The organism is Bradyrhizobium sp. A11, assembly GCF_042077125.1.
GTDB lineage: Bacteria > Pseudomonadota > Alphaproteobacteria > Rhizobiales > Xanthobacteraceae > Bradyrhizobium > Bradyrhizobium japonicum_B.
The window spans coordinates 1,084,269-1,195,078 of the sequence record NZ_CP149509.1 but is presented as its reverse complement, the minus strand read 5'-3'; the positions used below and the strand labels follow the sequence as shown (position 1 = coordinate 1,195,078).

The window sequence follows — 110,810 nt, the reverse complement described above, 5'->3', positions numbered from 1 at the left end:
CCCCGCGCGTTCGGTCTAGTGCATCGTGCCACCGGGCTGGCCGGCGTTGAAGACGCCGAGCTGCCGACCGATGTCGAGGCCGGTCTGGGCACCCTGGCCGATCTTCTTCAGCACGCTCCAGAAGCTCTGCAGCTCGATGTCGGAGACCTGCGCCGCAGCCGGCTGCAGACCGGGCTGGCCGGCGTTGAACACGCCGAGCTGGCGACCGATGTCGAGGCCGGTCTGGGCGCCCTGACCGATCTTCTTCAGCACGCTCCAGAAGCTCTGCAGCTCCATGTCGGAGACCTGCTCCGGCGCGGGTTGAAATCCGGGCTGGCCGGCGTTGAACACGCCGAGCTGCTTGCCGACATCGAGGCCGGTCTGCACGCCCTTGCCGAGCTTCTTCAGCACGCTCCAGAAGCCCTGCAGCTCCATGTCGGAGACCTGCTCCGGCGCGGGTTGAAATCCGGGCTGGCCGGCGTTGAACACGCCGAGCTGCTTGCCGACATCGAGGCCGGTCTGCACGCCCCGCCCGAGCTTCTTCAGCACGCTCCAGAAGCTCTGCAGCTCCATGTCGGAGACCTGCTCCGTTGCGGGTTGAAATCCGGGCTGGCCGGCGTTGAACACGCCGAGCTGGCGACCGATGTCGAGGCCGGTCTGGGCGCCCTTGCCGATCTTCTTCAGCACGCTCCAGAAGCCCTGCAGCTCCATGTCGGAGACCTGCTCCGGCGCGGGTTGAAGGCCGGGCTGGCCGGCGTTGAACACGCCGAGCTGCTTGCCGACATCGAGGCCGGTCTGCACGCCCCGCCCGAGCTTCTTCAGCACGCTCCAGAAGCTCTGCAGCTCCATGTCGGAGACCTGCTCCGTCGCGGATTGAATGCCGGGCTGGCCGGCGTTGAACACGCCGAGCTGCTTGCCGACATCGAGGCCGGTCTGCACGCCCTGGCCGATCTTCTTCAGCACGCTCCAGAAGCTCTGCAGCTCCATGTCGGAGACCTGCACAGAACCTTGCGGCGTTTCCGGACCGGCGGAAAACGGCAGGAAACCTCCGCCGATGTTACCTATGGCGCCGCCGATATTCTTTCCCCTTTTGCCGCCGAGCAGGTTGCCGATAACGCGTCCGGCCGCACCACCGAGGATGGAGCCGAATATCCCCTGCGGGTCCAATTGGCCGTAGTCCTCATATCCTTGCTGTGTTCCAGTCATGATCAAAGTCTCCTGATGAACTGCCTGACCCGCGAGCGACACGCGTTCCCTGAAGGGAGTCGGGATCACTACGCACGATTGTGCGAGCGGCTAAGGCTACGACCAGGATCGTGATGCAGGCGTCACGCCGAGCGTGAAAGTTGCGTCAAAGTTTTTGGCCCGTTGCAATTTGACCGAGGCAGGTCTCAGGGGCGCAGCGTGGAACATGCGGCGGATGTCGCGCTGCAGCTGTTCGGTCTCCTGCTCCGGCACCGCGCGAACGTCCCGCCACAGCACGGAGCGGCAAAGATCGTACTGACGCAGCGCGTCGGTACGGCGACCTTGCTGCGCGTAGCAGCGCATCAAGATGCGATGGACCTGCTCCTGAAGCGGGTCGATCGCAACAATACGCAGCGCGAGCGCGATCGCTATATCCATGTGCTCGCGCCCGTCGGTGTCCAGCAGGCCCGCAAGCGCCTGCATCGCCTTTGTCCTCAGTCGCTGGCGCTCGGGACAGCCAGGCTTCGAATTGGCATGAGGTCGAACTGATGCCCTCGAGAAGGTCTCCCCGATACAGCATCGCCGCGCGAGCCAATCGTTCGGGATCTCCATCCGACAGGAGCCGCTCGAATTCCCCGACATCGGTGCTTATGGCGTTCGGGCAGATGCGGATGTCGTCGCGATCGGCCGCGATCACATCGGAATATTGCGGCAGTTCACGCCGCAATGTGAGCAGCGCCTGTCGAAGGCTGGCGCGGGCGCGATCGCCGAACTGACCGTCCCACAACAGGGTCGCGAGCTTGCCGCGAGAAATGGCCCGAGGGGAACTGAGCGCCACATAGCCAAGGAGAGTTGCAGCCTTGCGACTGGGGATCAACACCGACTCGCCGGAGGCACGCATGACTTCGACACCGCCGAAGAGATTGATCTGGAGCAGCGACATTGTCCTAATCCTTCGGTCATTGTCCTCTGTCCCTCATTCTACTCAGGGGCGAACACTCTTGTTGTGATCATGATCACCAAAGATGCGGACAGCGCCGATTGGCCGCACATCGTCGATCAGGCCGAATGCTCTTATGGCCACCTTACAATCTAAGTTAGACAAAGCAACGAAACTCGCTTGGCGCCGTGTCAGCAATTTGTGAGACTGCAAAGTTCGGATGTGTGAAGTAGCCCATAGGCAGAATGCGAATTGTAAAGCGGCACAATTGCTCGCATTTGATGTATTCGTCGAACGACGAAGACGAAACTGCGGAAGACGTCTGCACGATAGGGCACGCCGAACGTTGTGCAATTGTCGTCACCTCCCTGCGACGATTGCGTGTGAATGGCGCGCCATTCAGGGAAGGAGAATAGCTTTGCTCCTTGTATCGTGCGCTTCTGCAATTGGCTTGAAGGTCGACAAGATTGCGGCCGGCGACGCGAGCCGTTGGTCGGGGGCTACGAGGGAAGGGACAGCAGGGACGCCCGCGTTGGTGTCCTTCAGTCAGATTTGCTGCCAAATTTCGCAATCCTGCGGGCGTGTTCCCATAACTCGACATTGCTGAAGTTCGTGAGCTGCTCAGCAAGTCTCTTTGCAGCGTCATCGTCGACGCATTCAAGGTCGACGGCTCTGATGTGGTGGCCGTCTCGAGAAATGAGGTAGGCTTTATAGTTTGACATAGCCAACGCTCCTTGATTGGGCGGGAGCATGCAGCACTCTCTGTCACCGCTAACAGCCGACGACGGACGGTGATGGCGGTCAATGTGCTCTGGCTTTGTGTTCAGAACGCGTCCGAGCTCGATCATCGGGGTAGACGGCGTCGAACGCTCAGTTGTCGCTCGCTGTGAGCTTGTGGTTTCGGCCAAGGCAAGGCGAGACTGCTACTGAGACCCCGCTCAATAGCTGGGCGTCATGACTTGCGTCCGTCCGGGCTGACTTCAGTTATTCGCTTTCGATCCAGTTTCGCTTCTGAACATCCGGATTGTGCGCGCTGTTCGAGACACCAAGATGCTGGTGACGAATTTCGCCTCCCGCAATCTGAGCAGGTCGATGCGATCAGCCACCGGAAGCCCAACGGACAGGGCCGGTGGTGACGACAGAACGGCCACGAGGCCATTAGGTCGCAAATCATCGATGGATGGCTTGTGAGGCAGGGGCACTGCCTCGCATTTCCTTCCCTGGCCGACAATAAGGCTTGCGTTTCCTGCGCAAGAGGCGGCCATTGGTGATCTCGCGCGCCACGCTGCTAAGTCCCGTTGGAGGGCGCAATGAATGATTACATCAATCACGAAAATATCCGGCGCTATAAGAAGCTCATCGCCATCGGCGAAGGTGACCCGCATCGAGATGAGGCTCGCCACAAGACGTTGCTCCGGCTTCTAGCCGAAGAGGAAGCCAAGCATACGAAGCCGTATGACTGGCCCGACGCGTAGAGGCCGGCGTCCCCAAGTCGTTTCAGAGCCTTGGTGAACGCGTCCGGCAATCATCGGGGCCGGCTTATGTCTCAAGAATGATGCTCGGAAAAGGCCCTCCAAAGCGCGATCGGCGAGCCGCCGATTCTGCTCTCGTTTCGAAATGACGGGCCGAGCGCCACGGATACCCCACCCGCGCTCAATCACAACCGCGCTGCACGATCTTGCGCCGAACACTCCCACCCCGGTGGCAGCGTTCTCGTGGCGTAGAACTCAAGCCAGCCTATGAAATGCCGGCGGCAACGCCTCTCGCACGAGTTGACTCAAATTGAGAGCCTCGCCGCTTTCCGTGATGTCAGAGAATAGTATCTCGACGAAGGGATGTTGCCGGTTGTAGGCAGGGCCTCGCTGATATTTCGCGCTCGCGATCCGCTGAAGTGCGGCAAGGTTCAGTCTGCCAAGGGCGTTGTACTGATCGCGAAATAGACTTTGCCGCCCGCCGCGATGCTCGACAGACTCCGCCCAGACGTCCATCACCTTCCGGCCCATGAACGCCTCGATCTGTTCATTTCCCTCCTGAGCAAGAAGCCGCAACCCGTCCATGGTATGTGGTCCGTCATCGACCCGAAACTGTGCAAGTGACATGGAAACCTCCTGGTGTGGGCGTCCGGTTAGATCAGCAGCCCGTCGCGAACTGCGCCTCCCTCATTGTCCCACCGTGAGAGCGCCAAAGCGCACGATCTCGCATCGGCAGGCATGTCTTGTGCCGGAGGCAATTTGCCGCGACCGGCGTCATCCTTGTGGTTATGAAGAAATCGGGCGATTTGGCCGCGGAGCGCCGCCGTCTCCAGCAACTTGCCGATCGACCCGGCGGTGTCGAAGATCTCCCGCTGCAGCGTCGTCGGCAGGGCGTTCCATTGCATGATGATGGCTGCGCCAAGACACCGCAAAATAAACTCTTCTTCGGCCACGAGGGCTACGCCCTGCGATCGCTCCCGTTGCGCCACGTGCAGTGCATTGTCATACTCGTCCGCCAGTCCCTGCTCGTTATCGGCGAGCGAGGCAAATCGGTCCTGCAGCTCCTGAAATCCAACGATCTCGTCTGGGTCGGTCGAACCCTTGATCAGTTCGCCGTATTCGGCGGCCTTTGCGCGGTATTGCTGAGATTTGAACATGCTGGGCTCTTTCGCTCGAACTCTCGGCCCATAGCCGGCCACCCCCGACCGTCAGACTTAGATGGATGTGGGGATCAAAGGTTCGAATAACGAGCCCCGGCGTACGAATAAGACGGCACCAGAGTGAGCGATATTGACCAGCGCGCTGAGCGGCCGAGCCCGCATACTGCCGCGTCACCGCACGATCATCTGCAGCCGCATCGGCCGTGGGCTCCCTTCCCCGCTTGACTGGCCAACGTCGATAGGCCCGCGCGAGCATCGTGCGCTTGCCAGCGCTCGAGCTGAAACGGCAGACACGCGACCGCACACCAAGCCGCACGTCGGAGTCGCGCGCGCGTCGGGTCGCCGATTTCTGCCACACCGCGCGAACACCAACGCGGAGAGCTGATTAGCCACACACCGAGGCTGACCAGCCACGCGCGATCTTTCGATCGCGAATGACAGTGGGAGCTCGGACCATCAATGAGACGCCCCTCGCGCCGAAACTCAATCTGCGAAGTCCGGACATCAAAGGGTTGCGCTGGAATTGGTAGCGGGGGAGGGACTCGAACCCCCGACCCCAGGATTATGATTCCCGTGCTCTAACCAGCTGAGCTACCCCGCCACAGGGATCGCGGCGGCGAATGAGGCCGATCTCGCGAACGCGCGGCATATAAGGAAGGGGGCGGCGGGAAGTCAAGCAAAGCGGCCGGCTTTTTCAGCCCTCGGCAAGGCTATGACGGGGGAAGCCGCCTTGTGAATACGGCCTCTTTTCAATGAGTTCGTCATGCCCGGGCTTGCCCCGGCCATCCACGCCTTGCTTTGCGTCACCAAGAACGTGGATGCCCGGGACAAGCCCGGGCATGACGGTCGTTTGGGGATGGCAACGAGGCCTATTTCGGCCGCACGTTGGGATCGCCGCCCGGGCTGCCCGGAGGCGGGATGACCGGGGTGTTGGCCCCGGTGCTGGGCGCGGGGGCGTGCATGTCGGGGTCGACCCCAGAGGGCGGGCAGAGCACGCCGTCGGTCTTGGCGAGCTTGTCGCCGAGCGGTTCCCGGGACTGGCCGGTGGTGGTGCCGTCCGGGGTGGTGGCGAGCCGGTCGGATGGGGCACAGCCGGCGGCACGTTGCGGGGACGGCGGCGCGGTCGCTTGCGGCGGCGTCGCCGGGGCGGGCGGAGCCTGCGCGATCGCTGGTGCAGAGGCGGCGATCAGGAGGCTGGCCAGGATGATGTTTGATGTCGTGCGCATGGGGAGGGAACGCGCCGGCCTCGGCGCGTGTTCCCGCGGCATGATCACGATTTGCGGTAGCGGATCAGCGAAAAGTGCCCCATCGGCGGCATGGGGCGGCGCTCGGCCAGCGTGATGCCGCCGTGCCTCGCCGCCCAGCCCTCGAGCCGGGCCCACGGGAATTCCGGGCGCCAGCCGAGGCGGCGGGCGATCGGCGCGAAGGCGAGCTCGAACAGCTTGCGCGGACCGCTCTCGGCGCCGATGTGGTTGACCAGGATCAGCTCGCCGCCGGGCCTCAGCACCCGCACGAACTCGTCGAGCGTGCCCTCGGGATCGGGCACGGCGGTGATGACGTATTGCGCCACCACCGCGTCGAAGAAGTTTGATGGGAAGGCAAGGTTCTTCGCATCCATCACCGAGAGCACCTCGACGTTGGAGAGCCGAAGCGTGCGCACGCGCGCCTGCGCCTTGCGCAGCATCGGCTCGGAAATGTCGACGCCGCAGATCTTGGTGGTGCGCGAATAATCGGACAGCGACAGCCCGGTGCCGACGCCGACGTCGAGGACGCGGCCGCCGATGCGATCGGCCTCGGCGATGGTCGACTGCCGTCCGGCGTCGAACACCTTGCCGAACACGAGATCATAGACCGGCGCCCAGCGGCCATAGGCCTTCTCGACCCCGGCCCGCGAGATGTCTGCTGCCATGCCCCTGCCCTTACTTCACCTTCCCCCGACGGGGCGAGGTGAACCCGACCCGATCAGCTGCGCATAATGTCGTCATGCTCAGCCGCGCACCGCTTCCGCGAGCGGGCGCGATGTCGCGGTGCCCTGCTTCGCGGCGGCGCTCTGGATGAAGCCGCCGCCGAGCACGCGCGCCTGGCCGCTGGCTGCGTCGTAGAACACGCAGGCCTGGCCGGGCGAGACGCCCTCCTCGCCGGCGACGAGCTCGACCTCGTAATGGCCGCCTGCGCCGCGCAGCCAGGCCGGCTGGGGGCTGCGGGTCGAGCGCACGCGCACGAACAGTTCGAGGCCGCCGCCGATGGCGCGGTCGATGTCGCCCTCGCCGATCCAGTTGACGTCGCGAAGTGCGATGCGGTGCATCTTCAGCGCATCGCGCGGGCCGACGACGACGCGGCGGGTCGCGGCCTCCAGCCGCACCACGTACAGCGGTGCGGATGCGGCGATGCCGAGGCCGCGGCGCTGGCCGACGGTGAAATTGGCGATGCCGTTGTGGCGGCCGAGCACGTGTCCATCGAGATCGACGATCTCGCCGGGGTCCATCGCGTTCGGCCGCAGCCGCGTGATGATGTCGGTGTAGCGCCCGGTCGGCACGAAGCAGATGTCCTGGCTGTCGTGCTTGTCGGCGACGGACAGGCCGAAGCGGCGCGCGAGCTCGCGCGTCTCGGGCTTGGTCATGTCGCCGAGCGGAAAGCGCAGGAAGTCGAGCTGTGACTGCGTGGTCGCGAACAGGAAATAGCTCTGGTCGCGGTCGGGGTCGGCCGCGCAGACCAGCGCGCGCGAGCCGTCCTCGCGGCGGCGCGAGGCGACATAATGGCCGGTGGCGAGCGCCTGCGCCCCGAGCTCGCGCGCGGTCTTCAGGAGGTCGCGGAACTTGACGCTGCGGTTGCACTCGATGCACGGCACCGGCGTCTCGCCGAGCGCGTAGCTATCGGCGAAATTGTCGATGACGGATTCGCGGAAGCGGTCCTCGTAATCGAGCACGTAATGGGGAATGCCGAGCTTGGCGGCGACGTCGCGGGCGTCGTGGATGTCCTGGCCGGCGCAGCAGGCGCCCTTGCGGTGGGTTGCCGCGCCATGGTCGTAGAGCTGCAGCGTGATGCCGACGACGTCGTAGCCTTCCGCCTTCAGAAGCGCAGCCGTCGTCGAGGAATCGACGCCGCCCGACATGGCGACGACGACCCTGGTGTCCTCGGGACGGCCTTCGAGATCCAGACTGTTGAGCATGGGCCTTTAAGGGTTGTGACGGCAGCGCGCGGCGATCCGCGATTTCTTGCCTCTCGCGGGACATCGGCGATCCCCGGGAACTCGAGTTCCCGAAAGGCACGATTGCCCGGTCGAAAGCGGCTGAGAGTGACCTCTTTAATATAGGCGGCATTCCGGTGAAGCAATCACGCGGGCGGCCGGCTTAGGGCAATTCTTGCCGGGGAGGCAGAAATGGCGGGGCTGCGGCGGGTCCGGAAGCAGCGCCTGCAAATCATTAAAACATTGATTTCATTACATAAATATGCGCGCAGCGACACTGGCCCGCTCCTTGCTCCCCTGATGCCGCAGATGTTTCCAAGGGGTTGCCTGTGGTCGGTCGTACGTCAGATGTCGCGGCAAGCGTGCAAGTTTCGAGTGCGCAGCAAAAGCCTGCCCGGTCGCAGAGTGCCAAAGAGGCGTCCGCGAACGATTCCTTCGGCTCGCTGGTCGACAGCAACACCCAGGCGGTCAACGCCAACGCGGCCGCGCAGGCCGAGGACAGCGCGCCGCGGCGAAGCGAGTCGTCCTCCTCGGACAAGGGCCCGCGCGAGCCCTCATCGACGGATCATCCCTCGCAAGCCAAGGCGAGCGACGACACCGATGCGCCGGCGTCCACCAAGGCCGACGAGACGAGCGATACCACCACCGATTCCACCAAGGACGCCGGCAAGGCCAAGGACAAGTCCGAGACCTCCGACGCCAAATCGGCCGATGCCTCCGAGGAGACCAAGGGCGACAAGACCGAGGCCGCCGAGGGGCTCGCGGCCGCCGTCGATGCCGCGCCGGCCGACGCGGCGCAGGCGGCCCTGCCGGATCCGAACGCGATCGTGGTTGCCGCGCCGGTGGTCCCAACCGATCCGAACGCGGCGGCGAACCAGGCCGCCACCTCCTCGCCGCTGACGATCGCCGCCGCCGGCCTTGCCGCCAGCGCCTCGACCGCGGCGCAGATCGCGGGCACCACGACCGACACCGCAACGCCAGGCGACAAGAGCGCCAAGACCGCCGGCGCCAAGGTCGATGCCGATACCTCGGCGACGCTGGCCGATGCCGCGACCGGCGCCACCGGCGAGGTTACGGCCGAGGCCAAGCCGAATGGCGGACTGATCCCCGTCCATCAGGGCACGCCGAAGACCTCGTTCGAGGCCGTCGTCACCGCGCATGGACAGTCCGACGTCTCCAATATCGGCCAGGGCACCGGCAACGCCTCCCCGACGCAGGCAACGGGCCCGACGGCCGCCAACGCGGCGCATCCGCAGGACTCGAAGCCGCAGGCAGACGGCGCCGCGACCGAGGCCAAGCCCGGCGCCGCGGACCGGCCGGCCGACGCGATCCCGGCCGCGCCGGCCGCCCAGGCCCATGCCAATGCGCACGCCGCCTTCAACACCACTGACGCGAGCGCGCAAGCCGCCTCCGCCGTGCAGGCACCGCTGACCAACACGACCTCGACCGCGTCCGCATCGACCGCAACGCTGACCGCGACCGCGGCCAGCGCGACGGCGGTACCGATCAACGGCGTGCCGGTCGAGATCGCGGCCGCGATCCGCTCCGGCAAGTCCCGGTTCGACATCAGCCTCGATCCGGCCGAGCTCGGCCGCATCGACGTGCGCATCAATGTCGACCGCGCCGGCAACGTCACCTCGCATCTCACGGTAGAGAAGCCGGAGACGCTGCAGATGCTGCGCCAGGACGCGCCGCAATTGCAGCGCGCGCTCGACGATGCCGGCCTCAAGACCGGCAGCAACGGGCTGTCCTTCAGCCTGCGCGACCAGAATTCGTCGGGCCAGAATTCCGGCCAGAACAACGACAATGGCGGCAATGCCCGCCGGCTGATCATCAGCGAGGACGACGCCGTCGCCGCGCCCGTCGGCCGCAGCTATGGCCGCATGTATGGGCCGAGCAGCGGCGTCGATATCAGAGTGTAAGGAGTATTCGACATGACCACCACGACTGGCGCCACGGCCCCCAGCGTCGTCTCCGGGACGACCGAGCTGCCGAAATCCTCCTCGTCGAACACGCTGGGCTCGACCACGGGATCGACGCTCGCCGGCAACTTCCAGACCTTCCTGACGCTGCTGACGACGCAGCTGCAGAACCAGAACCCGCTCGATCCGCTCGACACCAACCAGTTCACCCAGCAGCTGGTGCAGTTCGCCGGCGTCGAGCAGCAGCTCAAGACCAACGACGCGCTGGCCCAGCTCGTCACGCTGCAGCAGACCACGCAGGCGACCCAGGCGCTGGGCTTCGTCGGCAAGACCGCCCTGGTCGACGGCTCGACCGCGAGCATGACCAACTCCACGGCTGTCTGGCATCTCAACGTGCCGACCGACTCCACGGTCGAGATCTCCATCGCCAATTCGAGCGGCCAGACCGTGTTCAACGGCAAGTACACCGCGGCCGCCGGCAACGACATCCCCTTCACCTGGAACGGCATGGGCAATGACGGCACCCAATGGCCCGACGGCAAGTACACCATCTCGGCCACCGGCAAGGACGTCGCGAACAACAATGTCGGCATCGCCGCGCAGGTGCAGGGCGTGGTGTCGTCGGTCGACCTGACCCAGTCGCCGCCGCTGCTCACCATCGACGGCGCCAGCTACACGCTCAGCCAGGTCAAGAGCATCATCGCGACTGGCAATTGAGGAAAGTCTGCCCGCCAAACATTCGGTGTCATCCCCACGAACGCGGGGATCCATAGCCCAGGACGTCGTTTTCGCGTGAAGTCGTAACCCCTGGTCGTCGTCAAACCACTTCCTGGGGTTATGTATACCCGGCTCGCGCTCCGCGCGCCCCGGGACGACAGCTGAGAGAGCCCCTTGAGGGTCTCGTTCGTTAGTAAAGTATTAACAAGACCCCCTCGACCGGCCCGGATGCCACCGTCCCGCCGGCCGACACGGCGTCGTTTCAGCATTTTCAACGAGAATTGTATTGAAGCCTTAGGCTTAGCGGATTTTTAAGCCGCCGGGCGTAGGGTTACGGATGTGAGTTCAGTGGTTGAGAGTTTGTGAGTACGCCATGACAGAACCCCATCGCCCGAGGGTAAAATACGTCATCGGGCCGGACGGCAGTCCGTTGACGATCGCGGATCTGCCTGCACCCGGCACCAAACGCTGGGTCATCCGCCGCAAGGCCGAAGTCGTCGCCGCGGTCCGTGGTGGACTTCTCTCGCTCGAGGAGGCCTGCAGCCGTTATACCCTGACGGTCGACGAATTCCTCTCCTGGCAGTTTTCCATCGACCAGCATGGTCTGGCGGGGCTTCGCACCACCCGCATCCAGCAATATCGCCAGTAGGCGATCCCGGAAATCTGCGGCTTTTGACGAAAATCGGCCTCGCAAAGCGAGGCCGATTTTTTTCATATCGCACTTTGGCGCGACTTTTGTCCGACCTCTTAACCTTCGTTAACCATATCGAAACCATCCCCTAGGCAATAATTGCCCAGTCGGCCCTTCCAGTGAAAGCGGCCGAATCTGTTGGGGCGGTTGCTTGCAAGGTCTTGCGGACTTTCTGAAGAGTATCGGCGCCGCCCGATTCGGGGCGATGATCGCGGTCACCGCCGCGCTCATCGGCTTCTTCGCGTTCGTCATCATGCGCGTCACCACGCCGCAGATGACGACGCTGTTCACCGACCTCAGCGTCGAGGATTCCTCCGGCATCATCAAGGACCTGGAACGCCAGGGCATCCAGTTCGAGATTCGCAACGAGGGCTCCATCATCATGGTGCCCAAGGACAAGGTCACGCGTCTCAGGATGAAGCTCGCCGAGGGCGGCCTGCCCAAGGGCGGCGGCGTCGGCTACGAGGTGTTCGACAAGTCCGACGCGCTCGGCACCACCTCTTTCGTCCAGAACATCAATCACCTTCGCGCGCTGGAAGGCGAGCTCGCCCGCACCATCCGCGCCATCGACCGCATCCAGGCCGCCCGCGTCCACCTGGTGCTGCCGGAGCGCCCGCTGTTCGCGCGCGAGGCGCCGGAGCCGTCGGCCTCGATCGTGGTGCGCGTCCGCGGCTCGCTGGAAGCCCAGCAGATCCGCGCCATCCGCCACCTCGTCGCCTCCGCCGTCAACGGCCTGAAGCCGCAGCGGGTCTCGATCGTCGACGAGGCCGGCCAGCTGCTTGCCGACGGCGCGGCGACCGATCCGGAGCAGGCGGTCGGCGACGAGCGCCGCATCTCCTTCGAGAAGCGGATGCGCAAGCAGGTCGAGGACATCGTCTCCTCCGTGGTCGGCTCGGGCCGCGCCCGCGTGCAACTCTCCGCCGATTTCGACTTCAACAAGGTCACCCAGACCTCGGACAAGTACGATCCCGAAGGCCGGGTGCTGCGCTCCAGCCAGACCCGCGAAGAGCAGAGCATGACCGCCGACAACAACGGCCAGGTCACCGTCAACAACGAGCTGCCCGGCAACCAGCAGAACAGCGGCCCTACGGCCAAGGACCAGAGCAAGAAGACCGAAGAAACCAACAATTACGAGATCTCCCGCACCACCAAGACCGAGGTGACCGAAGCCGGCCGGGTCAACCGCATCTCGGTCGCGGTGCTGGTCGACGGCATCTATTCCAAGAACGACAAGGGCGAGCTGGCCTATCAGGATCGCAGCAAGGAGCAGCTCGACCGCATCGCCGCGCTGGTGCGCTCGGCCATCGGCTTCGACCAGAAGCGCGGCGACCAGGTCGAGGTCGTCAATCTGCGCTTTGCCGATGCGCCCTCCACCGCTCCGATCGGCGAGCCCGGCGGCCTTCTCGGCATGCTGCAGTTCACCAAGGACGACGTCATGTACTTCGTCGAGCTCGGCGTGATGATGCTGCTCGGCCTGGTCGTGCTGTTCCTGGTGATCCGCCCGCTGGTCAAGCGCATCCTCGCCTCCGACGACGTCGCCGCCGCCATCTCCGGCGTCCTCAGCGGTCCGGCGGCGTCCGAGGAAGCCGCGCCGTCCGCCCAACCGCTGCTGCCGAGCGGCGCCGCCAGCGCGATCGACGTCGCCACCATCCAGGGCCAGGTCCACGCCCAGTCCGTTCACCGCGTCGGCGAGCTCGCCGAGCGCAACCCCAACGAAACCGTCGCCATCGTCCGCCAATGGCTGAGCGAATCCGCAAAATAGTACGAGAAGTGATCTGACATGGCCGCCACATTGCAGAACGCCAACAGCAACGACATCACCAGCGTGATCTCCACGCTCGGTCAGCGCGCCAACACCCGGGCAAAGGACGGCAAGCCGGCCGAAACATTGTCCGGGCCGAAGCGTGCCGCGATCCTGATGCTTGCGCTCGGCGAGCAATATGGCGGCAAGATCTGGGGCCTGCTCGACGACGACGAGGTGCGCCAGCTCTCGCTGGAAATGTCGACGCTCGGCACCGTCGAGGTCGACACCGTCGAGGACATGCTGCTCGAATTCGTCTCGCGCATGTCGGCCTCGGGCGCGCTGATGGGCAATTTCGACGCCACCGAGCGCCTGCTGCAGCAATACCTGCCGCCGGAACGCGTCAACGGCATCATGGACGAGATCCGCGGTCCCGCCGGACGCAACATGTGGGAGAAGCTCTCCAACGTGCAGGAAGAGGTTCTCGCCAACTACCTCAAGAACGAATATCCGCAGACCATCGCGGTGGTGCTGTCGAAGCTGAAGCCGGAGCACGCCGCGCGCGTGCTCGGCATCTTCCCCGAGGACCTCGCGCTCGACGTCGTCAACCGCATGCTGAAGATGGAGGCGGTTCAGAAGGAGGTGATCGAGAGCGTGGAGAAGACGCTGCGCACCGAATTCATGTCCAACCTGTCCCAGACCCGCCGCCGCGACGCCCACGAGGTGATGGCTGAAATCTTCAACAATTTCGACCGCCAGACCGAAACCCGCTTCATCACCTCGCTGGAGGAGGACAACCGGGAATCCGCCGAGCGCATCAAGGCGCTGATGTTCACCTTCGACGACCTCGTCAAGCTCGATTCCGGGTCGGCCCAGACCCTGATGCGCAACGTCGACAAGGACAAGCTCGGCGTCGCGCTCAAGAGCGCCAACGAGGACGTCCGCAACTTCTTCTTCGGCAACATGTCCTCGCGCGCGGCCAAGATGCTCCAGGACGACATGGCGGCGATGGGCCCGGTCCGCCTGCGCGACGTCGACGAGGCCCAGGCGCTGCTGGTCAACCTCGCCAAGGACCTCGCCGCCAAGGGCGAGATCATGCTGACCAAGAACCGCGCCGACGACGAACTGGTGTATTGATGGCCGCTCCGGCGAAATTCCTGTTCGACACCGACTTCGCGGCGCCCGAGCGCGCGACGCGCGAGAAGGCTGCGACCGCGGCCGAGATCGCCCAGAAGGTCGCGGAAGCCGAGGCGCGCGCCTATCAGGAAGGCTTCGCCGCCGGCCAGCGCGAAGCCAAGGCCGAGAGCGACCGCCGCGTCGCGCTCGCCATGGAAGAGATCAACATCGGCATCCGCGGCATCGCGGCCGGTATCGGCAACATCGAAACCAAGATGGAGACCGAGGCGGTCGATGTCGCGGTGGCGGTCGCGCGCAAGCTCTGCGCCGACCTCGTCGCCGCCGAGCCGCTCGGCGAGATCGTGGCGCTGGTCAAGGACTGCTTCTCGCATCTGGTCGCGACGCCGCATCTCGTCGTCCGCATCAACGATGCGCTCTACGACGCCGCCCGCGAGAAGATCGAGCGGCTCGCCAAGCAGAGCGGCTTCGAGGGCCGGCTGGTGATTCTGGCCGAGCCGGAGATTGCCACCGGCGACTGCCGGATCGAATGGGCCGATGGCGGCGTCGTGCTGGAGCGCGGCGCCATCGCGGCCAAGATCGACGAAATGGTTGGACGCTATGTCGCGTCCCGCAGGGGGAGTTAACCCATGAGCGACACCGACGGACAGGTCCCGCTGCCCGATCTCAACGGCCCGATGCCACCCACCGGCACGGACGTCGGCTACAACGAGGACGAATATGCAGCGCGCGCCGCCGCCGACCTCGAGGCCGTGTTCGACGTGCCGGTACAGGTTTCGGCCGTGCTCGGCCGCTCCAAGATGGACGTCAGCGAGCTGTTGAAGCTCGGGCCCGGCACCGTGCTCGAGCTCGACCGTCGCGTCGGCGAAGCCATCGACATCTACGTCAACAACAAGCTGGTCGCCCGCGGCGAAGTCGTCCTGGTCGAGGACAAGCTCGGCGTCACCATGACGGAAATCATCAAGGCCGAACGCGGCTGACACGACACGCAAGGACATGACGCGCGGCAGCGCGACCAGACGGACAGGAGACTGACATGCGGCTTCTCATCGTTGGCACATTGAAGGGCCAGCTCACCACCGCCACCAAGATCGCGATGGAGAACGGCGCCACCGTGACCCATGCCGAGGATCACGAGCAGGCGATGCGGGTGCTGCGCGGCGGCAAGGGCGCCGATCTGCTGTTGGTCGATGTCGCCCTCGACATCCGCGACCTCGTGCTGCGGCTCGAAGCCGAGCACATCCACGCTCCGATCGTCGCCTGCGGCATCACCAACGACGCCCGCGCCGCGGTCGCGGCGATCCATGCCGGCGCCAAGGAATACATCCCGCTGCCGCCCGACCCCGAGCTGATCGCCGCGGTGCTGGCCGCCGTCGCCAACGATTCCCGCGAGCTGGTCTATCGCGACGAGGCGATGGCGAAGGTGATCAAGCTGGCGCAGCAGATCGCTGGCTCCGACGCCTCGGTGATGATCACCGGCGAGTCCGGCACCGGCAAGGAAGTGCTGGCCCGCTACGTCCACACCCGCTCGGCCCGCGCCAAGCGTCCCTTCATCTCGATCAACTGCGCGGCTATCCCCGAGCATCTCCTGGAATCCGAGCTGTTCGGCCACGAGAAGGGCGCCTTCACCGGCGCGATCGCCCGCCGCATCGGCAAGTTCGAGGAGGCCACCGGCGGCACGCTGCTGCTCGACGAAATCTCCGAGATGGACGTCCGCTTGCAATCCAAGCTGCTGCGCGCCATCCAGGAGCGCGTGATCGACCGCGTCGGCGGCACCAAGCCTGTCGCCGTCGACATCCGCATCATCGCGACCTCGAACCGCAACCTTGCGGAAGCGGTGCGCGAAGGCACGTTCCGCGAGGACCTGCTGTTCCGCCTCAACGTCGTGAACCTGAAGATCCCTCCGCTGCGCGAGCGCCCCGCCGACATTCTGGAGCTCGCCCAGCATTTCGTGAAGAAATACGCCGAGGCCAACGGCGTGCCGCTGCGCCCGATCTCGGCGGAAGCGCGCCGCGTGCTCTCGGCCAACCGCTGGCAGGGCAACGTCCGCGAGCTCGAAAACACCATGCACCGCGCGGTGCTGATGGCGCAGGGCGACGAGATCGGTGCCGACGCCATCATCACGCCGGACGGCGACCGCCTCGACCTCGCCAAGACGCCGCCGGCCGTCGCCCACGCCACCATGGCCGCCGAGCAGGTGACGCGCGCGCTGGTGGGGCGCACCGTGGCCGATGTCGAGCGCGACCTGATCCTGGAGACGCTCAAGCACTGCCTCGGCAACCGGACTCATGCCGCCAACATCCTCGGCATCTCGATCCGCACGTTGCGCAACAAGCTCAACGAATATTCCGACGGCGGCATCCCGATCCCGCCGGCGGGCACCCCCGGCGAATATCCGCGGATGCCGGCGATGGGGGCGTAGGCGCTGCACGCCGGTTGAGAATGCAAATGCCCGGGCTGGTCCCGGGCATTTTTGTCGGTAGGACAAACACTCGCACCGCCCTCGGTGTTGTCCCCGCCCCCCGGGCGCAATTGCGCACTAAGCGGGGACGACAGCGGTGGACATGGCCGCATCGCATTCTCCGACTAGGTCGCGCCTGCGCCAGGCCCTATAACCGCGCGTCAGAACCACGCGAGGATAAACATGTCGGAAGCTCAAATCACGGACTGGCTGGCGTCGCAGAAGCAGGCGATGATCGATCTGCTCCGCGATGTCGTGAACATCGATTCCGGGTCCTATGACAAGGACGGCGTCGATGCGGTCGGTGCGCGGTTCGAGCGGCATTTTGCCGAGCACGGCATTCCGTGCCGCCGCGAGGCCAACGCCACCTTCGGCGATGCGATCCATGCCGAGGTGGCAAAGCCCGGCAGCAACGAGAAGCCGGTGCTGTTGATGGGCCATCGCGATACCGTGTTCGGCAAGGGCGAGGCCGGGCGCCGTCCCTTCACCATCAGGGATGGCCGCGCCTACGGACCCGGGGTCGCCGACATGAAATCCGGCCTCGTCATGAACGTGTTCGTCGCAACCGCCTTCCACAAGTTCGGCGGCAACCCGCATCCGATCAAGCTGCTGATCACCTCGGACGAGGAGATCGGCTCGCCCTCGTCGCGCCCCGTGATCGAGCGCGAAGGCCGCTCCGCCCGCGCCGTGTTCAATTCCGAGCCGGGCCGGCCCACCGGCAACGTCGTCACGGGACGCAAGGGCGGCATCTTCATGCATCTCGGCATCACCGGCAAGGCCGCGCATTCCGGCGCCAACTTCGCCGCGGGCATCAGCGCGATCGGCGAGCTCGCGCACAAGATCGTGCAGATCCACGCGCTGACCGATCTCGACAAGGGCATTACGCTGAATGTCGGCCTGGTCTCGGGCGGGCAGTCCGTCAACACCACAGCGCCCTACGCCGAGGGGCAGATCGACCTGCGCTATGTCGATCCGGCGGATCGTGCGCGGATCATGGCAGCGATCGAGCAGATCGTCGCGACCTCCTACGTGCCGGGCACCAGCGCAACGCTGACGATCAAGGGCGAGTTCGTGCCGGTGGTGCAGAGCGCGGAATCCAGGACGCTGTTCGAAAGCTATCAGGCGGCCGCACGGCAGGTCGGCCTCGCCACGCTGCAGGGCGAGTTCTCCGGCGGCTGCGCCGATTCCGGCTTCACCGCCGCTGTCGGCACGCCGACCATCTGCGGCCTCGGCCCGGTCGGCGGCCTCGCGCACACGCCGGAGGAATATCTCGAGGTCGACAGCATCGTGCCGCGCGCGCAGGCGCTCGCGCTGGCGATCTCAAGGGGATGAATGACGCTGCCGTCGGGTGGGCAAAGGCGCAAGTGCGCCTTTGCCCACCCTACGAGACCTCGCAGGTGTCACGAATAACTCGGTGCATCCGGCTTGCGGAAGATGTGGATGGGGTCGCCGGGGATGATCACCGGCTGGCCCGAGAACATCGCGTAGGCGTAGAGCGCGAGATAGACGATCGCGAGCGCGCCGACGGCGTAGAAGGCGAAGGTCGCGATGCGCTTCATCGATCCGCTCCATGGCCGGCCCGAAACGGGATGGCTTCTCGCCGCTTCTAGAGCGATGAGGCGGAAAAGGCCAGCCCGCGCGCCCGCTTCAGGCGGCGATCAAACGCCGCGCCGGCCGTGCGCGGGAAGGCTGACGTCGGCGAGCCCAGCGGCGTCTTCGTCCTGGTCGGCCGCCACTTGCCTGCCGCCCTAATGCAGCCACCTCACCGGCAAGTTCTGCAAGCCCCGGAATGCCCAGCCGCCGATGCGCACGGGCTCGTCGTCGGCGAGCTCGAGCTTCTTCGCCCGCGCAAACACGGTCGGCAGCGCGACGTCGGCGATCATGGCGCGGGAGGCGAAGGCGCCGGCGCAGAAATGCGGGCCGGCGCCGAACGCGACGCTCTTGGTCACGTCGCGGCGCACGTCGAACTCGTCGGCACGGTCGAAATGTTTCTCGTCGCGGTTGGCGGAGCCGAACATCAGGAACACGCGCTCGTCGGTTTCGAAGGCGACGTCGCGGATGCTCCAGGGCTTTGCGATGCGGCGCGGCGACATGCCGATCGGCGAGATCCAGCGGGCGTATTCCTCGAACGCCTGCAGCCAGGTCACCTCGCCCTTCAGAACCAGATCGAGCTGCTCGGGATGGGTCAGAAGCGCCCATATCGTGCCCGCGATCGCCTTGCGCGGTTCGTTCTGCCCGCCCGAGATCGCGAGCTTGACGTTGGCGCGCACGCTTTCCATCGGCATGCCCGAGGCAAGGAGAACCCCGAGGATGCTCTGGTCGGGATGCTTGCGCATCACCGGCAGGATGTCGTCGATCGCAGCGTCGATGCCCGACGTCGCGGCATGACAGCGCGCCTCGACCGCGGGATCGCCGGCATAATTGGCGATGCCCTCGATCATGCCTTGCGACCAGGCGTCCATATCCTCAAAGCCGATATTGGTGAGGCCGGTGATCGACTTCAGGCATTCGCCCGAGTACGGCAACGCGAAATCGCGCATGAAGTCGACCCGCCCCGGCCCGATCGAGGCGAGGATGCGGTCGGCATGGGCCTGGAACTGCGCGGTCCAGTGCGCCTTCACCGTCTTCGGCGACACCGTCGGGAACATCGCGCGGCGCTCGATCTGGTGCGCCTCGCCGTCCTTGCGCATCATGTTGTGGCCCATCAGCCGGTTCATCAGGCCGGCGGGCTGGTGCGAGGAGAACACGTCGATTTGCTTCTCGGAGATCGAGATGTCGTCACGGCTGGTGAGCAGCGTCGAGCCGAGCTGCGGCACGAAGGCGATCGGCGCCTCCTTGCGCATCCTTGCCAGCATCGGATAGGGATCGGCCCAGAAGGCGGCAGGATCGATGTCGATGCGTGGCGCCGTGCTCAAGCTTCGCTCCCTTGCTGCATCCCCGACGCTCTGCGCTCACGCGGCGCCTCGGGTCCGGATCAGCTCTTAGCGTGTTCAGGCCCCGCCGTCTGTCCCCAGCGATTGGGACAAGGCGGCCTGACCGGGCGCATCCGTTAGGCAGCCTGTCCGAATGCGACCTTGGCGATGGCATCGCTCAGCACATCGAAGCCGGCCCCCGGCCGCGTGCCCTGCTCGGCGAGATGGCGGCGGAAGGCCCGTGCGCCGGGCACGGCATGAAATGCGCCGACGAAATGCCGCGTGATCGCATGCAGCCGCGTGCCGCGCGCGAGCTGCCGCTCGATATAGGGCATCATCGCCTCGAGCGCGGCCTGCATGGACTGATGCGGGGCCGCTTCGCCGAAGATCTCCCGGTCGACGGAGAGCAGCCGCCACGGTTCCTGATAGGCGGCGCGGCCGAGCATCGCGCCATCGACGTGCTCGAGATGCGCTTTCGCTTCCTCGATTCCGGGGATGCCGCCGTTGATGATGACGGGCACGTCGGGCATCGCACGCTTGAGCCGATAGACGCGGTCATAATCGAGCGGCGGGATGTCGCGATTCTCCTTCGGCGACAGGCCGTTGAGCCAGGCCTTGCGGGCATGAACGATCAGCGCATCGCAGCCGGAGCCGACCACCGCGTGCGCAAGCGCATCGAGCGCCACTTCGGGATCCTGGTCGTCGATCCCGATGCGGCATTTCACCGTGACGGGAATCGCGACCGCACGCTTCATCGCCTCGACGCATCTCGCCACCAGCTCCGGCTCCGCCATCAGGCAGGCGCCGAAGCGGCCGTCTTTCACGCGGTCCGACGGGCAACCGACGTTGAGGTTGATCTCGTCGTAGCCGAACGCCTCGCCGATCCGCGCAGCCTGCGCCAGCTCGTGCGGATCCGACCCGCCAAGCTGAAGCGCGACCGGATGCTCGACCGCGTCGAACCCAAGCAGCCGCTCGCGGTCGCCATGAATGATGGCGCCGGTCGTCAGCATCTCGGTATAGAGCAGCGCCCGCCGCGTCAGCTGGCGGTGGAACACCCGGCAGTGCCGGTCGGTCCAATCCATCATGGGAGCGACGGAGAAACGATAGTCTTTATATTCCAATTACTTACCTGTCATTTCATTAGACTAGAACTGGAACAAGTGCACACGTGTGCACTCCAAACTAGCCAGAATTGCACACGTTTGTACCGCATTGATCTCCCGGTGCACACGTAGCTGAGTTCGCCAAAAGGGGTCCAGCAACGAGGGATTTCCATCAGCTCTTTGCTAGGGCGGATCATACGGCTTGACGTAACCACCTGGTCATCCTACTGGTCTGACCACAACAAGACCAAGGGCAGGATGATGGAGCTCAAGCGGCCCACGGAGGGCGAAAAAGGATTCGAAAAGGTGTTCGCCTTCCTGCGCGAACGCCTGCTCGCGGGCTCGCTCAAGCCGGGCGACCGCTTGATTTCCGAGCGCGAGCTGGCAACCCTGCTCGGCGTCAGCCGCCCGATCGTACGCGAGGCGCTACGCGCCCTCACCGTGCTCGGTATCGTCGAGATCCGGGACCGCATCGGCACCGTGGTGACACGGCCGGACGTGTCGGTGTTGAACGACTTCTTCACCTTCGCCCTCGCCCAGCAGGCAGACATGCTCGACGACGTCATGCAGGCGCGCGTTGCAATCGAATGTCAGGCAATCCGCCTCGCCTGCGAACGCGCCAACATCGCCGATTTCGAACGGCTGCAGCGCGCCCTCGCAAGGATCGGCGAGACCATCGACGAACCCGACGCCGGAGGCATGGCCGACTTCGAATTCCATCGCACCATCGTGGTCGCCTCGCATTCGGAGACGCTGACAGTCCTGCACGGTTCATTGGCAGGCCTTTTGACGCATTCGCATCGCAGTCGTCGCGAACTAGTGCAGGCCTTCCCGTCGATGAAGAATTATCTGATCGACGACCACCGCCGCATCTTCGAAGCCGTCATCGCGCGTGATCCCGAGCGCGCAGATGCGACGTTGCGCAAGCATTTCGCCATCGGCGACGAATACCGCAGGCGCGCCGTCGTCGGCGACATCGACAAGACCAGCGCCTCACGCTGATCGCTGACGAACAAGAGACTGACCAAGAAGCGGATCGACAACATGGGACGGGACGACAAGGGAAGCGTCGGCTTCATCGGCATCGGCACGATGGGCCGCGAGATGGTGCGCAACCTGCTGAAAGCCGGGCATACGGTGCGCGCCTTCGATCTCGACGAGGCTGCCCTGGCCGACAGCGTCAAGGAAGGCGCGAGGCGTGCCAGCAGCCCTGCGGATGCTGCTGAAGGTGCCGATCTTGTCATCACCATGCTGCCCGACACGCCCCATGTCGAGGCAACCATTTACGGCGAGGAGGGCCTGCTCAAGTCGCCACCACCCGGCAAGCTGGTCGTCGATATGAGCACGATCTCGCCGGTGGCGGTCCGCCGCATCCATGCCGACCTGCAGAAGATTGGCGTCGGCTTCGTCGACGCGCCGGTCTCGGGCGGGCCGGTCGGCGCCAAGAACGCCGCGCTCTCGATCATGGCTGGCGGCGATGCGGATGCGTTCGCCAAGGCCGAGCCGTTCTTCCGCGCGATGGGCACGACCATCACCCATGTCGGCGCATCCGGCGCCGGACAGACGGTCAAGCTCTGCAATCAGCTGATCTGCGGCATCAACATCCAGGCGATCTGCGAGGCGCTGGCGCTCGGCCGAGCCTCCGGGCTCGACCTCAACCTGCTGCGTCGTGTCCTGCTCGGCGGCTCCGCCGCCTCCTGGATGCTCGACAAGCTCGGCCCTGCGATGATCGCGGGCGATGTCTCCGCCGGTTTCAGGATCGATCTCCAGCTCAAGGACCTCCGCTTGGTGCAGGAGCAAGCCCAGGCGCTGAATGTGCCCCTGCCCGGCACCGCGCTCGTCACCAGCCAATATGTCGACGCGCGCGCCCACGGCGAAGGCAGCAACGGCAACCAGGCGCTGTTCCGCGTCTACGACCGCATGACCAACCAGACCACCGGCTGAAGACACGGCGATGAGCCTGCAACTCGACTTTCCCGCAGTGCTGGAGCGTTGGCCGAGCTTTCTCGCCGGCGCCGTCCTCACGCTGGAGCTTGCGGCGTTCGCGACGGTGCTGGGCGCCCTGCTCGGCACGCTCGCGGCGGTCGGTCGCGGCGCGCGTAACGCGCTGATTTCAGGCGCCTGCAAGGCCTATGTCGAGACCATTCGCAACACGCCGCTCCTGGTGCAGATCTTCCTGGTCTATTTCGGCCTCGCCAGCCTCGGGCTGAAATTCTCCGCCTTCGCGGTGGCCGTGGCCGCGCTGACGATCAATGTCGGCGCCTACACCGCCGAAATCATGCGCGCCGGCTTCGAGGCGATCCCGCGCGGCCAGATCGAAGCCGCCGAAGGGCTGGCGCTCTCGCGCCTGCAGATCTACTGGCACATCATCCTGCTGCCGGCGATCGAGAAGGTCTATCCGGCGCTGACCAGCCAGTTCGTGCTCTTGATGCTGGCGTCCTCGGTCTGCTCGCAGATCTCGGCCGAGGAGCTCACTGCGGTCGCCAACTACATCCAGTCGGACACCTATCGCGCCTTCGAGACCTACATCATCGTTGCCGTGCTCTACGTCATCCTCTCGTTGGTGATGCGCGCCGGCTTCTGGGGCCTCGGCCTCGTGCTGTTCCCGCGCCGGCGCCGGCTCGGCACGCCGCTGTGAGATGACCATGGGCGGACATCTCAACATCAATCATCTCATGTTCCTCGGCCAGGGCGCGCTGTGGACCATTGGCCTGTCGCTGATCGCGCTGGCCGGCGGCGGCATCGTCGGCTTCGTGATCGCGCTGGCGCGGATCTCGCCGCTCAGATCGGTCCGGCTCGCCAGCGCCGTCTATGTCCAGCTCATCCAGGGCACGCCGCTGCTCGTCATCCTGTTCCTCGGCTATTTCGGCCTCGCCGCCATCGGCCTCAAGGTCTCGCCGCTCGTCGCCGCCGGCGCCTCGCTCACGCTCTACGTGGCCGCCTATCTCGGCGAGATCTGGCGCGGCTGCATCGAGTCCGTGCCGAAGCCGCAATGGGAGGCCGCCGAAGGTCTGGCGCTGAGCCGGACCCAGCGCATGATCAAGGTGATCCTGCCGCAGGCGATCCGCATCGCGACGCCGCCGACCGTCGGCTTCACGGTACAGATCATCAAGAACACCTCGCTCGCTTCCGTTGTCGGCTTCGTCGAGCTGATGCGCTCGGGTCAGATCGTCAACAACTCGCTGTTCGAGCCGTTCGCCATCTACGCCATCATCGCCGTCACCTATTTCGCCATGTGCTATCCGCTGTCGCTGCTCAGCCAGAGGCTGGAGCGACGGATGGGGCGCGGCAGGTCCAACCTCGCACCGGCCTGACATGCAGCAGAATACCCCCTCCTCCGAACCGATCGTGTCGCTCCGCGACGTGCAGAAGAGCTTTGGCGCGCTGCGCGTGCTCGACGGCGTCTCCTTCGCCGTCGCGCGCGGCGAAGTGCTGGCGCTGATCGGCCGCTCCGGCTCCGGCAAGAGCACGGCGCTGCGCTGCATCGACCGCTTCGAGAAGGTCGACGGCGGCGAGATCGTCGTTTGCGGGCATCGCGTCGACCGCCCGGACGTGAACTTACGCGCATTGCGTCAGGACGTCGGCATCGTGTTCCAGAGCTACAACCTGTTTCCCCATCTCACGATCGAGCAGAACATCACGCTCGCGCCTTGCGCGGTGAAGGGCATGGCGACAGCCCAGGCCAGGGACCTCGCACGAAAGGTGCTGGCGCAAGTCGGGCTCGAGGAGAAGTTGCACGCCTATCCCGAGCAGCTCTCGGGCGGCCAACAGCAGCGCGCCGCGATCGCCCGCTCGCTCGCGATGCAGCCCAAGGTGATGCTGTTCGACGAGATCACCTCCGCGCTCGATCCCGAGCTCACCGGCGAGGTGCTGAAGGTGATCGAGCAGCTCGCGGCGGACGGCATGACCATGGTGATGGTCACCCACGAGATGGGTTTCGCCAAGGGCATCGCCGACCGGATCGTGTTCATGCATCGCGGCAAGGTCCATGAGACCGGACCTGCCTCGATCCTGACGTCGCCGACCACGCCCGAGCTCACTCAATTCGTGGGGACGGGAAACCTAAAATCATAACAGGAGAGGAGAACCAGGGATGACCAACAAGATAGTGCTGGGAACTGCCGCGGCGTTGTGCGGCCTCATCATGATGGCGGCAACGCCGGCATCGGCCGACCTGCTCGACGACATCATGAAGGCGAAGAAGATCCGCATCTCGACGGACCTCGCCATTCCGCCCTCGGGCATGATGGATTCCACCATGAAACCGACAGGCTCCGACGTCGAGGTGGCCCAGCTGCTCGCCAAGGACTGGGGGCTCGAGCTCGAATTCATCCAGACCACCGGTGCAACCCGCATTCCCAACGTCCTGACCGGCAAGGCCGACATCATCATCTCGACCCTGTCGGTGACGCCTGACCGCGCCAAGGTGATCGACTTCACCAAGCGCTATGCGACGCTGCAGTCCGATGTCGGCTGCCTGAAATCCTCGACCGTGAAGGACTGGCCCGACCTGAAGGACAAATCGATCGGCGTCTCACGCGGCACCACGCAGGACACCACCCTGTCCAACATGAAGGATAAGGACCTGAAGATCGCGCGCTATGACGACGACGCCACCATGGTGACGGCAGCGGTCTCGGGCCAAGTCGACTGCGTCGGCTCGTCCGCGACGATCATCAACCAGATCGGCGTGAAGAATCCTTCGCGCGTGTTCGAATCCAGGATTCCGCTGGCGACCTTCGATCTCGCCATCGGCCTAAAGAAGGGCGAGCAGCCCCTGATGGACAAGCTCAACGCCTGGATCACCGAGAACGTCAAGAACGGCAAGCTCAACGCGATCTACAAGAAATTCCACGGGGTCGATCTTCCGGCGGACATGCGTAGCTGAACCACAGGAAAGACATCGTGACAGCCGCACGCGGCTGTCACGATCAATGCAAGATCAAGAAGGACATTACATGCGTCTCGTCATCGGATCCGACCACGCCGGCTGGCCGCTCAAGCAGACGGTCATCGACCACATCCGCAAGCTCGGCCACGAGGTCATCGACGTCGGCTCCTATGACGACAAGCCGGTGGATTTTCCCGATATCGCGCGGGCCGTGGCGGCGAAGGTGACGTCGGGCGAAGCCACGCGCGGCATCATGGTGTGCGGCACCGGCGTCGGCGCCTCGATCGCCGCCAACAAGATGAAGGGCATCCGCGCCGCGGTCTGCCACGACGTCCATTCCGCCCATCAGAGCGTCGAGCATGACGACGTCAACGTCATGTGCATCGGCGCGCAGATCGTCGGCGCCTGGCTCGCCGTCGATCTCGTCTCCTCATACCTCTCCGCCGAATTCTCCACCGACGAGGATTTTCGCCGCCGGGTGGAGAAGCTGCGCGTCATGGACGAGCAAGGCTGACGGCTCGCGGGTGCACGAGGCGCACTCGCGGTCGCCGCCGATGGCGTCCGCCTGTATGCCCTCGCCCCGCGCATGAGGCTGGCACCGGGAAGCAATTCGGCCCCAGATGCTGTTCTTCGTCCTTAGCGCAAATGACGACACCCTCGACGGCAAGCCGAGCGGAATAGTCGGCAAAGCCGCCACCCCAGATCCCCCGGATCCTCCCGGTTTGACCGCCCCCTGAGGCGGGCCGAGGACATCCGGGGGTGCTGGACAGCCGAGTCGGTGCGAGCCTATTCTTGGCGGGGGAGGACCTCAAATGCAGATCGGCACGAGGAAGCAGCGCACTTTGTCCGGAGTCATAGGGCTGCTTTCGGCCACGCAGAAACTGGCCGCGAACTGAGAACGGTCATTGGACCGTTGCTGCTGGACCTGCTCGACGCCGATTTCTACGCATCATACGCATGGAACGCGCAAAAGCAGGCCTTCGAGTTGGGCGTCTCCGTCAATCTGGACGCAGCGTGTGTTCAGACGTACGAGCGCTATTTTCAGCACCGCCACGAGGAGCGGCTGCCGCACTGGCTGCTCCGGGGCGTCCATCCCGTCAGCGCGCTCATTTCACACCGCGAGCTGATGCGGACGGAAATCTACAATGAATTCCTTCGCCCCTTCGGGCACTATTACGGCATCAATCTGTTTGCGTTCGACGGTGCTGACAGCATCGGCGATGTCAGAATCTGGCGGCGAAAGCGGCGGCCCGACTTCGGTAATGCGGAGGTCGAACTTCTCAGGTTGATCGAACCCGGGTTCACCCAGGCCTTGAAACGCACCGCCCTCTCCGGGACGCCCGCAACACGGGCGAGAGAGCCGGCCAAATTGTCGCCGCGCGAGGCGGCCGTGGCCGAGCTGGCCGCGAAAGGCCTGGCCGACAAACAAATCGCCCAACGTCTCAATGTGAGTTTTGGCACGGTCAGGACCCATCTGGACAACGCCTTTGCAAAGCTGGGGGTTCGCAATCGCACCCAGCTCGCGTCTTTGCTCCACGCCGTGGAGGCATTGCGCCACCCTCGCACGACGCATTGAGGATCTCGCGGTTTCTCCATAGCGCTTTTCGATCTGCTCGACTTATCGAGGCCGTCGCCTCCCCAATCTTGGGGAGATGGTCGGACTGCCGCGCCCTGCTATCCTCTCGGCATCTCCGGGAAAAGCAGATGCAGAAACGTAGCGCCCTTTCTATTCTAGCCAGGACCTCTTTGGCGGCATTGGCCATTCAACTTGCGTTTGCAGGTATTGCAGCAGCGAAAATCCACCGGATGCGCTGCCGTGTCCTTGCGCCAAGCGCAATCGGCCGCACCGGCGTTGGCGCCGAACGCCGACATCTCCTGTCGCATCAGCGCGAGGAGCGTGGGCGGCTGGTCCGTTGCACCCTCACCGCTCGCCAAGCGCCCAACCCAAGTGTCCGCGTTGACGCCAGGGTACGACGGAACAGCGGCGTCTGCTCTATCACGCGTTGCGTCCGGCTTGTTCGTCGATGCCGGCTCTGCCATGGCATCCATCGCGCTCCGGAACTGTTCGTCGATCGAGAGCGCTGGATTCGCGGACAGGATCTCCAGCGCCGAGGCCAGAGTTGCGTCCGAAGTGACGGCGTCAGGGAAGTTGGCGGCGAGTGGTTGCGGCGCCGTCGCCCGCGTCAATGCGGCATCGACATAGTCCATCGTGCGCTCATCTCCGCACGCCGCCGCCACGGAGCACTACCATAGATTACGTCGGCAGTCCGGCGCGAACTCATATGCAACTATCGTCGCATCTGGATCGGAACAACCTGACAACGGATTGCACGATCGGTTGTACCTAACGTTGTCTGATGGGGCAAGCGCTCGCCTACGAAATTGGACGCAGCCGTTCACGAAGGGCGCCCGCATCAGACAACCGGAGTGGGCCGTTCTGGCTGCCGATGACGCCGAAGCGGCGACCCGAGTCCAAGCCACATCTTCGCCGCGGCGAGGGCCTGCACGACATGATCGCGAGGGCCGGCCCGTTCTCGACGGCAGCCTCAGTTCAGGCTGCGCGTGAGCAGCCGCAGCACGATCGCAAACAGCTCGCTCTGCGAGGAGATGCCGAGCCGCTGATAGGCGCGCTTGCGATAAGTCAGCGTCGAATGCAGGCTGATGCCGAGCGCCTGCGAGATCGCTTCCGAGCTGAAACCCGCGAGGATGCGCCGGCAGACCTCCTGCTCGCGCGGCGTGAGACCGGCGAGCGGCGCGCGGGTCGCAAACAGTTCGGCGAGAGACCGCTCGGGCGTCGCCTTCTCCTGAAAATGGCGGGCGATGCTCGCGCTGATCGCCGGTGCGATCGCCTGAAGCCGTTCGCGCTGCGCAGCGTTGAAGCGGCCCTGGGCGGCGATGCGATAGAAATTGACGTAGAAGCAGGTGTCGCCGGCCCAGATCGCAGTGGCGCATTTGTCGACGATGCCGGAATCGTGGAAGAAGATCTTGCGGTAGCGCGTACCGTACATGCGCGGCGCGAATGCGGGCAACATGATCGGCCCGCCGCCCTCGCCTTCGAACAGCGCATCGCGATTGGGGTCGGATTCGTGGAACTGGCCGGCATAGGCCGCGCCGAGATCGCCGCCGATCGGGATGTTGCCGGCATCGAGCAGGCAAGTCGCGGCGCCGGCCCGATTCAGCGCGAACACCATGCAATGGCCGACACCGGCGTGGCGGCGTAGCGTGTCGATCAGAATGTCCGGGAAATCCGGGCGACCGATGGCGAGCACCGCAGGCGTGACATCGCCAGTCGCTGGATTCACGGGCCTCCCGTTGGGCCGCATCGCTTCCTCCGTCAGACGCTGTTTTGCGGAAGGATAGCAGCAACGATGATGCGCCGAAAGCCGGCGGCGCTTCTGATGGGGTGGACGGCCCCCTACGGCATCAGTTGTGCCAGAATGAGGTTGTCAGACACCCATTCACAGGAGCCGTCCGTGAACCAGATTATCCGTATTGGGATGGATACGTCGAAGCATATTTTTCAACTGCATGGGGTTGATGCATCCGAGCAGGTGGTGCTGCGCAAGCGGCTGACCCGCAAGGCGATGCTGGAGTTTTTCACTAAGCTGCCGCCGACGGTGATTGCGATTGAGGCTTGCGGGGCTGCTCACCACTTGGCACGGGAGCTCGGCAGGCTGGGACACACGGTCAAGCTGATTGCGCCGCAACTGGTGAAGCCCTACGTGCCGCGCAACAAGAACGACGGACGCGATGCGGAGGGACTTTGCGAGGCGTCGAGCCGGCCGCGGATGCGGTATGTGCCTGTAAAGACGGCGGAGCAGCAGGCCGCACTGATGCTGCTTGGCGTCCGCGAGCAATTGGTCGGGCGTCGCACGCAACTCTCCAACACGATCCGCGGTCATGCGGCGGAGTTCGGTCTGACCGAGGCCAAGGGGCTGGACAAGCTCGCTGCGTTTCTGGCCGCGATCGAGCGGGACGAACGTGTGCCCGTGCTGGCCCGCGAGCTTTTTGTGATGCTTGCTCGGCAATACGACCAGGTGCAGACCGAGCTGAAGGCGATCGAGGCCAAGCTGCGGGCCTGGCACCGGGCCGATGCCACGAGCCGGCGATTGGCGCAGATCCCGGGGGTCGGCCCGGTGACGGCGGCCGCGCTGGTGATGAAGGCGCCTGATCCGCACGCCTTCCGTTCGGGACGATTGTTCGCAGCCTGGCTCGGCCTGACGCCCAAAGACCATTCCACCGCAGGAAAGACCAGGCTCGGCAAGATAACCCGAGCCGGCGACGAGAGATTACGTCAACTTCTTGTGGTCGGGGCGACCGCGGTCGTCAAGCAAGCGACCGGGAAGCGCCGTCGTGGATCGCGCTGGCTGCTCGACCTACTCCAGCGCAAGACGCCGAAGCAGGCAGCCGTGGCGCTGGCCAACAAGACTGCACGCATCGCCTGGAAGCTGATGGCGACGGGAGAGGATTATGACCGCGCGCGGTTCGATGCCAAAAGCGATGCCGAAGTGGCCGCCGCCGCGTAGTTGAGATTCGGCCGACCGGCGGGCTCGCCCACCGGCCGAACCGGAGCTGCAAGAGCAGAGGAGATGGTGCGATCGATCGTTCCGAGATGCGAGCAAATCCGTGGGACCCAGTGGTCGAACAAGACCGCCCTTCTGATTGGAACTCGCGTCGCGAAAACCATCTTGGCCCGCGGTTCAACACGCCGCATCAACAGGCCGGACATATGGATGCAAGCGATCCGATCAAACCTTACAAAGCTCTTGTGCCACGGGGGCCGTCCACATATGGGTCCCGCTCCGCGCAGCAGCGTTTCACGCTGCGGCGCGTCCGGGACATGAGAGCGGGTGTGTTGATCGGCCGTCTCGTGCCCCGGACGCAGCGCAGCACCCTGGTGATGCGCTGCCGAGCCGGGGCCCATGCCAGATGCGGAGCTCCCTACCCCACCGCCTTCACCGGGGCCACGTTGATGGCGAGCTTGCCGTAGCGGTCGGTGAAGGCTTGCGTGTCGATCTCTTCCAGCTCGATCTCGCCGCTCATCACGCCCCGTTTCCATTCGGCCTGCGCCGGATCGTTCTGAAACTCCGGCATCACCTCGCGGCCGAACAACTCGAGCGATTCGCAGATGTGCTCATGGCTGTTCTTGCCGGCCTGGTTGAGCAGAATGACCTGGTCGATGTGCGAGGACTGGAAGCGCCTCAGTTTCCTGCGGATCGTCTCCGGCGAGCCGATCAGGCCGCCGCGCAGCGCCGCCTCCTGCGCCTCGGGATTGTCGCGCTTCCACTTGTTGTACTCGTCCCACATGTTGACGGTGTAGGGCGCGGGCCGCTGGCGGTTCTGCGAGGCGCCGTAGAAGCGCAGCGCGAACTGGAAGAAGGTGGCGCCGTCGGCGCGCGCCCGCGCTTCCTCGTCGGTCTTGGCACACATGAAGAACGAGACCAGCGCCATGTTCGGGTTGATCTCGTAGTCGGCGAGCTTGTGCAGCCGCTTGGTCATGGCGTTGTAATAGGCGTGCACCCAGGCGTGCGCGGCGTCGGCGCTGACGAACTGGAAGCCGAGCGCACCGAAGCCGTGGCGGCCGGCGCGCTCGATGGTCGGCAGCTGCGAGCAGGCCATCCACAGCGGCGGGTGCGGCTTCTGCACCGGCTTGGGCACGACGTTGCGCAAGGGGATGTCGAAATACTTGCCGTGGTGCTCGCTGCCGGCGTCCTTGAACATCGGGAAGATCGCCGCGACCGCCTCCTCGAACACCTCCTTCTTGGTTTCCATGTCGCGGCCGAACGGCGTCAGCTCGGTGATGGACGCGCTCTCGCCCATGCCGAACTCGCAGCGGCCGTTCGAGAGCAGATCGAGCACGGCAACGCGCTCGGCGATGCGCGCCGGATGGTTGGTGGTGAGCTGGAGGATGCCGTGGCCGAGCCGGATGTTCCTGGTGCGCTGGCTCGCCGCGGCGAGAAAGGATTCCGGCGAGGGCGAGTGCGAATATTCCTCGAGGAAGTGATGCTCGACCACCCAGGCATGGTCGTAGCCGAGCCCGTCGGCGAGTTCCATCTGCGTCAGCGCGTTCTGATAGAGGGCGAGCTCGTCACCGGCCACCCAGGGCCGCGGCAATTGCAGCTCGTAGAAGATGCCGAACTTCATGGCGTCGCTCTCCCGCTACTGTCTTGTTGTTGCGGGCATTGTATTGAGCGAGGCGATCCTGTCCACCACGCCGTCAATTCCACGGCGTGGAAGAACAGGGATCGCGCGCCGGAGCGCGGCTTCAGATCAGGTGCAGATGCTCGGTGCCGACCCTGGGCTGGCCAAGCAGGGCCGCAAGCGCCGCGATCGCATCCTGGTGCGGCTCCGGCGTTGCCGCGACCGTCCTGAAGTATTCGCCGCAGAAATCGGTCCAGGCCTCGAGGTTGCTGCGGGGAACGCCGATCACAAGGCTCTTGCCGGACTCGATGCAATGGGCGATCAGATCGCGCAGGCCGCCGCCTTCCGCCTCGGCCTTGCCGAACTTATTGAGAAAGACGATCTCGGCATCGGCGAGCCGGGCTTCGACCAATTGCGCGGCTTCGAGCAGGCGTGGCGTGGAGAGACGGCAGGAGGTCGCGCCCGCGCCGAGATCCTCCGAGATCGAGATCGACCGCCCGGTGGCGAGCTCGTGCAGAACCATGTCGCAGCGTGTGCGACCCGGCTGGGGCACGTCCTCCTGGATCAGGCCGGCCAGGCTCTTGCCAGAGCGGCGAAGCTCGGCGACGAGACCTGTGAACCAACGGTTCACGGCGGGACCCGAGTCATAGACCAGGGCTACGCTGAGGGCGGCGGAAGGCCTTGCCGCGCTGTCCGCCGCATCGCGGGATTGCTGAACCATGTCCATCACCTCGCCGCCTTCGCCTTGGCGACGTCGGCATCCTGCAGGAAGTCGATCATCCGCTGCATGGGGCTGACCTCGTCGATATGGTCGAGCATGTCGCGATATCCCTCCTGCGCCTTGGGCGGCAGCTTATGCGCGATGCCCTGATGGCAATCGATGCAGGTCTTGCCTTGCGCGAACGCGGTCTGGTGCAGCTTGGAGGCGCGCGGCTCCTGTACCGCATATTCCATGTGGTCGAACTTGTGGCAGTTGCGGCACTCGCGCGAGTCGGTGGTCTTCATGGCGCGCCAGACGTTCTTGGCGAGGTCGATACGGTGCGCGTTGAACTTCTCGGGCGTGTCGATGGTGCCGAGGATCTTGTGCAGCACCTCGTTCGAGGCCTGGATCTTGCGGACCACCTTGTGTCCCCATTCCTTCGGCACGTGGCAATCCGGGCAGCTGGCACGGACGCCGGTGCGGTTGGAATAGTGCACGGTGTTACGGTATTCGAGATAGACGTTCTCCTTCATCTCGTGGCAGGAGATGCAGAACTGCTCGGTGTTAGTCATCTCCATCGCCCAATTGAAGCCGCCCCAGAACAGCACGCCGGCGCCGAATCCGACGACGACGATCAGTCCCCAGGCATAGCGCGCGGTCGGCGAGAAGAACCATCGCCATAGCCGCTTCAGGCGACCCGGCCGCTCGGCTGCCATGGCGGCAGAAGTGCTGGTGTCCTGCATGTCCCCCTCACTTCGCCTGTGTCGCGTTCTTGAAGATGTTGCCGACCAGCGGCTTCGCATCGGCCTGCGGCACGTGGCATTGCTGGCAGAAATAGCGCGTGCCGGCGACCTTATCGAGCCGCACGCCCTGGCGGTCGACGTAATGCGTCTCGGAGATCTTCGGCGCGTTCACGCGCGTGTTGCCCGGCCAGTCGTGGCAGCCCATGCACGCGTTGTTGTCCGTGGTGATCTGGTAGCCGTCGACCTTGTGAGGGATCAGCGGCGGTTGCTGGCGATAGGCGCGCTCGAAGCCGCTCGCCGGCACCGATTGCTTCGTCACCTCGGGCGGTGGCGACATCTCGGTCAACGGCGCCTCGCGCAGCGCCTTGTGCTGCTTGGCTTCCTGCGCGAGCGGCCCCGACGCCGCGAACGGAATGACAAGCGCGACGGCCACGGCTGCCGCCGCGATCAACGGAATCAGTCGAACAAACGTCATGGGAGGTCCCTTTCAAGGACGGCCGGCTGGGAAGAGACGACGCGCGCCATTGGCGATGGCGCGGTCATGGAGGGGTCAGGACGCACCGCATTGCGGCCGCGCAGACCGAGATGGAAGACCTGCTTGGAGCAGACGTCGATACAGGCACCGCAGACCGTGCAATCGCCCGCGGTGATGACAGGCGTGGCGCCGCTCCGCTCGCCCCTGAGCGCCGGGCTGATGACGTGCGGCTCCGGACATACCGCGAAGCAGTCCATGCAGTCGTTGCAGGCGGCGCGGTTGTCGGCGGTGACGCGCAGTAGCGCGACCCTGCCGATCTGGCCGTAGAACGCGCCGACCGGACAGAGATGGCCGCACCAGCCGTGTCTGGCGACCAGGAGGTCGAACACGAAGATCGCCGCGGTGCCGCCGGCGCCGAACCAGAGGCCGAACACCAGCGCGCGATGCAGCGCCGTCACCGGGTTGATCAGCTCCCAGGCGATCGAGCCCGACAGCACTGATGCCGCGAGCACCGCGCCGACGAAATAGAGCCTGAGCTCCGGGCGGATCTTGGCGGTGAAGGTGATGTTGAGCCGCCGCCTTAGCCAGGCGGCGAGATCGGTCGCCGGATTGATCGGGCAGACCCACGAGCAATAGGTCCGGCCGCCGAACAGAAGATAGGCGGCAAGCACGATGACCGCGCCGATCAGCGACAGACCCTCGGGCCAATGGCGCGCCGCGAGCGACTGCAGCAGGACGAAGGGATCGGTCAGCGGCAGCACGCCGAGCGTCATGGACGAAGCCAGCGTACCCTTGGCGATCCAGACGCCCAAAAGCGGCCCCGACAGGAACAGCGCCAGGAAGAGCAGCTGGCTGGTCCGGCGCAGCACGAGGAACCGCGAAGCAGCCCAAAGCCCCTTCTGCGCCCGCGCTTCGACATAGGGCCTTGTATTGGCCGTCATGGCGCGCCTCCCTCGGGTCTACGCACCGGCAGCTTGAGCGGCGCATCGACCAGGGCTCCGCCGGCCCTGCTCTTCTCTTCCCAGCCGCGCTTGTAATGCTCGTCCTGCTTCAGCGCGGCGACCTCGATCGGCAGCACCTTGATCGCGGATTCGGTCAGCACGCAGGACTTCTCGCACTTGCCGCAGCCGGTGCAGTGCTCGGCGTGGACGACGGGCTCGAAGATCGCGTGCTTGGTCGTGCGCGCATTGTGCGAGACTTCGAGCGTGATCGCCTTGTCGATCGCCGGACACACCCGATAGCAGACGTCGCAGCGCAGCCCCTGCAGATTGAGGCAGGTCTCGCGGCTGGTGATCACCGCAACGCCCATCTTGGCCTTGGCGATGTCCGTCAGCGCATGCTGGAGGGCGCCGGTCGGGCAGGCCTTGACGCAGGGAATGGTGTCGCACATTTCGCAGGGAATATTGCGCGCCTGGAAGAACGGCGTGCCCAGCGCGGGGCCGTCGGCCCAGTCCGCGAGCTTCAGGGTGTCGTAGGGACAGTCGCGGACGCAAAGGCCGCAACGGACGCAGGCCGCCAGGAAATCCTTCTCAGGCAACGCGCCCGGAGGCCGCAGCGCCTGCGCAGGCTTGGCCCGCGAGGACACCCCGAACGCCGTCAGCATCGTCGCGGCGACGGCTGCGCCGCCGCCGAAGCGCGTCATATCCTGCAGCGCCTTGCGGCGGCGCGGATCGCGCGGGATGCCTGAGCTGGAATCCGACATGGCTCGTCCATCGAGGGGTTAGGCCGACGTCACGCGGCAGGCGCACTTTTTGAAGTCGGTCTCCTTCGAGATCGGACAGGTCGCATCGAGCGTGAGCTGGTTGGCGAGCTGGCTTTCGTCGAAGAACGGGAAGTAGACGAGGCCGCGCGGCGGCTTGTTGCGGCCCTTGGTCTCGACCCGCGTCACCACCTCGCCGCGGCGCGTCTGGATCTTCACCGGCTGTCCGCGCAGCAGCTTGCGCTCGGCGGCGTCATCCGGATGCATGAACAATGTCGCGGCCGGCACGGCGCGGTGCAGCTCGGGCACGCGGCGCGTCATCGAGCCGGAATGCCAGTGCTCCAGCACGCGGCCGGTGCACAGCCACAGATCGAACTCCTTGTCGGGCGTTTCGGCCGCCGGCTCGAACGGACAGAAGATGATGCGCGCCTTCTTGTCCGGCTTGCCGTAGAACGACACGCCTTCGCCCGGCTTGACGTAGGGATCGTAGCCCTCGCGGAAGCGCCAGAGCGTCTCCTTGTTGTTGACGACGGGCCAGCGCAGGCCGCGCGCCTGGTGATATTGCTCGAAGTCCGCCAGATCGTGACCGTGGCCGCGGCCGAACTTCGCATATTCCTCGAACAGGCCCTTCTGCACGTAGAAGCCGAACGCCGCGCTCTCGGAATTGTCAAAGCCCTTCTGGCATTCGGTGATCGAAAACTTGTTCACCTCGCCGTTGGCATAGAGCACGTCGAACAAGGTCTTGCCGCGCAGCTCCGGCTTCTTGGCAATCAACTCCTCCGGCCAGACCTCCTCGATCTTGAAGTACTTGGAGAACTCCATCAGCTGCCAGAGGTCCGAGCGCGCCTCGCCGGGCGCCTTGACCTGCTGGCGCCAGAACTGGGTACGCCGCTCGGCATTGCCATAGGCGCCCTCCTTCTCCATCCACATCGCCGTCGGCAGGATGAGGTCCGCGGCCAGCGTCGTCACCGTCGGATAGGGATCGGAGACGACAACGAAGGCAGCCGGATTGCGATAACCGGGATAGCCCTCCTCGTTCATGTTCGGGGCCGTCTGCATGTTGTTGTTGCACTGGACCCAATAGGCGTTCAGCTTGCCGTCCTTCAGCATCCGGTTCTGCAGCACGGCATGGTAGCCGACGTTGCCGGGAATGGTACCTTCGGGCACCTGCCACAGCTTCTCGGTCGCTTCGCGATGCTTCGGGTTGGTGACGACCATGTCGGCCGGCAGGCGATGGGAAAACGTGCCGACCTCGCGGGCGGTACCGCAGGCAGAAGGCTGGCCGGTCAGCGAGAACGGGCCGTTGCCCGGCTCGGAGATCTTACCCGTCAACAGGTGCACGTTGTAGATCATGTTGTTGACCCACGTGCCGCGTGCGTGCTGGTTGAAGCCCATCGTCCAGTAGGAGATGATCTTCTTCCTGGGATCGGCGTAGAGCTTGGCGAGCCGCTCGAGATTCTCCTTCGGCACGCCGGATGCCTTGTGGGCGTATTCGAGCGTGTAGGGCTCGAGCAGCTTCTTGTATTCATCGAAGCCGATCTTGTCCTTGAAGCCGGCCGGATCGAGCGCACCGTCCTTGCCGGCCTTGTGCGAGGCGTTGACCGCCTTGACTTCGAGCGTATGCGTCGGCCGCAAGCCGTAGCCGATATCGGTCACGGTCGAGGCGAACTCGACGTGCTTCTCGACGAAGTCCTTGTTCATCGCGCCGGAATTGACGATGTAGTTCTGAATGTAGTTGAGGATCGCCATATCGCTCTGCGGCGTGAACACCAGCGGATTGTCGGCGAGCTCGAACGAGCGGTGCTCGAAGGTGGAGAGCACGTGGACTTCGCAGCCCTCATGCGTCAGGCGGCGGTCGGTCAGGCGCGACCACAGGATCGGGTGCATCTCCGCCATGTTCGAGCCCCAGAGCACGAACGCGTCGGTCTGCTCGATGTCGTCGTAGCAGCCCATCGGCTCGTCGATGCCGAAGGTGCGCATGAAGCCCGCGACCGCCGACGCCATGCAGTGACGCGCGTTCGGATCGAGGTTGTTGCTGCGGAAGCCGGCCTTGTAGAGCTTGGCGGCGGCGTAGCCTTCCCAGATGGTCCACTGGCCCGAGCCGAACATGCCGACGGTCGAGGGGCCACCGGCCTTCAACGCCGCCTTCCATTTCTCGGCCATGAGCTTGAAGGCATCGTCCCAGGAAATCGGCGTGAACTCGCCGTTCTTGTCGAACTTGCCGTTCTTCATGCGCAGCATCGGCTGGGTCAGCCGGTCCTCGCCGTACATGATCTTGGACAGGAAGTAGCCCTTGATGCAGTTGAGGCCGCGATTGACCGGCGCATCGGGGTCGCCCTGGGTCGCCACGACCTTGCCGCTCTTGGTGCCGACGATCACGCCGCAGCCGGTGCCGCAGAAGCGGCACACGCCCTTGTCCCAGCGGATGCCGTCGGTCTTGCCCGGCTGCGCGCTCGCCGCTTGCGGCAGCGTCACGCCGATGGTCGAGGCCGCAGCAACCGCGGCCGCCGCCTTCAGCGCATCGCGGCGCGTCGCACTAGCTTCGTTCCCGTTCGTCAATTTCGTAACCATCGTCGGTCTCTCCGGCTCAACGAATCTCAAATTGCGGAAGCGCGCGTATGCGCGCCAGAATTCTGGCAGGCGCCGCCGCAGCACGCGGCCGGCCCAGTCTCGACGGCGCTCTCGTCGTCGTGCGTGTCGAATGCGTGAAAGATCAGCGAGGCACTGACCACGCCGGGCAGGCGATGCATGGCGGCGATCTGGTCGATCGCCAGCGAGGCCGGCGTATCGATGACGGTCAGCGCGAGCCTGTTGGCGCCGGAGGCGGCCTCCAGCTCGACGCCGGGCAGCGCCAGGATCCGGTCGGTCAGATCGCGCTCCGCATCCGGTGCGAGAAAGACGGCAACGCCGCAGATGTTGGTGGCTTCAGCCATTGTGCACGACCAGGTTTGCAAGTTCGGATACGAGCGAGATGCGGTCCCGCGGCGCGAGTGCGATGGCTTCGACCGGGCAGACCGGGATGCAATCGCCGCAGCCGGTGCAGGCCGCAGCATCGATCACGGCGCCCAGCTTCTCGCGCCCGAGAATGCGGATGGCGGAATGCTCACAGGCCTCGACGCAACGGCGACAGACCACGCCATGCCGTTCGACGCAGGCGCTCGCGCTGGAGACGGTCGCCACCTGTTCGGGTCGCGTCTCGTCCAGGCGCGGCCCATGCGCGTCGCGGCCGGATGCGAAAGGCAGAACAGCAGAGAATAGTGAGCGTCGTGACATTGGTCTCGGCATATCCGAATCCCCACGGGCAGACCCGTGTTCAGGAATTGTCCAGGAGAATGCGCCCCATCGGGCACATCTCGGTCGACGCCGTTGTCACCGCTGCGGACCATAGGTTCCAGCGGTCCAGATCGCATTGCGCTAGATCAACCGGCCCAGCCGACCCGCGCAGGCAACGATTGACCGCGCCGCCACCGTGGCGTGAAATTGCGCCAATCGCTCAAGGCGTTTACCCGGCCTTCATGTTTGAGCCGACCAAGCCGGTTCATGCGGGTGAGACGTCAGCCGGCAGGCGGCCTTGGCGGCTTCGACCTCCGGTGCGCATCCGCCTTGAATGGACGGGTCGAATGGTTACTTTGGAGGGCGGCGAATCGCCGCGCGTCGCCCTTTCTCAAGACAGCAATGCCAACTTTCACCCCGCATCAGGATGCCGCGCTCAAAGCCGTCGGCGACTGGCTCAAAGCAAAACCCGGCCGTAGCGGCACGCCGCAGGTATTCCGCCTGTTCGGCTTCGCCGGGACCGGCAAGACGACGCTGGCCCGGCACATCGCCGACGGCGTCGACGGCGATGTGAAGTTCGCCGCGTTCACCGGCAAGGCCGCCCTCGTCATGCGCAACAAGGGCTGCGACGACGCCTCCACCATCCACTCGCTGATCTACCGCGCCCGCGAATCCGGCGAAGAGCAGCCGAGCTTCGAATTGTGGGACGACGCGCCCGCCTCGAAGGCGAAGCTGATCGTGATCGACGAATGCTCGATGGTCGACGCAGAATTGGGGCGCGACCTGATGTCGTTCGATTGCCCGCTGCTGGTGCTGGGCGATCCCGCGCAGCTGCCGCCGATCCAGGGCGGCGGCTTCTTCACCAACACCTCACCGGATGCGATGCTGACCGAGGTGCACCGCCAGGCCCAGGACGATCCGATCGTGCGGATGTCGATGGACGTCCGCGAAGGCCGCGAACTCGACATCGGCCGCTATGGCGAGAGCGAGGTGGTCTCGCGCAAGGAGCTCGATCCCGACAGGGTCATGGGCGCCGATCAGGTCCTGGTCGGCCGCAACAACACCCGCCGCGCGTACAACATGCGAGTGCGTCAGCGCCAGAACATCGAGGACGTCTTTCCGGTCGCCGGCGACAAGCTGGTGTGCCTGCGCAACAACCGCAAGAAGGGCCTGTTCAACGGCGGCCTGTGGCGGGTGAAGTCGCGCAACACCTCGCGCTCGAAGTCCCGCATTCTCAGCATGCGGTTGTCGCCGGACGAGGATTTCGGCCACAAGGTGACGAAGGTCTCGGTGCGCGCCGATTGCTTCGAGGGCGGCGTCGAGCAGATCGCCTGGGAGCAGCGCAAGCCCTATGACGAGTTCGACTACGGCTATGTGCTCACCGTGCACAAGTCGCAGGGCTCGCAATGGGACGACGTCGTGCTGTTCGACGAGAGCTTTGCGTTTCAGGAGAGCCGCGCCAGGTGGCTGTACACCGGAATCACGCGGGCGGCGAAAAGATTGAGTATCGTGGTGTAAGGCTGCCGTAGGGTGGGCAAAGGCGCAAAGCGCCGTGCCCACCGTCTCTCTCCGCAACAAGAGTTCGTGGGCACGCTTCGCTTTGCCCACCCTACGGCACCGAGCACCATGGTGTGATGCCGTTGTCCGGACCGCTCCGACGCATTCACCAAGCGCTAGGCATTGCGATGTATGACTGCCGTCGGCAGGAGGACTCGCATGGCTGAACGCAGACCCGATTACCTCGACACGCGTGATGATACCTCTAGCGCGAGTCGTCGCGGGTTTCTGAAGTCGGCAGGCATTGCGGCCGGCGCGCTCGCCGCATCGATCGCCGCGCCAGGACTTGCGCATTCCACTCCGCTGCGTGACGTGCCTACGCGGCCGGACAGGCCGGTGCGGGTCTCGAAGCAACGCCTCAACGCGCTGGCGGCGCAATTCTATGCCGTGTTCAACGAGCACGACGTCCTGCCCAAGGATTTCTCCGGGAAGCACGAAGCGCGCTACGACGTCGAGCTGCGGCGCATCACCACCATGACGCGCGTGCCCGAGACGGGAGAGCGCGTGAAGGTCTCTGCGCTCGTTGCGGTCCCCGTCGGCGCGCACGGGGCCTTGCCGGTATTGTCCTGGCAACACGGCACGATCCTGTCGTTCGATCAGGTTCCTTCGAACCTGCTGCGACTTGCCGACGAAGGCTACCAGCTTCGCGACAACGTCGATTCGCTGGAGACGCTGTTCAACATCCAGCGTTTCGCCGGAAACGGCTATGCCGTCATCGCCGCCGACTACGTCGGCAAGGGCCCTCTTCGCCACGGCCGCGGCGAGGCCTATGCGGTGAAAGGCGCCACGGTGCAATGCTGCCTCGACGTGCTCGATGCCGGTATCTTCGAGATGAAGAAGCTCGGCCTCCGCCAATCCGCGCTGTTTCTGAACGGCTGGTCGCAAGGCGCGCTGAACACGCAATGGCTCAAGCAGGAGATGCAACGCCGCGGCATGAAGGTGACGGCGAGTGCGACCCAGAGCCCGTTCAACAATCTCGCCGAGAGCTTCCACTACTGGGTCAACCCGACGTCCTATATTCCGTCCGCAGAGACGTCCTACCCGATGCCGCCGGCCTGGATCACGCCCTGCCTGGTGGTACTGCTCGGAAGCTATCGCCAGTATTATGGGCTGAGCGATCTGTTCAAGACCGCCATCAAGCCGCAACACCAGGCGTTCGCGGAGAAATACTGGGCCGACTACAGCCTGGAAGGCGACACCGCCAAGACCGTTCCGCCGGCTGCAGATTTCCTGGTGGACGGGTTTTTCGACCGTTTCACCCATGCCGCCAACAGCAGGTTGCTGCGCCAGCTCGGTCGCAACGGCGCGACGTTCTGGGACTACGATTCCCCGATCCGGTTCTATTACGGATTGGCCGACGAGGCGCTGCATCCGCGACTGGTCAAGCCGGCGATTGCCGCGGGTGGACGTTTCGCGGCCGGCGTACCGGTTGCCGGCGCAAGCCATCGCGTCACGTTTCTGGCAAGTCTCTATGGCGACGGCACCGTCCTGAACGGGCAATCGACCGCATTCGACTGGTTCAATTCGCTGATGTGAAAGCGGCGCCGCGACGCCGGCCCTCACTTCCCCGCTACGAAGTAAAAATCTTCCCGTCCCGGCGGCGAGCCGTAGGTGAACGGCTGCTGCCCGTGCTTGGTCGCGGTCCAGACATCGTCGCGGATGATATCGAACAGTTTTCTGATCTCGACGCGGGGCTGCTTGATCTCGCGGGCGAGAGCGGTCGCAAACGGGCTGTTGGCGCTGCCGTCGCCATCCATCGCGGTCTCGCCGTGCTTGGCGGCGTAAACCACCATGAAGCCGGCACCGGGTTCGATGTTGGAAAAGCCCTTGTCGACCAGCTTCAGCGACAATGTGCGCTGCATGGTCGGCGCGAACGGATTGTCGCGGCAAGCATCGAGCACCACGAGACGCATTTTCCGCGCGGCACCAACCGCGGCGATCACCTGCTCGAGGGCGACCGCCTGCGTCTCGGCGTCCTTGTCGGCGGCCAGCTTGGCGTCGACGGGAACGAGATAGTTCACCCCGCCGATCTCGAAGCCGTGGCCGGCGTAATAGACCACGGCCCAGTCGGCCTTTTCCGCCTCGTTGGCGAACGCCTGCAACGCCTCGAAGAACTTGTCGCGGGTGAGGTCGCTGACCGAGATCACGGTCTGGAAGCCGACCTCGCGCAGCACGCTCGCGATCAGCTTGGAATCGCGCGGCGGATTGGGCAAGGCATGGACGTTCTTGTAGGCGCCGTTGCCGATCACCAGCGCCACGCGGCGCCCGGTCGCCGCGGCCGGCGCCGGCAGCGTCAGCGCGGCGAGCCGCTCCTGCGCGATGGCGCGGGCGCGGGCGACGTCGGGCTCGTCGAACTTCGTCAGCGAATAGGCGGCGGCGCGGTAATCAGCGCGCGCCTGCGCGAGATCCTTCTTCCGCTCGTAGATCTGGCCGCGGCCGGAATGCGCGCGGATGTTGTTGGGGTTGATCTGGATTGCCATGTTGTAATCCTTTAGCGCGGCATCGAGATCGCCCTTCATCATGCTGACGTCGGCGCGGTTGTTGATCGCGTACACGTTTTTCGGCTGCCGCTCGATCAGGCCATTGCAGTCGGCGAAGGCCTGGTTGAACCTGCCCATCATGCCATAGGTGATGCAGCGGTTGCTTGCGATCTGCGGCGCGGACGGGTCGATCTTCTCGGCCTCCGCGAAATCGGCGAGCGCGCCCTCGAAATCCTTGAGCAGCGTGCGCGCGCGGGCGCGATTGGTCCAGGCCAGCAGAAATTTCGGCGTGTACTTGATCGACAGGGTGAAATCGTCGATCGCGCTTTGCAGCGCGCCGCGGCGGGCGTGAATGACGCCCCGGTTGTTGTAGGGCACGCCATAGGCCGGGCGCTTCTGGAGCGCGAGGTTGTAGTCCGCCATGGCGAGGTCGTCCTGGCCCTTGCGCTCATAGGCGAGGCCGCGCAGGTTGAGGGCAACGACGTAGTCGGGATCGAGATCGATCGCGATCGACAAGGTCTCGATCGCGTGGTCGTAATCGCGCTTGTTGATCAGCGTGTTGCCGCGCACGGAGAGCGCGATCGCCTTGTCCTTGCCGCCGAGCTGGTCGGCCTTCAGCAGATTGTCGCAGGCGCTCGCGCGGGCCTGGGCCTCGGCCTGGCGGTCACGGCAGATGGCGAGCTCGTCGGCTTGCGGATCGGCCGCCGCGTTCGACACGCCGGCGGCCAGAATGACGAGGGTCAGGGAAACGACGCGCCACATGTTGTCAGGCCTGCTCCAGCCGGCAAGGTCATCGTGCGTCGATGATCGATCGCCCGGGTTCATCTAAAGCGCGATGCGATTAGGTTGAATCATCATCGCGCTTGGGTTGTCGTTTAAGCATGATCTTTGCGGAAAACCGCTGCGCTCTTTTCGGGATCATGCTTTAGCGCGGAGTTCCCGGTCCCGCCAAGGCGGGCGCTCGCCCGGCCCTCCCGTGCGGCTCATTTCACGGACTCGTGTCCGTCCCGTCGTAACAATCGGCGGCGGTGTCCGTACCTGGGATGATGCGGAAAGGCCGCCGGACAATTGTTCGTTCGGCCCCCATCGTCCTAGACTGTCAGACCTTCCGAAAGAGGATCCGCCATGCGCCGACCTGCCCTCGCTTCCCTGCTCGCCGCAACTGCGGCCCTGACGCTGTCCTTTGCCATGCCGTCCCGGGCAGCAGAGGATGCGGTCGTGATCCCGGCGCCCGCCATGGATGCAGCGCCCGCGAGCGGGATCCAGACCGCCGTCGTCGCCGGCGGCTGCTTCTGGGGCGTCCAGGGCGTCTTCCAGCACACCGCCGGCGTCGTCAACGCGGTCTCCGGCTATGCCGGCGGCACCAAGGCGACCGCCGACTACCAGGCCGTCTCGAGCGGCCGGACCAGTCACGCCGAGTCCGTCGAGATCAAGTACGATCCGAAGAAGATCTCCTACGGCAAGATCCTCCAGATCTTCTTCTCGGTGGTGCACGACCCGACCCAGCTCAATCGCCAGGGCCCCGATGTCGGCCCGCAATATCGCTCGGCGATCTTCACCACCTCAGACGAGCAGAAGAAGGTGGTGGAGGCCTATATCGCCCAGCTCAACAGCGCCAAGGTGTTCAGGAAGCCGATCGTGACCAAGATCGGCGCGCTGGAGGCGTTCTACCCGGCGGAGGCCTACCATCAGGACTATCTGACCCTGCACCCCAACCAGCCCTATATCGCCTATAACGACCTGCCCAAGGTCGAGAACCTGAAAAAGCTGTTTGCGGATAACTACATTGAAAAGCCGACGCTGGTGAGTGCCAGCAAGGCCACCAACTGATCGCAACATCGTCTCAAGAACGGGAGAGCCATGCCCGACACCAGAACGAAGACCACCGACGACAAGGTTATCAAGAGCGAAGAGCAGTGGCGGCGCGAATTGTCGCCGATGCAGTATGCGGTGCTGCGCGAGAAGGCGACCGAGCGTCCCTTCTCGGGCGAATATGAGCACGACCACCGCGCCGGCACTTACGTCTGCGCCGGCTGCGGCAACGTGCTGTTCGAGTCGGACGCCAAGTTCGATTCTGGCTGCGGCTGGCCGAGCTTCACCCAGCCCGCGGTCGAGAGCCATATCGACGAGGAGCGGGACGTCAGCCACGGCATGATCCGCACCGAGGTGCTCTGCTCGAAATGCAGCGGCCATCTCGGCCACGTCTTCCCCGACGGCCCCGGGCCGACCGGCTTGCGCTATTGCATCAACTCGGCGGCGCTGAAGCTGGAGCCCAAATAATCGGCCTGCGCGCCCGGGTTCCTTCATGGAACCCGACCGCACGATGTGCTTTTCTTCTCTGGCGGTGCGGCCGATCATCGCATTTTGGCGGCCGCCAGGGAGGAAACCATGCTCGGGACCATTCTGATCATCCTGGTGATCATTTATTTGCTGGGGGGCCTGTCCGGTCGCCTGGGCGGTTACGGCTATGGCCTCGGCCATTCCGGCATGGGGATCGGCGGCGTCGTGCTGGTGGTGCTGATCGTCCTGCTGCTTCTCGGCAAGCTGTAAACCATCTAACACATTGGATTTATTAGTCTTATTCCGGCTGCGGACCTGCCATGCGCGGATTCATCATCTCCTATCGCAGGGGTCGCATTTTTGTCAGATCGGCTTATATTAGAGGAAGAAAATGGCATGTGCGGCGGGCTTGCTCGATTGCGGCCCCTGCCCTCCCAAACCCCACGCGCTTAAAGCCCCAGAGAAGATCACGAGGTCTTTGACCATGCGTCCATTGCGTCCGTTCAACTTCAACACCTCCGCCGAACTCTTCCCCGCCGCGATCCGCAAGAAGAAGCGTGCGGGCTTCACCTATCGCCGCTTCGGCACCGCGGCCGAAGCCGTGCAGTTCGCGATGGAGCAGTTACCGACGGATTCGCTGAACGGCGCCTATCTCCAGGTCGAGGAAGCGCGCTTCGACCAGAACGGCATCCGCTCGCTCTATGAGAGCGAGGCCTTCCCGCTGCCCCGCCGTCCCAAGCCGGCGCCGGCCGCCGAGACCGACGCCGACGCGGCGTAAGCTTTCGCTGAGCCTTACGATTTGCGCTAAAAGCGCGATGACCTGGAGGTCGTCGCGCTTTTTGCGTTTTGGGCCTCTGTCCCTCGCTGCCCCGTTTGCGGTGAGAGCAAAGGAAGAAGCTGGGCTCACATCCGCGGCTGCTTGTCGAGCCAGCGGCGGAGCAGACGCATATTGCGCATGTTGGCGCGGAACATGACGTCGAAAGCGTCGCCCGCGAACGGCACCAGGCCGACTACGCCGTCGAGCGCGACATTACCGAGCATGCGCGCGGTGACGTGCCAGGGCGCGCCCAACGCGCGGGCCTCGCGCACCAGCCACAGCGAGACCGCCGTGGTGATGATGTCGCCGACCACGGGGATCAGACCGATCAGCCCGTCGATGCCGTAGCGGATGTTGGTGCCGGGCAGGATGAAGGCGATGTCGAGCAGCTTTGCGATCGCCTCCAGCCGCGCGATCCGCTGCTCGCGCGTCAGATTGCCGAACGGGCTCCCCGAGAACGGATTATCCTTGCCAAACTCGACGCGGAACTCGCGAAACCCCTGCTCCAGCGTTTCGGGGCGGATCTCCCGGCCGTCCTGGTCGATGATCGGCCCGCGCCCCTCGGAGCCCGAAAAGGGCGCGCGCGGGCCGCTCCCCGAACGGGGCCTGCGCGGCGCGAGAATATCGTCGTCGGACATGGTCATGGTCTCGAAGGAACGCGCCGGCGCGGCGGAAGTTGCTGCGCCGCGCCCGAAGGTCGCGCACTCAGGTCGGCGCCGCCACAGCCTGCGGCTCCTTGACGTATCTATGCACGAGGAAGGACGAAATCGCCGCCGGCACGAAGCCGACGAGGCCGTACAGGATGAACTGCACCGCGCCGGAATCCGGCCCGCGCGAGCTGTAGGTGAGCGAGGCCAGCACGAAGGCGAACAGTCCGACCAGCAGCATCCGCAAGACCGGGCCGATCCGCCTGATGTGGACCAGGATGTCGTCCACCGCGCCGATCATCAGCGAGGGCAGCAGGCCGAACAGATAGCTGTATTGCAGGGTCTTGAAGAACACCGCGAACAGCTTGCCGACCTCGCCAAGACTGGTCTGGGTCCAATAGCCGGACTGATAGGTCGTCGTCAGCAGCAGCAGAAACCCGCCGACGAACGGGCCAACCAGCGCAAACACCAGATAGCGTTTCATCAAACACCCTCACACTTCCCCGGGCAATTATAGCAGCGCCGCGGGAACCTTGAACAGCGGGGCGCAGGCCTCATCGGGGGAACAAGTGGCAGGGCGACGAGTTCAGACAGGACCTGAATTCGACCCTGACAGATTGGAGTGCCGATGGCCCGCAAAGTTCTCCTGGCGACGATCGCGCTGGCAGCGTTGAGCCTGTTCGAGGGGCCCGCTTTCGCTCAAGGTCATATGGGTACGCCCCAGGAGCAGAAGGCCTGCTCGCGCGACGCCTCCCGCTTCTGCCGCAAGGATCTCGGCAACGACATGGCGGTCCAAGGCTGCCTGCAAGCCAACCGGGCCAAGCTGTCGAAGTCGTGCAGCAAGGTGTTTCAGAGCCACGGCATGTGAGGACGAACACCATCCCCAGCGAACGGAGAGTGAAGCCATGTTGCACGACGAAGAACTCTCAATCCTGCGGGACATCAGCCAGTCCGTTGCCTTCGCCGACGACCGGCAAGGCAAGATGGGGCAATTGATCGCCGACGGCTACGTGATGAAGGACGGTGACCTGTTCGAGCTCACCGCCAAAGGCGTCACCGCCGTCGAGGAACACGCCGCCGCGCTCGGCGCGAGCGATGTGGAACAAGCGAGCGCATCCTCCGATCGGCTGATCTGATCGCGCGCGACGTGACTCGCGTGCAACAATTGCGAATTCCTTTGCGCTGACCATTGCAGGCTGGTGGCAATGGCGCATACTTCGCTCGGGCGGCGCAGCACTTTTCGATTCGAGCAATCAAGAAATCGAGCGACCACATGCGGGAGCGAGCTCCCGGCGTGAAGGCTGTGACATGCGGCAGATCAAGTCGCGTGCGGCGCCCCAAAACCAAGTGGCTCAAGCCTAAGGATTCGGGGATCCATTCTGCATGACACGCACTCAAACCATCGCTTCGCTGTTTAAGACCACCGCTTCGCTGTTGGCCGTCGCAACCGCCGCCATCGCGCTCCAGACCTCGCCCAGCCTCGCCTTCTCGTCCGAAGCGCAGCAGCTGTGCACCGGCGATGCGATGCGGCTGTGCTCCAGTGAAATCCCGGACATCCCGCGGGTCAGGGCCTGCATGGTGCGGAACAAGGCGCAGGTCAGCTCCGGCTGCCGCGCCGTGATGGACCGCGAGGCGGTCGCCTCGCGCAAGCGGGAAGCGGCGGCGCAGTAGCTGCAGTCGTCATTCCGGGGCGACGCGTCAGCGTCGAGCCCGGAATCCATCGTGCTGCGCGGCATGCTGGGAAATGGATTCCGGGTTCGCGCTGCCGCGCCCCGGAATGACGGAAGAGGGATTGGCTCGACCTAATCGCCCCACTGCGCGAAGGCGTCGTTGAAGGCGCGCTCGCCCGGGGCGCCCTTCTCGATCGCGATGATGGCGCGGCGCTGGTTGGCATAGACCAGCGGCACGTCGAACCACGAACGCTCCTTCAGGAGCTGGACGTTGCGGGCGCGGTCGGCGTCGACGTTGGACAGGCCGACCAGGAAGAAGCCTTCGGTGACCTTGACCGCAAGCCCTGCGAGCGGCGTGCCGCGCGCCTGCTCATTCGACTTCATCAGGATGCCCGGCACGTTGGAGACGCTGCCGCCCGGAAAGTCCGGCGGCAGGATGAAGGTCAGCTCGGCCGTGTGGCTCGCCGGCAGCGAGGAGTCGGTGTTGCGGCGGAACGACATCGTCATCTTGAACTTGCGGTCGGGAATCTCGATGTCGGCGCGCACGGCGACATCGGCCTTCTGGTTGCCGGAGGCCTTGATCGGCTCCAGCCGCCAAACCACCGAGCCGACATATTGCTTGCCCTTCGGATCGGACGGATCCTCGTCATAGAGCACGACCTTCTGCGCCACCGGCGCGACCGGCTGGTCGCTCGCCGAGGGCTGGCCGACGCGATCGGGAATCTTCGGCTTGGTCTGCGGCTGCGAGGCAGTGCTCGGCGTCTCCACCACCTGGGTCGGCGAGGACTTGAACAGGTTGGTCGCGATCTGGAGCAGCGGCTTGCCCCAGAGGATGCCGGCACCGACCAGAATCAGCACGATGCCGACGGCGATCGCGCTCTTGAACGGGAAGGCGGAGCCGGTGCGGACGCGCTTCTTGGCGTCGCGCTCGGGCGCGATGCGCGGACGCGGCGAAGGCGGCTGCGGCGCGTAGCGCTCGGCCTCCTCGATCGACTCGTCGTAGGAATAGGGCGCGTCCTGCTCGCCGGCGCGGTTTTCCAGGCTCGGCTCGAGCCGGTCGAATTCCGGCGAGGGCGAGGGGACGTTGGCGTAGGTGCGGCGCGCGGCGCGGCTGGCCTGCGCGGCCGCACCGCCGAGATCATTGGCATCGGCCGTGATGTCGCGGAATCCACGCACGCCCGGGGCGGGCGGCGGCGAGGCCGGCGCTCCGAGATCGGGCGGACGGCGGGGACCGGCGCGATCGCGTCCAGCCGCCGGCGGCTCCGGCATCGCTGGCGGCGCGGCCGGTCCGGCTTGGCGCGAGGCGTCGAAACGCGGAGCGCGCGCCGGGCGCTGGGCATCGCCCTGGTCATCGACATTGGCGGACGGACGGTCGGCCCGCGGCGGCGGAGCCGGGCGCGTCCGCGGCGGAGCCGGCGAGCCCGCAGCCGCGTTGCCTTCAGCGGCTCTCGTGCTGGCGCGGCGAAAGGCGTCTCCGCTGCCGCCGCTGCGCCCGCCGCCACCGGGGCGCGAAGCCTCGCGGGCGCGCTGGGCCGCCTCCGATTCGACCTTGCGGACGGCTTCCTCCAGCGACAACCTTTCGCGGGTGATCTCGGATTCGGAGAGCGGCGGCTGCACGCTGCGCAGCTGCGCGATCAGCGCCGTACGCGCCCGCTCATAGAGCGCGCGACGGCTTTCGCCGGGAGCATTGGGGTCCAGGGCGGCAATAGCGCGGGCGATCAGCGGATAGTAATCAGCCATTTCTACTCAACTATACGCGCGTCCTGGTAAGAGATCGTTAAGCCTCAAACGGGTTTTGCACGAGAATAGTATCTTCGCGTTCGGGGCTGGTGGAAAGCAGTGCGACCGGGCACCCCACCAATTCCTCGATCCGCCGGACGTATTTGATGGCCTGGGCCGGCAGGTCGGCCCAGGACCGCGCACTCGCGGTCGGCTCCTTCCAGCCCTCGATGGTCTCGTAGATCGGCTCGACCCGGGCCTGGGCGCCCTCGCCGGCCGGAAAATGGTCGATCTCCTTGCCGTCGAGCCTGTAGCCAGTGCAGACCTCGATGGTGTCGAAGCCGTCGAGGATGTCGAGCTTGGTCAGCGCGAGGCCGTTGATGCCGCAGGTCCGGACCGCCTGCCGGACCAGCACGGCGTCGAACCAGCCGCAGCGGCGCGGACGGCCGGTATTGGTGCCGAACTCGCGGCCGCGCTCGCCGATCTTGCGGCCGATCTCGTTGTCCTGCTCGGTCGGGAACGGGCCCTGCCCGACGCGGGTCGTATAGGCCTTGCACAGGCCGAGCACGTAGCCGACAGCGCCCGGCCCAACGCCGGCACCGGTCGCGGCCTGCGCCGCCACCGTGTTGGACGAGGTGACGTAAGGGTAGGTGCCGTGGTCGACGTCGAGCAGCGCGCCTTGCGCGCCCTCGAACAGCATGCGCTTGCCTTCGCGGCGCCTGATGTCGAGCAGCCGCCACACCGTCTCGGCGTAGGGCAGCAATTGCGGCGCCAGCGCGCTCAATTCCTTCAGGATCTGCTTGCCGTCGAACTCCGGCAGATTGAGGCCGCGGCGGAGCGCATTGTGGTGGGCCAGCAGCCGGTCGATCTTGTGCGGGAGCGTGTCGAGGTCGGCGAGGTCCATCAGGCGAATGGCGCGACGGCCGACCTTGTCCTCATAAGCCGGGCCGATGCCGCGGCGGGTGGTGCCGATCGCGGTCGCAGCATTGGCGGATTCGCGGTGCGCGTCGAGCTCGCGGTGCAGCGGCAGGATCAGGGTGACGTTCTCGGCCACCCGCAGGTTGTCCGGAGAGACCGCGACGCCCTGCGAGCGCAGCTTGGTGACCTCGTCGAGAAAGGCAGAGGGGTCGAACACCACGCCATTGCCGATCACCGACAGCTTGCCCTCGCGCAGCACGCCCGAGGGCAGGAGCGCGAGCTTGTAGGTCTTGCCGTTGATGACCAGCGTGTGGCCGGCGTTATGGCCGCCCTGGAAGCGGACGACGATGTCCGCCTGCTCAGACAACCAGTCGACGATCTTGCCCTTCCCTTCGTCGCCCCACTGGGCGCCGACGACGACAACATTGGCCATTCGCGGGTAATCCCTGTTCAATCTGTCCTTAGGAGGCATGATCCTCGCGGAAAACCGGTGCCCACTCTTCCGGGATCATGCCTGCGCCCAGCCCTCTCGGCGGCCGCAGCCGCCCGCACGCAAGGCAGCCCACCGGATAAAGGAAGCAGCTCCTCTAGGCAAGCAAGAACGAGGCTTTTTCGCGGCCCAACGCCCGACCCAAGCCTTTGATATCCCCGAAAAATCCGCCCTGCCGGGACCTCAGGCCCGAATGCGGCCGTCGATCACTTCGATGATCCGGTCGCAGCGCCGCGCCAAGTCCATATTGTGGGTCACCAGAAGGAAGCTCGTACCGCTGTCGCGGTTGACCTGCCGCATCAGCCTGAACACGGCTTCGGCCGAGCTCGTGTCGAGATTTCCGGTCGGCTCGTCGGCCAGCACGAGATCGGGGTTCATGGCGAGCGCACGAGCCACCGCGACGCGCTGCTGCTGGCCGCCGGACATGTTGTTGGCGAGATTGCCGGCCAACTTCTCCAGCCCGACCTGAGCCAGCAGCCGGTTGGCTCGCGCCTCGACGTCCGCAGACGGGAAGCCGCGATCCACCAGCATCGGCATCATGACGTTTTCCCGCGCCGTGAACGCCGAGATCAGCAGATGATACTGAAAGACGAAGCCGATGGTCCGGCCGCGCAGGCGGGTGATCTCGGCATCGTCGAGAGCTGCGGTGTCTTGGCTCTTGATCAGCAGGCGGCCCGAGGTCGGCCGGTCGAGCAGCCCGACGATGTTGAGCAGCGTACTCTTGCCGGAGCCGGACGGACCTATGAGGGCGAGAAACTCGCCGTGATCGAGCTCGAGGTCGATGTCGTGCAGCACCTCGGTTTCGGTCAGCAGCCCGACGTTGTAGGTCTTGCACACGCTCTCGAGACGGAGGATCTGGTCAGCCACGGATCGCCACCACCGGATCGAGTTTAGCGGCCCGCACCGCCGGCGCCATCGCGGCGAGGAGACCGGTGGCGGTGGCCAGCAGCGTCGTATAAACGAACAGGCTGCGCTCCAGGACCAGGGGAAACAGCTCGCTACCGTCGGCCTGACGCGCGACCGAGTGCCAATAGACCAGCGCGAACGCGCCCATCGCCGCCCCGAGCAGCGAACCGACGAAGCCGAGCAGCCCGCCCTGAACCAGGAAGACCCGCAAGATCTGGCCGCGCGTCGTGCCCATCGCACGCAAGATGCCGATATCCTTCGAGCGTTGGATCACCGACACGATCAGCACGGCTGCGATGCCGAATGCGACGGAGAGACCGACGAAGAGGCGGATGAGCGTGTTGGAGTTCTGCTGGGCCTGCACGGCGGCGAAGAACTGCGCATTGGTCTTGATCCAGCTGTCGGCCTCGACCACGTTGGCTGCCTGGATGCGCTGAGCGATTTGCTCAGCCGCATAGATGTCATTGACCGTCAGATCGATGGTGGTGACACCGCCGATCATCCCCAGCAAGGATTGTGCGGTCCGCAGGGCGACGTAACATACCCGCTGGTTGACGCCCTTGTTGCCGAGATCGACGAGGCCGGAGATCGTCAGGACGCGGGTTGCTCCGGAGGCGGCGCGGATGTTGAGCTTGTCGCCAACGGTGGCGCCCAGCTCCTTTGCGAGCTCGATCCCGATGATGACGTCCTCGCTGGTGAGTCGGGGCTCGCCGGCGACGATATAGTCCGGCACCTTGACGATCCTGAAATAGGAGTCTGGTTCGACACCCGACAGGCTGACCGATCGGCTGGCATCGCCCCGGACCGCAAGCACCGAGCCGAGGATGGTCGGCGCGGCCGTGACGACCTCGGGCATTGCCTGCATCTGTGCTCTGATCTTCGGCCATTGATCGATCGAGAGCACCCGCTGGCTCGGACGCTGCACCACTGCGTCCTCGATCTCGCCTGCTCCGTTACGCAGAGGGCGCGCGATCTGATCGGGCGCGAGCAGCTGGATCTGGGGCTGGGAGGTCAGTACGCGCTTGATGAAATTCGCCTGAAGTCCGGCAAGCATCGCCGACATGAACACGATGACGCCGACGCCGATCGATATGCCGCCAACGATGAAGATGGTCTGGAGCCGGCCCTCGCGCAGGAACCGGACCGCCATGGTCCATTCGATCGGCAGCCAGTGGTTCATTGCAGGACGGGCCGGAGACGCTGGCCGGCCAGAACGCCGGAGCTCTGAGGAATCGCGACATCGCCGGCGGCGACACCTTCGGTAATCTCGACATGGCTGTTGCCGCGCAGCCCGAGCTTGACCGCCCGCTGACTGGCGCGACCGTCCTTGATTCCGAGCACCCAGGGCTTGCTGGACAGCGCGTCATGCACCGAGCGCAAGGGCAGGATCAGCGCATCGTCCCGGGCGGCAATCTCGATGTCGACCGAGACCGTCATGTCCTGGCGCAGATGGTCCGGAGGGTCGGCGACCGTCAGCTTCACCTCGACCGAGGCGCGCGAAATGTCGATGCCAGGATTGATATAGCTGATGGTGGAGGCAAACCTCCGGTCCGGATAGGCGTCGGCCGAGGCGAGCGCGTTCTGCCCGAGAGCGATCTTGCCGAGATTGCGCTCATCGATCTGCAGCACGAGCTGCACGTCTCCGTCCGGCGCCAGCACCAGCAGGGTCTTGCCGGGCTGCACCACCGTGCCGCGCTCGACATTGCGCGTGATCAGGACGCCGTCGCGCGGTGCGGTAATCGTTGCATAGCCGAGCCGGGACTCGGCCGTATCGAGATTGGCGCGCGCCTGGTTCGCCTGCGTCTGCGCCATCACGTAATCGCTGCCGCCCGGGCTCGCGGTATAGACCTGGAATTGCGCGGCACGCATTGCGGCGCGTGCAACGTCCAGCGTCTTCTGGGCATCATCGAGTGCGGCACGGGTCGCATAGCCGTTGCGTTCGAGCTGGGCGGTGCGGTCATAAGTCTGCTGGGCATTGAGCAGCGTGGCCCGCGCCTGGGCCAATGCCTCCTTGGCGGAGGGCAGTGTCAGTTCCTCGAGTTGTCTGATGCGCGCCTCGGCCTGCGCCACCGCGCCTTCCGACTGGACGACGGCCGCCTTCAATTCGCGTGCCTCCAGCGAGATCAACGGCTGGCCCTTGCTGACCCGTTCGCCTGCCCGCACCAGCACCTCCTGCACGGTGGCGGTGATCTGGCTGCCGATCTCGACCCGGTAAGGCGTTTCGACATGGCCGCTCGCCACCACCGTCTCAACCAGCCGGCCCTGCCTGACCTGATCGACAACGATCGTCGGCCCCAGGAGCATGCGGACGCTCTGCCAGACGCCAAGTCCAAGCAGCACGACCACGAGGAGGATGAACCATTTGTGAGCGAGGAATCCCGACCACAGCGCCGCGATGGAGGTCCGGCCCTTGGGCTGCCGCAGGAAGATTGTTTGCTCGACCATACCACTGCCATGCGGCTCGCGCGAAAGCCACGCGACCGACGTCTCGCTTCGATTGCTGGCCGTGAGGATCCGGCCGATACCGAGACGCTAGCGGGGCGCCCGGAAGTTGAGGTTGTTCTAAGTCAACAGGTTACGCCGAATTTAGGGGCGCGCGTGGCTTCGCCTCTCTGCCGGGCCGGAGGACCGGGTTCCCCGCAATGAAGTGCATGGGCGTGATGCACCAGCCCCATTGATATTCGGGGCATTTCCGTGTCTTTGAGACTGGCCGGGCGACGAAGCGGCCCGCCATCGGGCCGGGCCCCGGTGCATGACGCGGGGGCCATACCAATCACAATGTCCGCCACCGGTCAGACCACGAGCGCGGAAAAGTCCGGTCACAGCTGGATCGCCAACCAGCCTTACCTGCTGCTCAGCATCACCGCCTTGTGCTGGGCCGGCAATGCCATCGTCGGGCGGCTCGCCGCCGGCCACATCCCGCCGGTCACGCTGTCGTTCCTGCGCTGGTTCTTTGCCTTCCTGCTGGTGCTGCCGTTCGCCTGGAAGCATCTGGCCCAGGACTGGCCGGCCATCCGCGGCAAGCTCGGCCTGATGGTCACGCTCTCGATCACCGGCATCGGCGCCTTCAACACCCTGCAATATTGGGCGCTGGAGCACACCCAGGCTCTCAACACGCTGCTGCTGCAGTCGGCCGCGCCGCTGATCGTGGCGCTGTGGTCCCTCGCCATCCTCGGCATCCGCCTCACCGCGGCACAGGCGTTCGGCGTGCTGCTGTCGATGTGCGGCGTGCTCACGATCCTGCTGCACGGCGATTTCACCACGCTGTCGAACATCGATTTCAACGAGGGCGACCTCATCTTCATCGTCGCGCTCGTCATCTTCGCGCTGTATTCGGTGCTGACGCTGAAGCGGCCGCCGATGCACGGCCTGTCGTTCCTCGCCTTCACCTTCGGGGTCGGCGCCGCCTGCCTCGTTCCGCTGGAGATCTGGGAATTGTCCGCGCGGCCCGTGATGAAGCTCGACGGGCCGAACCTGCTGACGCTGTTCTACGTCGCGGTGTTCCCCTCGACGCTCGCCTATCTCTGCTTCAACCGCGGCGTGCGCCTGATCGGCGCCAACCGCGCCGCGCCGTTCTTCCACGTCGTGCCGGTGTTCGGCTCGATCATGGCGATGGCGTTCCTCGGCGAGCACCCGCAGGCATTCCATTTCATCGGCTTTGCGCTGGTGCTGTCGGGCGTGTTCGTGGCGTCGCGGAAGCAGGCGGGGTAGGCGTCGCACTATTTCATCTTGAACTTGCTGTAGGCTTCGCTGGTCGCGATGATGACGTGCTCGGCGCAGCCGTTGACGCGATGTGGATCGGCCTCGCGCTCGTAGGCCTCCGACGTCATCATGTCCAGGAAAGCCGCGACGGTCGGATAATGGACCAGTGCGACGAAATCCCAGCCGTTGCCGGCGTGCGGACCGAGTGCGACCGCCTTGGCCTCGCCCGTCCAGAGCAGCGTGCCGCCGCGCGCCTTGATCATCGGCACCGTGATGGCGCTGTAGCGCAAATAAGCGTCCCAGCCGGATCCGTCGCCGTCGCGCGAGCGCGCGTGGAAACGCATCAGGTTCAGCATCACCACCGGCGCCTGCGGATCGAGCCGCTCCAGGCCTTCGATGTTCAACATGTTGACCGCCAAGGGCACCTCCCCGACCATGCCTGCATTGTAGCATTGCGACCTCGTGACTTGTGCCACGACGCCGATCCGGCGCAAGCTCCTATGCAACGCCAATGACGATCGCTTCGCCCGCGCCAAAGGCCTCCAATCCGGCCGGTTGGCTCAACAACCAGCCTTATCTGCTGCTCAGCCTGAGCTCGCTGTTCTGGGCCGGCAACATCGTGCTCGCGCGTCATGTCGGCGCGCATGTGCCTCCGCTGACGGTGACCACGATCCGCTGGTTCGGCGTGTTCCTGATCCTGCTGCCGTTCGCCTGGCCGCATCTGAAGCGGGACTGGCCTGCCTTGCGCAGCAGCCTGCCCTTGATGCTGTTCCTGTCGCTGGTGGGCTTCGCCTACAACAACGCGATCTCGTACTGGGCGATGCAATATACGGAGGCGCTGAACGCCCTGCTGATCCAGTCGGCAGGTCCCCTGTTCGTGGCGCTGTGGTCGCTGGTGCTGTTCGGCGTGCGGCTGACGGGTGCGCAATTCGCCGGCATCGCGATTTCGCTCGTTGGCGTACTGATCATCATCCTGCGCGGCGATCTCGCTGCGCTGGCCGGCATCAGCTTCAACAGGGGCGACATCATGTTCGCCTCCTCGCTGGTGGCGTTCGGGATCTACTCTGCCTTCATCCCGCGGCGGCCGAAGATCCATCAGCTGTCCTTCCTGTCTTTCACCACCTGCTGCGGGGCGACGATGCTGCTGCCGACGGCGATCTGGGAGGCGGCAAGCGGCCGCGTCCTGCAACTCGACGGGATCACGCTGGCGACGCTGGGCTACATCCTGATCTTTCCCTCGACGCTGGCCTATCTGTTCTTCAACCGCGGCGTGGCGCTGATCGGGCCGAACCGGGCTGCGCCGTTCTTCCATCTGGTGCCGGTATTCGGCTCGGCGATGGCGATCCTGCTGCTCGGCGAAAAACTGCAGCCGTTCCACTTGATCGGCTACGCCCTGGTGCTCGCCGGCGTCGTGATCGCCTCGCGGCAAGGGTCGGCCGGCAAGTAATTCCGCACGGCGGACGCGGTTCAGCGGCGTATCACTGCGTGCTGTGCTGCGCCCCGGGGCACGAGAATACGTGCGCTGACGCATCTTCCACTTTGCCCTTCGAGCAGCTAGGTTCCCCACAACCAAAAAGAGGGAACGTCTCAAGATGATTTCAGGGCTGATTCGAAACTTGCGCGCCGTGGCTGCGGCCGCATTGTGCTTCGCCACCGCCTCCACGGCCCAGGCCGACAATTATCCGAGCCGCAACATCACGCTGGTGCTGCCGTTCGCGGCCGGCAGCGGCACCGACACCACGACACGACTGATCTCGCAGCATCTGTCGCAGGCGCTCGGCGTCGGCATCGTGATTGAGAACAAGGCGGGCGCCAACGGCATGCTCGCGGCGACATATGTCGCGAAGGCCGCCCCCGACGGCTACACGCTGTTGGTGACCACCAACACCACGCATTCGGCCAATCCCTATCTGCTCAAGAGCCTCACCTACGATCCCGTCAAGGACTTCACGCCGATCGCGCGCACCGGCGATCTGCCCTTCATGCTGGTGGTCAATCCGGAGGTGCCGGCCAAGACGGTCGCCGAGCTCGTCGCCTATGGCAAGGCCAATCCGGGCAAGCTGAGCTACGCCTCGGGATCGTCCTCGGCGATCGTCTCGGGCGCCACCTTTGCGCACAATGCCGGGCTCGACCTCCTGCATGTGCCCTACAAGAGCTCGCCGCCGGCGCTCAACGACGTCATGGGCGGACGCGTCTCGATGATGTTCGTCGACATCCTGACCGGTCTGCCGCATGTCAACGGCAACGCGCTGCGTGCGCTCGCCGTCACCACCAAGGACCGTTCGCCCCTGGTGCCGCATCTGCCCTCGATGCAGGAGGCCGGCGTGCCGGACTTCGACATCTCGTCCTGGCAGGGCTATTTCGGCCCGGCCGGCCTGCCCAAGGAGATCGTGACGCGGCTCAACGCGGAAATCAGGAAGATCATCGAGAATCCGGAGATCAAGGCCAAGCTCGCCACGCTCGGCATGGACGCCTTCTCCGGCACGCCGGAACAGCTCGAGGCGTTCGTAAAGGATCAGCTCGTGCTGTGGGACAAGCTGATCACGAACGCGAAGATCGAGAAGCAGTAGGCCGGTCTCGTAGGGAGGGCAAGGCGAAGCGTGCCCACCGAGAGTGCACCGAACTCAAAAAGAAAAGGTGGGCACGACGCTTCGCGTCTTTGCCCACCTTACGAACTCAGCGCAAGAATTTACGCCGCGCGCACCTTGGCGAGGAAGCCGTCCACCGCGCTTCGCAGCGCGCCGGACTGGGTGTCCAGCTCGCGGGCGTTGGTGAGCACATCGCCTGCCGCCGCGCCGGTCGCTTCCGCGGCCGAGGTGACGCTGCCGATATGGGCGTTGATCTCGCCCGATCCGGCCGCGACCGACTGGATGTTGCGGGCGATCTCGCGAGTGGCCTCGCCCTGCTGCTCGATCGAGGCGGAGATGCCCGCGGTGATCTCGCTCATTTCCGCGATCGTCTGCGTGATGCCGCCGATCGCGACCACCGCATCGCTGGTCGAGGTCTGCATCGCCGCAACCTGGGCCGAGATCTCCTCGGTGGCCTTGGCGGTCTGGTTGGCGAGCGCCTTGACCTCGGAGGCGACCACGGCGAAGCCGCGGCCGGACTCGCCGGCGCGTGCCGCCTCGATGGTGGCGTTGAGCGCGAGCAGGTTGGTCTGCGCCGCGATCGAGTGAATGAGCTTGACCACCTCGCCGATTTTCTCGGCGCCGGTGGAGAGCTCCTGCACCGTGGCGTTGGTGCGCTCGGCGTCGCTGACGGCGCGGCTCGCAACTTCGGTCGAGCGCGTCACCTGGCGCGAGATCTCCGCCACCGAGCTTGAGAGCTCCTCGGCGGCGGCGGCGACCGTGCCGACATTGCCGGAGGCCTTCTGCGAGGCAGCGCCGACCGTCGCCGCACGCGAGGAGGCGTCGCTGGCGGTCGCGGTCATCGACTGCGCCGTCGTCTGCATGCCGGCCGCGGCCGAGGAGACCGAGCGGACGATGCCGTTGACGCTGCGTTCGAAGTCGTCGGCCAGCTCTTCCATCGCATGGCGACGTTCCGCCGCGGCGCGCTGCTGCGCGGCCGCCTCGGTCTGCTCGAGCTCGCGAATCTTCTCCGCATTGGTCTTGAAGATCTGGACGGTCGCGGCCATTGCGCCGACCTCGTCGCCGCGGCCGACGCCGGGAATGTCGCCTTCGAGCTTGCCGTCGGCGAGGTCCTTCATGCGGGCGCCGAGGACGCTCAGCGGACGGCTGATGCTGCGACCGATCAGCCAGGCGACGCCACCAGCCACGACCATGATGCCGAGCAGGGAGAGGCCGAGCAGCCAGGCCACGGGCGCCAGCTTGGCATCGAGGTCGTCGAGATACACCCCGGTGCCGACGAACATATTCCAGCCTGGAATCGCCACAGCGTAGGACAGCTTGCGGGTGACTTGCTTCTCGCCGGGCCGGTAATATTCATAGCGCAGCGTGACGTCGCCCTTGGCGGCGATGCCGTCACGCAGCTCGCGCGTCAGCTTGCGGCCGTTGGTCTCGATATCGAGCCGGTTGGAGCCGAACTGCTTCGGGTCGGGCGTCAGGACGGCGACGCCATCCATCGTATAGGCAAATATGTAGCCCGATCCCTTGTCATAGGTCATCGAGGCGCCGCGGCGAACGAACTCCGCGACGGCGGCTTCCTTGGTCAGCTGCCCGGCATCGACCTGCTTCTGCAGACCCAGCGCCATGTTGCGCGACATTTCGACCATGGCCTTGGTCTGCTCGAAACGGGCCTCGAGCAGTTGCTGCTGCATCAAATAGCCTGCCAATGCCCCCGCGACGCACAGGCCGAGCATGGCGACGGCGACGAGGATGCCCAGCTTCGATGCGATCTTCAGATTGCTCAACTTCACCATAGGGCCCCTCGGATGGCGCGGACACACCGCAAATCTCTTTGATTTGAATCAACCTTTAGTAGGACACCCCTTAGCAAGTTACTTACACGGCTCCGTAGAAGCCCGGACGCGGCCACGAAATCCGGCAACTTATCTCCAAGCCAACAACCGGGGATTGTACGCACACGCTCCGATTTCGCGTAAAAGACGCAAAGGCCCGCCGCGGAGGCGGGTCACAACAAGAACCGACAAACCAAATCGGGAGCGAGAAGATGCCGAAATACAGGGTGGTGACGCCGAAGGGCGCCAGCTTCACGGTCGCGGGCAGCGATTATTCCTATGAGCGCGAGGCGCTCGATCCAATCGATGCCGAGATCGTCGAGGCGCCCGCCGACGAGGCCGGATTCATCGCCGCCGCGAAGAATGCCGACGCGATCTATGCCAAGGGCATTCCCATCACCAAGTCGATCATCGACGCTCTGGACACTTGCAAGGTCATCACCCTCGGCTCGGTCGGCGTCGACAGCGTCGACGTCAAGGCCGCCACCGCCCGCGGAATCCCGGTGACCAACATTCCCGACACCTTCATCGAGGAGGTCGCCGACCACGCCATGATGCTGCTGCTCGCCGGCTTCCGCCGCTTGGTCGAGCAGGACCGCATGGTGCGCGACGGCCGCTGGGCCGAAGGCCGGCCGGCGCTGCTCAAGGTCCCGCGCCTGATGGGCCAGACGCTCGGCTTCGTTTCGTTCGGGCGCGTCGCGCGTGCAGTCGCCAAGCGCGCAGCGCCGTTCGGCCTGCGCATGATGGCCTACGATCCCTTCATCCAGGAAACGCTGATGTACGACCATGGCGTGATCCCCGCGACGCTGAACGAGGTGCTGTCGCAATCCGACTTCGTCTCGATGCATGCTCCGGCAAGGCCCGAAGTGCATCACATGCTGACCGAGAAGCACTTCCGGCAGATGAAGAAGGGCTCGATCTTCATCAACACCGGGCGCGGCGCCACCGTGGACGAGGAGAGCCTGATCAAGGCGCTGCAGGAGGGCTGGATCGCGCACGCCGCGCTCGACGTGCTGGAGAAGGAACCGCCGTCGCACAACAATCCCCTGCTCGGCATGGAGAACGTGACCCTGACCGCCCACGTCGCCTCGGCCTCGGCACGGTTTGACGAGGCGCGCAAGCGCCGGGTGGGCTACGAATTGTCACTGGTGTTGCAGGGCATGTGGCCGGTAAGCTGCGTCAATCCGTCGGTGCTGCAGAACACCACGCTCCGTCGCTGGCAACCCGTCAGCATGGATCGCGGGCCGAACAGCTAGGCGGCCGGCGCAAAGGCGCCAAAGGACCGAAACGACCCTTCACCGGCGGTCAACGCCGGGAAGGGGAACATATAGGGAGGTACTGATGAGGAACGACATCACCCGTCGTGATGCCTTGGCGCTGGGCCTATCCGCTGCAACCTTCGCCGCTACCGGTGCTGCAGCGCAAACATCCAATATCAAGGCTGCCGACGTTGCGGCCCCCAAGCGCGAGATCGAGAAGGGTGCGTCCTTGCGCATGCTGCGCCCGGTGCGCTTCGTCCAGGCCGACGAGGACGTGTTCCGCGCCAATGCGGCGAAGTTCACCAAGGAGACCGGGGTCGAGGTCAAGGTCGACTTCGTCGGCTGGGAGGACATCAACCAGCAGACCGCGGTCACCTCGAACTCCGGCGCCGGCCCCGACATCATCATCGGCTTCTCCGACGCCCCCCACATCTACATCGACAAGCTGGTCGAGCTGACCGACGTCGCGGACTATCTCGGCAAGAGGTATGGCGGCTGGCTGCCGCTGGCGCAGCGCTACGGCAAGAAGAACAAGAGCGACGCCTGGATCGGGCTTCCGTTCGGCGCCACCGCGGGGCCCCTGATCTACCGCAAGTCGATCCTGCAATCGGTCGGCTTCGATAAGGTGCCGGAAGACCATGCCGGGATCCTCGACCTCTGCCAGAAGCTGCACAAGGCCGGCAAGCCGGCCGGCTTCGCGCTGGGCAATGCCAAGGGCGACGGCAACGGCTTTGCGAACTGGGCGCTGTGGTCACACAATGCCTCCCTGCTCGACGAGGAGGGCAACGTCATTATCAACAGCAAGGAGACGATCGCCGCCCTGAACTGGGTCAAGCAGATCTACCCGACCTTCATCGCCGGCACGACGTCGTGGAACGACGTCAGCAACAACCGCGCCTATTCCTCACAGGAAATTTCCCTGACCGCGAACGGCGTCTCGCTGTATTTCTCGCTGAAGAACGATCCGGCGACCAAGGCAATCGCCGACGACAGCGAGCACCAGCTGCTGCCGAAGGGCCTCGCCAAGGTCTCGCCGATGGCGGGCCTCACCCTGAACGCCATGCTGTTCAAGCACAGCCAGTACCCCAATGCGGCGAAGGCCTTCCTGCAATTCATGCTGGAGAAAGACCAATACGAGCCCTGGCTCAATGCCAATTCCGGCTATTGGTCGCAGCCACTGGCCGCCTATGCCGAGGCCGCCGTCTGGAAGGGCGATCCGAAGGTCTCGATCTTCAAGGATACGATGAACAGCACCTACTACGACGGCTATAAGGGGCCGATCTCCACGGCCACGGGCGCGGTGAGTGCCGACTACGTGCTGATTCAGATGTGCTCGGCCGTTGCGACCGGTGCGGCCACCCCGGAGGCCGCGGCCGCGGAAGCCGAGCAGCGCTGCAAGCGGTACTTCCGGCGGCAGAGGTAACGCGACGACCGAGCCCTCGTCATTGCGAGGAGAACTTGCGACGAAGCAATCCAGGCGATCACTCCGAGACAGACTGGATTGCTTCGCTCGCAATGACGATTGTAGCGACAGCATCGAACAGGACGCCGACACCGATGTCCGTGACGACACTTTCCTCCTCCGCCCTGGCGCATCGTCAGCCCTCCTGGCTGGTGCGGCTGTTCGACTACAAGCCGTTCCTGATCGTGATGTGCCTTGCTCCCGCGATCGGGCTGCTCACGGTGTTCCTGACCTATCCGCTCGGTCTTGGCATCTGGCTCGCCTTCACCGACACCACGATCGGCCGACGCGGCATCTATGTCGGCCTCGAGAATTTCCAGTATCTGCTCACCGATCCGCTGTGGTGGAATGCCGTATTCTACAGCGTGGTCTATACCGGGATCGCGACCTTCGGGAAGTTCGCGCTCGGCTTCTGGCTCGCGCTGCTGCTCAACAACCATTTTCCGTTCAAGAGCCTGTTGCGTGCGATCATCCTGCTGCCCTGGATCGTGCCGACCGTGCTGTCGGCGCTGGCGTTCTGGTGGATCTACGATCCGCAATTCTCGATCATCTCCTACCTGCTCGTCGATGTGCTGCACTGGCGGTCGAGCAATATCGACTTCCTCGGTTCGCCCTGGCCGGCGCGCTTCTCGCTGATCGCCGCCAACATCTGGCGCGGCATTCCCTTCGTCGCGATCTCGCTGCTGGCGGGGCTGCAGACCATCTCGCCCTCGCTCTACGAGGCTGCGATGCTCGACGGGGCCAGCGCCTGGCAGCGATTCCGCTACATCACCTTCCCGATGATGATGCCGATCCTCGCCATCGTCATGACCTTCTCCATCATCTTCACCTTCACCGACTTCCAGCTGGTCTACGCCATCACCCGCGGCGGGCCCGGCAACTCGACGCATCTGCTGGCGACGCTGGCCTTCCAGCGCGGCATCGCCGGCGGCGAGCTCGGCGAAGGTGCGGCGATCGCGGTGTCGATGATCCCGTTCCTGGTGTTCGCGACGCTGTTTTCCTATTTCGGCCTGGCGCGCCGCAAATGGCAGCAGGGAGAGGACAATGACTGATACCGTCGCGCAAAACGGCACCGCCGACGCCAAAGCCGCGCCCGACACCATGGCCTGGGATTCCGGCCTGCGGCGGCTGATGATGATTTATTTGCCGCTCGGCTGCTTCGTGCTGATCCTGCTGTTCCCGTTCTACTGGATGGCGATCACCTCGTTCAAGCCGAACGCGGAGCTGATGAACTACAAGGCGCACAATCCGTTCTGGATCTCCTCGCCGACGCTCGCCCACATCAAGCATCTTCTGTTCGACACAGCCTATCCGCACTGGCTGAAGACGACGATGCTGGTCGCGATCGGCTCGACCACGCTGTCCCTGGTCGCATCGACGCTCGCCGCTTATGCCATCGAGCGCCTGCGCTTCCGCGGCAGCCCCTATGTCGGGCTCGGGATCTACCTTGCCTATCTCGTGCCGCCGTCGATCCTGTTCATTCCGCTGGCCACCGTCGTGGTGCAATTCGGCCTGTTCGACAGCCCTCTTGCGTTGATCCTGGTCTATCCGACCTTCCTGGTGCCGTTCTGCACCTGGCTCCTGATCGGCTATTTCAAGTCGATCCCCTATGAGCTCGAGGAGTGCGCGCTGGTCGACGGCGCGACGCGGCTGCAGATCCTGCGCCGGATCACGCTGCCGCTGGCGGTGCCCGGGCTGATCTCGGCCGGCATCTTCTCCTTCACGCTGTCCTGGAACGAGTTCATCTATGCGCTCGCCTTCATCCAGAGCGGCGCCAACAAGACCGTGCCGGTTGCGATCCTCACCGAGCTCGTCACCGGCGACGTCTACCAGTGGGGCGCGCTGATGGCGGGCTCGCTGCTCGGCTCGCTGCCGGTTGCGATCTTCTACTCGTTGTTCGTGGATTACTACGTGTCGTCGCTGACCGGCGCGGTGAAGGAGTAGCCTCGATCTCTCGTCCCCTCTCCTCATTTTGATGGGGAGAGGCGAAGCAAGCTGCGGCGTTTGGCCCGGCTTCACAAAACTGCAACGTGCCGTCCGCATAAGGCGTGCGTCCGCCAACAGGAGACGCACATGCGCGCGACTTTTCTCAGCACCGTCGCAACGATCATTCTCACCGCGAGCTCCGCGCTCGCCCAGAGCGAAGGCGAATTCCCGGCCAAGCTCGCCGGCCACGTGGTGATGCCGGCCGAATCGTTCATCGACGCGCCGGCTGATGCACCCGCCGACCTCAAATCCGCAGGCAAATACACCACGGGCAAGCGCGTCGAGGCGCTCGGCACCATCATGGGCAAATCCTATGAGCGGGCGACCGGCGTGTCGCTGCCGTTCAAGGGCCAGCCGCTCCAGGGGCATTCGGGCATCAAGACCATGCCCGACGGCAGCTTCTGGGTCATCACCGACAACGGCATGGGCGCCCGCGCCAACTCGCCGGACTCGATGCTGTACCTCAACCGCTACAAGATGGATTGGGCCGGAGGCAAGATCGAGCGGCTGGAGACCATTTTCCTGCACGATGCCGACAAGAAGGTGCCCTTCCGCATCGTGCATGAGGATAGCCAGAAGCGCTATCTCACCGGCTCCGATTTCGACACCGAAGGCTTCCAGATCATCGGCGACACCTTCTGGATCGGCGACGAGTTCGGCCCCTACATTCTGAAGGCCGACAAGTCGGGCAAGGTCCTCGGTGTGTTCGACACATTTGCCGACGGCAAGCCGGTGCGCTCGCCGGACAATTGGGCCGCCGCGACGCCGGCCGCGCCGGGCGCGACCTACACCAACGTCAACCTCCGCCGCTCCAAGGGTTATGAGGGCTTTGCCGCATCGAAAGACGGCAAGTTCCTCTACGGCCTGCTCGAAGGACCGCTGTGGGATGCCGAGAAGAAGGACTGGGAGAAGGTCGACGGCAAGGAAGCCGCCCGCATTCTCGAATTCGACGTCGCCGCGGAGAAGTTCACCGGCCGCTATTGGCAATATGTGTTCGAGCAGAACGGCAATGCCATCGGCGACTTCAACATGATCGATCAGGCCTCGGGCCTAATCATCGAGCGCGACAACGGCGAAGGCACGGCCGACAAGGCCTGTCCGCAGGGCACCCGCGGCGAGAATTGCTTCCCGGATCTCGCCAAGTTCAAGCGCGTCTACAAGATCGACCTGACCGACGCCAATGTCGGCAAGCCCGTGCGCAAGATCGGCTATATCGACCTGATGAAAATCAGGGATCCCGACAAGAAGGCGCGCAAGCCACTCAACGACGGCGTCTACACCTTCCCGTTCTTCACCATCGAGAACGTCGATCGCGTCGACGACACCCACATCATCGTCGGCAACGACAACAACCTGCCGTTCTCGTCCAGCCGCGATCCCAACAAGGCCGACGACAACGAGTTCGTGCTGCTCGAAGTCGCGGATTTCCTGAAGGCGAAGTAGCGCATCGAGCCTTCTCAGCCGCCACAAACTCCGCCGTCGTCCCTGCGACAGCAGGGACCCATAACCACAGGGAGGAGTTGTGGCACGAGATGGTGGTGACGGTCTTCGTCAAACTTGACCCTGTGGCTATGGGTCCCGGATCAGCGCTCCGCTTCGCTGCGCTTGTCTGGGACGACGACTGAGTTCGTGGTGACGGCTCCCTACCTCACCGTAAACTGAACCGGGATCGTGAAGCTCATCGACCCGTTCTTGATCTCGTCGGGGATCGGCGGAAACGGCGAGGCCTGGCGGATCATCGACATGGCCTGGGCGTCGAAGGCAGCGACGCCGGACGAGCCGGCAAGGCGGCTGGACGTGACCTGCCCGCTGCGGCTGACGGTGAAGCTCAGCCGTGCCACGCCGCGCTGGCCGCCCCCGGCGGACGGGTATGAGTGGAAGCGCATCAAGTGGGCGCGGACCCGCTGATTGTAGAACGCAATGGCTGAGGCCACCGCGCCGGCGCTCTGCGCCGATGCCATCGGCGCCTCACGCTCGGCGCGCGGCGGAGCGCTGGTTCGCGGTGCAGGCATCGCCTCCGACGGCTTCTTCGCCTCGCGGCGGACCACTTTCGGCTTTTCAAGTGCTGGTTTTTCGACGGGCACGATCTTTGCCGGTTCAGGCTTTGCTGGGGTCGGCTCCAGCTTCTGCTCCGGAGGCGCGATCACCTCCGGCTTCTCCTGCGGCGGTGTCGGCGCGATGGTCTCCTCGACGGCCTGCTGCTGCACTGGCTCGGGCGGCGAGGCGTCGGCTTCCTGCATCACCGGCCCCGGCGCGACGTCATCCTGCGTCGATTGCGGCGCCGAGGTCAGCGGCGCCATATCGACCATGATCGCCGGCAGGCTGACGCCCTGCTCCGGTTGCGACCTCTGCCAAGTCATCGCAAGCAGCGCGGCAGCCACATGCAACGTCACAATTGCCGCCGCCGAGAGACCCCAGCGCGCCGCTTCACGCTCGTCGAGCGGCTGGTGCAGGGCAAAGGCGTTCGCGGCCATCAGCTGCGTCCGTCGAGGCCGACCAGCGCGACCTTGAGATAGCCGGCATTGCGCAAGGTGTTCATCACCTCCATCAGGTCGCCATAGGAGACGGCCTTGTCGGCACGCAGATAGATGCGCTCGTCCTTGCGGCCTTTGGTGGCGGCATCGAGCGAGGTGCTGAGCGCCTCGCGGGCGACGATATCCTCGCCGACCGCGACGGACAGGTCCGGCTTGACGGTGACGAAGACCGGCTTGTCCGGCCGCGGCGCCGGCTCGGCCGCGGTGGCAGGCAGATCGACGCCGATGTCGACGGTGGCGAGCGGTGCGGCCACCATGAAGATGATCAGCAGCACCAGCATCACGTCGATGAAGGGCGTGACGTTGATCTCATGGGTGACGTCGAGATCGTCACGGTCGCCGCGCCTGCGCGGCGATCCGGAGTGCGTACCGAGCTTGGCAGCCATGGCTCTATTCCGCCGCCCGCGCCAATCGGAATTCTCTGTGGTCGCGTTGGCGGCTGACCAGCAGTATGAGCTGCGCCGAGGCGTCGCCGAGCAGGGCGCGGTAATTGGCGATGCCGCGCACGAGATGATTGTAGATCACGACCGCCGGGATCGCCGCGACGAGACCGAGTGCGGTGGCGAGCAGTGCCTCGGCGATGCCGGGCGCGACCACGGCGAGGCTGGTGGTATGGCTCTCGGAAATGCCGATGAAGGAGTTCATGATGCCCCAGACCGTGCCGAACAGGCCGACGAACGGCGCGATGGCACCGATGGTCGCCAGCAGGCCGGTGCCGCGCGCGATCGGCCTGGACATAGCCGCCTCGACCCTTTCGAGTCGCAGCGCGACACGTTCCTGAAGGCCGTCGTCGAGCACGCCGCCGGAGAGTTCGGCCTCCCTGGCGCAGGACTGGATCAGCTGGGCGACGGCGTCGCTTGCGTCACCGGCCCGTGCGGATGCCTCGGCGAGAGTCATGTTGCCCTCGAGCGCGCGCGTCCGCCGCAGGGCAAGAGCGCTCTTGCGGCGGAGCTCAATGGTCTTGGCAAGCCACACCGTCCATGTCGCCAGCGAGGCGATAGCGAGCCCGACCATCACGATCTTCACGATGATGTCGGCGCCGACGAACATGCCCCACGGGGACAGATTGCGCGGCAACAGCGCTTGGTCGATCGCGAAGGCGGGTGCCGGCGCGATCGTCAGCGCGATTGTGAGGATCACGTGCCGAAGCCTGGAAGTGCCCTGCATCCTGATCTCCCGACAGATGGAAGTTACGCCGAAGGCTTCGCCGCGATACGGTCAGCAAGTCCCCGGAAGCGCGCCAGCTGATCCGCGCGCAACGCCCGGGTCTCGTCGCGGCCGACGAAGACCTTGAACATGATGCCGCCGTCGACGTTGACGAACGCGACGAAGGCCGAGGACTTGCCCATGAAGGGCCGTTCGACAAAGGCGATGCCTGCGCAGCGCTCGTGGCGGAGATGGCCGTGCAGGCCCTTCGGCTGCATCAGGTTGAAATAGCCACGGCCAATCTCGCCCCTCGGAACGGTCCCGGTGAACTCGAAGATCGCATCATCGGTGTGGACGATCAGGGTGACCTCGCCCCATTCCGCGATGTCCTGCATGGCGGCGGCAAAATGTTCGCCGCTCCCCATGCGAACCATCGACGGCGGCAGCGCCTCGATCACCGCGCGCGGCGTGACGCTGCGCTCGCGCGCAACGTCCTCGATCACCGCGCCGGGATTGTCCGCCATATGCGCCCTGAGATCAGCAAGATCTGTGCTTAGCATGTCCGGCCTCCTCAACCAGCCGCCTCAGGCCGCCGCGCTCGCCTTGCGCTCGGTCATGATGACCTCGAACCCTTCAAACTTGGGGTGGCCGAGATAGAGGCTTTCGCCGGTCTTGTTGTCGGCGCGCGCATGAGCACGGCGGAATTCCTCCGAGCGCGTCCAGGCCTCGAAAGCCGCCTTGTCGACCCACACGGTATGCGAGGAGTACAGCGTGTAGTCCTCGCCGACGGGTCCCTTGAGCAGATGGAATTCGACGAACCCCGCCATGCTGCCGAGATAGGACTCCCGGGTGCGCCAGACGGTCTCGAAAGCGGCCTCCGAGCCGGGCTTCACCTGAAAACGATTCATCGCAATGAACATTGGACTTCTCTCCTGTGCCTTTTGAATCGGCATTGCCGATCGGATATTTCAGAACGGACCGAAGCCACGCTGACGCATCAGCGTGGCTCCGGAGATGGCTAGGGCATCCCGGCAGAGCTCAGGTGCCGCCAAAGTGGTATTTGAGGCCTCCCTTGATCACGAGCCCGGCACCGGCGCTCGCCCACTTCACGTCGTTCTGCGTGTCACCCGTGCTCCCCACCGGAATGGCGTACGGCCGGTAGTAGCGGTTGAAGAGGTTCTCGACAGAGAAGTTGAGGGTGAGATCGGGCGTCGGGTGATACTGCGCGTAAAGATTGACGAGATCGTACGACGTCGCCGGCGTGTAGGTCCTGGGGATGTCGTAGTTGGCGAGTGCCGACGTCCACATCATCGAGAGGATGAGGGTGCGGTCGAGCAGACGCACGCCGGCCGTCGTCGTGATCTTCTGCGGCGGAATGCTGTAGAGCCCGAACCCGGTCTGGAGATTCTTTCCGGTCTGATAGGTCCCGGAGAGGCCGAAGAACCACAGGTTCGCGTCATACATCGCCTCGGCCTCGAAGCCTTGAATGCGCGCGGACGCCACGTTTTGGTACTGCAGGAACGGAAGCACCGTAATGGACGGTGCGGGCGGCGGCCCGGTCGGGACCACGAGCGGGTTTCCGTAGGCTACCTGATCGATGAAGTCGCTGATGTCGTTACGGAACACGTTGATCTTGCCGCGCAGCGTGTCGCCCGCCGTGAACAGATCATTCTTCTTGATGTTGAAGCCGATCTCCTTGTTCTTGCCGACCTCGGGGCGCAGGTTCGGGTTCGGTACGAAGCAGAAGGTCGAATCCGCCCCCGGTCCCGGCGTGCCCGACGGACAGCGGAAGAACGAGTCGTTGACCGTCGCGCCGGCATGCGGCCCGCTCACCAGCGTCTCCGTGATCGAGGGCGCTCGATAGCCTTCCGCGTAGCTGGCATAGGGGGTCACGACCGCGGTCGGAACGAGAGCAACGGTGATCTTCGGCGAGAGGCGATCCCCACCCGACGACGAGGACGCCGAGGAAAGCTGATAATTGTCGTAACGGAGCGCACCGATCACCTCGAGCATCGAGGTGTAGTTCGCCTTCCACTGCACGAAGCCGCCCGATACTGTGCGCTGACCGCCCGGCGTCGTGACCTCGGATGTACCGGTCCTGTCACGAGACGACACCTTGTCCTGGAACGCATCCAGGCCGTAAGTCACCGCGTGTCGCCAGCTTCCCGTTTCGAAGCGCGTCGTGTTGTGCACGTCGATACCGATTGTATCGAGCAGATATCCGCGGTTGCTGCCGATGCAGCCGGACACGGCATTGCCGGGCACGCCGCCACAATAGACCGATGGCGTCGCGCTGGTATGCCCGGTCTTGATCTGGTCGTTCTCGGTGCGATTCCAGTAGATCTTGGCATCCCAGTCGAACCACTGATCGTCGGGCTGGGAGTATTTCCATCCCAGCGTGGTTGTGTAGTTCTTCACGTTGGAAGCGTAGACCGACGTGCCGTTCAGGTTATTGGTGCCGTTCGCATTGGTCGAATTGGGATCGCCGGCACGCCGCGGCGGCTGGCCTACGCTGAAAATATCCTCCTGGAAGATGGTCCCGAGCTTGACTTCGTGGCCGTCGGCCGGACGAACCGTCAGCTTGGCGATGCCGCTGCTCAGACGATTGCCTGTGTTTGCGACTTCGTAGCCGGTGCCGTCCTTGTAGCTCTCCTGAGTCGAATAGGTGCCCCCTGCGAATACGTCGACATTGGGGTTGACATGAACACCGCCAAAGGCGGATCCGAGCGCACGTCCGTAATTGCTGCCAAGGATGGTCTTTACGTCGACGCCCCAGCGCTCTCCCGCGCGGACCACGTCCTCGATGTCCTTGGTGCGGAACGAGGCCACGCCGCCGATCGCGCCGGAGCCGTAGATGTTCGCGGTCGGGCCGCGCACGATATCGATGCCGCTGATCAGTTCCGGATTGAGGAAGAACGAACCATTGGCGAAATGGCCGGTGCGCTGGTAGTTCTGCCGCGCGCCGTCGACCACGACGGCAACACGGCCGAAATTCTGGAGACCCCGGATGTTGATCGAGGTGGCCGGATCATCGCCGCGATTCTGGACCCAGACGCCGGGCAAGTTGTAGATGAGATCTCCGACGGTACTGGCCTGGCGGGCTTCGATCTGCTCGGACGTGACGACACTGACGGGCGCCAATGCGTCGACGGCTCGCTCTTCCGTCTTGGTCGCCGCAGCCGTGATGGTGTCGAGCACCTGAACGGGTGCCGTGCCGGCGGCCTGGGCGCGGGCATTGAGGACGTCAGGCGTTGCCTCTGCAACCTGCGGCTTCCCCGGCTTGCGCTTCGACTGCTTCGCTCGTTCGGAGGACGCGTTTTCGGCCTGCGGCGATGCAGTCTGCGCGAGACCGCTCTCCGTCATCACTGCCGCGATTGAAACCACCGACGCGCCCAGAATCAGGGCGCGCGAATACCTAGCCCCGTCAGCCATATCAGCCCCAGCCTGCACTTCACTTCAAGAATTTTGAATCTTCTGGCTGGCTGGCGTGCGTTCGCAACGCGAACGGCTGGCTGGCTGACTTGCTCAAGTCGCGGGCAGGTTCCCCCGCCCGTCATAAATGGTTACGTGGCAAGACCCGGACGGTCAATGACATCAGGTTACAGTTTATATCGATTGTAAATCGCAGCCGTTGGAATGCGCTCGGTGCCGCCTGTACAAACAGGCAGCACTCCAAGGTTTCGAAGGCGCATCACACTTCATATGTCAGCAACGTCCGCAAGCAACAACGGCGACGCCGCGGGGACAGCAGAAGGCTCTTCTGCGACGACAAGAACCCTGACCATGCGTGGAAGCCAGATCGACAGCCGCGAGTTGTTCGCGGTCGCCCGCGAGATCATCATTGCGCATGGCGAAGACAGCTATCGGCTTCGTCTGACAGCGCAGAACAAGCTGATCCTGACGAAGTAATCCGCAATGGCATTTTGTCGCACCCTCGCCAATCTCCTGCTCTGCAGCGGAATCGCGCTCACGCCGGCCGCGCACGCCGCCGGCATCACCGTGCATGACGCGCGCAATCGCGAGATCGCCGTGACCGATTTCGCGCGCACGGTCTCGATCGGCGGCGCCATCACCGAGATCCTCTATGCGCTGGGGCTCGAGGACCGGCTGGTCGGCGTCGACACCACGAGCCTTTATCCGGCGGCGGCGCTGCACGACAAGCCCAATGTCGGCTACATGCGCCAGATCTCCGCCGAAGGCGTGCTGGGCCTCAATCCCACCCTGATCCTGGCGATCCAGGGCTCAGGTCCGCGCGAGACCATGGACGTCCTGGAAACCGCGAAAGTGCCGTTGGTGCTGGTACCCGACACCTTCACCGAGGCCGGCTTGATCGAGAAGATCAGGCTGGTCGGTCACGCCATGGGCGTCGACGCGCGCGCCGCGTGCCTGAGCGCGGCGGTCAGCGCCGATTTTGCGCAGCTCCGCGCCCTGCGTGCCAAGGTGATCAAACCGGTGCGCGTGATGTTCGTGATGTCGCTGCAGAACGGCAGAGCGCTGGTGGCGGGCCGCAAGACCGCGGCCGAGGAGATCATTAAGCTCGCCGGCGCCGCCAATGCCATCGACGATTTCGACGGCTACAAGATCATCGGCGACGAGGCGATCGCGGCGGCAAGGCCCGACGTCGCGCTGTCGATCGAACGCGGCAAGGACCAGGTCCAGGCCGAGGCGATCTATGCCCATCCCGGCTTTGCGCTGACGCCGGTCGCGGCCAACAAGAGCTTCATCGCCATGGACGGGCTCTATTTACTCGGCTTCGGCCCCCGGACGGCGGCGGCAGCGCGCGATCTTTCCGCAAGACTCTATCCGGCACTGGCCGAGCGGGGCGACGGATTCACGTCGGCGCTGTCTGCGGCGAACTGCCGGCAATGAGCGTTGCGATCGGGACCGGAGCGCGCATCCCGGAACGACGCGCCGGGGCCGGACGACGGTCTGCGTCCCTGGCGATCGTCGTCCTGATCGCGGTGCTCACGGTCACCGCGATCGTCGCGCTGACGCTGGGCGCCGCCGGCATCCCCCTCTCCCGCCTGCCCGCCGCACTCGGACTGTCGGGCGAAAGAACGGCCATGACCGCCCGCGACCAGCTCGTGCTGTGGTCGATCCGCGTCCCCAGGATCGCGGCGGCCGCGATGATCGGCGGCCTGCTCGCCGCGGCCGGCGCGATCATGCAAGGATTGTTTCGTAACCCGCTGGCCGATCCCGCCCTGGTCGGCGTCTCCAGTGGCGGCGCGCTCGCAGCCGCAAGCGCGATCGTCTTCACTGATTCTCGCTTCGGCGAGACGCTGCGCTTCCTCCAGACCGAGCTGCTTCCGCTCGCGGCATTCGCGGGATCGTTGGCCACGACCGCAATCCTCTACGGCATCTCGAGCCGTTCGGGGCGCACCTCGATTGCGATCTTCCTGCTTGCCGGCGTCGCCATCACCGCGATCGCCAATGCGGGCATCGGCCTTTTGGTGTTCATCGCCGACGACCGCCAGCTTCGCGACATCACGTTCTGGATGCTGGGCTCGATGAGCGGCGTGACCTGGGCCAAAGCTGCCGTGCTCGCACCGGTCCTCGTCGTCGGGCTCGGTGCCTGCACTTTCATCGCGCGCGGCCTAGATCTCCTGGTGCTCGGCGAGGCCGACGCCTTTCACGGTGGGGTCGATGTCGAGCGCCTCAAGCGGATCTCGATCGTCATGGTCTCCGCCATGACCGGCGTCGCCGTGTCGATCAGCGGCGTCATCGGCTTCGTCGGCATTGTCGTGCCGCATCTGCTGCGCCTCGTCATCGGGCCCGCGCATCGGCTGTTGCTGCCGGCATCGGTACTGCTTGGCGCGATCCTGATGGTCGGCGCCGATACGCTGGCGCGCACGATCGTCGCGCCGGCGGAGATGCCGATCGGCATCCTGACCGCGGCGGTCGGCGCGCCGGTCTTTCTCTTCATCCTGCTGCGGCAGCGCGGGCTCGCCTCGCTATGAGTGCCGTGATCGAGGCCCGCGCCTTGAGCAAGCGCGCCGGCCGCGCGCAGCTGCTCGATGGCGTCGGCCTGACGGTCAAGGCCGGCGAGATGGTCGCCGTGATCGGCCCGAACGGCGCAGGCAAATCGACGTTGCTGCGGCTGCTCTCCGGCGATCTCCGGCCAAGTGCAGGCGAGGTGCGCCTGAAGCAGCGCGACATCGGCAGCTTCACGCCGCGCGAGCTCGCTGCGCGCCGCGCAATGCTGTCCCAGCACATCAACGTCACCTTTCCCTTCACCGTCGAGGAGATCGTGCAGATGGGCGCGGGCGAGCGCAGCGGGCGTGACGCGCGCCCGCTCGTTGATGCCGCCCTCGAGGAGGTCGGGCTTGCGCATTTCCGCGAACGGCAATTGCCGACGCTCTCGGGCGGCGAGCAGCAGCGCGCTCATTTCGCCCGCGTGCTGGTCCAGCTCGCCTGCGGCGAGGCCGAGCATGGCCCGGGACTTCTGCTGCTGGACGAGCCGACCTCGAGCCTCGATCTGCGTCACCAGATCGACCTCGTCGAGGCGGCACGCCGCCGCGCCGGCACCGGCACGGCGGTGATTGCGATCCTGCACGACCTCAATCTCGCCATCCGCTTCGCCGACCGGCTGATCGTGCTGGCTGGCGGCAAGCTCGTCGCAGACGGCCCGCGCGCAGACATCGTCACGCGGGAGAGGATCCGGGATATCTTCGAGATCGACGCGGTCGTGCATCAGGCCGACGGCGTGCCGTATGTGTTGCCGCAGTCGATGCGGGCTGTTGCGACCGGAATTTAGCCAATCCTGTTTCTGCAAAGGAGGTGCGACCGAGCCTACCCCGCCGGCACGATCACCATGCTCTTGTCCTTCGGCCAGCGGATGCGCCAGGCGAAGTTGATGTCGCGGACTTCGCCGGGCTTGGCCTCGAACGACCATTCCAGCACGCCGCGCTTGTCGCGGATGTTGTTCGCGGTCGGCGGCGTGGTCGACGGCAGCATCTCGACGACGATGTCCTCGCTCTCGCTGACCGGCAACTGATCCTCGATCGCAATCTTGATCGGGAAGTCGTGGCCGTTGCGGATCATGGTCTTGAACGCACGTTCCTCCGTCTTGGACGTCGTGACCAGCAGGCCTGCCGAACCCTCATTGCGCTTGAGCACGGCGCGCTCGATCCTGACCTTGTCGTCGGCGCCGAAGCCGAGCCGAACGAAGTCGTCCTTGGCCGACGCCGAGATCTTGCCGCGACCGACAAAGACGCCGTCGCGATAGATCGCAACCTTGCCAGGCAGCAGGGTCGTGTCGTCGGTCTGCTTGAAGCTGGCTTCGAGGAAGGCGGTCGGGTCCAGCACGGGCGCGGCGCGGACGGCGAGTTCGGCAGGGACGGTCATCGCCGCGATGCGCATGCTCTTGGCTCCCTCCTGGGCGCCGAGGCTGACGCGGCCGGGAATCTTGAACGTGGCCTGGAAGCCGCCGATCTCGGCCACCGCCTGCTGCTCATCGGCGCGTTCGCGCGACTCGGACGCCTCCGCGATCTTGGCCATCGCCGGCGAATGTGCCTGGCGCGTCATGGGTGCAGGCCGCGCCAGGTCCGAGGCCGTGCCGAGCGCTAGCGGCTTGGGCGGCTGCGGATATTGCGCCACCAGCGAGCCGAGCTCCGGCGCGCTGCCGCCACGGCCGATACGCACCGTGGAGACACCGAGCGCGACATTCGACCAGTCTTCGCCGGTCGACTGCGTGATCTCGGCGCGACGAACGAGTTCGAGCTGCGGCTTGCGATCCTTGGCGCCGGTGTCGAGCCTGGCGTCGTAGAGCGGCACCCAGCGCGCGTTGCGCACGGCGTAGGTCACCCGCAGCGTCGCCTTGGTCGCAGCGGCGGAGGCGACATCGATCCGCACCTCCAGCTTGCTCGGCGGCTTGGCCGAGCGCTCGGCCTCGAGCTGTGCGATCTGGCGGTCGATCTCGCGCTGCTTTCGCGTGGCGTCACGGATCGTGGTATCGGCGGTCGCGGTCTCCTCGGCAACCGCGGCGAAGGCCGCGCGCCATTCGGTGATCGGCCGAGCCTCGCCCTTGTCGCCGAGGCCTGCGGGCGAGGCTTCGGCAAAGCGCTGGGCAAAGCTGCGCCTTGCGTTTGCCGAGTCGATCGCACCTTGCAGGTCGGCGCGCTGATCTCTCAGCGCTTCGATGCGCTTGTCGAGTTCGGACAGGTTGACGGGCGGCGCGGCCCGCGGCGGCCGGGCATCGATCGTGCCGATGGTGAGCTTGGCGCCCGCCTCGCCTTCGACGCGAAGCGAGGACGGATCGAGCGAGAGCGGAAAATCCCTGGCGACCAGCGTCGAATCGCCTGAGGCGAGGTCCAGCGCGATGATGCGGGTGACGGTGGCGCCATCGGGATAGACGGTCACGGCGTCGATCGCCGACTTGGCGTCCAGTTCGGCGGCCCATGACGGCACCGCGAGGGCCGCGGTCACCAGGACCAGGCTCGTCGTTGCCAGACATTTTGCGGTGATGCGCATGAAATTCCTCCCTGCCGATATCGACGCGTCGCCAGCCGGACGCGCGAAAGATGCCTTGCCAAGATGGTTGGACGCGGCAGGGAAGGAACCGGTTCGATTGGGGTTTACGTTGGGCACCGCTGCGGCGGCACCAAGGCTGCGGAACGGCTGGCGATCCCGCGGGTGCTAAGCCTGGGTCGGCGCGCTCTGGCCAAAGATGCGTCGAAGCAGATCGGTCACGTTTTTGGCCCCGGCCTTCTTCAAGATGCCGGCGCGGTAACCTTCAACCGTCCGCGCACTCAGATGCATGCGACGGGCGATCTCCTTGTTGGTCAGGCCGGCGGCAAGGTGCTCGAGCACGTCGGCTTCGCGCGCGGTCAGCGGCTCGCAGCCGGGCAGCCAGCCCTGTCGGCTCGTGCGGGGCTGTGCGAATTCATCGATGGCGGCATCGATCCGGCCGACGATGTCATGGGTGCGGAACGGCTTTTCGATGAAGTCCGCCGCGCCGCTCTTGATGGCGTCGACCGCCAAGGCGATGCTACCGTTCGCCGAGGTCACCAGCACCGGCGCCATGCAGTTTTCCTGGCGCAGCCGCCTGAGCATGTCGAGGCCGGAGCGATCGGGCGGCAACTCCATCAGCACGCAGGCCGGCATCCGCGCCTTTGCCTCGGACAACAGAGACGCACCGTCGGCGAAGCAGATCACGTCATAGGCGCTCTGTTGGAGCGCGGCTGAAAGTTGTTCGCGGGAGGCCGCATCGGTCTCGATGACGAATACCTCACCCTTGGAAAGCGTGTTTCCCGGCATATCCCGATCCAGCAATGTCTTGGTCAAATGGTCCGAGACGGAAGGCAGGCCCCATCGCCGCGCCGCGCCGTCATGAGCACGGCATTCACGCCAGTGCCTCGGTTTCCCCTATGTATGTCCCGCCCGGTTCCCGGATTTGACGGACCGAGACAGAAACTTTACATTTCGGGACATCTGCGGGAATGGCTGGCAGGAACGGTTCGCATGACCGACCTCGTTCGCAGCGCAGGCTTGAGCTATTACCCGGAAATCGCTCGGTCGGTGGGGCTCGATCCCAAACAGATGATGCGCAAGGCCAGGCTGCCGCTGGCCTGTCTCGACAAGCCCGACACTCCCATCGCCGTCGCCGGCCTGCGCCGTCTGCTCGAATTGTCGGCAGCGGCGTCCGGCGCCGAAGATTTCGGCTTGCGTCTCGCCGAGCGCGGCGGCCTGACCAATTTCGGCGCCGTCGGCCTGATCGTGCGCGAGCAGGCGACCGTGGGCGAGGCGATCGAGGCGTTCTCGCGCTTCATCCATATCCATCATGATGGCATGCGGCTGGATGTGACGCGCGGCAGGCAGAGCGTGACCGTCAGGCTGCATCTGCGCGGCCGGCAGCCGAGCGCGCCGCGGCAGTCGATCGACATGGCCCTCGGCAGCGTCCACCGCATCATCCAATCGCTGTTCGGCCATGACTGGCGGCCGCAGGAAGTGCATCTGCATTATCCGCCGCCGAAGGACCGCAAGCGCTATCGCGACTTCTTCGGCTGCCGCGTGACCTTCAACGCCGAGGACGACGCGATCCTGCTGTCGGCACACGACATGGAGCGCCGGATCCCGGGCGCGCACCCCCTGGTCGCGACTTATCTGCGCAAGCGCATCGAGGCAATCGAGACCCGGCCGGCAAGTTGGGAGGGGAAGGTCGACGAGGTCGTGCGGACCCTGCTCGCTACCGGCGACTGCACCGTCGAGCGCGTCGCCGAGCATCTTGCCTGCACCCGCCGCACCATCCACCGCCATCTCGCCGCAGCAGGCACCAGCTTCTCGGCCATCCTGGATGCGCAACGCGCCGATCTCGTCACTCAGCTGATCGACGACCCTGGGCGGCCGCTGGGTGACATCGCGCTGCAGCTTGGGTTCTCTGCGCAGAGCGCCATGGCGCGCTGGTTCCGCGGCCGCTTCGGCTGCACCATCACCGACTGGCGCAAGGGCGTGAGACCACCGGCGGCCGATGCGCCCTCGGCAAGCGCGGCCTGAGTTCAGCGCGCCGGGGCCGGCACGCCCATGATGGCGAGGGCCCGCCGCCGGCTGCCGGCGAGCAGCGGCCCGAACGCGACGGCAAATCCGAGGAACGCGACCAGCCAACCGCAGGCAGCAACGTGCAGCAACACATAGCTGTGCGCGGGAAAGACCACCGCAGCAATCCGGGCCAGAGCCGCGATGATGATCGCGGCATAGATTGCCTGGATCGCCGGCGAAGCCGTCAAGGCCTGTCCGGTATGGCCGAGGCTGGCGCGGGTCATCACCGCGAGCGTCATGGTCCCCGCCGCACCGGTCATCCAGGCGTGGATGCCGGCGCTCGGCGGCAGCGCTCCGAACACCGCAATGGCGTGCAGGATGAAGCCGAACGGCACGAACACGTAACCGACATGCAGGATCACGAGCAGCCGCTCGCGCAAGGTGCGATCACCGGCCCAGCGCGCAAGCCGCACCAGATGCAGCCCGCCGGCGAGCGCCATCAGCACACCGGTGACGGCATTCAGCGGCGCCACGACCCACGAGACGAGCGCGAGCGCGCTGCATCCGATCACTGCGCCGTCGAAACGTCCGAACGGCACCGGCAGCCGGCCGGGATTGAACTTGACCAGCCAGTTGCGGGTGAAGCTCGGAATGATGCGGCCGCCGATCAGCGCGATCAGCAGTATGACCACGCCGACGCCGACGCGGATGCTGACATCGGCCGCGCCCTGGTAATGCGCCTCGAGATGAAAAGCGACGTTGCCGGCGAGCAGAACGGACACCAGCCCCACCACTGGCAGGTTGCGCCAGTTGCCGCCTGCAATGACTTCACGCGCCGCGGCGGCGACGACCAGCGCCAGGAAGGCGGCGTCGACCGCCAACGCGAACGCCCAGCCGGTATCGGCCGACAGCGTCACCACGACCCGCCCAGCCAGCCAGACCATCACCAGGGCTCCGAGCGAGGTGCCCTGGATCGGCAGCCGGCCGGTCCAGTTCGGAATGGCCGTGAACAGGAACCCGGTAATCACCGCCGGCAGGAAGCCGTAGAGCATCTCGTGGACGTGCCAATCGCGCGCCGCGAATGCGGAACTCACCGACAATTCGCCATAGAACATCGGCAGCCAGGCCAGGATCGACAATCCGGCCTGGATCGCGGCCAGCAGGAAAAAAGGCCGAAAACTGTGCGCAAACAGCGGCCAGCCCTGATAATTGCGGGATCGGGCGCCAGCCATGGGGTCAACTCCAATGAATTTCAGTCCGTTGTCTGGAAAAATACTGCCAGCCGATTGTTCCGTTTTGCGCTATCGCAAACTATCGGACGATTGCAGGTGCCATCACACTCCTTGACGCCAAGGAGGCAGAATGGCCAAGGTCGACACATCGCTGGTTGCGCATTTGCCGCTGTTTGCCGGGGTCACGCCGGAAGCTCTGGACGAGATTCTGCGTGAGGCCCGTTCGGCGCGATATCCCAAGAACAGTGCCATCTTCGAGCAGGGTGCGGACGCACAGTCGTTTTTCCTGCTGCTGCACGGCCACGTCCGCGCGGCCAAGACCACTCCGACCGGCGAGCAGATCGTGGTGCGCTATGTCGCGCCCGGCGAAACGTTCGGGCTCGCCATGGCGATCGGCGCCTCGCGATACCCGGCGACCGCGACCGCAGTCGACGACAGCGTGGTGCTGATCTGGCCGACCTCGGCCTGGCCGCGGCTGATCGAGCGATTTCCCTCGCTTGCCGCCAACACGCTCCAGACCGTCGGCACCCGCCTCCAGGAGAGCCACACCCGCATCCTGGAAATGTCGACTCAGCAGGTCGAGCAGCGCGTCGCACATGCGCTGCTGCGCCTCGCCAAGCAGTCCGGCAAGAAGCTCGACCGCGGCATCGAGATCGACTTCCCGATCAGCCGTCAGGACATCGCGCAGATGACCGGCACCACGCTGCACACCGTCAGCCGCATACTGAGCGGCTGGGAAAGCCAGGGCCTCGTCGAAAGCGGCCGTCAGCGCATCATCCTGCGCGATCCGCACGGGATCGTCGTGCTGGCGGAGCGGAGCGCAGACAGCGGGGCGGCGTGACGGCCGCACCAAGGCGTCTGCGGCCAAGAGCGAGATAGGAGTGAGGGCGCCTCCGCTTACGGCGAAAGCCGCCCCTCACCCGAGAATCCGCGCGCGCCCGCACGAATTCCAGACCGTTTCACGCCGGCACGCAATCGACCAGTGCGGCAAGAAATTTTTCGCGGTCGATGCCATGCTCGCGGCAGGCATCATCCACCGTGTGGAAGGTTGCGATCGGGCAACCGACACAAGCCAATTTGAAGGCTAGAAACACGCGGATCGTGTGCGGCGCCGTACGCATGATGTCATCGACCAGATCGTCGGATGCAAAGGACATGGACAACTCCGTTCGGAGACGACGATAACGGAGGAGCGCGGAGTTTCTTTGTGGAAGCGCAAGCAGTTGCCGTTTCCCTCAGCTCGTCATGCCGGGGCGCGCCGTTTGGCGCGAACTTCGATGCGCAATTGCGCATCTGAGAATCCATCGGGCGGCGGATGACGTACAGAAATGGATTCCGGGCTCGCGCTGCGCGCGCCCCGGAATGACGAATTACACCGCCCGGCTGTGCAGCTGCTTTGCCGGGTTGAGATGCGCGTCGAACGCGGCGGCGACGCTGCGGACCAGGAAGCGCGAGTCTTGTGCGACTGCGAGGCGATTGCCCTCCAGCCTCACGACGCCGTCGGAGATCAACGGGCTCAGTCGCGCCGCCGAGCGCAGCATCGTCGCTGCCTCGGCGCCATGGCGCGCGCAGATGTCGCCGAGATCGGCACTGAACTCGCACATGATGCGTTCGATGATGTCGGCGCGCAGCCGGTCGTCTTCGGTGAGCCGATAGCCCTTCGCGGTCGCGGGACGGCCGGCGGCGATGCTCTGCGCGTAGGCGCCGATCTGCACCTCGTTCTGGACGTAACCCTGCGGCAAATGACCGATCGCGCTGGCGCCAAAGCCCAGCAGGACTTCACCCTTGTCGGTGGTGTAGCCCTGAAAATTGCGCCGCAGCGTCCCGTCCTCGAAGGCCACCGCCATGGCGTCGCCAGGCCGGGCGAAATGATCGAGCCCGATCTGCACATAGCCGGCCTCCTTCAGCGCATTGGCGATCGCGCAAGCTTGGTCGTGGCGCGCGAGGCCGTCAGGCAGCACGGCTTCGTTGATCATGCGCTGGTGCTTCTTGAACTGGGGCACATGGGCGTAGCCGAACACGGAGAGGCGGTCGGGCGCGAGGGTGAGGCTGCGCCGAACCGTATCCAGGCACGATGCGACGGTCTGGTGCGGCAACCCGTAGATCAGGTCGAAATTGATTCCCGCGATGCCGGCGCGCCTGAGCATGTCGACCACGGACGCCGTCTGCTCGAAGCTCTGCACGCGATTGATCGCCCGCTGCACCACGGGATCGAAGCTCTGCACGCCGAGGCTCGCGCGGTTGACGCCGGAGAGCCGCATCGCCTCGACCATGTCTGCGGTCAAGGTGCGGGGATCGATCTCGACCGCGATCTCGGCCGAGGGCAGCACGAAGAACTTCTGGCGCATCGTCGCCATCAGCTCGACGAAAGCCTCCGGCGCCATGATCGTTGGCGTGCCGCCGCCGAAATGGATGTGCTCCACCTTGATGCGGCGGCCGATGGTCTCGGCGATCTGCGCGATCTCGTTGCGCAGGGTCCGCTGATAGCCGGCGATGAGCTCGTCCCGGCGGGCGATCTGGGTGTGGCAGCCGCAATACCAGCACATCTCGCGGCAGAACGGCACGTGGAGATAGAGCGACGCGCTGGCACCCGCCGGCAGCTCCGCCAGCCACCGGGCATAGGTGTCCGGGCCGATCGCCGTCGAGAAATGGGGTGCGGTCGGGTAGCTCGTGTAGCGCGGCAATCGCTCTTCGCCGTAGCTTGCCGCAAGATCAGCTCTCATGTCTTACCCATTCGTAAATCTAGGCCGTGTGCAGACATCACGGCAAATCACGGAATGACTTCAATTAACCCGGATGTGCCGAGGCGACTTTGCGCTCGCGCAAAGCCCAGCGGCCGGTTCCCGGCAATGATAAGAACATTCGTGCGGCTATCCGGAGCGTTTGCCATGAGGCTTCTCGCACTCGAACTGATCCTTTCCCTGCTCGACGTCCGCGGCCATATCCCGCGCTTCGACGACTTCCGGCCGACCCCGGTCGCACCGGCTCCGGCCGGCGCCGCGCGCGCTCTGGCCGCCGCGATCGCGGTCTTCGCCGTATTGTCGCTGGCGATCTGGCTTGCCGTGCAGCTCATCTAGTTGCGATCCGACGATCGATCGCATGGGCCGCGCACCGCCAAGGTCGCGGGTCGTATCGGCCGCCCCTGCGAAAGGTGACGGCCACGTCACCGGTCGAATGGTTATCCCGCTTGAAGATGCGACCGAGTCGCCGCTGAGCACAGACGCGGTGCGGTCACGCTCGGCAATTCTGCGCATCGCACGACATCGACAGCTGCGACGCCTGACGCGTCGGCGACGCTCAGTCGCGTGTCAAGAATGTCGACACCGCTGTCCGGCGTCTGTTCGCTGAGCCTCGACGTCCGCCATGACGACGTCGGAATCGATCAATGCGGTATCGACGATACTACTTCACGAGGACGCCTAAGTACCATTGCGGAGGTGAATCACGGCGAAAGCTTGTTGCAGCGCAAATACGCTTGCCGCGATCGGCGCACACTGCATTCGTTATCAGATCTATTCACATGAAGGATGCTTCCGATGTTCACCCGCAGAGCCGCATTGATCAGCGCCGCCGCGACTGCCTTGATGCTGGCGGCCCCGGCCTTCGCCGCCAGCGATCTCAAGCTGCCGCGTCAGAAGGTGGAGCTGGTCGCTCCGCCCTTCGTGCACGCGCACGAGCAGGCCACGACGCAGGCTCCCAAGATCGTCGAGTTCAAGCTGACCGTCGAGGAGAAGAAGGTCGTCATCGACGACAAGGGCACCACTTTCCAGGCCATGACGTTCAACGGCTCGATGCCGGGACCGCTCATGGTCGTGCACGAGGGTGACTATGTCGAGCTGACGCTGGTCAATCCCGCCACCAACACCATGCCGCACAACATCGACTTCCACTCCGCGACCGGCGCGCTCGGTGGCGGCGAGCTCACGCTCGTCAATCCGGGCGAGCAGGTCGTGCTGCGCTGGAAGGCGACCAAGACCGGCGTGTTCGTCTATCACTGCGCACCGGGAGGCCCGATGATCCCCTGGCACGTCGTCTCCGGCATGAACGGCGCCGTGATGGTGCTGCCGCGCGACGGACTGAACGACGGCAAGGGCCACGCCCTGAAGTACGACAAGGTCTACTATATCGGCGAGCAGGACATGTACGTGCCGCGTGACGCGAAGGGCAATTTCAAGTCCTACGAATCGCCCGGCGAAGCCTTTACCGAGACCGAAGAGGTGATGAACAAGCTGATCCCCACCCATGTCGTCTTCAACGGCAAGGCCGGCGCGCTCACCGGCAAGAACGCGCTCACCGCCAAGGTCGGGGAGAACGTGCTGATCGTGCATTCGCAGGCCAATCGCGACAGCCGTCCGCATCTGATCGGCGGGCATGGCGATTATGTCTGGGAGACCGGAAAGTTCGGCAATGCACCGGAGGTCGGGCTCGAGACCTGGTTCATCCGCGGCGGCTCGGCGGGAGCTGCGCTGTACAAATTCCAACAGCCCGGCATTTACGCCTATGTCACGCACAATCTGATCGAGGCGGCCAATCTCGGCGCCACCGCGCACTTCAAGGTCGAAGGCAAGTGGAACGACGATCTGATGACCCAGGTGAAGGCACCTGCGGAGATTCCGCCGCAGACACAAGGCGCCCTGCAGACCGGCCGCAAGATCAACTGACCAAGCGAGAGGGGCCGGCGGACAGCCGGCCCCTCATTCGGGGGACCATCATGCTGATCGCATTCAAGCTGAAACTGGCTCTGGCCTGCGCGGCCGGACTTGCAGGACCGCTCGCCGTTGCGCCTCTGATGTCGGAAATGAAAACACATGCCGCGCAAGAAGAGCCGGCGATTGTCGAGATCGCCGCGGGCAGCTTCCTGTATCGCGAGGCCGGCGATTTCACGCGCGGCGGGCAGCAGGCCGAAGCGCCGCTGCGCACATTGCGGTTCGACCGGCCGCTGCATGTCATGCGCGAGCAGGTCTCCTCCGCCGACTTTCAGCTCTGCGTGCGGGATGGCGCATGCCGCGCGTTGGACCGCGACGTCGTCATCGCGCCGGATCGCCCTGCGGTCCAGGTGAGCTGGCACGACGCCGAGGCCTATGCGGGCTGGCTGTCGCGCAAGACCGGCCATCATTACCGGCTACCGAGCGATGAAGAATGGGCCTTTGCCGCCGGCTCCAGATTCAAGGACGACGGTCTCGCGGTCGATGCGAATGATCCTTCAAAGCGCTGGATCAGCCGCTATGAGCGCGAATCCGAACGCGACCTCTCCGACACCAAGGCCTATCCGTTCGGCAAGTTCGGCCCGAACGAGCACGGCATCGAAGATCTCGCCGGCAATGTCTGGGAGTGGACGTCGACCTGCTTCGTGCGCTCGCGCTTCGACGCTTCAGGCAATGCCGGCCGCCCGACCGTGAACTGCGGCGTGCGCGTCGCCGAGGGCGCGCACCGCGCCTATGTCACCGATTTCATCCGCGACGCCCGCGCCGGCGGCTGCGCCCAGGGCGTGCCGCCCGCCAATCTCGGCTTCCGCCTGGTGCGCGAGGAGACGTCGTGGGTCGCGAGCGTATCGGCGCGCTGGAGCAAGGTGTGGGCGGCAAGATCATGATCGTCGCGGCGCATATACGTTTTCCCCTCAACGTCTCCATTGATTAGAATCGATCTAAAGTAGGAAATATTGGAATCACTCTAAGTCACGTTCTTCGCGACATCGCGTCGCTGACTTTGCCGCATTGCCTGCGCTACTCAATCCGGCGTCAATCGCCCGCCTGGAGCAGCCCTTATGATTAACCTTCGCGTCCTCGCCGCCTCCGCGGCGGTGTTGAGCCTGACCCTATCCTTTGCCTCGAAAGCAGCCGCCAATGGCGAGGTCAACGTCTATACCTATCGCGAGACCAAGCTGATCCAGCCCCTGTTCGACGCCTTCAGCAAGGATACGGGCATCAAGGTCAATGTCGTCTCCGCAAGCTCAGGTCTGGAGCAGCGTATGAAGGCGGAAGGCGCCAACGGTCCGGCCGACGTGCTGCTGACAGTGGACATCGGCCGCATCGACGAGGCCGTGCAGGCCGGCGTCACCCAGCCAATCAAGTCGGAGGTGGTCGAGAAGGTCGTGCCGGCGCAGTATCGCGATCCGGACGGACACTGGGCCGGCATCTCCATGCGCGCGCGCGTGATCTATGCCTCGAAGGATCGCGTCAAGCAGGACAAGATTACCTATGAGGAGCTCGCCGATCCCAAGTGGAAGGGCAAGATCTGCATTCGCTCGGGCCAGCACATCTACAACAACGCCCTGTTCGCGGCCTACACGGCCAAGCACGGCGAGGCCAAGGCCGAGGAATGGCTGCGCGGCGTGAAGGCCAATCTCGCGCAGAAGCCGTCGGGCGGCGATCGCGAAGCAGCGCGTGACGTGGCCGCCGGCAAGTGCGACATTGGCATCGGCAACACCTATTACTGGGCGCTGATGATGAAAAACGATCCCGAGAAGAAGCCGTGGGCGGAGGCGACCCGCGTCATCCTGCCGACCTTCGAGGGCGGCGGCACCCACGTCAACCTCTCCGGCGTTCTGCTCGCCAAGCACGCGCCCAACAAGGCCAACGGCATCAAGCTGATCGAGTGGCTCGTCAGCGAGCAGGCGCAGCAGATGTATGCCGACCAGAACTACGAATATCCGGTTCGGAGCGGTGTCCCCATCAACTCTACCATCGCGGGCTACGGCAAGCTCGGCCCAGATCCGTTGCCGATCGCAAAGATCGCCGCCAACCGCAAGGCTGCGGCCTCGCTGGTGGACAAGGTCGGCTTTGACAACTGATCTCTGGCGGCCCTCGTCCCTCGAACTGGCAGAACCTTCGGGCGCACGGCCTCGCTTGAGAGGCCGCGCCCACGCCGGGCGCGCCGCGACCGCAATCGCGATCGCAACCGCGATCCTGGTCGCGGCCCCCGTGATCTCGATCGTTTCGCTGGCTTTGCAGCCCGCGACCGATGTGTGGCACGACCTGATCAACTACGTGCTGCCGGCCGCGCTCCTGGACACGGCCCTGCTGCTCGTCGGGGTCGGCGCGCTCACACTTCTGGTCGGCGCCGGCACCGCATGGGTGATATCGCGCCACCATTTTCCCGGCCGGGGCATGCTGCTGTGGCTGATGCCGCTGCCGCTGGCGATTCCGACCTATCTTGCGGCCTACGTCTATGCCGACCTGTTCGAACCGCTCGGCCTGGTGCATCGCACCCTGGCGATCTGGCTGCCGCTGCGCGATGCCCTCGGTTATCTGCCCAACCTGCGTTCGCTGCCGGGCGCCGTCTTCGTAATCGGGCTCGTGCTCTATCCTTACGTCTATCTGTCGGCGCGTGCGACGTTTCAGGTTCAGTCTGCCGAATTCGCCGAGGCGGCTACGACGCTGGGGGCCGGCCGATGGACTGTCTTCTGGCGCGTTTCACTGCCGATGGCGCGGCCGGCGCTTGCGGTCGGCGTGGCGCTGGTCGCGCTGGAAACGCTCAACGACATCGGCGCCAGCGAGTATCTCGGCATCCGCACGCTGACGGTCTCGATCTTCACCACCTGGCTCAACCGCGGCAGCCTTGCCGGTGCGGCGCAACTCGCATGCCTGATGCTTGCAATCGTCGCCGGCCTGATCGCGATGGAGCGTTACGGCCGTCGCAACGCCAACGCCGAGTTCTCGGCCGAAAGCCCGCATGTGAGGCAGCGAACCCCGCTTTCGGGCGCAAGGGCGTGGATCGCGTTCGCGGTCTGCGCGCTGCCGGTGCTGATCGGCTTCGTCGTGCCGCTGTTCTATCTGGCGCATCAGGCTCTCGGTCGCGGACTGCTTGCAAATTTCGACCCGCTGCTGTGGCGCCACACCTTCCATTCGTTTGCCTATGCAGCGCTCGCGACGCTGATGGCGCTGATGCTTGCGCTCGCCACGACGATCGCGCACCGCTTTCGGCCGGATCCCCTGCGATATCTGGCGATGAGCATCGCGCAGGCCGGTTACGCGCTGCCGGGTCTCGTGATTGCCCTCGGCCTGCTGACCCCCGTGCTGGCGGTCGACAGCGCCCTGAGCGCGGTCGCGACCTGGACGGGACGTTCGCTGCCCGGGCTGATCCTGGTCGGCTCGGGGACGGCCGTCGTCATCGCCTATACGATTCGTTTTCTGGCCGTGCCGGTCGGCATGATCAAGGCCGGGTTCGACAGCATTCCGCGCGACTATGACGAGAGCGCGCGCACGGTCGGCGCGGGCCAGGCGGTCATGTTGAGGCAGATCTATCTGCCGTTGCTCCGGCCCGCGATGCTTGGCGCCGTCATCATCATGTTCGTCGACTGCCTGAAGGAGCTGCCGGCAACGCTGCTGTTGCGGCCCCTCAACGTCGAGACGCTATCGACGTCGATCTACCAGTTCGCAAGCCGCGGCAATTTCGAGGACGGCGCGCTTGCGGCCCTCCTGATCATCGCCGCCAGCATCGGCCCGGTGGTCTGGCTGACCCGGTTCTCCGAAGTGCCAAGCGGCCCCGCTTGAAGGCATGGACACATCGTCTGCGCATTCAAGCCATCAGGGACAATCAAATCGCTCGCGCGAACATGCGAAAGCCGGGAGCGCCGATGATCGCCTCGAACGCGGGATCGCGCTTCTCCTCCACAAAGACAAAGCCAGCCTTGGCGTAGGCGCGCTCGGCGGGTTCGTTGCCGACCAGGAATGATATCGTCGCCCTGGCAAACCCAGCCGCCCGTCCCTTGTCCAGGGCCTGCGCAATCAACGCCTGCACGAGCCCACGACCGCGATGAACCGGATCGGTCGCGACATGCTCGATCATCCAGTCGCCCTCGCCGCCCTGAACCCAGCAGGCGCGCGTGTAGGTGCCGCGTTTGCGGATCGCTTCCAATTCCGGCGCGGCAAGCTCCGTCACGGCCGCGACTTGCTCGATGGCGCGCCAGGCCGCGGGTCCAGTGCCTGCCGCCGGCAATGCACAAAGCGCCGCCGCCGGCTTGCCGTCGATTTCGGCGATGAGAAATTGTGAGACGTGCCACATCGACACCGCATCTGCGGTCGCGATGCGCGCGATGAAGTCAACGCATGGCTGTTCGGGCCAGCCTAGCGCGATATCGAACCAGCCGGATGGCCGGTGGCCTCGCATCGAGGACAAGATAGTCCTTGCGATGAATTCGGCGTCTCCGAGACGCGCAGACCGTATCGTCATGCGCGCCCCATTCTCGAAGACCTCAGGTGTTCTTCAGCGCGACGCGGAATTCGGCTTCGGTCTTGGCCTTGACCTCGTCGAGTGAAACGCCGTCGGCGAGCTCGATCAGAGCCATGCCGCCATTGCCATGCTTGTCGATGGTGAAGACGGCGAGATCCGTGACGACCATGTCGACCACGCGCTCGCCCGTCAGCGGCAGATTGCACTTCTTCAGCAGCTTCGGGCCGTCCTTGGCCGAATGCTCCATGACCACGATGACGCGCTTGACGCCGGCGACGAGATCCATCGCGCCGCCCATGCCCTTGACCATCTTGCCGGGGATCATCCAGTTGGCGAGATCGCCGTTCTGGGCCACCTGCATGGCGCCAAGGATGGAGAGATCCATGTGGCCGCCGCGGATCATGCCGAAGGAATCGGCGCTCGAGAAATAGGAGGTCGAGGGCAGCTCGCTGACGGTCTGCTTGCCGGCGTTGATGAGATCGGGATCCTCTTCGCCCTCAAAGGGGAATGGACCCATGCCGAGCATGCCGTTCTCGCTCTGCAAGGAGACGTCCATGCCGTCGGGGATGTAGTTCGAGACCAGCGTCGGGATGCCGATGCCGAGATTGACGTAGTAACCGTCGCGCAATTCTTTCGCAGCGCGCGCGGCCATCTGTTCACGGGTCCAGGCCATATGAGTCTCCTGATACGCCTAGGCGGCGGTGCGCGGGCGAGTGTTGCGGAATTCGATACGCTTCTTGGCCGTGCCGACCTCGACGATGCGCTTCACGAAGATGCCGGGCGTGTGGATGTGGTCGGGATTGAGTTCACCGGCCGGAACCAGATGCTCGACCTCGGCCACCGTGATCTTGGCGGCGGTCGCCATCATCGGGTTAAAGTTGCGCGCGGTCTTGCGGTAGATGAGGTTGCCGGCGGTGTCGCCCTTCCAGGCATGCACGATGGCGAGGTCGGCGAACAGCCCGCGTTCCATCAGATACTTCTCGCCGTCGAATTCCTTCACTTCCTTGCCGTCGGCGATCAGCGTGCCGACGCCGGTCTTGGTGTAGAAGGCCGGAATGCCGGCGCCGCCGGCGCGGATGCGCTCAGCCAGCGTGCCTTGCGGATTGAATTCGAGTTCCAGCTCGCCGGCGAGGAATTGCTGGGCGAACAGCTTGTTCTCGCCGACATAGGACGAGATCATCTTCTTGATCTGCCGCGTTTCCAACAGGCGGCTGAGCCCGATGCCGTCGACGCCGGCATTGTTGGAGACCACCGTCAGGCCCTTGACGCCGGACTCCCGGATCGCATCCGACAGCTCCTCGGCGATGCCGCAGAGGCCGAAACCTCCCGACATGATCATCATGTTGTCTTTTAAGATGCCGTCGAGAGCCGACTTGGCGTCGGGATAGACCTTGTTCATACAAATACCTTCGACTGAACCTTCGGTTTGGAGGCGTCGCGCCGTATTGGCGGCGATTATTAGGCGAAATCCTCCAAAGCCGTCAATGATACGGGGTTCTCCGCACCGCGCCCGGGTGATAGAAGCTGCCCAACGCCGTGGGCAGAACCGTCCACGGCCTTGAAAGCGACAAGAAAACCCATCAAGTTGCGGGACTTAACATCATAGGCTTGGGCGTGGCCACGCAGGTTTCCCGACCCGCCCTTCCGGCTCCAACGACCAACCCGATCAGGACACGCCATTGACCATGGCCCAAGGAATGAAGCGCCTCGGGACGCCGATCGCGGCGCTGCTCGGCGTGGCGCTGATCGCCCTGATCGCGACCTCCTGGCTCATCAACCGCGACGCGCTGCGCAAGGCGGTCGAAGCGCAGATCCGCGACGTCACCGGGCTCGAGCTCAGCGTCGCAGGCAGCATCGACATCTCGGTGCTGCCGGCGAGCTACATCTCCTTCCACGACGTCGGCCTGAAGGGCGGCGGCACCACCGATTCCGCGCTCCATGTCGACGTGCTCACCGCCAATCTGCGGCTGCTGCCGCTCCTGCTGCAGCGGTTCGAGATCGCCGACCTGACGCTGCTGCGGCCGCGCATCCATGTCAGCCTGAAGCCGGACGGTGAGAGCAACTGGACGCCCTTCATCCAGACCATCGCCCGCACCATGAAGCCCGGGGCCGAGAATCAGGTCTCGTTCTCCGAAATCCGGATCCAGGATGGCGTGCTCGACTACGAGGACGCAGCCACCCACGCCACCGAGCGGCTCGGCGACATCGACCTGTCGCTGGCCTGGCCCTCGATCTCGCGCTCCTTCGCCGCGACGGGACAGTTCGACTGGCGCGGCGAGCGTGTCGACGGCTCGATCAGCTTTTCCGATTTCGTCGCCGCCCTCTCCGGCGATCGCTCGGGGTTGAAGGCGCGGATCGCCAGCGCGCCGCTCAAGCTCGCATTCGACGGCAGCGTCGCCAACCGCACCAGCCCGATGATGGAGGGCACGCTGACGATCGACAGCCCCTCCTTGCGCAACGCGCTGCGCTGGACCGGGCAGCCGCAGCCCGCCAGCGGCGGCTTCGGCCGTTTCGCGCTGAAGGCGCGCGCCAACGTCGTCGGCCCCTCGATCGCGCTCACCAATGTCAATGTCGAGCTCGACGGCAACGCCGCCGAGGGCGTCATGACCTACGCCAACAACGGCCGGCAGACGCTGCAGGCGACGCTTGCCGCCGACGCGCTCGACTTCACGCCCTATATCTCGACCTTCCGCCTGCTCGCGAGCGGGGCGCGCGACTGGAACAGGCAGCTGTTCGATCTCCAGGGATTGTCGACCACCGACCTCGACATGCGCCTGTCGGCGGCCAAGCTAACGGTCGGGCCGACCAAGCTCGGCCGCACCGCGATCGGTGCCAATCTGCGCAACGGCACGCTGGCGCTCTCGGTCGGCGAGGCCCAGGTCTATGGCGGCATCGCCAAGGGCTCGTTCGGCATCGCACGCTCCGACACCGTCGCCGACATCAAGGCGCAGTTCCAGTTCACCGACGTCGATCTCCAGGCCTGCGCCACCGAATTGTTCGGCCTCAACAAGCTGTCCGGGCGCGGCAACATCAACGTGTCCCTGTTCGCCTCGGGGTCGAGCCCGTTCGGCCTCGTGCAGTCGCTCGACGGCAGTGCCACCGTCACCGGGCATGACGGCGCGATCTCGGGCTTCAACGCCGAGCAGCTCCTGAAGCGGCTGGAGCGGCGGCCGCTCTCGGGCGGCGGCAATTTCCGCAACGGTTCGACGCCGTACAACAATCTCACCATCGCGGTGAAATTCTCCGACGGGATCGCCACCGCGGAGGACATCCGCATCGAAGGGCCGGCGGCGAAGATCACGCTGACCGGCACCGCCTCGGTGCCGACGCGCGAATACGACATGAAGGGCGTGGCGAGCCTCAATACGGCGTCCGGCTTTCAATTGCCCTTCATGGTGCAGGGCCCGTGGGACGATCCGCTGATTTTCCCCGACCCTGAAAGCCTGATCCGGCAGTCGCCCGCGGCCTCGCCCTTCCTCGATCTGTTGAAGCAGCGCATCACCGGGGGCGGCAAGCGCCCCGCACAGGACGGATCGCCGACGGCGGAGAATGCCAAGGAGAATGCGAAGTCCAACTGAGGATCGCGCGATTCTCTGCCGCTGCCCGGACTTCGCGAATTGATCGGGGCGAATTGATGCGGCGATTGGATCGATGCGCGCGTTAAGCATCGCCACAGAGCGACACTCGCGACCTAGGTCTGACAACATGCTGCGTTGATTGCGCTACCATCCTGCGCTAGTGTTTTTTCGACCGGTTAAAAACACCGGCCGTTTGAGGGAGAAAAACGTGAAATCCAAGGTTATTGGCGCAGTATCACTGGCGGTCGCTGCGGCCGGGCTGTTTGCAGCCGCTGCACCCGCATTTGCGCAGCAGAAGACGATCACGGTCTGGTGGGGCAAGGGCTTCTATCGCTCCGAAGACGACGCACTGATCGAGACGATCAAGAAGTTCGAAGCCAAGACCGGCATCAAGGTCGAGCTGTCGCAATACGCGATCCAGGACATGATTCCGAAGACGGTCGCCGCGCTCGACGCCGGCACCGTGCCCGATGTCGCCTATTCCGATTCCTATGACGTCCAGGCGCAGGGCAAATGGGCCTATGAGGGCAAGCTCGAGGATCTCTCCGACGTCATGGAGCCGATCAAGGGCCGGTTCGTGCAGAACACGCTGGATGCCTCGATCCTCTACAACGACGTCGCCAAGAAGAAGGCCTATTACGGCTTTCCGCTGAAGCAGCAGAGCATGCACGTCCAGATCTGGAACGACATGCTGGAGAAGGCCGGCTTCAAGCTGGCCGATATCCCGAACGACTGGACGGGGTATTGGACGTTCTGGTGCGACAAGGTGCAGCCGGCGATCCGCAAGGCCACCGGTCAGCGCCTCTATGCCGTCGGCCAGCCGATGGGCGTGGAATCCACCGATTCCTTCCAGTCGTTCTACACCTTCATGGACGCCTATCATGTCAAGCTGGTCGACGACGACGGCAAGCTCACGGTCGACGATCCCAAGGTTCGCGAGAACCTCATCAAGGCGATGAAGGATTACACCGACACCTACATCAAGGGCTGCACGCCGCCGTCATCCACGACCTGGAAGGATCCCGACAACAACGTCGCCTTCCATAACAAGACCATCGTGATGACCCACAACTTCACGATCTCGATCGCGGCGAAGTGGTTCGAGGACTCGCAGAACCAGGCGCTTACCCAGGAGCAGCGCGACGCCGGCAAGAAGGCCTACGAGCAGGACATCATCACGGCGTCCTTCCCCAAGGCGCCGGATGGTTCGACCATCAAGTACCGCTCCGACGTCAAGACCGGACTGGTGTTCACCGCGGCCAAGAACAAGGCCGAGGCCAAGCAGTTCATCAGCTTCCTGCTCCAGGAAGAGAACGTCCGCCCCTACATCGAGGGCGCGCTCGGCCGCTGGTTCCCGGTGACGAAGGAAAGCCAGGAAAGCCCGTTCTGGCAGGCCGACAAGCACCGCAAGGCCGTCTACACGCAGTTCAAGGGCGGCACCTCTCAGTTCGACTTCACCAAGAACTGGAGGTTCACGATTCTCAACAACGAGAACATCTGGGCCAAGGCGATGAATCGCGTCGTCAGCGAGAAGGTTCCGGTCGAGAAGGCCGTCGACGAGATGATCGCCCGCATCAAGCAGGTCGCGGGTTGATGTCATCCTCACCTCTCCTCGCGTTGCGGGAAGAGGTGTAAGAACAACACCGGCCGCGTTTCGCGGCCGGCTTCTCTTTGATGAGTCCTAAAGAATGGCGATCACCCTCTCTGGCGATCAGGCTATGCCCGGCCCGCCCCTATCGTCGCGGCTGACCCCGGCACAGGTCTGGGGCATCGTGCTGCTCGCGCCCTATCTGCTCGTTTTCCTCGCTTTCGTCGTCTATCCCGTCTGCTACGGGCTGTGGCTGGCCCGCGCGCCGGAAAACTACGTCGCGCTCTACAACGACCCGATCTTCGCGCGCGCCGCGATCAACACGCTGATCTTCCTGGTCATCGGCATCAACATCAAGATGCTGATCGCGCTGTTCCTGTCCGGCTTCTTCGTGCAGCAGCGCACCTGGATCAAATGGCTGTCGGTGATCTTCATCCTGCCGTGGGCGGTGCCGTCGATCCCGACCATCCTGTCGGTGCGCTTCATGCTCAATCCCGAATGGGGCATGATCAACCACTACATCTTCTCCCTCACCGGCGATGACGGCCCGAACTGGCTGAACGACCCGACCGTGGCGCTCAGCATGGCGATCGCCGTGCACATCTGGAAGTCGCTGCCGTTCTGGACGCTGATCCTGATCACCGGGCGCCTTGCGATCTCGCACGATCTGTTCGAGGCCGCCGAGGTCGACGGTGCGAGCTGGTGGCAGAAGTTCCGCTACATCACCTGGCCGTCGATGCAGACGCTCTACGTCACCTGCACGCTGCTCTCGATGATCTGGACGCTCGGCGACTTCAACAGCGTCTATCTGCTCACCGGCGGCGGCCCGGCAGACCTCACGCACGTGCTGGCGACGCTCGGCATCCGCTATCTCCGCCTCGACCAGCTCTCGCTGGCGATGGCATCCATCGTCTGCGCGATGCCGTTCGTCCTGCCGCTCGTGTACTTCATGATGAAACGGTTGTCGCGATGAAGCTCCCCTCTCTCCGTGATGTCGCGACCGAAGCGCGGCTGCTGCTGATCGGCATTCCCGTCTTCCTGTGGACGATGATCCCGATCTATCACATGTTCCTGTTCGCGATCTCCCCGAAGGAGGACGCGTTCTCGGGCAAGCTGTGGCCGGATCATCCGACGCTGCACAACTTTCAGATCGTGTTCAAGCAGCAGCATTACTTCCTGCGCGACTTCTACATCCAGTTCTGGAATTCGACCGTGATCGCCGTCTCCGTCGGCGTGCTGACGCTGTTCATCGCGACATCCGCAGCGTTCGCGATCTCGCGATTGAAGGTGCCGGGCGGGCGCACCGTGCTGAACCTTGCGCTGTTCACCTATTTCATTCCCGCGGCGTTCCTCGCCGTGCCGATGTACCGGACCATGGGCAATTACGGCCTGCTCAACAATCACTGGTCGCTGATCCTGGCGATGGTGACGATCGCCTCGCCCTACGCGATCTGGGTGCTGAAGCAGGCCTCCGACAAGCTGCCGGTCGAGCTGGACGAGGCCGCCGTGATGGACGGCGCGACGACGCTGCAGATCTTCCGCCTGGTCTATTTGCCGCTGATGATGCCCTCGCTGGTCGCGATCGGCACCTATGCGGTGCTGCTGGCCTGGAACGAATATCTCTACGCGTTCCTGCTGCTCTCCAACGATCGCGAGATCACTCTCCCCGTCGCGCTCGGCAATTTCCTCGCCGCCGACGATTCGCCATGGGAGCTGCTGATGACCACCGGCTTCATCTACGCGCTGCCGCCGGCCGCGGTCTACTACGCCTTCCGCCGCTACATGGTGGGCGGGCTGACGGCGGGTGCGGTGAAGTCGTAGACTTTTCCTTCGTCATTGCGAGCGCAGCGAAGCAATCCGGACTATTTCCGCAGAGACAGACTGGATTGCTTCGTCGCAAGAGCTCCTCGCAATGACAGCAGAGGCTACAGCGGCGCTGCGCTCTCGCCCTGCGAGCTCGACAGTTTCGAAGCGAGCGAGGCGATTACGATGACGACCGCGATCAGGGCGATCACCAGCGTGCAGATGGCGTTGATCTCCGGCTTCACACCCAGCCGCACTTCGGAATAGATCCGGATCGGCAGCGTCGCCGAGCCGGGACCGGTGGTGAAGCTCGCGATGACGAGATCGTCCAGCGACAGCGTGAAGGCGAGCATCCAGCCGGCGACGATCGCGGGCGCGATCAGCGGCAGCGTGACGGCCACGAACGCGCGGACCGGGTCGCAGCCGAGGTCCATCGCCGCCTCCTCCAGCGAACGATCGAGCGAGCCGAGGCGGGATTGCACCACCACGGCGACGAAGCACATCGTCAGCGTGGTATGGGCGATCGTCACGGTCCAGAAGCCGCGCTCGGCGTTGAGCGCCACGAACAGCAGCAGCAGCGACAATCCCGTGATCACCTCGGGCATCACCAGCGGCGCGTAGAGCATGCCGGAGAACAGCGTGCGGCCGCGAAACCGCTCGCCGCGCGACAGCGCGACCGCGGCGAGCGTGCCGAGCAGGGTGGCGATGGTGGCGGAGGAGACCGCGACCCGCAGGCTCATCCAGGCCGCCTCGATCATGGCGCGGTCGTTGAAGAACTCGTGATACCAGCGCAGCGACCAGCCGCCCCAGACGGTCACCAGGCGCGAGGCGTTGAAGGAATAGATGACGAGGATGAGGATCGGCAGATAAAGGAACGCCAGCCCCAGCGCGAGCGAGACGATGTTGAAGCGGGAGAGACGGGAGAGCTTGCGCATCGTCTCAGCGCCCTTGTTCCAGTTGCCGCTTCTGCAGCCGCTCATACAGCAACAGAGGCACCAGCAGCACGGCCAGCAGCACGATGGCCGCAGCAGAGGCGACCGGCCAATCCTTGTTGGTGAAGAATTCGAGCCAGAGGGTTTGGCCGATCATCAGCGAATTGGAGCCGGCCAGAAGGTCCGGGATGACGAACTCCCCGACGATGGGAATGAAGCACAAAAGCACACCGGCACCGACCCCGGGCAGCGACAACGGGAAGGTGACGAGCCAGAACACCTGCCATGGCGGCGCGCCGAGATCGCTGGCCGCCTCCTCCAGCGCCGGCTCCATCTTGGCGAGCGTGGCGTAGAGCGGCAGGATCATGAACGGCAAATAGGAATAGACGATGCCGATATACATCGCGCTGTCGGTGGAGAGCCAGACCACGGGCTGGCTGACCAGGTGCAGCGCCAGCAGGATCTGGTTGAGCAGGCCGTCATGCTGGAGGATGTTGATCCAGGCATAGATGCGGATCAGGAACGAGGTCCAGAACGGCACGATCACCAGCACCATCGCCACCGCCTGCCAGCGCTTCGGCAGCCGCGCCATGCCATACGCGATGGGATAGCCGATCAGGAGCAACAGTGCGGTCGCCGTCACCGCAACGGTGAGGCTGCGCACATAGGCGAACAGGTAGATGTCGTCGGAGGCGAGCAGCCTGAAATTGTCGATCGACAGCGCGGCGAACGCAGCCCTGAGCGCGTCCCAGCCGGCTGCCAGGTCGAACACCGGCTCGTAGGGCGGCTGCGCGATCGCCGTCTGCGACAGGCTGATCTTCAGCACAAAGGCGAACGGCACCAGGAAGAACAGCACCATCCAGACATAGGGAGCGATGGCGGCGAAACGCGCCGGCCTCGCGAAGATGCGGCGGGCGCTCATGATTGCAGCACCACGCAATCGTCGGGCGTGAACCAGGCGACGACATGCTGGTTCAGGCTGTAGGCATCGACGTCGGTGCGCGCACTGTTGGCGACGGACGCCTGCACCGTTCCGCCGGTGTCGAGCTTCACCTTGTAGGTGGTGGTGCCGCCGAGATAGCAGATGTCGGCGATCACGCCGTCGAGCCGGTTGATCGCCGTCTCACGTCCGGCCTCGCTTACCGGGCCATGCCGCGACAGCTTGACCTTCTCGGGGCGGACCGCCACCGCCAATTTGCCCGCGCCGACCGGCTCGCGCGGCTCGGCCACCACCAGCGCTCCCGCATCGCGCGTGCCGATGACCAGACGATGACCGTCGCGCAATTTGGACTCGCCGTCGAACAGATTGACGTCGCCGACGAACTCCGCGATCCAGCGCGAGCGCGGCGCCTCGTAGAGCTCGCGCGGGCTCGCGACCTGAGCGAGCTTTCCGGCGTTCATCACGCCGATTCTATCAGCCATCGTCATCGCCTCCTCCTGGTCGTGGGTGACGATGATGAAGGTCATGCCGAGCCGACGCTGCAGCTCCATCAGCTCGCCTTGCGTGCTCTCCCGCAGCTTCTTGTCGAGCGCCGCGAGCGGCTCGTCGAGCAGCAGCAATTGCGGGCGGCGTGCCAGCGCGCGCGCGAGCGCGACGCGCTGGCGCTGGCCGCCCGAGAGCTGGTCGGGCTTGCGCTTCTCGAGCCCTTCGAGCTTCACCAGTGCGACCATCTCGGCCACACGGGTGGCGATGTCCGCACGCGCCATGCCTGCGCGCTTCAGGCCGAACGCGATGTTGTCGCGCACCGACAGATGCGGAAACAGCGCGTAGTTCTGGAACATCATGTTGATCGGCCGCTCATGCGGCAACGCCTGCGCGATGTCCTGACCCCCGAGCAGGATGCGGCCCTCGTCCGGCGCCTCGAAGCCCGCGAGCATGCGCAGCAGCGTGGTCTTGCCGCAACCGCTTGGGCCCAGCAGCGCGAAGAACTCCCCGGCCTTGATATCGAGCGAGACGCCATCAACGGCGCGGAACGTCCCAAATGTCTTGGCGACGGCCTCGATGCGCAGCAACGGCTGTCCGGCTGCGGCCGCGTCTCCATCGGCAGCACCTGTCGCGGCGCGCGTTTTCGGCAATTCGTCCGTCATGTTTCCTGCAAACCCCGATTCCGCCGCACGCTAGCGGCCGATCGGCTTTTGCTCAACCGGGTCACGGTGGATCGTTCACACCCGCCATAAATGCAGCCAGCGCCTCAAGATCCGCGGCCGGCATGGTCAGGCCGAGCTTGGAGCGGCGCCACAGCACATCATCCGGAAAGCGCGCCCATTCGCGGGTCATGAGATGGCGCACCTCGGCCCCGGTCAGCTCGGGACCGAGGGCGGGCCCTAGCTCGCCGCGGGTCTTGGCCTCCCCCAGCACGGCGGCCAAGCGCGAGCCATAGGCGGCGACCAGGCGCTGCGCCTGCGCTTCGGAGAGAAAGCGCCAGCGCTCTCGCGCTAGATCGACTTCGGTGTCGAAACGATCCCAGCCGAAATTGCCGCCGGGCAGCGCCGCGCCTGCAGTCCAGGGCAGCGACATCGGATAGAACGGCGTCAGCTTCGTCACCGCCCGCTCGGCGCGCAGGCGCGAGGTGGTGACGTCGCCGCCGAACATCGTGATCAGCGGCGCTTTGCGCCGGCGCGCGTGGAACAAGGTCGTGCCGTCACCTCGCGGTGCGGACGCCGGCTTCAAATTGACGCCGGAGACCGTCCGGACCACGTCGGCCGGGGCGATGCGCTCGCGGAAATAGCGGCGGGCTGCCTCGCAGAGATAGCTGACATCGGCCCCTCGCATCGCGACGATGGCGGGATCGCCGGTGAACTCGTTCGTGACGGTGCCGATCAGCGTGAACTCCCGCTCGAAAGGAGAGGCGAAGATCAGGCGTCCGTCGCTGTTCTGGAAGACGTAGACGTTGTCGGAATCGAACAGCCGGGGCACGATGATCTGGCTCATCTGCATGGGCACTGCGGCGGGGGGCGGCTGGCGCAGCACGGTCTCGGCGACCATCGGCGACCACGCCCCGGTGGTGTTGGCCAGCGCCCGGGCCGTGATCGTGCGGCGATGGCCGCGATCGACCACCGCGAGCCGCCAGACATCGGTTCTATCGGCCCGCACGCAGCGCGCGCCGGTCCGGATCGCAGCGCCGCGTTCGGCCGCATCCAGCGCCGTGAGCACCACCAGGCGGGAATCGTCGACGACGCAGTCCGAATATTCGAAGGCCGTGCCGAACGGGCGCTTCAGCGCGTTGCCGATCGGATGATGCGTGATGTCGATGGTGGCTGAAGGCGGCAGGCCGCCGCGGTTCGTGAGCACGTCGTAAACATACAGGCCGGCCCGCAGCAACCATGGCGGGCGCTCGTCGGAATGCGCGGGGATCACGAAGCGCATCGGCCGGACCAGATGCGGCGCGATGGCGAGCCAGATCCGGCGCTCGGCCAGCGCCCGGCGCACCCGCCAGAACCCGCGCCGCTCCAGCACCGACAGATCGCCGTGGATCAGCCGCGGTGTCGCCGAGGACGCCGCGCCGCCGAGATCGCCCTGCTCGAACAGGACGACCCGCAGACCGCGGCCGGCCGCATCGCGCGCGAGGCTGACACCGTTCAGACCGCCGCCGATGATCGCAAGGTCGTAATCCGCCATGAGGACGTCGAGAAGGAGCGAAGCGCCCCATCATCTCTAGCCGGTCTTGAGCGCAAGCTCCATGACCTCGGCGCGGCCGACGAGGCCGGCATATTTGCCGATCGGCAACGGCTTGCCGAGCAGATAGCCTTGCACGCCGTCGCAGCCCTCTTTGGCGAGGAAGGCGAGCTGCTCGATCGTCTCGACGCCCTCGGCGATGATCGACATGTCGAGGCCGTGGCCGAGATCGATCACCGCACGGACGATCGCCGCCGATTGCGGATTGCGGCCGAGATTGACGATGAAGGCACGGTCGATCTTGATCTTGTCGAACGGGAACGCCTGGAGGTAGCTCAGCGAGGAATATCCGCTGCCGAAATCGTCCATGGAGATGCGGACGCCGAGCGCCTTGAGGCGTCGCAGCAGCGCGAGGCCCCGGTCGAAATCCTCGATGAGCACGCCCTCGGTGATCTCAAGCTCGAGCCGGCCGGGCGCAAGGCCGGTCTCGAGCAGGATCGAATGGACGAGGCCAACCACGTCGCCGTGCATGAACTGCGCCGGCGACAGATTGACCGCGACCTGGAGCGGTTTCGGCCAGGACGCCGCCTCGCGGCAGGTCTCGCGCAGGATCCATTCGCCCATTTCGACGATCAGGCCGCTTTCCTCCGCGATCGGGATGAATTCGGCCGGCGAGACCTGGCCGCGCACCGGATGCTGCCAGCGCGCCAGTGCCTCGAAGCCGATGATCTCGCTCTCGGCGACGCTGTCGCCCGCGGCCCCCTGCGGCTGGAAGGCAAGCGAGAGCTCGCCGTTCTTGATCGCCATCGACAGGTCCTGGTGCAGCACGCGCCGATCGCGGATCTGCTGGTCCATCTCCGGCTGGTAGAGGCTGATCGTGCCGCGGGACTTCTGCTTGGCGCGGAACAGCGCCGCACCGGCATTGGCGAGCAGCGAAGCGCCGTCGGTGCCATTGCGCGGGAAGACCGCCATGCCGGTGGTGGCGCCGGCACGAACCGCCCGGCCGTCGATCTGGAATTCCTTCGCGACGGCTTCGCCGAGGTGCTGCGCCAGCGCAAGGCCGGAATCCGGCTGCTTGCCGTCGATGATGAGGCCGAATTCGTCGCCGGACAGGCGCGCGACCACGCCGCCGCGGGCGGAGTCCTGAAGCCGCTGGGCCACCTCGATCAGGAGCTTATCGCCGAGTGCGTGGCCGAAGACGTCGTTGACCTCCTTGAGGCCGTCGAGGTCGACGCAGAGGACGGCGAACTCCTCGTCGGTGCCTTCGCAGGCCTCGATCATCTGGGTCAGCGCCTGAAGGAAGGCCGCACGGTTCGGCAGGTCGGTGAGGCCGTCGTGATAGGCCATGTGCGCCATCCGCGACTCGGTCTGCCGGCGGTCGGTGACGTCCTCGTGGGTCTTGATCAGATATTGCGGCTCGCCGGTGTCGCCGAGCACGGTGGCGCGGCGCGTCAGGAACAGCCGCAGGCCGTCCTTGGTGGAGATCGGATGCTCCTCGGTGATCATCCCGCGTTTCTTGATCGCGGCCTCGTCGCGCGCGATGATCAGCTTGGCTTCCTTGGGGTTGAAGATGTCGGACGCCGTCAGGCCCGTGGCTTCCTCGCGCCGGCGATTGAGGATCGTCTCCGCGCTGCGGTTGGCGAGCAGATAGCGGCCATCCTTGACCTGCTCGACGATCAGGGCCACCGGGATGTTGTCGACCACCAGTTCGAGGAACCTCTTGGTGCTCTCCAGCTCCTTGGACAGCGAGCGACGGTCGGTGATGTCCTCGAACATGAGCATCAGGAATTCGGGCTTGTTGCTCTCGTTGCGGACCACGATCCGGATCGAGGCGACCATGCGCCGCTCGCCGCCGCGGTCGACCTCGAATTCGTTGCGGAACTGGCCGTCCGGCGAATCCAGCGCGGCCCGGTCCGTCGCCTCGATGCTGTCAGCCGAAGCGGATTCGAACAGCTCGCGCGCGTTCTTGCCGACGACGTGGTCGCGCGAGAAGCCCCAGAACCGTTCATAGGCGCTGTTGGCGAAGATATAGCGGCCGTCCTCGATGTTCTTGGCGGCCACGCAGGCCGGAACGTTGTCCAGCACCGTTTCGAGGAACTGCTTGGTCGAGGCCAGTTGCCGCGACAGCTTGCGCTGCTCGCTGACGTCGAGATGCGTCGCCACCGAACCGCCGTTCGGCAGCACGAAATATTTCACCAGGATGGCCCGCCCGTCCGGAAGCTCGGTGATCAGGCCGTTGGTGCTGGCCGCCTTCTCATAGAACTCCTCGTTGGAGGCGACGCCGAGCACCCCGCGCTTGCGTCGCAGCTCGAGCAGCTCATAGCCGTTCATGTTGGCCCAGACATCCGAGCGCGTGAGGCCGTAGATCTCGAGATAGCGGTCGTTGCAGAAGATGATGCGGCGCTGCGAATCCGTCATCACCACGCCCTGATTGAGATTGTTCATGGCGGAGGAGACGAAGGCGTTGCGCCGCAGCTGCAAGCGTCTGGTCCGGCGCAGCGAGGAATGAATCCACAGCGAGATCGCGACGAGGAAGGCACAGACGACGACGCCCGCGATCAGGGCCTCCCAGACCACGTTGGGATCGAGCTGACCAAAATAGCCCGGCGCGGCGAGGCCGTCCGTCAGCGCGAAGGCGCGCGCGGGCGCAACCGTGCCGACGAGGCACACAACGGCCTGCACAGCAATCGGAAGCGTGCTGCCCTCGTGCCAGTTCTTCTCAGCCATCAGCCACCCGCGATTTCAACGTCGGATTGTCTGGCCTCACGGGTTTGGATCGGGTAAACGCCTGTACGCACAACAGAAAAATGTGACGTGAAATACGGCAATTGCCCTGACATGATAAATTCTTCCTTAACGGAAAACGCCCCCGCGCCGTCCTTTCCAGGTCTGATGCGACCGGCGCTCCCAACGGACATGCTGCACAACCATGGATAGGGTCGATTGCGTCGTCATCGGAGCCGGCGTGGTCGGGCTCGCGGTGGCCCGAAGGCTCGCGCAGGCCGGGCGCGAGGTCATCGTGCTCGAGGAGGCCGAGGCAATCGGCACCATCACCTCCTCGCGCAACAGTGAGGTGATCCATGCCGGCATCTACTACCGCGCCGGGAGCTGGATGGCGCGCATGTGCGTCGCCGGCAAGCACGCGCTCTACCGCTACTGCGCCGAGCGCGGCATCCCGCACAGGAATTGCGGCAAGCTGATCGTCGCGACCAGCCCGCAGGAGACCGCGAAGCTGCAATCGATCAAGGCGCATGCCGAGGCCAATGGCGTGCTCGACATGCAGCTGCTCGCGGGCGAGGCGGCACGCGCGCTGGAGCCGGCGCTGGCCTGCGACGCCGCGCTGCTGTCGCCCTCAACGGGCATCATCGACAGCCACGCCTACATGCTGTCGCTGCGCGGCGAAGCCGAGGACGCCGGCGCCGCCTTCGCGTTTCACACCCCGCTGATCCGCGCCAAGGCGGCTGGTGGCATCATCGAGATCGAGGCCGGCGGCGAGGCGCCGATGACGCTGCAATGCAGCCTGCTCGTCAATGCCGCGGGGCTGTCGGCGACGAATGTGGCGCGCAATATCGACGGCATGCCGCTGGACCGCATTCCTCCGGCCTATCTCGCCAAGGGAAACTACTTCAGCTGCAACGCCAAGGCGCCGTTCTCGCGCCTGATCTACCCGGTGCCCGAACCCGGCGGTTTGGGGGTGCACCTGACGCTGGACATGGCCGGCCAGGCGCGGTTCGGGCCTGACGTCGAATGGATCGAGACGATCGATTACGAGGTCGATCCGTCACGCGCCGAGCGCTTCTATCCGGCGATCCGCAGATATTGGCCGACGCTGCCCGACGGCGCGCTGATGCCGAGCTATTCAGGCATCCGGCCGAAGATCGTCCCGCCCGCGGTGGCCACGCAGGACTTCCTGATGCAGGGACCGCGCGACCACGGCGTCGCAGGCCTTGTGAATTTGTTCGGGATCGAGTCGCCTGGACTGACGTCATCGCTCGCGATCGCAGATCACGTCGCCAAGCTCGCAGAGGTCTAGAGCGCAGGCAGATCCAAGCAACTCCAAATCCAAGCAACTCTAAGCATCGCGCAAACGCCTTGCGCGATGATTACCCAGCAGCAGGGACGAGGGCAAAGACTCTCATCCCTGCATGATGAAGGGTGCGATCAACTCTACGCTGTTATGGGGGTTACTAGTGGAGCGTGTCGCCGTGCTTCAGACGCTCGATCTGGTCCTTGACCATCAACTTCCGGCGCTTCAACTCAACAATTTGCAGGTCGTCTGTTGAAAGGTGCACGAGAGCGTCGTGCAATTCGTTTTCGAGAAGTTTGTGCTTCCGTTCCAATTCAACGAGATGTGCCTGAATTGTCATTCGAAACCTCCTCGGTAGGGTTGAACCTCAGGATTCGATCCGGACAACGAAGTCTACATCACCGATTCGTTCTGTCGATGGGTATCCGTCGTCGCAGCTTCATTTTTGAAAATTCATATGTAACGAAGCGTGAGTAAAGGAACCGCGCCGGAAAAATCCGTGATATCAATGCGCTTGCACGGCCGCTACGCCCCCGCAGGAAATATGTTGCGGGAGATCGGCGAGCAGAGGGCGCAGATCGCTTGCGATCACGCCGCGCAAGGACGATAATTTCCACAGGGCATCCACAGCCCAGAGTCTCACGCCTATCGGTTTTCGGCCACCGCAGACATGACCAATGAAGACGAGCGTGAGCTCGAAGCCGAGCTCACCCGGTTGCAGCAGGAACACCGAGATCTCGATGCGGCGATCGATGCACTGCATCAATCGCCCGCCCCCGACCTGTTGCGGTTGCAGCGGCTGAAGAAACGCAAGCTGTTGTTGCGCGACCGCATCGCGTTCATCGAAGACCAGATCACGCCCGACATCATCGCCTGATCCACAGACTGCGCGACAAAGCTCACCTGAGATCGAATCCGCTTGACTCGAAAAGAACAAAATAAGAACATTCGAGGTGCAGCAACGCCCCCAGGAACACCCAAGGACATGCAGATGTCGACAGCAGCCCTTCTCGACAACAGCCACTATGAACAGGCCTGCGACCAGGCCATCGCGATGTGCGACGGCAATCTGCGCAGCACCATCAAGGCGCTGATCATGGCCAACGAATACCTGGAGGCCGAGCTGGAGGAATTGCAGGCGGCAATCTCCGCCGGCTGCATCCCCGAGACCTCACGCAGCAAGATGCGGAGCAAGAGCAGCGCCGCCTGAGTTCAACGTCGGAGCAACGCCATGTCGGACGTGACCTATTACGTTGCAATGCCCTTCTTGATCGATGCCGACGGCTCGCCTGTCGCAGGCGCAGCGGAAGAATGCCAGAGTTCGACGGCCGCGTTGCGGCGCGCCGAGGCCTTGTCGCGCGGCGCCGGCCACATCGGTGCGGTCGCGTTCAGCCGCAGCGGCGATCCCATGACCGGCGAATTCGGGGACGCCACGCTGCTGCGAAGATTCGGCAACGTGCCGGAAGATCTCGCCGCACTGTGAGGATCAGCTGCTGACCAGCCTGATCCGCGGCTCGTGCCGCCGATGCGCCTTGCGCACATACATGGCGGCATCCGCCTCCTCCAGGGCACGGCCTGCATCGGATTGCGCCCCCAGCAGCGCGACACCGGCGGAGGCCCCCGCGGTCACGTGCTGGCCGCGAAAGACGAAAGACAGTTCGTCGATCGCCTGTTCGAAGGCGGCGGCCTTCGCCTTGGCGTCGGTCTCGCTCAGGTTCCATAGCAGCAGCGCGAACTCGTCGCCTCCGAGCCGCCCGACCACGTCGGAGGCACGGACCTGCCGCGTCAGCGCGGCGACAATCGCCTTGAGCACCTCGTCGCCGGCGCCGTGGCCAAACGAATCGTTGATCGGTTTCAGCCGATCGACGTCGAGCACGATCAGCGCCCCGCTCGCGCGGTAGCGCTTCATGTAGGCGATGGCGCGCGCAAGCTCGCGCTCGAAGCCGCGCCGGTTGGGAATCCCGAGCAGGAAATCGGTATCGGCCGCAGCTTCCAGCTCGGCGACCCGGCGCTGCGCCTGCTTGAGCTTGGCCCGCAAGTCCCGGATCGTCGCCCTGACGGTTTCCGTGGCTCCATCGCCGCCCGACGCGGCGCGCCGCGGCGGCTTCGCCGGACGCTTGGTCGGCCGCTTCGGGGCGGCTCTGGAACGGCCGACGCTGGTCTTCCGGCCCGCCTTGGCCTTCGCAGCACTCGCCCTTTTCGGTTTCTTCATGGGCATCCTGCTCAATGAAGGCTTGCGGGGATTCACCAAGACAGGATAGTGGATTCCCTTCTCCTTGCCACCGCCTTGCGAGCCGCCGGCCGGAACCGTTAATCTGGCCTATCCTTCTGTTTTTCGGGCACAATCAACGCCATGACCGCGCCGATCGCCATCATCATGGGAAGCCAGTCGGACTGGGACACGATGCGGCATGCCGCCGACACGCTCGCCGCGCTCGGCGTTGCAGCCGACAGCCGCATCGTTTCGGCCCACCGCACCCCCGACCGGCTGTTTGCTTTCGCCAAGGGCGCCAAGGCGGCGGGGTACAAGGTCATCATCGCCGGCGCTGGAGGCGCTGCGCACCTGCCCGGCATGGCGGCGGCGCTGACCGAGCTGCCGGTATTCGGCGTTCCCGTCGAATCCAAGACGCTCAAGGGCCTCGATTCGCTCTATTCGATCGTCCAGATGCCCGCCGGCATCCCGGTCGGCACCCTCGCCATCGGCAAGGCCGGCGCGACCAACGCCGCGCTGCTGGCAGCATCCGTCCTGGCACTGTCCGACCCTGCCTTGTCCGATCGCCTCGCCGCCTGGCGCAAGGCTCAGACCGAGGCGGTCGCTGAGCGCCCGGAGGGCAAGGCGTGACTGACACCCGGCACGTGAAGCTGAAGCCCGGTGACACCATCGGAATCCTCGGCGGCGGACAATTGGGCCGGATGCTGGCGATGGCTGCGGCGCGGCTCGGCCTGCGCTGCCAGGTGTTCTCGCCCGATCCGGACTCGCCGGCTTTCGATGTCGTCTTGAACGCGACCTGCGCCGAATATGCCGATGTCGAAGCGCTCGAGCTGTTCGCGGGCGACGTCGACGTCATCACCTACGAATTCGAGAACGTCCCCTCGGCCGCTGCGATGGTGCTGGATGCGCGCCGCCCGGTGCTGCCCAATCGGAAGATCCTCGAGACCACCCAGGACCGGCTCGCCGAGAAGGATTTTGTCACCCGCCTCGGGATTGGCACCGCAGCTTACGCCGACGTCACGTCCGTCGCCTCGTTGCGCGAGGCGATCGCCAGGATCGGCCTTCCGGCCGTGCTCAAGACCCGCCGCTTCGGCTATGACGGCAAGGGTCAGGCCATCATCCGCGAGGGCGACGACATCGCCAAGGTGTGGACCAGCCTCGCCACCAAATCGGCGATCCTGGAAGCCTTCGTGCCGTTCGAGCGCGAGATCTCCGTGATCGCCGCACGCTCGGTCACAGGCGAGGTCGAATGTTTCGACGTCACCGAGAACGAGCACCGCGACCACATCCTGAAGATATCGCGCGCGCCGGCCCCGATCCCCGACGCGCTCGCCGAGGAAGCGCGCAGCATTGCCGGAAAGATCGCGAGCGCGCTCGACTATGTCGGCGTGCTCGCCGTCGAGATGTTCGTGCTGGCCAATGGCACCGGACCGAAGGTGCTGGTCAACGAGATCGCCCCGCGCGTGCATAATTCCGGGCACTGGACGCTCGACGGCGCCTCCGTCTCGCAGTTCGAGCAGCACATCCGCGCCATCGCCGGCTGGCCGCTCGGCAAGCCGGTGCGCCACGGCGAGGTCGTCACCATGACCAACCTGATCGGCGACGAGATCAACGACTACGAGAAGTGGCTGGCCGTGCCCGGTGCGACCGTCCACATCTATGGCAAGGGCGCGCCGCGCCCCGGCCGCAAGATGGGACACGTCACCGAAGTGCGCCCCACCACGGGCAAGTAACGGGATCGCGGCTCCGACCTGCGATCCCGCCAAGCGCTCAGGCCGTCTTCACGCCCGCGACGACGCCGGTGGGCTCCTCGCTGAGCCAGCGATAGATCACCCCGCCCAGCGCGCCGCCGATCAGCGGTGCGACCCAGAACAGCCAAAGCTGCGCTGTCGCCCAGCCGCCGACGAACAGCGCGGGGCCCGTGCTGCGCGCCGGGTTCACCGACGTGTTGGTGACGGGAATGCTGACGAGATGGATCATCACCAGCGCGAGCCCGATCGCGAGCGGTGCGAAGCCCGCGGGCGCGCGGCCATGGGTGGCGCCCATGATGATGAACAGGAACATCATGGTCATCACCACCTCGGTGAGGAAGCACACGATCATGCTGTACTGGCCGGGCGAATGCGCGCCATAGCCGTTGGATGCGAAGCCCTTGCCGACGTCGAATCCGGGAGCCCCGCTCGCGATGACGTAGAGAAGCCATGCAGCCACGATCGCGCCGGCCACCTGGGCGATCACATAGGGCAGGATCTGCCCGGCGGGAAAACGGCCGCCGGCAGCAAGACCGACGGTGACCGCCGGGTTGAGATGGCAACCCGAGATATGGCCGATCGCATAGGCCATGGTGACGACGCTGAGCCCGAACGCGAGGGAGACACCGACCAAGCCGATTCCCACCTGCGGAAAGCCGGCGGCGATCACCGCACTCCCGCAGCCTGCGAATGTAAGCCAAAAGGTCCCGATGGCTTCTGCAGCGCATTTTTTGATATCCATGTGTAGTCCCCTGCTTTCAAGATTCCGGAACAAAGCTCCGGAAACGGCCCCACCATTGGCGTCAAATCTCCCAAATCAGGGCCGCACGGAGATATTTTGCCTCATTTAATGGCTGAACTTGGCCCGAATCCCCGCTTGGCCGGTGGACATCCCGGGTTTTGTCTGATACATCCGCGCCCTCAAGGTTAAGGGCTTGCGCGTTTCGCCATCCCCTTCGTCTTACCAGAATTCAAATCCGATCCACTCAAGAGGATGCCGCGTGCAGGTTCTCGTTCGCGATAACAATGTCGATCAAGCCCTCAAGGCGCTGAAGAAGAAGATGCAGCGCGAGGGAATTTTCCGCGAGATGAAGCTCCGCGGTCACTACGAAAAGCCCTCCGAGAAGAAGGCCCGCGAAAAGGCCGAAGCCGTGCGCCGCGCGCGCAAGCTGGCCCGCAAGAAGCTGCAGCGCGAAGGCCTGCTGCCGATGAAGCCGAAGCCGGTGTTCGGCGCCGGTCCCGGCGGTGATCGCGGCGGTCGTGGCGGCCCCGGTGCAGGTCCGCGCGGACCGCGCTGATCTACTGGACCCCGCGAGACTTCAGTTTCCCAAGTCTTCAATTTTCCAAGACTTCAGTTTCCGATGACGCGGGCCCCTGGCCCGCGTTATTGTTTGTGAGCGGTGCCTTTCTGGGACGGGGCACTACCAGTGCGGCACGAGCGCGAGCGAACCGTAGATGGCTTCCCCTTGCCCCGAGCGCGGCTTGACGCGGCGACGCCTGATCTGGCGGCAGCCGTTCGCGCTGGCTTTGATGGGGATTACGCTGTGCGGCTGCTCCTTCGATCTGGGATCGTTGATGCCGGAGAAGGACAAGCCGCAGGAGGCGCCGAAGGCGGCCGCACCCGCTGAGAGCGCGGTGAGCCCCGGCAACGTCGCCGAAGCTCAGGCCCATACCGCAAAAGCCCAATCCCTGGCGAAGTCAGGCGAGACCGCGGCAGCGCTCGACGAGTTCAATCGCGCGGTCGGTCTCGATCCCTACAACGCGCAGGCGCTTTATGGCCGTGCCCTGATCTACCAGGCCAATCATCAGCACGACTTCGCGATCGCCGATTTCAGCGCCGCGAGCGGGCTCAACCCCCAGAAGGCCGAGCCGCTGCTCGGCCGCGCCGCCAGCTATCTCGCGCTCGGCAAG

General features: G+C 65.0%; 113 protein-coding genes and 1 tRNA gene (1 of these 114 only partly in view). 60 read left to right on the top strand and 54 right to left on the bottom strand.

Annotated features, from left to right (window positions below; all coding sequences use genetic code 11):
* Positions 1-15: 15 nt before the first annotated feature.
* Both WI560_RS05570 and WI560_RS05565 read right to left on the bottom strand, forming a co-directional pair.
* Positions 16-1,185 carry a hypothetical protein gene (locus WI560_RS05570; RefSeq protein WP_375307189.1) on the bottom strand — a complete coding sequence of 390 codons (1,170 nt, stop codon included), beginning with the start codon at positions 1,183-1,185 and terminating at the stop codon, positions 16-18.
* A gap of 96 nt (positions 1,186-1,281) precedes the next feature.
* Positions 1,282-1,647: a bacterial transcriptional activator domain-containing protein gene (locus WI560_RS05565; RefSeq protein ID WP_375307188.1), complete on the bottom strand. Its 366-nt coding sequence runs from the start codon at positions 1,645-1,647 to the stop codon at positions 1,282-1,284.
* 223 nt (positions 1,648-1,870) lie between these two features.
* On the opposite strand from WI560_RS05565, the gene WI560_RS05560 reads away from it, so the two are divergent.
* Together WI560_RS05560 and WI560_RS05555 are read left to right on the top strand one after the other, a co-directional pair.
* Positions 1,871-2,260, top strand: a complete 390-nt coding sequence (locus tag WI560_RS05560; RefSeq protein WP_375307187.1) for a hypothetical protein — start codon at positions 1,871-1,873, stop codon at positions 2,258-2,260.
* 1,154 nt (positions 2,261-3,414) lie between these two features.
* Positions 3,415-3,579 carry a hypothetical protein gene (locus tag WI560_RS05555; RefSeq protein ID WP_375307186.1) on the top strand — a complete coding sequence of 55 codons (165 nt, stop codon included), beginning with the start codon at positions 3,415-3,417 and terminating at the stop codon, positions 3,577-3,579.
* A gap of 252 nt (positions 3,580-3,831) precedes the next feature.
* Here the strand turns inward: WI560_RS05555 and WI560_RS05550 are convergent, their stop codons facing one another.
* The 6 genes from WI560_RS05550 to mnmA all read right to left on the bottom strand — a co-directional run bounded on the left by WI560_RS05550 (position 3,832) and on the right by mnmA (position 7,905).
* Complete coding sequence (locus tag WI560_RS05550) at positions 3,832-4,203, bottom strand: signal transduction histidine kinase (RefSeq protein ID WP_375307185.1); 372 nt, start codon at positions 4,201-4,203, stop codon at positions 3,832-3,834.
* Positions 4,204-4,229: 26 nt separating this feature from the next.
* Positions 4,230-4,733: a hypothetical protein gene (locus WI560_RS05545; RefSeq protein WP_375307184.1), complete on the bottom strand. Its 504-nt coding sequence runs from the start codon at positions 4,731-4,733 to the stop codon at positions 4,230-4,232.
* A gap of 527 nt (positions 4,734-5,260) precedes the next feature.
* Positions 5,261-5,337 (bottom strand) — tRNA-Met (locus WI560_RS05540).
* A gap of 268 nt (positions 5,338-5,605) precedes the next feature.
* Positions 5,606-5,962 carry a hypothetical protein gene (locus tag WI560_RS05535; protein ID WP_257176848.1) on the bottom strand — a complete coding sequence of 119 codons (357 nt, stop codon included), beginning with the start codon at positions 5,960-5,962 and terminating at the stop codon, positions 5,606-5,608.
* Between the two features lie 44 nt (positions 5,963-6,006).
* Positions 6,007-6,645: a class I SAM-dependent methyltransferase gene (locus WI560_RS05530; protein ID WP_375307183.1), complete on the bottom strand. Its 639-nt coding sequence runs from the start codon at positions 6,643-6,645 to the stop codon at positions 6,007-6,009.
* Between the two features lie 78 nt (positions 6,646-6,723).
* Positions 6,724-7,905, bottom strand: coding sequence for a tRNA 2-thiouridine(34) synthase MnmA (mnmA, locus tag WI560_RS05525; RefSeq protein WP_375307182.1), 1,182 nt, complete (start codon positions 7,903-7,905; stop codon positions 6,724-6,726).
* A 347-nt stretch (positions 7,906-8,252) separates the two neighbouring features.
* Between mnmA and WI560_RS05520 the strand changes: the two genes are divergently transcribed.
* The 9 genes from WI560_RS05520 to WI560_RS05480 all read left to right on the top strand — a co-directional run bounded on the left by WI560_RS05520 (position 8,253) and on the right by WI560_RS05480 (position 17,921).
* Positions 8,253-9,845 (top strand): flagellar hook-length control protein FliK, encoded by a 1,593-nt coding sequence (locus WI560_RS05520; protein ID WP_375307181.1) that lies wholly within the window; start codon positions 8,253-8,255, stop codon positions 9,843-9,845.
* A gap of 12 nt (positions 9,846-9,857) precedes the next feature.
* Complete coding sequence (locus WI560_RS05515; protein ID WP_375307180.1) at positions 9,858-10,562, top strand: flagellar hook assembly protein FlgD; 705 nt, start codon at positions 9,858-9,860, stop codon at positions 10,560-10,562.
* A 373-nt stretch (positions 10,563-10,935) separates the two neighbouring features.
* On the top strand, positions 10,936-11,211 hold the full coding sequence (locus WI560_RS05510) for a DUF1153 domain-containing protein (protein WP_002714638.1): 276 nt from the start codon (positions 10,936-10,938) through the stop codon (positions 11,209-11,211).
* A 193-nt stretch (positions 11,212-11,404) separates the two neighbouring features.
* A complete protein-coding gene (gene fliF, locus WI560_RS05505) occupies positions 11,405-13,015 on the top strand; it encodes a flagellar basal-body MS-ring/collar protein FliF (RefSeq protein ID WP_375307179.1) in 1,611 nt (536 codons plus the stop codon).
* Positions 13,016-13,033: 18 nt separating this feature from the next.
* On the top strand, positions 13,034-14,131 hold the full coding sequence (fliG, locus tag WI560_RS05500) for a flagellar motor switch protein FliG (protein ID WP_375307178.1): 1,098 nt from the start codon (positions 13,034-13,036) through the stop codon (positions 14,129-14,131).
* Positions 14,131-14,754, top strand: a complete 624-nt coding sequence (locus tag WI560_RS05495; protein ID WP_375307177.1) for a FliH/SctL family protein — start codon at positions 14,131-14,133, stop codon at positions 14,752-14,754. The genes fliG and WI560_RS05495 overlap by 1 nt, the downstream gene beginning before the upstream one ends.
* Before the next feature lie 3 nt (positions 14,755-14,757).
* Positions 14,758-15,108 carry a flagellar motor switch protein FliN gene (gene fliN, locus WI560_RS05490; RefSeq protein WP_028138288.1) on the top strand — a complete coding sequence of 117 codons (351 nt, stop codon included), beginning with the start codon at positions 14,758-14,760 and terminating at the stop codon, positions 15,106-15,108.
* Between the two features lie 56 nt (positions 15,109-15,164).
* Positions 15,165-16,550, top strand: coding sequence for a sigma-54 interaction domain-containing protein (locus tag WI560_RS05485; RefSeq protein ID WP_375307176.1), 1,386 nt, complete (start codon positions 15,165-15,167; stop codon positions 16,548-16,550).
* A 222-nt stretch (positions 16,551-16,772) separates the two neighbouring features.
* Positions 16,773-17,921 carry a M20 family metallopeptidase gene (locus tag WI560_RS05480; protein ID WP_375307175.1) on the top strand — a complete coding sequence of 383 codons (1,149 nt, stop codon included), beginning with the start codon at positions 16,773-16,775 and terminating at the stop codon, positions 17,919-17,921.
* Between the two features lie 68 nt (positions 17,922-17,989).
* On the opposite strand, the gene WI560_RS05475 is transcribed toward WI560_RS05480, so the two are convergent.
* From WI560_RS05475 to dusA, 3 genes are all read right to left on the bottom strand, one after another.
* Positions 17,990-18,148, bottom strand: a complete 159-nt coding sequence (locus WI560_RS05475; protein WP_257176840.1) for a hypothetical protein — start codon at positions 18,146-18,148, stop codon at positions 17,990-17,992.
* Positions 18,149-18,337: 189 nt separating this feature from the next.
* Positions 18,338-19,504 (bottom strand): cytochrome P450, encoded by a 1,167-nt coding sequence (locus WI560_RS05470; protein ID WP_375307174.1) that lies wholly within the window; start codon positions 19,502-19,504, stop codon positions 18,338-18,340.
* A gap of 134 nt (positions 19,505-19,638) precedes the next feature.
* Positions 19,639-20,586, bottom strand: coding sequence for a tRNA dihydrouridine(20/20a) synthase DusA (gene dusA, locus WI560_RS05465; RefSeq protein WP_375308779.1), 948 nt, complete (start codon positions 20,584-20,586; stop codon positions 19,639-19,641).
* A gap of 279 nt (positions 20,587-20,865) precedes the next feature.
* On the opposite strand from dusA, the gene WI560_RS05460 reads away from it, so the two are divergent.
* The 8 genes from WI560_RS05460 to WI560_RS05425 all read left to right on the top strand — a co-directional run bounded on the left by WI560_RS05460 (position 20,866) and on the right by WI560_RS05425 (position 27,071).
* Positions 20,866-21,606, top strand: a complete 741-nt coding sequence (locus WI560_RS05460) for a FadR/GntR family transcriptional regulator (protein ID WP_257176837.1) — start codon at positions 20,866-20,868, stop codon at positions 21,604-21,606.
* Positions 21,607-21,648: 42 nt separating this feature from the next.
* Entirely contained in the window at positions 21,649-22,548 is a 900-nt protein-coding gene (locus tag WI560_RS05455) for an NAD(P)-dependent oxidoreductase (protein ID WP_375307173.1), read from the top strand.
* A 10-nt stretch (positions 22,549-22,558) separates the two neighbouring features.
* Positions 22,559-23,242, top strand: coding sequence for an amino acid ABC transporter permease (locus tag WI560_RS05450; RefSeq protein WP_375307172.1), 684 nt, complete (start codon positions 22,559-22,561; stop codon positions 23,240-23,242).
* 7 nt (positions 23,243-23,249) lie between these two features.
* Complete coding sequence (locus tag WI560_RS05445) at positions 23,250-23,918, top strand: amino acid ABC transporter permease (RefSeq protein ID WP_375307171.1); 669 nt, start codon at positions 23,250-23,252, stop codon at positions 23,916-23,918.
* Position 23,919: 1 nt separating this feature from the next.
* On the top strand, positions 23,920-24,678 hold the full coding sequence (locus WI560_RS05440; protein WP_375307170.1) for an amino acid ABC transporter ATP-binding protein: 759 nt from the start codon (positions 23,920-23,922) through the stop codon (positions 24,676-24,678).
* A gap of 19 nt (positions 24,679-24,697) precedes the next feature.
* Entirely contained in the window at positions 24,698-25,492 is a 795-nt protein-coding gene (locus WI560_RS05435; RefSeq protein WP_257176832.1) for a transporter substrate-binding domain-containing protein, read from the top strand.
* A 70-nt stretch (positions 25,493-25,562) separates the two neighbouring features.
* On the top strand, positions 25,563-26,009 hold the full coding sequence (gene rpiB / locus WI560_RS05430) for a ribose 5-phosphate isomerase B (protein WP_257193066.1): 447 nt from the start codon (positions 25,563-25,565) through the stop codon (positions 26,007-26,009).
* Positions 26,010-26,408: 399 nt separating this feature from the next.
* The gene (locus tag WI560_RS05425) at positions 26,409-27,071 is read left to right on the top strand and encodes a LuxR C-terminal-related transcriptional regulator (protein ID WP_375307169.1); all 663 of its coding nucleotides are present in this window, start codon (positions 26,409-26,411) and stop codon (positions 27,069-27,071) included.
* Positions 27,072-27,226: 155 nt separating this feature from the next.
* Here the strand turns inward: WI560_RS05425 and WI560_RS05420 are convergent, their stop codons facing one another.
* Positions 27,227-27,703 (bottom strand): hypothetical protein, encoded by a 477-nt coding sequence (locus WI560_RS05420; protein ID WP_375307168.1) that lies wholly within the window; start codon positions 27,701-27,703, stop codon positions 27,227-27,229.
* Between the two features lie 338 nt (positions 27,704-28,041).
* A complete protein-coding gene (locus WI560_RS05415; protein ID WP_375307167.1) occupies positions 28,042-28,818 on the bottom strand; it encodes a helix-turn-helix transcriptional regulator in 777 nt (258 codons plus the stop codon).
* Between the two features lie 150 nt (positions 28,819-28,968).
* Between WI560_RS05415 and WI560_RS05410 the strand changes: the two genes are divergently transcribed.
* Positions 28,969-30,021, top strand: coding sequence for an IS110 family transposase (locus tag WI560_RS05410; protein ID WP_375304826.1), 1,053 nt, complete (start codon positions 28,969-28,971; stop codon positions 30,019-30,021).
* 415 nt (positions 30,022-30,436) lie between these two features.
* Here the strand turns inward: WI560_RS05410 and WI560_RS05405 are convergent, their stop codons facing one another.
* The 9 genes from WI560_RS05405 to WI560_RS05365 all read right to left on the bottom strand — a co-directional run bounded on the left by WI560_RS05405 (position 30,437) and on the right by WI560_RS05365 (position 38,433).
* On the bottom strand, positions 30,437-31,639 hold the full coding sequence (locus tag WI560_RS05405) for an LLM class flavin-dependent oxidoreductase (RefSeq protein WP_028138300.1): 1,203 nt from the start codon (positions 31,637-31,639) through the stop codon (positions 30,437-30,439).
* 121 nt (positions 31,640-31,760) lie between these two features.
* A complete protein-coding gene (locus WI560_RS05400) occupies positions 31,761-32,357 on the bottom strand; it encodes a DUF2478 domain-containing protein (RefSeq protein WP_375307166.1) in 597 nt (198 codons plus the stop codon).
* 5 nt (positions 32,358-32,362) lie between these two features.
* Entirely contained in the window at positions 32,363-33,079 is a 717-nt protein-coding gene (locus WI560_RS05395) for a NapC/NirT family cytochrome c (RefSeq protein WP_063831455.1), read from the bottom strand.
* Between the two features lie 7 nt (positions 33,080-33,086).
* Positions 33,087-33,554 (bottom strand): nitrate reductase cytochrome c-type subunit, encoded by a 468-nt coding sequence (locus WI560_RS05390; protein WP_375307165.1) that lies wholly within the window; start codon positions 33,552-33,554, stop codon positions 33,087-33,089.
* Positions 33,551-34,495: a quinol dehydrogenase ferredoxin subunit NapH gene (gene napH / locus WI560_RS05385; RefSeq protein ID WP_375307164.1), complete on the bottom strand. Its 945-nt coding sequence runs from the start codon at positions 34,493-34,495 to the stop codon at positions 33,551-33,553. The genes WI560_RS05390 and napH overlap by 4 nt, the downstream gene beginning before the upstream one ends.
* Positions 34,492-35,256 (bottom strand): ferredoxin-type protein NapG, encoded by a 765-nt coding sequence (gene napG, locus WI560_RS05380; protein WP_375307163.1) that lies wholly within the window; start codon positions 35,254-35,256, stop codon positions 34,492-34,494. The genes napH and napG overlap by 4 nt, the downstream gene beginning before the upstream one ends.
* An 18-nt stretch (positions 35,257-35,274) precedes the next feature.
* Positions 35,275-37,824 carry a nitrate reductase catalytic subunit NapA gene (gene napA / locus WI560_RS05375; protein ID WP_375307162.1) on the bottom strand — a complete coding sequence of 850 codons (2,550 nt, stop codon included), beginning with the start codon at positions 37,822-37,824 and terminating at the stop codon, positions 35,275-35,277.
* Positions 37,825-37,850: 26 nt separating this feature from the next.
* Positions 37,851-38,186, bottom strand: coding sequence for a chaperone NapD (locus tag WI560_RS05370; protein WP_375307161.1), 336 nt, complete (start codon positions 38,184-38,186; stop codon positions 37,851-37,853).
* Positions 38,179-38,433 carry a 4Fe-4S dicluster domain-containing protein gene (locus tag WI560_RS05365; protein WP_257193042.1) on the bottom strand — a complete coding sequence of 85 codons (255 nt, stop codon included), beginning with the start codon at positions 38,431-38,433 and terminating at the stop codon, positions 38,179-38,181. Before WI560_RS05365 ends, WI560_RS05370 begins: the two co-directional genes overlap by 8 nt.
* 495 nt (positions 38,434-38,928) lie before the next feature.
* Between WI560_RS05365 and WI560_RS05360 the strand changes: the two genes are divergently transcribed.
* Positions 38,929-40,044 (top strand): ATP-dependent RecD-like DNA helicase, encoded by a 1,116-nt coding sequence (locus WI560_RS05360; RefSeq protein ID WP_126258858.1) that lies wholly within the window; start codon positions 38,929-38,931, stop codon positions 40,042-40,044.
* Positions 40,045-40,242: 198 nt separating this feature from the next.
* A complete protein-coding gene (locus WI560_RS05355; RefSeq protein WP_375307160.1) occupies positions 40,243-41,619 on the top strand; it encodes a twin-arginine translocation signal domain-containing protein in 1,377 nt (458 codons plus the stop codon).
* A 23-nt stretch (positions 41,620-41,642) separates the two neighbouring features.
* Here WI560_RS05355 and WI560_RS05350 read toward each other — a convergent pair whose 3' ends face one another.
* Positions 41,643-43,325: a caspase family protein gene (locus tag WI560_RS05350; RefSeq protein ID WP_375307159.1), complete on the bottom strand. Its 1,683-nt coding sequence runs from the start codon at positions 43,323-43,325 to the stop codon at positions 41,643-41,645.
* A 363-nt stretch (positions 43,326-43,688) separates the two neighbouring features.
* Here WI560_RS05350 and msrA point away from each other — a divergent pair, with 363 nt between their 5' ends.
* The 4 genes from msrA to WI560_RS05330 all read left to right on the top strand — a co-directional run bounded on the left by msrA (position 43,689) and on the right by WI560_RS05330 (position 45,621).
* Positions 43,689-44,393 (top strand): peptide-methionine (S)-S-oxide reductase MsrA, encoded by a 705-nt coding sequence (gene msrA, locus WI560_RS05345; protein WP_375307158.1) that lies wholly within the window; start codon positions 43,689-43,691, stop codon positions 44,391-44,393.
* Between the two features lie 30 nt (positions 44,394-44,423).
* Positions 44,424-44,843: a peptide-methionine (R)-S-oxide reductase MsrB gene (gene msrB, locus WI560_RS05340; RefSeq protein WP_257176810.1), complete on the top strand. Its 420-nt coding sequence runs from the start codon at positions 44,424-44,426 to the stop codon at positions 44,841-44,843.
* A gap of 108 nt (positions 44,844-44,951) precedes the next feature.
* Complete coding sequence (locus WI560_RS05335; RefSeq protein WP_375307157.1) at positions 44,952-45,113, top strand: DUF3309 family protein; 162 nt, start codon at positions 44,952-44,954, stop codon at positions 45,111-45,113.
* 214 nt (positions 45,114-45,327) lie between these two features.
* Positions 45,328-45,621 carry a hypothetical protein gene (locus WI560_RS05330; protein ID WP_027560969.1) on the top strand — a complete coding sequence of 98 codons (294 nt, stop codon included), beginning with the start codon at positions 45,328-45,330 and terminating at the stop codon, positions 45,619-45,621.
* A gap of 125 nt (positions 45,622-45,746) precedes the next feature.
* On the opposite strand, the gene WI560_RS05325 is transcribed toward WI560_RS05330, so the two are convergent.
* Positions 45,747-46,304 carry a DUF4112 domain-containing protein gene (locus tag WI560_RS05325; RefSeq protein ID WP_375307156.1) on the bottom strand — a complete coding sequence of 186 codons (558 nt, stop codon included), beginning with the start codon at positions 46,302-46,304 and terminating at the stop codon, positions 45,747-45,749.
* Between the two features lie 61 nt (positions 46,305-46,365).
* Positions 46,366-46,791 (bottom strand): DUF5413 family protein, encoded by a 426-nt coding sequence (locus WI560_RS05320; RefSeq protein WP_028138309.1) that lies wholly within the window; start codon positions 46,789-46,791, stop codon positions 46,366-46,368.
* A gap of 144 nt (positions 46,792-46,935) precedes the next feature.
* Here WI560_RS05320 and WI560_RS05315 point away from each other — a divergent pair, with 144 nt between their 5' ends.
* From WI560_RS05315 to WI560_RS05305, 3 genes are all read left to right on the top strand, one after another.
* On the top strand, positions 46,936-47,175 hold the full coding sequence (locus tag WI560_RS05315; protein ID WP_375307155.1) for a hypothetical protein: 240 nt from the start codon (positions 46,936-46,938) through the stop codon (positions 47,173-47,175).
* Between the two features lie 37 nt (positions 47,176-47,212).
* Positions 47,213-47,443, top strand: coding sequence for a hypothetical protein (locus tag WI560_RS05310; RefSeq protein ID WP_257176805.1), 231 nt, complete (start codon positions 47,213-47,215; stop codon positions 47,441-47,443).
* Positions 47,444-47,690: 247 nt separating this feature from the next.
* Positions 47,691-47,978 carry a hypothetical protein gene (locus WI560_RS05305; protein WP_375307154.1) on the top strand — a complete coding sequence of 96 codons (288 nt, stop codon included), beginning with the start codon at positions 47,691-47,693 and terminating at the stop codon, positions 47,976-47,978.
* A gap of 131 nt (positions 47,979-48,109) precedes the next feature.
* On the opposite strand, the gene WI560_RS05300 is transcribed toward WI560_RS05305, so the two are convergent.
* The 5 genes from WI560_RS05300 to WI560_RS05280 form a co-directional block, all read right to left on the bottom strand.
* Complete coding sequence (locus tag WI560_RS05300) at positions 48,110-49,717, bottom strand: hypothetical protein (RefSeq protein ID WP_375307153.1); 1,608 nt, start codon at positions 49,715-49,717, stop codon at positions 48,110-48,112.
* A gap of 37 nt (positions 49,718-49,754) precedes the next feature.
* Positions 49,755-51,047 carry an adenylosuccinate synthase gene (locus WI560_RS05295; protein ID WP_375307152.1) on the bottom strand — a complete coding sequence of 431 codons (1,293 nt, stop codon included), beginning with the start codon at positions 51,045-51,047 and terminating at the stop codon, positions 49,755-49,757.
* Between the two features lie 240 nt (positions 51,048-51,287).
* Complete coding sequence (locus WI560_RS05290) at positions 51,288-51,971, bottom strand: ABC transporter ATP-binding protein (protein ID WP_375307151.1); 684 nt, start codon at positions 51,969-51,971, stop codon at positions 51,288-51,290.
* Entirely contained in the window at positions 51,964-53,190 is a 1,227-nt protein-coding gene (locus WI560_RS05285) for an ABC transporter permease (RefSeq protein ID WP_375307150.1), read from the bottom strand. The genes WI560_RS05290 and WI560_RS05285 overlap by 8 nt, the downstream gene beginning before the upstream one ends.
* Positions 53,187-54,455 carry an efflux RND transporter periplasmic adaptor subunit gene (locus tag WI560_RS05280; RefSeq protein WP_375307149.1) on the bottom strand — a complete coding sequence of 423 codons (1,269 nt, stop codon included), beginning with the start codon at positions 54,453-54,455 and terminating at the stop codon, positions 53,187-53,189. The genes WI560_RS05285 and WI560_RS05280 overlap by 4 nt, the downstream gene beginning before the upstream one ends.
* A gap of 333 nt (positions 54,456-54,788) precedes the next feature.
* On the opposite strand from WI560_RS05280, the gene WI560_RS05275 reads away from it, so the two are divergent.
* Positions 54,789-55,721, top strand: coding sequence for a DMT family transporter (locus WI560_RS05275; protein WP_375307148.1), 933 nt, complete (start codon positions 54,789-54,791; stop codon positions 55,719-55,721).
* An 8-nt stretch (positions 55,722-55,729) separates the two neighbouring features.
* Here the strand turns inward: WI560_RS05275 and WI560_RS05270 are convergent, their stop codons facing one another.
* Positions 55,730-56,119, bottom strand: a complete 390-nt coding sequence (locus WI560_RS05270; RefSeq protein WP_375307147.1) for a DUF1330 domain-containing protein — start codon at positions 56,117-56,119, stop codon at positions 55,730-55,732.
* A 104-nt stretch (positions 56,120-56,223) separates the two neighbouring features.
* Between WI560_RS05270 and WI560_RS05265 the strand changes: the two genes are divergently transcribed.
* The gene (locus WI560_RS05265) at positions 56,224-57,159 is read left to right on the top strand and encodes a DMT family transporter (RefSeq protein WP_375307146.1); all 936 of its coding nucleotides are present in this window, start codon (positions 56,224-56,226) and stop codon (positions 57,157-57,159) included.
* A 145-nt stretch (positions 57,160-57,304) separates the two neighbouring features.
* Positions 57,305-58,282 carry a tripartite tricarboxylate transporter substrate binding protein gene (locus tag WI560_RS05260; protein WP_028138321.1) on the top strand — a complete coding sequence of 326 codons (978 nt, stop codon included), beginning with the start codon at positions 57,305-57,307 and terminating at the stop codon, positions 58,280-58,282.
* 119 nt (positions 58,283-58,401) lie between these two features.
* Here the strand turns inward: WI560_RS05260 and WI560_RS05255 are convergent, their stop codons facing one another.
* Complete coding sequence (locus WI560_RS05255) at positions 58,402-60,087, bottom strand: methyl-accepting chemotaxis protein (RefSeq protein ID WP_257180842.1); 1,686 nt, start codon at positions 60,085-60,087, stop codon at positions 58,402-58,404.
* 254 nt (positions 60,088-60,341) lie between these two features.
* Between WI560_RS05255 and WI560_RS05250 the strand changes: the two genes are divergently transcribed.
* From WI560_RS05250 to WI560_RS05230, 5 genes are all read left to right on the top strand, one after another.
* Positions 60,342-61,385 (top strand): C-terminal binding protein, encoded by a 1,044-nt coding sequence (locus WI560_RS05250; protein ID WP_028138323.1) that lies wholly within the window; start codon positions 60,342-60,344, stop codon positions 61,383-61,385.
* 85 nt (positions 61,386-61,470) lie between these two features.
* Entirely contained in the window at positions 61,471-62,811 is a 1,341-nt protein-coding gene (locus WI560_RS05245; protein ID WP_375307145.1) for an ABC transporter substrate-binding protein, read from the top strand.
* Between the two features lie 134 nt (positions 62,812-62,945).
* A complete protein-coding gene (locus WI560_RS05240; RefSeq protein WP_257193018.1) occupies positions 62,946-63,902 on the top strand; it encodes a carbohydrate ABC transporter permease in 957 nt (318 codons plus the stop codon).
* Complete coding sequence (locus WI560_RS05235) at positions 63,895-64,794, top strand: carbohydrate ABC transporter permease (protein WP_373568113.1); 900 nt, start codon at positions 63,895-63,897, stop codon at positions 64,792-64,794. Before WI560_RS05240 ends, WI560_RS05235 begins: the two co-directional genes overlap by 8 nt.
* Positions 64,795-64,923: 129 nt before the next feature.
* Entirely contained in the window at positions 64,924-66,279 is a 1,356-nt protein-coding gene (locus WI560_RS05230; protein ID WP_375307144.1) for an esterase-like activity of phytase family protein, read from the top strand.
* Positions 66,280-66,479: 200 nt separating this feature from the next.
* Here the strand turns inward: WI560_RS05230 and WI560_RS05225 are convergent, their stop codons facing one another.
* The 6 genes from WI560_RS05225 to WI560_RS05200 form a co-directional block, all read right to left on the bottom strand.
* On the bottom strand, positions 66,480-67,310 hold the full coding sequence (locus WI560_RS05225; RefSeq protein WP_375307143.1) for a TonB family protein: 831 nt from the start codon (positions 67,308-67,310) through the stop codon (positions 66,480-66,482).
* Positions 67,310-67,756 carry a TonB system transport protein ExbD gene (gene exbD, locus WI560_RS05220; protein WP_375307142.1) on the bottom strand — a complete coding sequence of 149 codons (447 nt, stop codon included), beginning with the start codon at positions 67,754-67,756 and terminating at the stop codon, positions 67,310-67,312. Before exbD ends, WI560_RS05225 begins: the two co-directional genes overlap by 1 nt.
* A gap of 4 nt (positions 67,757-67,760) precedes the next feature.
* Positions 67,761-68,537: a tonB-system energizer ExbB gene (exbB, locus tag WI560_RS05215; RefSeq protein ID WP_375307141.1), complete on the bottom strand. Its 777-nt coding sequence runs from the start codon at positions 68,535-68,537 to the stop codon at positions 67,761-67,763.
* Between the two features lie 23 nt (positions 68,538-68,560).
* On the bottom strand, positions 68,561-69,076 hold the full coding sequence (gene hutX / locus WI560_RS05210) for a heme utilization cystosolic carrier protein HutX (RefSeq protein WP_375307140.1): 516 nt from the start codon (positions 69,074-69,076) through the stop codon (positions 68,561-68,563).
* A 24-nt stretch (positions 69,077-69,100) separates the two neighbouring features.
* A complete protein-coding gene (locus tag WI560_RS05205; protein WP_375307139.1) occupies positions 69,101-69,436 on the bottom strand; it encodes an antibiotic biosynthesis monooxygenase family protein in 336 nt (111 codons plus the stop codon).
* A 118-nt stretch (positions 69,437-69,554) separates the two neighbouring features.
* The gene (locus tag WI560_RS05200; protein ID WP_375308778.1) at positions 69,555-71,948 is read right to left on the bottom strand and encodes a TonB-dependent hemoglobin/transferrin/lactoferrin family receptor; all 2,394 of its coding nucleotides are present in this window, start codon (positions 71,946-71,948) and stop codon (positions 69,555-69,557) included.
* A 270-nt stretch (positions 71,949-72,218) separates the two neighbouring features.
* On the opposite strand from WI560_RS05200, the gene WI560_RS05195 reads away from it, so the two are divergent.
* From WI560_RS05195 to WI560_RS05180, 4 genes are read left to right on the top strand one after another with little or no spacing between them, the layout of a single operon-like run.
* The gene (locus WI560_RS05195) at positions 72,219-72,425 is read left to right on the top strand and encodes a hemin uptake protein HemP (RefSeq protein ID WP_375308777.1); all 207 of its coding nucleotides are present in this window, start codon (positions 72,219-72,221) and stop codon (positions 72,423-72,425) included.
* Positions 72,426-72,431: 6 nt separating this feature from the next.
* Positions 72,432-73,385: a hemin ABC transporter substrate-binding protein gene (locus WI560_RS05190; RefSeq protein ID WP_375307138.1), complete on the top strand. Its 954-nt coding sequence runs from the start codon at positions 72,432-72,434 to the stop codon at positions 73,383-73,385.
* Entirely contained in the window at positions 73,382-74,473 is a 1,092-nt protein-coding gene (locus WI560_RS05185; RefSeq protein WP_375307137.1) for a FecCD family ABC transporter permease, read from the top strand. The genes WI560_RS05190 and WI560_RS05185 overlap by 4 nt, the downstream gene beginning before the upstream one ends.
* Complete coding sequence (locus WI560_RS05180) at positions 74,470-75,270, top strand: heme ABC transporter ATP-binding protein (RefSeq protein ID WP_375307136.1); 801 nt, start codon at positions 74,470-74,472, stop codon at positions 75,268-75,270. Before WI560_RS05185 ends, WI560_RS05180 begins: the two co-directional genes overlap by 4 nt.
* 35 nt (positions 75,271-75,305) lie before the next feature.
* Here the strand turns inward: WI560_RS05180 and WI560_RS05175 are convergent, their stop codons facing one another.
* Together WI560_RS05175 and WI560_RS05170 are read right to left on the bottom strand one after the other, a co-directional pair.
* Entirely contained in the window at positions 75,306-76,985 is a 1,680-nt protein-coding gene (locus tag WI560_RS05175) for a mucoidy inhibitor MuiA family protein (protein WP_375307135.1), read from the bottom strand.
* A 165-nt stretch (positions 76,986-77,150) separates the two neighbouring features.
* Positions 77,151-77,771, bottom strand: a complete 621-nt coding sequence (locus WI560_RS05170; protein ID WP_375308776.1) for a response regulator transcription factor — start codon at positions 77,769-77,771, stop codon at positions 77,151-77,153.
* Positions 77,772-77,975: 204 nt separating this feature from the next.
* Between WI560_RS05170 and WI560_RS05165 the strand changes: the two genes are divergently transcribed.
* Complete coding sequence (locus WI560_RS05165; RefSeq protein ID WP_274069713.1) at positions 77,976-79,007, top strand: AraC family transcriptional regulator; 1,032 nt, start codon at positions 77,976-77,978, stop codon at positions 79,005-79,007.
* A 2-nt stretch (positions 79,008-79,009) separates the two neighbouring features.
* On the opposite strand, the gene WI560_RS05160 is transcribed toward WI560_RS05165, so the two are convergent.
* Entirely contained in the window at positions 79,010-80,221 is a 1,212-nt protein-coding gene (locus tag WI560_RS05160) for an NnrS family protein (RefSeq protein ID WP_375307134.1), read from the bottom strand.
* Positions 80,222-80,351: 130 nt separating this feature from the next.
* Here WI560_RS05160 and WI560_RS05155 point away from each other — a divergent pair, with 130 nt between their 5' ends.
* Positions 80,352-81,062 (top strand): Crp/Fnr family transcriptional regulator, encoded by a 711-nt coding sequence (locus WI560_RS05155; protein WP_257176781.1) that lies wholly within the window; start codon positions 80,352-80,354, stop codon positions 81,060-81,062.
* A gap of 118 nt (positions 81,063-81,180) precedes the next feature.
* On the opposite strand, the gene WI560_RS05150 is transcribed toward WI560_RS05155, so the two are convergent.
* Positions 81,181-81,378, bottom strand: coding sequence for a DUF1858 domain-containing protein (locus tag WI560_RS05150; protein WP_375307133.1), 198 nt, complete (start codon positions 81,376-81,378; stop codon positions 81,181-81,183).
* A gap of 213 nt (positions 81,379-81,591) precedes the next feature.
* Positions 81,592-82,944, bottom strand: a complete 1,353-nt coding sequence (gene hemN, locus WI560_RS05145; protein WP_375307132.1) for an oxygen-independent coproporphyrinogen III oxidase — start codon at positions 82,942-82,944, stop codon at positions 81,592-81,594.
* Between the two features lie 165 nt (positions 82,945-83,109).
* Here hemN and WI560_RS05140 point away from each other — a divergent pair, with 165 nt between their 5' ends.
* The 5 genes from WI560_RS05140 (at position 83,110) to WI560_RS05120 (ending at position 88,713) form a co-directional block, all read left to right on the top strand.
* Positions 83,110-83,298, top strand: coding sequence for a hypothetical protein (locus WI560_RS05140; protein ID WP_375307131.1), 189 nt, complete (start codon positions 83,110-83,112; stop codon positions 83,296-83,298).
* Between the two features lie 459 nt (positions 83,299-83,757).
* Entirely contained in the window at positions 83,758-84,882 is a 1,125-nt protein-coding gene (gene nirK, locus WI560_RS05135) for a copper-containing nitrite reductase (RefSeq protein ID WP_375307130.1), read from the top strand.
* A gap of 50 nt (positions 84,883-84,932) precedes the next feature.
* Positions 84,933-85,811: an SUMF1/EgtB/PvdO family nonheme iron enzyme gene (locus tag WI560_RS05130; RefSeq protein WP_375307129.1), complete on the top strand. Its 879-nt coding sequence runs from the start codon at positions 84,933-84,935 to the stop codon at positions 85,809-85,811.
* A gap of 174 nt (positions 85,812-85,985) precedes the next feature.
* Positions 85,986-87,011, top strand: a complete 1,026-nt coding sequence (locus tag WI560_RS05125; protein WP_375307128.1) for a Fe(3+) ABC transporter substrate-binding protein — start codon at positions 85,986-85,988, stop codon at positions 87,009-87,011.
* 55 nt (positions 87,012-87,066) lie between these two features.
* The gene (locus tag WI560_RS05120) at positions 87,067-88,713 is read left to right on the top strand and encodes an ABC transporter permease (protein WP_375307127.1); all 1,647 of its coding nucleotides are present in this window, start codon (positions 87,067-87,069) and stop codon (positions 88,711-88,713) included.
* 43 nt (positions 88,714-88,756) lie between these two features.
* Here WI560_RS05120 and WI560_RS05115 read toward each other — a convergent pair whose 3' ends face one another.
* The 3 genes from WI560_RS05115 to WI560_RS05105 are packed head-to-tail and all read right to left on the bottom strand — an operon-like array spanning position 88,757 to position 90,791.
* The gene (locus WI560_RS05115) at positions 88,757-89,392 is read right to left on the bottom strand and encodes a GNAT family N-acetyltransferase (protein ID WP_375307126.1); all 636 of its coding nucleotides are present in this window, start codon (positions 89,390-89,392) and stop codon (positions 88,757-88,759) included.
* Positions 89,393-89,414: 22 nt separating this feature from the next.
* Complete coding sequence (locus WI560_RS05110; protein ID WP_375307125.1) at positions 89,415-90,065, bottom strand: CoA transferase subunit B; 651 nt, start codon at positions 90,063-90,065, stop codon at positions 89,415-89,417.
* Positions 90,066-90,083: 18 nt separating this feature from the next.
* Entirely contained in the window at positions 90,084-90,791 is a 708-nt protein-coding gene (locus WI560_RS05105) for a CoA transferase subunit A (protein WP_375307124.1), read from the bottom strand.
* Between the two features lie 286 nt (positions 90,792-91,077).
* Here WI560_RS05105 and WI560_RS05100 point away from each other — a divergent pair, with 286 nt between their 5' ends.
* The 4 genes from WI560_RS05100 (at position 91,078) to WI560_RS05085 (ending at position 96,379) form a co-directional block, all read left to right on the top strand.
* Positions 91,078-92,970, top strand: a complete 1,893-nt coding sequence (locus tag WI560_RS05100; RefSeq protein WP_257176772.1) for an AsmA family protein — start codon at positions 91,078-91,080, stop codon at positions 92,968-92,970.
* Positions 92,971-93,178: 208 nt separating this feature from the next.
* Positions 93,179-94,564 (top strand): ABC transporter substrate-binding protein, encoded by a 1,386-nt coding sequence (locus WI560_RS05095; RefSeq protein ID WP_375307123.1) that lies wholly within the window; start codon positions 93,179-93,181, stop codon positions 94,562-94,564.
* Positions 94,565-94,658: 94 nt separating this feature from the next.
* Positions 94,659-95,531, top strand: a complete 873-nt coding sequence (locus WI560_RS05090; RefSeq protein WP_028138353.1) for a carbohydrate ABC transporter permease — start codon at positions 94,659-94,661, stop codon at positions 95,529-95,531.
* Positions 95,528-96,379, top strand: coding sequence for a carbohydrate ABC transporter permease (locus WI560_RS05085; RefSeq protein WP_257192989.1), 852 nt, complete (start codon positions 95,528-95,530; stop codon positions 96,377-96,379). The genes WI560_RS05090 and WI560_RS05085 overlap by 4 nt, the downstream gene beginning before the upstream one ends.
* Before the next feature lie 104 nt (positions 96,380-96,483).
* On the opposite strand, the gene WI560_RS05080 is transcribed toward WI560_RS05085, so the two are convergent.
* The 5 genes from WI560_RS05080 to WI560_RS05060 all read right to left on the bottom strand — a co-directional run bounded on the left by WI560_RS05080 (position 96,484) and on the right by WI560_RS05060 (position 103,636).
* A complete protein-coding gene (locus tag WI560_RS05080; protein WP_375307122.1) occupies positions 96,484-97,296 on the bottom strand; it encodes an ABC transporter permease in 813 nt (270 codons plus the stop codon).
* A gap of 4 nt (positions 97,297-97,300) precedes the next feature.
* Positions 97,301-98,215 (bottom strand): ABC transporter permease, encoded by a 915-nt coding sequence (locus WI560_RS05075; protein WP_375307121.1) that lies wholly within the window; start codon positions 98,213-98,215, stop codon positions 97,301-97,303.
* Positions 98,212-99,381 carry an ABC transporter ATP-binding protein gene (locus tag WI560_RS05070; RefSeq protein WP_375307120.1) on the bottom strand — a complete coding sequence of 390 codons (1,170 nt, stop codon included), beginning with the start codon at positions 99,379-99,381 and terminating at the stop codon, positions 98,212-98,214. Before WI560_RS05070 ends, WI560_RS05075 begins: the two co-directional genes overlap by 4 nt.
* 61 nt (positions 99,382-99,442) lie before the next feature.
* A complete protein-coding gene (locus tag WI560_RS05065) occupies positions 99,443-100,912 on the bottom strand; it encodes a glycerol-3-phosphate dehydrogenase (RefSeq protein ID WP_375307119.1) in 1,470 nt (489 codons plus the stop codon).
* Positions 100,913-100,948: 36 nt separating this feature from the next.
* Positions 100,949-103,636, bottom strand: coding sequence for an EAL domain-containing protein (locus tag WI560_RS05060; protein WP_375307118.1), 2,688 nt, complete (start codon positions 103,634-103,636; stop codon positions 100,949-100,951).
* A gap of 202 nt (positions 103,637-103,838) precedes the next feature.
* On the opposite strand from WI560_RS05060, the gene WI560_RS05055 reads away from it, so the two are divergent.
* A complete protein-coding gene (locus tag WI560_RS05055) occupies positions 103,839-104,942 on the top strand; it encodes an NAD(P)/FAD-dependent oxidoreductase (protein ID WP_375307117.1) in 1,104 nt (367 codons plus the stop codon).
* A 154-nt stretch (positions 104,943-105,096) separates the two neighbouring features.
* Here WI560_RS05055 and WI560_RS05050 read toward each other — a convergent pair whose 3' ends face one another.
* Positions 105,097-105,276 carry a YdcH family protein gene (locus tag WI560_RS05050; protein WP_028138361.1) on the bottom strand — a complete coding sequence of 60 codons (180 nt, stop codon included), beginning with the start codon at positions 105,274-105,276 and terminating at the stop codon, positions 105,097-105,099.
* A gap of 330 nt (positions 105,277-105,606) precedes the next feature.
* Between WI560_RS05050 and WI560_RS05045 the strand changes: the two genes are divergently transcribed.
* From WI560_RS05045 to WI560_RS05035, 3 genes are all read left to right on the top strand, one after another.
* Positions 105,607-105,813: a YdcH family protein gene (locus tag WI560_RS05045; protein WP_008546179.1), complete on the top strand. Its 207-nt coding sequence runs from the start codon at positions 105,607-105,609 to the stop codon at positions 105,811-105,813.
* Positions 105,814-105,927: 114 nt separating this feature from the next.
* On the top strand, positions 105,928-106,146 hold the full coding sequence (locus WI560_RS05040; RefSeq protein ID WP_026201909.1) for a hypothetical protein: 219 nt from the start codon (positions 105,928-105,930) through the stop codon (positions 106,144-106,146).
* Positions 106,147-106,167: 21 nt separating this feature from the next.
* Positions 106,168-106,419, top strand: coding sequence for a hypothetical protein (locus tag WI560_RS05035; protein ID WP_375307116.1), 252 nt, complete (start codon positions 106,168-106,170; stop codon positions 106,417-106,419).
* A gap of 3 nt (positions 106,420-106,422) precedes the next feature.
* Here the strand turns inward: WI560_RS05035 and WI560_RS05030 are convergent, their stop codons facing one another.
* Positions 106,423-107,148, bottom strand: a complete 726-nt coding sequence (locus WI560_RS05030) for a GGDEF domain-containing protein (protein WP_375307115.1) — start codon at positions 107,146-107,148, stop codon at positions 106,423-106,425.
* Positions 107,149-107,289: 141 nt separating this feature from the next.
* Between WI560_RS05030 and purE the strand changes: the two genes are divergently transcribed.
* Positions 107,290-107,778, top strand: a complete 489-nt coding sequence (gene purE, locus WI560_RS05025; RefSeq protein ID WP_375307114.1) for a 5-(carboxyamino)imidazole ribonucleotide mutase — start codon at positions 107,290-107,292, stop codon at positions 107,776-107,778.
* Positions 107,775-108,881, top strand: coding sequence for a 5-(carboxyamino)imidazole ribonucleotide synthase (locus tag WI560_RS05020; RefSeq protein ID WP_028138365.1), 1,107 nt, complete (start codon positions 107,775-107,777; stop codon positions 108,879-108,881). The genes purE and WI560_RS05020 overlap by 4 nt, the downstream gene beginning before the upstream one ends.
* Positions 108,882-108,918: 37 nt before the next feature.
* On the opposite strand, the gene aqpZ is transcribed toward WI560_RS05020, so the two are convergent.
* Entirely contained in the window at positions 108,919-109,641 is a 723-nt protein-coding gene (gene aqpZ, locus WI560_RS05015) for an aquaporin Z (protein ID WP_375307113.1), read from the bottom strand.
* 259 nt (positions 109,642-109,900) lie between these two features.
* Here aqpZ and rpsU point away from each other — a divergent pair, with 259 nt between their 5' ends.
* The gene (rpsU, locus tag WI560_RS05010; RefSeq protein WP_008546194.1) at positions 109,901-110,197 is read left to right on the top strand and encodes a 30S ribosomal protein S21; all 297 of its coding nucleotides are present in this window, start codon (positions 109,901-109,903) and stop codon (positions 110,195-110,197) included.
* 157 nt (positions 110,198-110,354) lie between these two features.
* A protein-coding gene (locus tag WI560_RS05005; protein WP_375307112.1) for a tetratricopeptide repeat protein crosses the window boundary here: on the top strand, positions 110,355-110,810 show its 5' portion. 195 nt of this gene lie beyond the right edge of the window; the window shows 456 of its 651 coding nt (coding positions 1-456); its start codon is at positions 110,355-110,357; its stop codon lies off the right edge, out of view.

What these genes read in the sequence shown, in the direction of transcription:
- WI560_RS05570 (WP_375307189.1), bottom strand. Translation starts at nt 1,185, where the DNA reads ATGACTGGAACACAGCAAGGATATGAGGACTACGGCCAATTGGACCCG.
- WI560_RS05565 (WP_375307188.1), bottom strand. Translation starts at nt 1,647, where the DNA reads ATGCAGGCGCTTGCGGGCCTGCTGGACACCGACGGGCGCGAGCACATG.
- WI560_RS05555 (WP_375307186.1), top strand. Translation starts at nt 3,415, where the DNA reads ATGAATGATTACATCAATCACGAAAATATCCGGCGCTATAAGAAGCTC.
- WI560_RS05550 (WP_375307185.1), bottom strand. Translation starts at nt 4,203, where the DNA reads ATGTCACTTGCACAGTTTCGGGTCGATGACGGACCACATACCATGGAC.
- WI560_RS05545 (WP_375307184.1), bottom strand. Translation starts at nt 4,733, where the DNA reads ATGTTCAAATCTCAGCAATACCGCGCAAAGGCCGCCGAATACGGCGAA.
- WI560_RS05535 (WP_257176848.1), bottom strand. Translation starts at nt 5,962, where the DNA reads ATGCGCACGACATCAAACATCATCCTGGCCAGCCTCCTGATCGCCGCC.
- WI560_RS05530 (WP_375307183.1), bottom strand. Translation starts at nt 6,645, where the DNA reads ATGGCAGCAGACATCTCGCGGGCCGGGGTCGAGAAGGCCTATGGCCGC.
- mnmA (WP_375307182.1), bottom strand. Translation starts at nt 7,905, where the DNA reads ATGCTCAACAGTCTGGATCTCGAAGGCCGTCCCGAGGACACCAGGGTC.
- WI560_RS05515 (WP_375307180.1), top strand. Translation starts at nt 9,858, where the DNA reads ATGACCACCACGACTGGCGCCACGGCCCCCAGCGTCGTCTCCGGGACG.
- WI560_RS05510 (WP_002714638.1), top strand. Translation starts at nt 10,936, where the DNA reads ATGACAGAACCCCATCGCCCGAGGGTAAAATACGTCATCGGGCCGGAC.
- fliG (WP_375307178.1), top strand. Translation starts at nt 13,034, where the DNA reads ATGGCCGCCACATTGCAGAACGCCAACAGCAACGACATCACCAGCGTG.
- WI560_RS05495 (WP_375307177.1), top strand. Translation starts at nt 14,131, where the DNA reads ATGGCCGCTCCGGCGAAATTCCTGTTCGACACCGACTTCGCGGCGCCC.
- fliN (WP_028138288.1), top strand. Translation starts at nt 14,758, where the DNA reads ATGAGCGACACCGACGGACAGGTCCCGCTGCCCGATCTCAACGGCCCG.
- WI560_RS05485 (WP_375307176.1), top strand. Translation starts at nt 15,165, where the DNA reads ATGCGGCTTCTCATCGTTGGCACATTGAAGGGCCAGCTCACCACCGCC.
- WI560_RS05480 (WP_375307175.1), top strand. Translation starts at nt 16,773, where the DNA reads ATGTCGGAAGCTCAAATCACGGACTGGCTGGCGTCGCAGAAGCAGGCG.
- WI560_RS05475 (WP_257176840.1), bottom strand. Translation starts at nt 18,148, where the DNA reads ATGAAGCGCATCGCGACCTTCGCCTTCTACGCCGTCGGCGCGCTCGCG.
- dusA (WP_375308779.1), bottom strand. Translation starts at nt 20,586, where the DNA reads ATGATGGATTGGACCGACCGGCACTGCCGGGTGTTCCACCGCCAGCTG.
- WI560_RS05460 (WP_257176837.1), top strand. Translation starts at nt 20,866, where the DNA reads ATGGAGCTCAAGCGGCCCACGGAGGGCGAAAAAGGATTCGAAAAGGTG.
- WI560_RS05455 (WP_375307173.1), top strand. Translation starts at nt 21,649, where the DNA reads ATGGGACGGGACGACAAGGGAAGCGTCGGCTTCATCGGCATCGGCACG.
- WI560_RS05450 (WP_375307172.1), top strand. Translation starts at nt 22,559, where the DNA reads ATGAGCCTGCAACTCGACTTTCCCGCAGTGCTGGAGCGTTGGCCGAGC.
- WI560_RS05445 (WP_375307171.1), top strand. Translation starts at nt 23,250, where the DNA reads ATGGGCGGACATCTCAACATCAATCATCTCATGTTCCTCGGCCAGGGC.
- WI560_RS05440 (WP_375307170.1), top strand. Translation starts at nt 23,920, where the DNA reads ATGCAGCAGAATACCCCCTCCTCCGAACCGATCGTGTCGCTCCGCGAC.
- WI560_RS05435 (WP_257176832.1), top strand. Translation starts at nt 24,698, where the DNA reads ATGACCAACAAGATAGTGCTGGGAACTGCCGCGGCGTTGTGCGGCCTC.
- rpiB (WP_257193066.1), top strand. Translation starts at nt 25,563, where the DNA reads ATGCGTCTCGTCATCGGATCCGACCACGCCGGCTGGCCGCTCAAGCAG.
- WI560_RS05420 (WP_375307168.1), bottom strand. Translation starts at nt 27,703, where the DNA reads ATGGACTATGTCGATGCCGCATTGACGCGGGCGACGGCGCCGCAACCA.
- WI560_RS05415 (WP_375307167.1), bottom strand. Translation starts at nt 28,818, where the DNA reads ATGCGGCCCAACGGGAGGCCCGTGAATCCAGCGACTGGCGATGTCACG.
- WI560_RS05405 (WP_028138300.1), bottom strand. Translation starts at nt 31,639, where the DNA reads ATGAAGTTCGGCATCTTCTACGAGCTGCAATTGCCGCGGCCCTGGGTG.
- WI560_RS05400 (WP_375307166.1), bottom strand. Translation starts at nt 32,357, where the DNA reads ATGGTTCAGCAATCCCGCGATGCGGCGGACAGCGCGGCAAGGCCTTCC.
- WI560_RS05395 (WP_063831455.1), bottom strand. Translation starts at nt 33,079, where the DNA reads ATGCAGGACACCAGCACTTCTGCCGCCATGGCAGCCGAGCGGCCGGGT.
- WI560_RS05390 (WP_375307165.1), bottom strand. Translation starts at nt 33,554, where the DNA reads ATGACGTTTGTTCGACTGATTCCGTTGATCGCGGCGGCAGCCGTGGCC.
- napH (WP_375307164.1), bottom strand. Translation starts at nt 34,495, where the DNA reads ATGACGGCCAATACAAGGCCCTATGTCGAAGCGCGGGCGCAGAAGGGG.
- napG (WP_375307163.1), bottom strand. Translation starts at nt 35,256, where the DNA reads ATGTCGGATTCCAGCTCAGGCATCCCGCGCGATCCGCGCCGCCGCAAG.
- napA (WP_375307162.1), bottom strand. Translation starts at nt 37,824, where the DNA reads ATGGTTACGAAATTGACGAACGGGAACGAAGCTAGTGCGACGCGCCGC.
- WI560_RS05370 (WP_375307161.1), bottom strand. Translation starts at nt 38,186, where the DNA reads ATGGCTGAAGCCACCAACATCTGCGGCGTTGCCGTCTTTCTCGCACCG.
- WI560_RS05360 (WP_126258858.1), top strand. Translation starts at nt 38,929, where the DNA reads ATGCCAACTTTCACCCCGCATCAGGATGCCGCGCTCAAAGCCGTCGGC.
- WI560_RS05355 (WP_375307160.1), top strand. Translation starts at nt 40,243, where the DNA reads ATGGCTGAACGCAGACCCGATTACCTCGACACGCGTGATGATACCTCT.
- WI560_RS05350 (WP_375307159.1), bottom strand. Translation starts at nt 43,325, where the DNA reads ATGTGGCGCGTCGTTTCCCTGACCCTCGTCATTCTGGCCGCCGGCGTG.
- msrA (WP_375307158.1), top strand. Translation starts at nt 43,689, where the DNA reads ATGCGCCGACCTGCCCTCGCTTCCCTGCTCGCCGCAACTGCGGCCCTG.
- msrB (WP_257176810.1), top strand. Translation starts at nt 44,424, where the DNA reads ATGCCCGACACCAGAACGAAGACCACCGACGACAAGGTTATCAAGAGC.
- WI560_RS05335 (WP_375307157.1), top strand. Translation starts at nt 44,952, where the DNA reads ATGCTCGGGACCATTCTGATCATCCTGGTGATCATTTATTTGCTGGGG.
- WI560_RS05330 (WP_027560969.1), top strand. Translation starts at nt 45,328, where the DNA reads ATGCGTCCATTGCGTCCGTTCAACTTCAACACCTCCGCCGAACTCTTC.
- WI560_RS05325 (WP_375307156.1), bottom strand. Translation starts at nt 46,304, where the DNA reads ATGACCATGTCCGACGACGATATTCTCGCGCCGCGCAGGCCCCGTTCG.
- WI560_RS05320 (WP_028138309.1), bottom strand. Translation starts at nt 46,791, where the DNA reads ATGAAACGCTATCTGGTGTTTGCGCTGGTTGGCCCGTTCGTCGGCGGG.
- WI560_RS05315 (WP_375307155.1), top strand. Translation starts at nt 46,936, where the DNA reads ATGGCCCGCAAAGTTCTCCTGGCGACGATCGCGCTGGCAGCGTTGAGC.
- WI560_RS05310 (WP_257176805.1), top strand. Translation starts at nt 47,213, where the DNA reads ATGTTGCACGACGAAGAACTCTCAATCCTGCGGGACATCAGCCAGTCC.
- WI560_RS05305 (WP_375307154.1), top strand. Translation starts at nt 47,691, where the DNA reads ATGACACGCACTCAAACCATCGCTTCGCTGTTTAAGACCACCGCTTCG.
- WI560_RS05300 (WP_375307153.1), bottom strand. Translation starts at nt 49,717, where the DNA reads ATGGCTGATTACTATCCGCTGATCGCCCGCGCTATTGCCGCCCTGGAC.
- WI560_RS05295 (WP_375307152.1), bottom strand. Translation starts at nt 51,047, where the DNA reads ATGGCCAATGTTGTCGTCGTCGGCGCCCAGTGGGGCGACGAAGGGAAG.
- WI560_RS05285 (WP_375307150.1), bottom strand. Translation starts at nt 53,190, where the DNA reads ATGAACCACTGGCTGCCGATCGAATGGACCATGGCGGTCCGGTTCCTG.
- WI560_RS05280 (WP_375307149.1), bottom strand. Translation starts at nt 54,455, where the DNA reads ATGGTCGAGCAAACAATCTTCCTGCGGCAGCCCAAGGGCCGGACCTCC.
- WI560_RS05275 (WP_375307148.1), top strand. Translation starts at nt 54,789, where the DNA reads ATGTCCGCCACCGGTCAGACCACGAGCGCGGAAAAGTCCGGTCACAGC.
- WI560_RS05270 (WP_375307147.1), bottom strand. Translation starts at nt 56,119, where the DNA reads ATGTTGAACATCGAAGGCCTGGAGCGGCTCGATCCGCAGGCGCCGGTG.
- WI560_RS05265 (WP_375307146.1), top strand. Translation starts at nt 56,224, where the DNA reads ATGACGATCGCTTCGCCCGCGCCAAAGGCCTCCAATCCGGCCGGTTGG.
- WI560_RS05260 (WP_028138321.1), top strand. Translation starts at nt 57,305, where the DNA reads ATGATTTCAGGGCTGATTCGAAACTTGCGCGCCGTGGCTGCGGCCGCA.
- WI560_RS05250 (WP_028138323.1), top strand. Translation starts at nt 60,342, where the DNA reads ATGCCGAAATACAGGGTGGTGACGCCGAAGGGCGCCAGCTTCACGGTC.
- WI560_RS05245 (WP_375307145.1), top strand. Translation starts at nt 61,471, where the DNA reads ATGAGGAACGACATCACCCGTCGTGATGCCTTGGCGCTGGGCCTATCC.
- WI560_RS05240 (WP_257193018.1), top strand. Translation starts at nt 62,946, where the DNA reads ATGTCCGTGACGACACTTTCCTCCTCCGCCCTGGCGCATCGTCAGCCC.
- WI560_RS05235 (WP_373568113.1), top strand. Translation starts at nt 63,895, where the DNA reads ATGACTGATACCGTCGCGCAAAACGGCACCGCCGACGCCAAAGCCGCG.
- WI560_RS05230 (WP_375307144.1), top strand. Translation starts at nt 64,924, where the DNA reads ATGCGCGCGACTTTTCTCAGCACCGTCGCAACGATCATTCTCACCGCG.
- WI560_RS05225 (WP_375307143.1), bottom strand. Translation starts at nt 67,310, where the DNA reads ATGGCCGCGAACGCCTTTGCCCTGCACCAGCCGCTCGACGAGCGTGAA.
- exbD (WP_375307142.1), bottom strand. Translation starts at nt 67,756, where the DNA reads ATGGCTGCCAAGCTCGGTACGCACTCCGGATCGCCGCGCAGGCGCGGC.
- exbB (WP_375307141.1), bottom strand. Translation starts at nt 68,537, where the DNA reads ATGCAGGGCACTTCCAGGCTTCGGCACGTGATCCTCACAATCGCGCTG.
- hutX (WP_375307140.1), bottom strand. Translation starts at nt 69,076, where the DNA reads ATGCTAAGCACAGATCTTGCTGATCTCAGGGCGCATATGGCGGACAAT.
- WI560_RS05205 (WP_375307139.1), bottom strand. Translation starts at nt 69,436, where the DNA reads ATGTTCATTGCGATGAATCGTTTTCAGGTGAAGCCCGGCTCGGAGGCC.
- WI560_RS05200 (WP_375308778.1), bottom strand. Translation starts at nt 71,948, where the DNA reads ATGGCTGACGGGGCTAGGTATTCGCGCGCCCTGATTCTGGGCGCGTCG.
- WI560_RS05195 (WP_375308777.1), top strand. Translation starts at nt 72,219, where the DNA reads ATGTCAGCAACGTCCGCAAGCAACAACGGCGACGCCGCGGGGACAGCA.
- WI560_RS05190 (WP_375307138.1), top strand. Translation starts at nt 72,432, where the DNA reads ATGGCATTTTGTCGCACCCTCGCCAATCTCCTGCTCTGCAGCGGAATC.
- WI560_RS05185 (WP_375307137.1), top strand. Translation starts at nt 73,382, where the DNA reads ATGAGCGTTGCGATCGGGACCGGAGCGCGCATCCCGGAACGACGCGCC.
- WI560_RS05180 (WP_375307136.1), top strand. Translation starts at nt 74,470, where the DNA reads ATGAGTGCCGTGATCGAGGCCCGCGCCTTGAGCAAGCGCGCCGGCCGC.
- WI560_RS05175 (WP_375307135.1), bottom strand. Translation starts at nt 76,985, where the DNA reads ATGCGCATCACCGCAAAATGTCTGGCAACGACGAGCCTGGTCCTGGTG.
- WI560_RS05170 (WP_375308776.1), bottom strand. Translation starts at nt 77,771, where the DNA reads ATGCCGGGAAACACGCTTTCCAAGGGTGAGGTATTCGTCATCGAGACC.
- WI560_RS05165 (WP_274069713.1), top strand. Translation starts at nt 77,976, where the DNA reads ATGACCGACCTCGTTCGCAGCGCAGGCTTGAGCTATTACCCGGAAATC.
- WI560_RS05160 (WP_375307134.1), bottom strand. Translation starts at nt 80,221, where the DNA reads ATGGCTGGCGCCCGATCCCGCAATTATCAGGGCTGGCCGCTGTTTGCG.
- WI560_RS05155 (WP_257176781.1), top strand. Translation starts at nt 80,352, where the DNA reads ATGGCCAAGGTCGACACATCGCTGGTTGCGCATTTGCCGCTGTTTGCC.
- WI560_RS05150 (WP_375307133.1), bottom strand. Translation starts at nt 81,378, where the DNA reads ATGTCCTTTGCATCCGACGATCTGGTCGATGACATCATGCGTACGGCG.
- hemN (WP_375307132.1), bottom strand. Translation starts at nt 82,944, where the DNA reads ATGAGAGCTGATCTTGCGGCAAGCTACGGCGAAGAGCGATTGCCGCGC.
- WI560_RS05140 (WP_375307131.1), top strand. Translation starts at nt 83,110, where the DNA reads ATGAGGCTTCTCGCACTCGAACTGATCCTTTCCCTGCTCGACGTCCGC.
- nirK (WP_375307130.1), top strand. Translation starts at nt 83,758, where the DNA reads ATGTTCACCCGCAGAGCCGCATTGATCAGCGCCGCCGCGACTGCCTTG.
- WI560_RS05130 (WP_375307129.1), top strand. Translation starts at nt 84,933, where the DNA reads ATGCTGATCGCATTCAAGCTGAAACTGGCTCTGGCCTGCGCGGCCGGA.
- WI560_RS05125 (WP_375307128.1), top strand. Translation starts at nt 85,986, where the DNA reads ATGATTAACCTTCGCGTCCTCGCCGCCTCCGCGGCGGTGTTGAGCCTG.
- WI560_RS05115 (WP_375307126.1), bottom strand. Translation starts at nt 89,392, where the DNA reads ATGACGATACGGTCTGCGCGTCTCGGAGACGCCGAATTCATCGCAAGG.
- WI560_RS05110 (WP_375307125.1), bottom strand. Translation starts at nt 90,065, where the DNA reads ATGGCCTGGACCCGTGAACAGATGGCCGCGCGCGCTGCGAAAGAATTG.
- WI560_RS05105 (WP_375307124.1), bottom strand. Translation starts at nt 90,791, where the DNA reads ATGAACAAGGTCTATCCCGACGCCAAGTCGGCTCTCGACGGCATCTTA.
- WI560_RS05100 (WP_257176772.1), top strand. Translation starts at nt 91,078, where the DNA reads ATGGCCCAAGGAATGAAGCGCCTCGGGACGCCGATCGCGGCGCTGCTC.
- WI560_RS05090 (WP_028138353.1), top strand. Translation starts at nt 94,659, where the DNA reads ATGGCGATCACCCTCTCTGGCGATCAGGCTATGCCCGGCCCGCCCCTA.
- WI560_RS05085 (WP_257192989.1), top strand. Translation starts at nt 95,528, where the DNA reads ATGAAGCTCCCCTCTCTCCGTGATGTCGCGACCGAAGCGCGGCTGCTG.
- WI560_RS05080 (WP_375307122.1), bottom strand. Translation starts at nt 97,296, where the DNA reads ATGCGCAAGCTCTCCCGTCTCTCCCGCTTCAACATCGTCTCGCTCGCG.
- WI560_RS05075 (WP_375307121.1), bottom strand. Translation starts at nt 98,215, where the DNA reads ATGAGCGCCCGCCGCATCTTCGCGAGGCCGGCGCGTTTCGCCGCCATC.
- WI560_RS05070 (WP_375307120.1), bottom strand. Translation starts at nt 99,381, where the DNA reads ATGACGGACGAATTGCCGAAAACGCGCGCCGCGACAGGTGCTGCCGAT.
- WI560_RS05065 (WP_375307119.1), bottom strand. Translation starts at nt 100,912, where the DNA reads ATGGCGGATTACGACCTTGCGATCATCGGCGGCGGTCTGAACGGTGTC.
- WI560_RS05060 (WP_375307118.1), bottom strand. Translation starts at nt 103,636, where the DNA reads ATGGCTGAGAAGAACTGGCACGAGGGCAGCACGCTTCCGATTGCTGTG.
- WI560_RS05055 (WP_375307117.1), top strand. Translation starts at nt 103,839, where the DNA reads ATGGATAGGGTCGATTGCGTCGTCATCGGAGCCGGCGTGGTCGGGCTC.
- WI560_RS05050 (WP_028138361.1), bottom strand. Translation starts at nt 105,276, where the DNA reads ATGACAATTCAGGCACATCTCGTTGAATTGGAACGGAAGCACAAACTT.
- WI560_RS05045 (WP_008546179.1), top strand. Translation starts at nt 105,607, where the DNA reads ATGACCAATGAAGACGAGCGTGAGCTCGAAGCCGAGCTCACCCGGTTG.
- WI560_RS05040 (WP_026201909.1), top strand. Translation starts at nt 105,928, where the DNA reads ATGTCGACAGCAGCCCTTCTCGACAACAGCCACTATGAACAGGCCTGC.
- WI560_RS05035 (WP_375307116.1), top strand. Translation starts at nt 106,168, where the DNA reads ATGTCGGACGTGACCTATTACGTTGCAATGCCCTTCTTGATCGATGCC.
- WI560_RS05030 (WP_375307115.1), bottom strand. Translation starts at nt 107,148, where the DNA reads ATGAAGAAACCGAAAAGGGCGAGTGCTGCGAAGGCCAAGGCGGGCCGG.
- purE (WP_375307114.1), top strand. Translation starts at nt 107,290, where the DNA reads ATGACCGCGCCGATCGCCATCATCATGGGAAGCCAGTCGGACTGGGAC.
- aqpZ (WP_375307113.1), bottom strand. Translation starts at nt 109,641, where the DNA reads ATGGATATCAAAAAATGCGCTGCAGAAGCCATCGGGACCTTTTGGCTT.